At 64.9% G+C, this 113,800-nt stretch carries 103 protein-coding genes, 1 tRNA gene, 2 pseudogenes and 1 riboswitch (1 of these 107 cut by a window edge); of the genes and pseudogenes, 48 read left to right on the forward strand and 58 right to left on the reverse strand.

Annotated features, from left to right (window positions below; all coding sequences use genetic code 11):
- From J7359_RS00005 to J7359_RS00020, 4 genes and pseudogenes are all read left to right on the forward strand, one after another.
- Positions 1–640: pseudogene (locus J7359_RS00005) on the forward strand (cobyrinic acid a,c-diamide synthase); the annotation flags it as partial.
- Between the two features lie 19 nt (positions 641–659).
- Positions 660–885, forward strand: a riboswitch (cobalamin riboswitch).
- Between the two features lie 31 nt (positions 886–916).
- Positions 917–1,582: an energy-coupling factor ABC transporter permease gene (locus J7359_RS00010; RefSeq protein WP_209054484.1), complete on the forward strand. Its 666-nt coding sequence runs from the start codon at positions 917–919 to the stop codon at positions 1,580–1,582.
- A gap of 22 nt (positions 1,583–1,604) precedes the next feature.
- Positions 1,605–2,351 (forward strand): precorrin-6A synthase (deacetylating), encoded by a 747-nt coding sequence (gene cobF / locus J7359_RS00015; RefSeq protein ID WP_209054485.1) that lies wholly within the window; start codon positions 1,605–1,607, stop codon positions 2,349–2,351.
- Between the two features lie 65 nt (positions 2,352–2,416).
- On the forward strand, positions 2,417–2,890 hold the full coding sequence (locus tag J7359_RS00020; RefSeq protein WP_209054486.1) for a hypothetical protein: 474 nt from the start codon (positions 2,417–2,419) through the stop codon (positions 2,888–2,890).
- 19 nt (positions 2,891–2,909) lie between these two features.
- Here J7359_RS00020 and J7359_RS00025 read toward each other — a convergent pair whose 3' ends face one another.
- The 4 genes from J7359_RS00025 to J7359_RS00040 form a co-directional block, all read right to left on the reverse strand.
- Complete coding sequence (locus J7359_RS00025) at positions 2,910–3,905, reverse strand: C45 family peptidase (RefSeq protein ID WP_209054487.1); 996 nt, start codon at positions 3,903–3,905, stop codon at positions 2,910–2,912.
- 8 nt (positions 3,906–3,913) lie between these two features.
- The gene (locus J7359_RS00030; RefSeq protein ID WP_209054488.1) at positions 3,914–5,365 is read right to left on the reverse strand and encodes a biotin carboxylase; all 1,452 of its coding nucleotides are present in this window, start codon (positions 5,363–5,365) and stop codon (positions 3,914–3,916) included.
- A 159-nt stretch (positions 5,366–5,524) separates the two neighbouring features.
- The gene (locus J7359_RS00035; protein ID WP_209054489.1) at positions 5,525–6,517 is read right to left on the reverse strand and encodes a carbon-nitrogen hydrolase family protein; all 993 of its coding nucleotides are present in this window, start codon (positions 6,515–6,517) and stop codon (positions 5,525–5,527) included.
- Between the two features lie 265 nt (positions 6,518–6,782).
- Entirely contained in the window at positions 6,783–8,081 is a 1,299-nt protein-coding gene (locus J7359_RS00040; protein ID WP_209054490.1) for a 4-aminobutyrate--2-oxoglutarate transaminase, read from the reverse strand.
- A 140-nt stretch (positions 8,082–8,221) separates the two neighbouring features.
- On the opposite strand from J7359_RS00040, the gene J7359_RS00045 reads away from it, so the two are divergent.
- A complete protein-coding gene (locus J7359_RS00045; protein WP_209054491.1) occupies positions 8,222–8,803 on the forward strand; it encodes a cupin domain-containing protein in 582 nt (193 codons plus the stop codon).
- Positions 8,804–8,821: 18 nt separating this feature from the next.
- On the opposite strand, the gene J7359_RS00050 is transcribed toward J7359_RS00045, so the two are convergent.
- Together J7359_RS00050 and J7359_RS00055 are read right to left on the reverse strand one after the other, a co-directional pair.
- Entirely contained in the window at positions 8,822–11,593 is a 2,772-nt protein-coding gene (locus J7359_RS00050) for an aminotransferase class I/II-fold pyridoxal phosphate-dependent enzyme (protein WP_209054492.1), read from the reverse strand.
- 133 nt (positions 11,594–11,726) lie between these two features.
- Positions 11,727–12,074, reverse strand: a complete 348-nt coding sequence (locus J7359_RS00055) for a tail fiber protein (protein ID WP_247740081.1) — start codon at positions 12,072–12,074, stop codon at positions 11,727–11,729.
- A 424-nt stretch (positions 12,075–12,498) separates the two neighbouring features.
- Between J7359_RS00055 and J7359_RS00060 the strand changes: the two genes are divergently transcribed.
- From J7359_RS00060 to J7359_RS00075, 4 genes are all read left to right on the forward strand, one after another.
- Positions 12,499–15,444 carry an NAD(P)-binding protein gene (locus J7359_RS00060; protein ID WP_209054494.1) on the forward strand — a complete coding sequence of 982 codons (2,946 nt, stop codon included), beginning with the start codon at positions 12,499–12,501 and terminating at the stop codon, positions 15,442–15,444.
- A gap of 25 nt (positions 15,445–15,469) precedes the next feature.
- Positions 15,470–18,496 carry an adenylate/guanylate cyclase domain-containing protein gene (locus J7359_RS00065; RefSeq protein WP_209054495.1) on the forward strand — a complete coding sequence of 1,009 codons (3,027 nt, stop codon included), beginning with the start codon at positions 15,470–15,472 and terminating at the stop codon, positions 18,494–18,496.
- Between the two features lie 9 nt (positions 18,497–18,505).
- Positions 18,506–19,183 (forward strand): Crp/Fnr family transcriptional regulator, encoded by a 678-nt coding sequence (locus J7359_RS00070; protein ID WP_209054496.1) that lies wholly within the window; start codon positions 18,506–18,508, stop codon positions 19,181–19,183.
- A 216-nt stretch (positions 19,184–19,399) separates the two neighbouring features.
- The gene (locus J7359_RS00075) at positions 19,400–20,518 is read left to right on the forward strand and encodes a DUF475 domain-containing protein (protein WP_209054497.1); all 1,119 of its coding nucleotides are present in this window, start codon (positions 19,400–19,402) and stop codon (positions 20,516–20,518) included.
- Positions 20,519–20,539: 21 nt separating this feature from the next.
- Here the strand turns inward: J7359_RS00075 and J7359_RS00080 are convergent, their stop codons facing one another.
- Positions 20,540–21,142, reverse strand: coding sequence for a YqgE/AlgH family protein (locus tag J7359_RS00080; RefSeq protein WP_209054498.1), 603 nt, complete (start codon positions 21,140–21,142; stop codon positions 20,540–20,542).
- 103 nt (positions 21,143–21,245) lie between these two features.
- Between J7359_RS00080 and J7359_RS00085 the strand changes: the two genes are divergently transcribed.
- Positions 21,246–22,037, forward strand: coding sequence for a protein-disulfide reductase DsbD domain-containing protein (locus J7359_RS00085; RefSeq protein WP_209054499.1), 792 nt, complete (start codon positions 21,246–21,248; stop codon positions 22,035–22,037).
- Here the strand turns inward: J7359_RS00085 and J7359_RS00090 are convergent.
- From J7359_RS00090 to J7359_RS00110, 5 genes are read right to left on the reverse strand one after another with little or no spacing between them, the layout of a single operon-like run.
- Positions 21,979–25,362, reverse strand: coding sequence for an efflux RND transporter permease subunit (locus tag J7359_RS00090; RefSeq protein WP_209054500.1), 3,384 nt, complete (start codon positions 25,360–25,362; stop codon positions 21,979–21,981). The genes J7359_RS00085 and J7359_RS00090 overlap by 59 nt on opposite strands.
- Positions 25,355–26,680 (reverse strand): HlyD family efflux transporter periplasmic adaptor subunit, encoded by a 1,326-nt coding sequence (locus J7359_RS00095; RefSeq protein WP_209054501.1) that lies wholly within the window; start codon positions 26,678–26,680, stop codon positions 25,355–25,357. The genes J7359_RS00090 and J7359_RS00095 overlap by 8 nt, the downstream gene beginning before the upstream one ends.
- 55 nt (positions 26,681–26,735) lie before the next feature.
- Positions 26,736–27,572, reverse strand: coding sequence for a uracil-DNA glycosylase (locus J7359_RS00100; RefSeq protein ID WP_209054502.1), 837 nt, complete (start codon positions 27,570–27,572; stop codon positions 26,736–26,738).
- 39 nt (positions 27,573–27,611) lie between these two features.
- A complete protein-coding gene (locus J7359_RS00105; protein ID WP_209054503.1) occupies positions 27,612–28,322 on the reverse strand; it encodes a response regulator in 711 nt (236 codons plus the stop codon).
- Between the two features lie 8 nt (positions 28,323–28,330).
- Positions 28,331–28,849: a MarR family transcriptional regulator gene (locus J7359_RS00110; protein WP_247740082.1), complete on the reverse strand. Its 519-nt coding sequence runs from the start codon at positions 28,847–28,849 to the stop codon at positions 28,331–28,333.
- Positions 28,850–29,005: 156 nt separating this feature from the next.
- Between J7359_RS00110 and J7359_RS00115 the strand changes: the two genes are divergently transcribed.
- Complete coding sequence (locus tag J7359_RS00115) at positions 29,006–29,875, forward strand: branched-chain amino acid aminotransferase (RefSeq protein ID WP_209054504.1); 870 nt, start codon at positions 29,006–29,008, stop codon at positions 29,873–29,875.
- A gap of 75 nt (positions 29,876–29,950) precedes the next feature.
- Here the strand turns inward: J7359_RS00115 and J7359_RS00120 are convergent, their stop codons facing one another.
- The 8 genes from J7359_RS00120 to J7359_RS00155 all read right to left on the reverse strand — a co-directional run bounded on the left by J7359_RS00120 (position 29,951) and on the right by J7359_RS00155 (position 35,015).
- Positions 29,951–30,139: a hypothetical protein gene (locus J7359_RS00120; protein ID WP_209054505.1), complete on the reverse strand. Its 189-nt coding sequence runs from the start codon at positions 30,137–30,139 to the stop codon at positions 29,951–29,953.
- A gap of 63 nt (positions 30,140–30,202) precedes the next feature.
- Positions 30,203–30,667: a PTS sugar transporter subunit IIA gene (locus J7359_RS00125; protein WP_209054506.1), complete on the reverse strand. Its 465-nt coding sequence runs from the start codon at positions 30,665–30,667 to the stop codon at positions 30,203–30,205.
- A gap of 81 nt (positions 30,668–30,748) precedes the next feature.
- A complete protein-coding gene (gene raiA / locus J7359_RS00130; RefSeq protein WP_209054507.1) occupies positions 30,749–31,324 on the reverse strand; it encodes a ribosome-associated translation inhibitor RaiA in 576 nt (191 codons plus the stop codon).
- Between the two features lie 195 nt (positions 31,325–31,519).
- Positions 31,520–32,269 carry an LPS export ABC transporter ATP-binding protein gene (lptB, locus tag J7359_RS00135; protein WP_209054508.1) on the reverse strand — a complete coding sequence of 250 codons (750 nt, stop codon included), beginning with the start codon at positions 32,267–32,269 and terminating at the stop codon, positions 31,520–31,522.
- Positions 32,269–32,745, reverse strand: coding sequence for a lipopolysaccharide transport periplasmic protein LptA (gene lptA / locus J7359_RS00140; protein ID WP_209054509.1), 477 nt, complete (start codon positions 32,743–32,745; stop codon positions 32,269–32,271). The genes lptB and lptA overlap by 1 nt, the downstream gene beginning before the upstream one ends.
- 40 nt (positions 32,746–32,785) lie before the next feature.
- Positions 32,786–33,376 carry a hypothetical protein gene (locus J7359_RS00145; protein WP_209054510.1) on the reverse strand — a complete coding sequence of 197 codons (591 nt, stop codon included), beginning with the start codon at positions 33,374–33,376 and terminating at the stop codon, positions 32,786–32,788.
- 4 nt (positions 33,377–33,380) lie between these two features.
- Positions 33,381–34,325 (reverse strand): KpsF/GutQ family sugar-phosphate isomerase, encoded by a 945-nt coding sequence (locus J7359_RS00150; protein WP_247740083.1) that lies wholly within the window; start codon positions 34,323–34,325, stop codon positions 33,381–33,383.
- 75 nt (positions 34,326–34,400) lie between these two features.
- Positions 34,401–35,015 (reverse strand): ribonuclease H-like domain-containing protein, encoded by a 615-nt coding sequence (locus J7359_RS00155; RefSeq protein ID WP_209054512.1) that lies wholly within the window; start codon positions 35,013–35,015, stop codon positions 34,401–34,403.
- Between the two features lie 187 nt (positions 35,016–35,202).
- Here J7359_RS00155 and J7359_RS00160 point away from each other — a divergent pair, with 187 nt between their 5' ends.
- Positions 35,203–36,246, forward strand: coding sequence for a hypothetical protein (locus J7359_RS00160; RefSeq protein ID WP_247740084.1), 1,044 nt, complete (start codon positions 35,203–35,205; stop codon positions 36,244–36,246).
- 3 nt (positions 36,247–36,249) lie between these two features.
- On the opposite strand, the gene mgrA is transcribed toward J7359_RS00160, so the two are convergent.
- From mgrA to queF, 3 genes are all read right to left on the reverse strand, one after another.
- Positions 36,250–37,302 (reverse strand): L-glyceraldehyde 3-phosphate reductase, encoded by a 1,053-nt coding sequence (gene mgrA / locus J7359_RS00165; protein WP_209054513.1) that lies wholly within the window; start codon positions 37,300–37,302, stop codon positions 36,250–36,252.
- The gene (gene ileS, locus J7359_RS00170; RefSeq protein ID WP_209054514.1) at positions 37,295–40,318 is read right to left on the reverse strand and encodes an isoleucine--tRNA ligase; all 3,024 of its coding nucleotides are present in this window, start codon (positions 40,316–40,318) and stop codon (positions 37,295–37,297) included. Before ileS ends, mgrA begins: the two co-directional genes overlap by 8 nt.
- A 197-nt stretch (positions 40,319–40,515) precedes the next feature.
- Entirely contained in the window at positions 40,516–40,977 is a 462-nt protein-coding gene (gene queF, locus J7359_RS00175) for a preQ(1) synthase (protein ID WP_209054515.1), read from the reverse strand.
- Between the two features lie 136 nt (positions 40,978–41,113).
- Between queF and J7359_RS00180 the strand changes: the two genes are divergently transcribed.
- Positions 41,114–41,515, forward strand: coding sequence for a group III truncated hemoglobin (locus tag J7359_RS00180; RefSeq protein ID WP_209054516.1), 402 nt, complete (start codon positions 41,114–41,116; stop codon positions 41,513–41,515).
- A gap of 14 nt (positions 41,516–41,529) precedes the next feature.
- On the opposite strand, the gene J7359_RS00185 is transcribed toward J7359_RS00180, so the two are convergent.
- From J7359_RS00185 to J7359_RS00210, 6 genes are all read right to left on the reverse strand, one after another.
- Positions 41,530–42,165 (reverse strand): trimeric intracellular cation channel family protein, encoded by a 636-nt coding sequence (locus J7359_RS00185; protein WP_209054517.1) that lies wholly within the window; start codon positions 42,163–42,165, stop codon positions 41,530–41,532.
- Positions 42,162–42,611 carry a ribonuclease HI gene (gene rnhA / locus J7359_RS00190; RefSeq protein ID WP_209054518.1) on the reverse strand — a complete coding sequence of 150 codons (450 nt, stop codon included), beginning with the start codon at positions 42,609–42,611 and terminating at the stop codon, positions 42,162–42,164. Before rnhA ends, J7359_RS00185 begins: the two co-directional genes overlap by 4 nt.
- Positions 42,608–43,210: a LysE family translocator gene (locus tag J7359_RS00195; protein WP_209054519.1), complete on the reverse strand. Its 603-nt coding sequence runs from the start codon at positions 43,208–43,210 to the stop codon at positions 42,608–42,610. Before J7359_RS00195 ends, rnhA begins: the two co-directional genes overlap by 4 nt.
- Positions 43,207–43,812: a glutathione S-transferase family protein gene (locus tag J7359_RS00200; protein WP_209054520.1), complete on the reverse strand. Its 606-nt coding sequence runs from the start codon at positions 43,810–43,812 to the stop codon at positions 43,207–43,209. The genes J7359_RS00195 and J7359_RS00200 overlap by 4 nt, the downstream gene beginning before the upstream one ends.
- 39 nt (positions 43,813–43,851) lie before the next feature.
- Positions 43,852–44,808: a 4-hydroxy-3-methylbut-2-enyl diphosphate reductase gene (gene ispH, locus J7359_RS00205; RefSeq protein ID WP_209054521.1), complete on the reverse strand. Its 957-nt coding sequence runs from the start codon at positions 44,806–44,808 to the stop codon at positions 43,852–43,854.
- Between the two features lie 127 nt (positions 44,809–44,935).
- The gene (locus J7359_RS00210) at positions 44,936–46,393 is read right to left on the reverse strand and encodes a cobyric acid synthase (RefSeq protein WP_209054960.1); all 1,458 of its coding nucleotides are present in this window, start codon (positions 46,391–46,393) and stop codon (positions 44,936–44,938) included.
- Positions 46,394–46,466: 73 nt separating this feature from the next.
- On the opposite strand from J7359_RS00210, the gene secG reads away from it, so the two are divergent.
- The 3 genes from secG (at position 46,467) to J7359_RS00225 (ending at position 49,985) form a co-directional block, all read left to right on the forward strand.
- Positions 46,467–46,994, forward strand: a complete 528-nt coding sequence (gene secG, locus J7359_RS00215; RefSeq protein WP_209054522.1) for a preprotein translocase subunit SecG — start codon at positions 46,467–46,469, stop codon at positions 46,992–46,994.
- Between the two features lie 152 nt (positions 46,995–47,146).
- Positions 47,147–48,790: a CTP synthase gene (locus J7359_RS00220; RefSeq protein WP_209054523.1), complete on the forward strand. Its 1,644-nt coding sequence runs from the start codon at positions 47,147–47,149 to the stop codon at positions 48,788–48,790.
- Positions 48,791–48,860: 70 nt separating this feature from the next.
- Entirely contained in the window at positions 48,861–49,985 is a 1,125-nt protein-coding gene (locus J7359_RS00225) for a Hint domain-containing protein (RefSeq protein WP_209054524.1), read from the forward strand.
- A 22-nt stretch (positions 49,986–50,007) separates the two neighbouring features.
- Here the strand turns inward: J7359_RS00225 and J7359_RS00230 are convergent, their stop codons facing one another.
- Entirely contained in the window at positions 50,008–51,168 is a 1,161-nt protein-coding gene (locus tag J7359_RS00230) for an MFS transporter (RefSeq protein WP_348524304.1), read from the reverse strand.
- 50 nt (positions 51,169–51,218) lie between these two features.
- Positions 51,219–51,770 carry an NYN domain-containing protein gene (locus J7359_RS00235; RefSeq protein ID WP_209054526.1) on the reverse strand — a complete coding sequence of 184 codons (552 nt, stop codon included), beginning with the start codon at positions 51,768–51,770 and terminating at the stop codon, positions 51,219–51,221.
- A gap of 125 nt (positions 51,771–51,895) precedes the next feature.
- On the opposite strand from J7359_RS00235, the gene folK reads away from it, so the two are divergent.
- The 4 genes from folK (at position 51,896) to J7359_RS00255 (ending at position 55,778) form a co-directional block, all read left to right on the forward strand.
- Complete coding sequence (folK, locus tag J7359_RS00240; protein ID WP_209054527.1) at positions 51,896–52,492, forward strand: 2-amino-4-hydroxy-6-hydroxymethyldihydropteridine diphosphokinase; 597 nt, start codon at positions 51,896–51,898, stop codon at positions 52,490–52,492.
- A 71-nt stretch (positions 52,493–52,563) separates the two neighbouring features.
- Entirely contained in the window at positions 52,564–52,917 is a 354-nt protein-coding gene (gene rpoZ / locus J7359_RS00245) for a DNA-directed RNA polymerase subunit omega (RefSeq protein ID WP_209054528.1), read from the forward strand.
- 28 nt (positions 52,918–52,945) lie between these two features.
- A complete protein-coding gene (locus J7359_RS00250) occupies positions 52,946–55,063 on the forward strand; it encodes a bifunctional (p)ppGpp synthetase/guanosine-3',5'-bis(diphosphate) 3'-pyrophosphohydrolase (protein WP_209054529.1) in 2,118 nt (705 codons plus the stop codon).
- 40 nt (positions 55,064–55,103) lie between these two features.
- Positions 55,104–55,778: a DUF2062 domain-containing protein gene (locus J7359_RS00255; RefSeq protein ID WP_209054530.1), complete on the forward strand. Its 675-nt coding sequence runs from the start codon at positions 55,104–55,106 to the stop codon at positions 55,776–55,778.
- A 3-nt stretch (positions 55,779–55,781) separates the two neighbouring features.
- Here J7359_RS00255 and J7359_RS00260 read toward each other — a convergent pair whose 3' ends face one another.
- The 7 genes from J7359_RS00260 to J7359_RS00290 form a co-directional block, all read right to left on the reverse strand.
- Complete coding sequence (locus J7359_RS00260; protein ID WP_209054531.1) at positions 55,782–56,690, reverse strand: glyoxylate/hydroxypyruvate reductase A; 909 nt, start codon at positions 56,688–56,690, stop codon at positions 55,782–55,784.
- A gap of 4 nt (positions 56,691–56,694) precedes the next feature.
- On the reverse strand, positions 56,695–57,834 hold the full coding sequence (gene rodA, locus J7359_RS00265; protein WP_209054532.1) for a rod shape-determining protein RodA: 1,140 nt from the start codon (positions 57,832–57,834) through the stop codon (positions 56,695–56,697).
- A 12-nt stretch (positions 57,835–57,846) separates the two neighbouring features.
- The gene (mrdA, locus tag J7359_RS00270; protein WP_209054533.1) at positions 57,847–59,793 is read right to left on the reverse strand and encodes a penicillin-binding protein 2; all 1,947 of its coding nucleotides are present in this window, start codon (positions 59,791–59,793) and stop codon (positions 57,847–57,849) included.
- Positions 59,790–60,329 (reverse strand): rod shape-determining protein MreD, encoded by a 540-nt coding sequence (locus J7359_RS00275; protein ID WP_209054534.1) that lies wholly within the window; start codon positions 60,327–60,329, stop codon positions 59,790–59,792. The genes mrdA and J7359_RS00275 overlap by 4 nt, the downstream gene beginning before the upstream one ends.
- On the reverse strand, positions 60,322–61,263 hold the full coding sequence (mreC, locus tag J7359_RS00280; RefSeq protein ID WP_209054535.1) for a rod shape-determining protein MreC: 942 nt from the start codon (positions 61,261–61,263) through the stop codon (positions 60,322–60,324). Before mreC ends, J7359_RS00275 begins: the two co-directional genes overlap by 8 nt.
- Positions 61,264–61,286: 23 nt before the next feature.
- On the reverse strand, positions 61,287–62,321 hold the full coding sequence (locus J7359_RS00285) for a rod shape-determining protein (protein WP_209054536.1): 1,035 nt from the start codon (positions 62,319–62,321) through the stop codon (positions 61,287–61,289).
- 228 nt (positions 62,322–62,549) lie between these two features.
- On the reverse strand, positions 62,550–64,106 hold the full coding sequence (locus J7359_RS00290; RefSeq protein ID WP_209054537.1) for a 2-isopropylmalate synthase: 1,557 nt from the start codon (positions 64,104–64,106) through the stop codon (positions 62,550–62,552).
- A gap of 418 nt (positions 64,107–64,524) precedes the next feature.
- Here J7359_RS00290 and J7359_RS00295 point away from each other — a divergent pair, with 418 nt between their 5' ends.
- The 4 genes from J7359_RS00295 (at position 64,525) to J7359_RS00310 (ending at position 68,298) form a co-directional block, all read left to right on the forward strand.
- Positions 64,525–64,959 (forward strand): universal stress protein, encoded by a 435-nt coding sequence (locus tag J7359_RS00295; RefSeq protein WP_209054538.1) that lies wholly within the window; start codon positions 64,525–64,527, stop codon positions 64,957–64,959.
- Positions 64,960–64,985: 26 nt separating this feature from the next.
- Positions 64,986–66,533: an alanine/glycine:cation symporter family protein gene (locus J7359_RS00300; RefSeq protein WP_209054539.1), complete on the forward strand. Its 1,548-nt coding sequence runs from the start codon at positions 64,986–64,988 to the stop codon at positions 66,531–66,533.
- Positions 66,534–66,685: 152 nt separating this feature from the next.
- Positions 66,686–67,975: an L-fucose:H+ symporter permease gene (gene fucP / locus J7359_RS00305; protein WP_209054540.1), complete on the forward strand. Its 1,290-nt coding sequence runs from the start codon at positions 66,686–66,688 to the stop codon at positions 67,973–67,975.
- A gap of 143 nt (positions 67,976–68,118) precedes the next feature.
- Entirely contained in the window at positions 68,119–68,298 is a 180-nt protein-coding gene (locus tag J7359_RS00310) for a hypothetical protein (protein ID WP_209054541.1), read from the forward strand.
- A 32-nt stretch (positions 68,299–68,330) separates the two neighbouring features.
- Here the strand turns inward: J7359_RS00310 and J7359_RS00315 are convergent, their stop codons facing one another.
- The 3 genes from J7359_RS00315 to J7359_RS00325 form a co-directional block, all read right to left on the reverse strand.
- On the reverse strand, positions 68,331–69,800 hold the full coding sequence (locus J7359_RS00315; protein ID WP_209054542.1) for an ABC transporter substrate-binding protein: 1,470 nt from the start codon (positions 69,798–69,800) through the stop codon (positions 68,331–68,333).
- A 63-nt stretch (positions 69,801–69,863) separates the two neighbouring features.
- Positions 69,864–70,556, reverse strand: coding sequence for a CDP-alcohol phosphatidyltransferase family protein (locus J7359_RS00320; protein ID WP_209054543.1), 693 nt, complete (start codon positions 70,554–70,556; stop codon positions 69,864–69,866).
- A gap of 50 nt (positions 70,557–70,606) precedes the next feature.
- Complete coding sequence (locus J7359_RS00325; RefSeq protein WP_209054544.1) at positions 70,607–71,338, reverse strand: hypothetical protein; 732 nt, start codon at positions 71,336–71,338, stop codon at positions 70,607–70,609.
- 119 nt (positions 71,339–71,457) lie between these two features.
- On the opposite strand from J7359_RS00325, the gene J7359_RS00330 reads away from it, so the two are divergent.
- Positions 71,458–72,456 (forward strand): serine hydrolase, encoded by a 999-nt coding sequence (locus tag J7359_RS00330; protein WP_209054545.1) that lies wholly within the window; start codon positions 71,458–71,460, stop codon positions 72,454–72,456.
- A gap of 38 nt (positions 72,457–72,494) precedes the next feature.
- Here J7359_RS00330 and bamE read toward each other — a convergent pair whose 3' ends face one another.
- Positions 72,495–72,944 (reverse strand): outer membrane protein assembly factor BamE, encoded by a 450-nt coding sequence (gene bamE, locus J7359_RS00335; RefSeq protein ID WP_209054546.1) that lies wholly within the window; start codon positions 72,942–72,944, stop codon positions 72,495–72,497.
- A 145-nt stretch (positions 72,945–73,089) separates the two neighbouring features.
- Here bamE and J7359_RS00340 point away from each other — a divergent pair, with 145 nt between their 5' ends.
- The 4 genes from J7359_RS00340 (at position 73,090) to J7359_RS00355 (ending at position 76,177) form a co-directional block, all read left to right on the forward strand.
- Positions 73,090–73,635 carry a DUF177 domain-containing protein gene (locus J7359_RS00340; RefSeq protein WP_209054547.1) on the forward strand — a complete coding sequence of 182 codons (546 nt, stop codon included), beginning with the start codon at positions 73,090–73,092 and terminating at the stop codon, positions 73,633–73,635.
- A 235-nt stretch (positions 73,636–73,870) separates the two neighbouring features.
- Positions 73,871–74,077, forward strand: a complete 207-nt coding sequence (gene rpmF / locus J7359_RS00345; RefSeq protein ID WP_209054548.1) for a 50S ribosomal protein L32 — start codon at positions 73,871–73,873, stop codon at positions 74,075–74,077.
- 22 nt (positions 74,078–74,099) lie between these two features.
- Positions 74,100–75,206 carry a phosphate acyltransferase PlsX gene (gene plsX, locus J7359_RS00350; RefSeq protein WP_209054549.1) on the forward strand — a complete coding sequence of 369 codons (1,107 nt, stop codon included), beginning with the start codon at positions 74,100–74,102 and terminating at the stop codon, positions 75,204–75,206.
- Positions 75,203–76,177: a beta-ketoacyl-ACP synthase III gene (locus J7359_RS00355; protein ID WP_209054550.1), complete on the forward strand. Its 975-nt coding sequence runs from the start codon at positions 75,203–75,205 to the stop codon at positions 76,175–76,177. Before plsX ends, J7359_RS00355 begins: the two co-directional genes overlap by 4 nt.
- Positions 76,178–76,186: 9 nt before the next feature.
- Here J7359_RS00355 and J7359_RS00360 read toward each other — a convergent pair whose 3' ends face one another.
- Entirely contained in the window at positions 76,187–76,462 is a 276-nt protein-coding gene (locus J7359_RS00360) for a DksA/TraR family C4-type zinc finger protein (RefSeq protein ID WP_209054551.1), read from the reverse strand.
- 111 nt (positions 76,463–76,573) lie between these two features.
- Between J7359_RS00360 and J7359_RS00365 the strand changes: the two genes are divergently transcribed.
- From J7359_RS00365 to J7359_RS00395, 7 genes are all read left to right on the forward strand, one after another.
- Positions 76,574–77,146 (forward strand): TRAP transporter small permease subunit, encoded by a 573-nt coding sequence (locus J7359_RS00365; RefSeq protein WP_209054552.1) that lies wholly within the window; start codon positions 76,574–76,576, stop codon positions 77,144–77,146.
- A complete protein-coding gene (locus tag J7359_RS00370; protein WP_209054553.1) occupies positions 77,136–78,461 on the forward strand; it encodes a TRAP transporter large permease subunit in 1,326 nt (441 codons plus the stop codon). The genes J7359_RS00365 and J7359_RS00370 overlap by 11 nt, the downstream gene beginning before the upstream one ends.
- Positions 78,462–78,501: 40 nt before the next feature.
- A complete protein-coding gene (gene dctP / locus J7359_RS00375) occupies positions 78,502–79,587 on the forward strand; it encodes a TRAP transporter substrate-binding protein DctP (RefSeq protein WP_209054554.1) in 1,086 nt (361 codons plus the stop codon).
- Between the two features lie 109 nt (positions 79,588–79,696).
- On the forward strand, positions 79,697–79,999 hold the full coding sequence (ihfA, locus tag J7359_RS00380; protein WP_209054555.1) for an integration host factor subunit alpha: 303 nt from the start codon (positions 79,697–79,699) through the stop codon (positions 79,997–79,999).
- A 15-nt stretch (positions 80,000–80,014) separates the two neighbouring features.
- Entirely contained in the window at positions 80,015–80,707 is a 693-nt protein-coding gene (locus J7359_RS00385) for a MerR family transcriptional regulator (protein ID WP_209054556.1), read from the forward strand.
- A 75-nt stretch (positions 80,708–80,782) separates the two neighbouring features.
- Positions 80,783–80,860 (forward strand) — tRNA-Pro (locus J7359_RS00390).
- A gap of 69 nt (positions 80,861–80,929) precedes the next feature.
- Entirely contained in the window at positions 80,930–81,997 is a 1,068-nt protein-coding gene (locus tag J7359_RS00395; RefSeq protein ID WP_209054557.1) for a 2'-deoxycytidine 5'-triphosphate deaminase, read from the forward strand.
- Positions 81,998–82,021: 24 nt separating this feature from the next.
- Here J7359_RS00395 and J7359_RS00400 read toward each other — a convergent pair whose 3' ends face one another.
- The 7 genes from J7359_RS00400 to J7359_RS00430 form a co-directional block, all read right to left on the reverse strand.
- Complete coding sequence (locus J7359_RS00400; RefSeq protein WP_209054558.1) at positions 82,022–83,137, reverse strand: class I SAM-dependent RNA methyltransferase; 1,116 nt, start codon at positions 83,135–83,137, stop codon at positions 82,022–82,024.
- Positions 83,138–83,215: 78 nt separating this feature from the next.
- The gene (scpB, locus tag J7359_RS00405; RefSeq protein ID WP_209054961.1) at positions 83,216–83,896 is read right to left on the reverse strand and encodes an SMC-Scp complex subunit ScpB; all 681 of its coding nucleotides are present in this window, start codon (positions 83,894–83,896) and stop codon (positions 83,216–83,218) included.
- Positions 83,897–83,921: 25 nt separating this feature from the next.
- Positions 83,922–84,680, reverse strand: a complete 759-nt coding sequence (locus J7359_RS00410; RefSeq protein ID WP_348524320.1) for a ScpA family protein — start codon at positions 84,678–84,680, stop codon at positions 83,922–83,924.
- A gap of 156 nt (positions 84,681–84,836) precedes the next feature.
- Positions 84,837–85,817, reverse strand: coding sequence for a glycoside hydrolase family 3 N-terminal domain-containing protein (locus J7359_RS00415; RefSeq protein ID WP_209054559.1), 981 nt, complete (start codon positions 85,815–85,817; stop codon positions 84,837–84,839).
- Positions 85,817–86,959, reverse strand: coding sequence for an SPOR domain-containing protein (locus tag J7359_RS00420; RefSeq protein ID WP_247740085.1), 1,143 nt, complete (start codon positions 86,957–86,959; stop codon positions 85,817–85,819). Before J7359_RS00420 ends, J7359_RS00415 begins: the two co-directional genes overlap by 1 nt.
- Positions 86,960–87,045: 86 nt before the next feature.
- The gene (gene argS / locus J7359_RS00425; protein WP_209054561.1) at positions 87,046–88,788 is read right to left on the reverse strand and encodes an arginine--tRNA ligase; all 1,743 of its coding nucleotides are present in this window, start codon (positions 88,786–88,788) and stop codon (positions 87,046–87,048) included.
- 92 nt (positions 88,789–88,880) lie between these two features.
- Positions 88,881–90,992 carry a sodium:proton antiporter gene (locus J7359_RS00430; RefSeq protein WP_209054562.1) on the reverse strand — a complete coding sequence of 704 codons (2,112 nt, stop codon included), beginning with the start codon at positions 90,990–90,992 and terminating at the stop codon, positions 88,881–88,883.
- 258 nt (positions 90,993–91,250) lie between these two features.
- Here J7359_RS00430 and J7359_RS00435 point away from each other — a divergent pair.
- Together J7359_RS00435 and lnt are read left to right on the forward strand one after the other, a co-directional pair.
- Positions 91,251–92,786: pseudogene (locus J7359_RS00435) on the forward strand (DEAD/DEAH box helicase); the annotation flags it as partial.
- Between the two features lie 632 nt (positions 92,787–93,418).
- Entirely contained in the window at positions 93,419–94,966 is a 1,548-nt protein-coding gene (lnt, locus tag J7359_RS00440) for an apolipoprotein N-acyltransferase (RefSeq protein ID WP_209054564.1), read from the forward strand.
- 33 nt (positions 94,967–94,999) lie between these two features.
- Here lnt and J7359_RS00445 read toward each other — a convergent pair whose 3' ends face one another.
- Entirely contained in the window at positions 95,000–95,626 is a 627-nt protein-coding gene (locus tag J7359_RS00445) for a J domain-containing protein (RefSeq protein WP_209054565.1), read from the reverse strand.
- A gap of 81 nt (positions 95,627–95,707) precedes the next feature.
- Here J7359_RS00445 and J7359_RS00450 point away from each other — a divergent pair, with 81 nt between their 5' ends.
- The 5 genes from J7359_RS00450 to J7359_RS00470 all read left to right on the forward strand — a co-directional run bounded on the left by J7359_RS00450 (position 95,708) and on the right by J7359_RS00470 (position 101,364).
- Positions 95,708–95,959: a BolA family protein gene (locus J7359_RS00450; RefSeq protein ID WP_209054566.1), complete on the forward strand. Its 252-nt coding sequence runs from the start codon at positions 95,708–95,710 to the stop codon at positions 95,957–95,959.
- A gap of 81 nt (positions 95,960–96,040) precedes the next feature.
- Positions 96,041–97,006 carry a class II fructose-bisphosphatase gene (gene glpX, locus J7359_RS00455; protein WP_209054567.1) on the forward strand — a complete coding sequence of 322 codons (966 nt, stop codon included), beginning with the start codon at positions 96,041–96,043 and terminating at the stop codon, positions 97,004–97,006.
- Between the two features lie 61 nt (positions 97,007–97,067).
- On the forward strand, positions 97,068–98,804 hold the full coding sequence (gene recJ, locus J7359_RS00460) for a single-stranded-DNA-specific exonuclease RecJ (protein WP_209054568.1): 1,737 nt from the start codon (positions 97,068–97,070) through the stop codon (positions 98,802–98,804).
- Between the two features lie 71 nt (positions 98,805–98,875).
- Positions 98,876–99,568 (forward strand): metal-dependent hydrolase, encoded by a 693-nt coding sequence (locus J7359_RS00465; RefSeq protein WP_209054569.1) that lies wholly within the window; start codon positions 98,876–98,878, stop codon positions 99,566–99,568.
- Positions 99,565–101,364, forward strand: coding sequence for an aminopeptidase P family protein (locus tag J7359_RS00470; RefSeq protein WP_348524307.1), 1,800 nt, complete (start codon positions 99,565–99,567; stop codon positions 101,362–101,364). Before J7359_RS00465 ends, J7359_RS00470 begins: the two co-directional genes overlap by 4 nt.
- A gap of 99 nt (positions 101,365–101,463) precedes the next feature.
- Here the strand turns inward: J7359_RS00470 and J7359_RS00475 are convergent, their stop codons facing one another.
- Positions 101,464–102,132 carry an SDR family oxidoreductase gene (locus J7359_RS00475; RefSeq protein WP_209054570.1) on the reverse strand — a complete coding sequence of 223 codons (669 nt, stop codon included), beginning with the start codon at positions 102,130–102,132 and terminating at the stop codon, positions 101,464–101,466.
- Between the two features lie 167 nt (positions 102,133–102,299).
- Here J7359_RS00475 and J7359_RS00480 point away from each other — a divergent pair, with 167 nt between their 5' ends.
- On the forward strand, positions 102,300–103,073 hold the full coding sequence (locus tag J7359_RS00480; RefSeq protein ID WP_247740086.1) for an aspartate/glutamate racemase family protein: 774 nt from the start codon (positions 102,300–102,302) through the stop codon (positions 103,071–103,073).
- Positions 103,074–103,149: 76 nt separating this feature from the next.
- Here J7359_RS00480 and gltA read toward each other — a convergent pair whose 3' ends face one another.
- Positions 103,150–104,442, reverse strand: coding sequence for a citrate synthase (gene gltA / locus J7359_RS00485; RefSeq protein ID WP_209054571.1), 1,293 nt, complete (start codon positions 104,440–104,442; stop codon positions 103,150–103,152).
- A gap of 78 nt (positions 104,443–104,520) precedes the next feature.
- Positions 104,521–105,918 carry a glutamate--tRNA ligase gene (gene gltX, locus J7359_RS00490; RefSeq protein ID WP_209054572.1) on the reverse strand — a complete coding sequence of 466 codons (1,398 nt, stop codon included), beginning with the start codon at positions 105,916–105,918 and terminating at the stop codon, positions 104,521–104,523.
- A gap of 115 nt (positions 105,919–106,033) precedes the next feature.
- On the opposite strand from gltX, the gene J7359_RS00495 reads away from it, so the two are divergent.
- Both J7359_RS00495 and J7359_RS19845 read left to right on the forward strand, forming a co-directional pair.
- The gene (locus J7359_RS00495) at positions 106,034–107,749 is read left to right on the forward strand and encodes a ComEC/Rec2 family competence protein (RefSeq protein ID WP_247740087.1); all 1,716 of its coding nucleotides are present in this window, start codon (positions 106,034–106,036) and stop codon (positions 107,747–107,749) included.
- Positions 107,746–108,252: a hypothetical protein gene (locus J7359_RS19845; protein WP_247740088.1), complete on the forward strand. Its 507-nt coding sequence runs from the start codon at positions 107,746–107,748 to the stop codon at positions 108,250–108,252. Before J7359_RS00495 ends, J7359_RS19845 begins: the two co-directional genes overlap by 4 nt.
- 52 nt (positions 108,253–108,304) lie before the next feature.
- Here the strand turns inward: J7359_RS19845 and J7359_RS00500 are convergent, their stop codons facing one another.
- A complete protein-coding gene (locus tag J7359_RS00500) occupies positions 108,305–109,675 on the reverse strand; it encodes an aminotransferase (RefSeq protein WP_209054573.1) in 1,371 nt (456 codons plus the stop codon).
- A gap of 186 nt (positions 109,676–109,861) precedes the next feature.
- Here J7359_RS00500 and J7359_RS00505 point away from each other — a divergent pair, with 186 nt between their 5' ends.
- Entirely contained in the window at positions 109,862–110,317 is a 456-nt protein-coding gene (locus J7359_RS00505) for a DUF2380 domain-containing protein (protein WP_209054574.1), read from the forward strand.
- Between the two features lie 94 nt (positions 110,318–110,411).
- A complete protein-coding gene (gene miaB / locus J7359_RS00510) occupies positions 110,412–111,746 on the forward strand; it encodes a tRNA (N6-isopentenyl adenosine(37)-C2)-methylthiotransferase MiaB (RefSeq protein WP_209054575.1) in 1,335 nt (444 codons plus the stop codon).
- A gap of 229 nt (positions 111,747–111,975) precedes the next feature.
- Here miaB and ccoP read toward each other — a convergent pair whose 3' ends face one another.
- The 3 genes in view from ccoP to ccoO are tightly spaced (at most 10 nt apart) and all read right to left on the reverse strand, a layout consistent with a single transcriptional unit that may run on beyond the window.
- Entirely contained in the window at positions 111,976–112,995 is a 1,020-nt protein-coding gene (gene ccoP / locus J7359_RS00515; RefSeq protein WP_209054576.1) for a cytochrome-c oxidase, cbb3-type subunit III, read from the reverse strand.
- A complete protein-coding gene (locus tag J7359_RS00520) occupies positions 112,995–113,183 on the reverse strand; it encodes a CcoQ/FixQ family Cbb3-type cytochrome c oxidase assembly chaperone (protein WP_209054577.1) in 189 nt (62 codons plus the stop codon). Before J7359_RS00520 ends, ccoP begins: the two co-directional genes overlap by 1 nt.
- A gap of 10 nt (positions 113,184–113,193) precedes the next feature.
- Positions 113,194–113,800, reverse strand: partial view of a cytochrome-c oxidase, cbb3-type subunit II gene (gene ccoO, locus J7359_RS00525; RefSeq protein WP_209054578.1) — the 3' portion only. The gene runs 119 nt beyond the window's last position; the window shows 607 of its 726 coding nt (coding positions 120–726); the start codon falls outside the window, past its right edge; the stop codon is at positions 113,194–113,196.

Here is a 113,800-nt window from a genome sequence, read left to right on the forward strand (position 1 = left end):
GCCCCCCGCCGCCCCGCATCGCCCCCTGCCCCCGCCGGGCCAGCGGATTGCGCTTGCCCGTGATGCGGCCTTCAGCTTCGTCTATCCGCATCTGATCGCGGAATGGCGCCGCCAAGGCGCGACGATTCTGCCGTTCTCGCCGCTGGCAGACGAGGCTCCGGATCCCGGCGCGGATGCATGCTGGCTGCCCGGCGGATATCCGGAACTGCATGCGGGCCGCATCGCCGCCGCGCAGAGGTTCAGAAAGGGTCTGGCGGATTTCGCACAAACCCGGCCTGTGCATGGCGAATGCGGCGGCTACATGGTTCTGGGGGCCGGGCTGGTCGATGCGGCGGGCCTGCGGCACCAGATGACCGGATTGCTGGGTCTGGAAACCAGCTACCAGAAACGCCGGATGCATCTGGGCTATCGCCATGCCAGCCTTTTGGCCCCGTTTCCGGGCCTGGCGCAAACACTGGCGCTGCGCGGACACGAGTTCCACTATGCCTCGATCCTGTCGCAACCGGATGCGCCTTTGGCACGGATTCGCGATGCCAACGGCACGGCTCTGCCCGAGAGCGGGTCCTATCGCGCCACTCCGGACGGCGGCCATGTAAGCGGCACGTTCTTTCACCTGATCGCCGGGGCGCAGAAGGCTTGACCGCAGGCGGGCTTTGCCGTCTATCTGACATTCTGATCGGTGCCCGACAGACGCAGGAAAGCGTCGGGCTTAATCGGGAATGGGGAAGGGCGGACCAAATCGCGGCGCCCGAAGCCCCAGCCGCCCCCGCGACTGTATGCGGCGAGCGTGGTTCGACATCGCCACTGGCCCGAAGGGGCCGGGAAGGCCGAACCTCACGCATCGACCCGCAAGCCAGGAAACCGGCCCTCAGCACGCAACCAGATGCCGTCGGGGATGACGGCAAAGGAGAAAGACATGCATATCGAACCCGGCGTCGTCAGCGGCGCCAAGATCCTGCTCAGCTATGCGACCGCGGCCGGCGCGGGCGCCTATACGATGAAACTGGCATGGGACGCGCTGCGCGAACGCGGTCCGGCGTCGCTGCTGATGCGCGGCGCAATCGCAACCGCGTTGGTCTTCGCGTTCTTCGAGATCCTGCCGCATTTCCCGGTCGGTGTCTCCGAGGTGCATTTCATCCTTGGATCGACACTGTTCCTGATCTTCGGCCCGGCCGCCGCTGCGATCGGACTGGCGCTGGGGCTACTGGCGCAGGGGCTGTTCTTCGCACCGTTCGACCTGCCGCAATACGGCATGAACCTGACCACGCTGCTGGTGCCGCTGTTCGCATTGCAGGCATTGGCCGCCAGGATCATCGCGCCCGGCACGCCCTATGTCGATCTGCGCTATGGTCAGGCGCTGGCCTTGTCGACGGCTTATCAGGGGGGCGTGGTCCTGTGGGTCGCGTTCTGGGCAATCTACGGTCAGGGGCTGGCCGGGATCGGTGGAATCGCGACTTTCGGCGCGGCCTACATGCTGGTCGTCCTGATCGAGCCGCTGGTCGATCTGGCGGTGCTGGCAGGCGCCAAATCGTTGCGCGGGCTGCGCGACAGCGGCCTTGTGACGCCGCGCCTATACGCCTGACCGGAACGGGACGCCGCCGCGCATGATCACACTGACCCTGATCGGCATCGGCACCGGCAACCCCGATCACCTGACACTGGCGGCGGCGTCCGAGATCGCCGCCGCCGATCTGATCCTGATCCCGCTGAAGGACGCGGGAAAAGAGGATCTGGCCGGGCTGCGGCGGTCGATCTGTGATCGCCATGCCGGGCCGCGCACGCGGATCGTCGAATTTCTCCTGCCGCGTCGCGACAGCAACGACCCCGACTATTTCCAAGCGGTGGAACGATGGCACGATGCCATCGCGGTCGCGTGGCAGGACCAGATCACCGCGCATCTTCCCGACCTTTCGGGCCGGGTGGCGCTGCTGGTCTGGGGCGATCCGGCCTTGTATGACAGCACCCTGCGCATCGCCGACCGGCTGCGCCTGCCGGTCACGCGCCGCGTGATCCCCGGCATCACCGCCATTCAGGCACTATGCGCCGCCCATGCGATGCCCCTGAACCGGATCGGCGCGCCGGTTCAGATCACCACCGGCCGTCGCCTGCGCGACCATGGCTGGCCCGAGGGCGCGGACACTCTGGCGGTCATGCTGGACGGCGGTTGCGCGTTCCTGACCCTGCCCCCGGACGACCTGTATATCTGGTGGGGGGCATTTCTTGGCATGCCGCAACAGATCCTGGATCACGGACCCTTGCCCGAATGCGGTCCAAGGATTGCACGGACCCGTGCCACAGCCCGCGCGGCGCATGGCTGGATCATGGATATCTATCTGCTGCGCCGGGCCTGACCGGAACGTCCCGACAGGGATACGCGTTCAGATAGGCCTTCGGGCTGACGGAAAGGAAATCCACCATGATGCGCCTTCTGGTTCTTGGGATCGGGCTGGCCGCTGCGGCCCCCGCGCTTGCCGCCCCCGCGACCGATCCTTTCATAGATGATCGTTCTTCGGCCGAGCGTGTTGTCACATCGTTATACAACGCGATCGACCGGCAGGAATATCTGCGCGGCTGGAGCTATTTCTCGGAAAGCACCGCCCCGCCCTACGAAGAGTTTCGCGATGGATACGCGAACACCGAGGCCGTCGAACTTCGGATCGGCGAGGTGAGAAGCGAAGGGGCTGCAGGGTCGATCCATTCGTCGGTGCCGGTCGCGCTGCGCGCCACGGCGACCGATGGCACGATCACCGTCTATCAGGGCTGCTATCGCCTGACACAGGTTCAACCCGCGATTCAGGACGCACCGCCATACAGGCCGATCCAGATAGACGGCGGCGAGCTGACCCCGACCGACCAGCCATTCGACACCGCCATGGGGCAATGCGAATGACCCATGCAGCCCGGCGCGCTCAGTACGCGGCGGTCGGCGGGACGGCGTTGGGGATCAGGACGAACTGCGACCCGGTGTTGAACGCATCGAAACCGTGGGTCCAGACATGCTGTGGCCACCAGACCTGCATCCGCCCCTCGGCCGGCATGTAGGCAGCGGTGTAAAGCGTGCCGAAGCCAGAGGCGAAGGCCGTGGAATACAAGGGCGGGCGCAGGAACACACCGATGAAGCGGTCCTGTGTCTCGGGGTGCATGGTCAGCCGGTTCAGCAGGAAACGCTGACGTTCGACCGTCGCGGTGAACCGGGCGTGGCTGGACCATTCCACCCGTTCCTGATGGTTCGTCGCAACCGGAGTGTTCGAGATGATCGTCGGTCTGTCCGGCGTCAGATAGGCCGTGATGTAACGCCGGTGCCGGTCCAGGACCGTCACGTTATAGCTCATGTGGCAGGGGACGCGCTTCAGCACCGCGGCCGCCTCTTCCAGCGTTTCGCAGGTTTGCAGGATATAGCGCAGGATCAGCGGGATCCCGAACCCCTCGCCCACCTCGCGTCGCCCGCCGAATGTCAGCGACAGGCACAGCCCAGCATCGTTCATTCCGTCGATCAGGCCGAACATGCCATCGCTCATCCCGATGACGCGCCGGCCTTGCCAGCTGGTGGACAGAAGGATCGCATCGAAGGCGGACGGGCTGTAATCGTAGTTCCTGACCAGCAGCGGGCGTTCGCCCTGCCAGATCGCCTGACTGCAGCCCGACAGATAGCGCGGCGGACAGAAGAAGCTGAGAAACCGCGCCTGGCTGTCACCGCCCCCCGCAAGTTCGCAAAGCTGGTCGTAAAGGGGCAGGATCTCGGGCATGTGACCCTGAAGCGCCAGGCGGCATTCGCGATAGGTCGGCCGCCCGGTCACCCCTTCCGAGGCCCACCATCGCCGGTAGGATGGCCAGAATGCACGGAAAAGCCCGGCCCAGATGGGGCCGGGTTCGTCTTCGCTGATCGCCTTGAAATGCAGCGACATGAAACCTGCTACATGATCTTGAATGCGGGCGGTTCCAGCGCCTGCGCCGCAGGCAGCGGCCGGGCGGAATACGCGTTCTTGATGCCGTGGATCCATTTCTGCGCACGCTCGGTCAGCTTGAATCCGGTGGTCATCGAACGGCCGCGCATCACCAGGATGCCCAGATCGGCGCCCTCGTAGCGATAGTCATCGACGCCCGAGATACGCAGGAAGAACGCCTCGTTCTCGCTTTCGACCGCGCGGCGGTGATAATCGAAGCGGTCGAAGACGACCCGCCCGTCCTCGAGCATCCGATAGATACCGCTTTGTGGTGCATCGGTGATGATGTCCACATTGTCGTCGGTATGCTTGATCACCATCTGCGACCAGCTGTCGATCATGTCGGGGTCTGCCCACCGGGCGTTCAGTTCCTCGACATCCAGCTCGAACGGTTTTTTCGAGAACGCCAGCAGATGGAACAGGAACAGCGGGGCATCGGCATGGGCGAAGGCCGCGTGGTTGGTCATGGAACTGGCCCCGGTGATGCGCGGGTTCAACTCGCCCAGCCACAGGTCGCCGGTCTTCTTGTCGATCAGGAAGTCCAGTTCGAAATAACCGCGATAGCCTTCCTTGCGCAGCTGTTCACCGAATTTGAACGTCAGATCACGCGCCTGCTGACGGGCCTTGGGCGGGAATGAAGTCGCGAAGATCTCGTTACCACACCAGCCGCCGCGATAGGGGGTCAGTTCCTTGAAGCCAACCAATTCGGTCATCAGCGGACCGACGATGGTTCCGGCCTGCGTCACGCAGCCCTCGATCGCGGACCCACGACAGTCGATCCGCTTCATGATCTTGATCTCGCCCTGACCGACGATCTCATGCTCGTGCTTGCGGAAATCGGCCTCGGATTTGATGAAGAAGGTCGTGTGACCGCTGTCGCCGAACGCCGACTGAAGCACCAAGTCATTGCCCAGACCGGCCTTTTCGCAGACCTTCTTCAGATGTGCATAGTCCTTGACCTCGGACAGGGTATTGGGAACCGACGGCACGCCGGCCTTGTTGCCGATCCTGACCGTCTCGATCTTGTTGTCGCAGCGCTCGCGCAGCTTGGCCTTGGGAAACCAGACTTCACCGCCCAGTTCCTTGACCAGCATCTCGGTCTTTTCATCGAACATCAGGAAGACGAATTTCGGCTTGCCGCCACGCCGCTTGACCAGGTCGATGACATCCTTGTGCTGAAGGAGATAGTTGTTGATATCCTCGATCGACTGGAATTCCTCATGCGGCATTTCCGAGGGGACGAACACGTTCGGGTGCCTGCCGTCGAAGCAATCCATGTAGCAGATATACTTGAAATTCTTCACCCACTCGTCGATCCCCAGCAGGTTGAAGTTGGTCGCCGAGACGAAATAGATCGGGTCCTGGTTGGTGTGGAAATAGCGCCGGATCTCTGAAATGTTCTTCAACATCTTCTTGGGCATTGGCGGTTCCTTCTCCCTGATTGTTTTTTTCTTTATCCTTCCGCAGGGCGCCCCGATGGCACCTTGCGGCAGGTCTTTCTTGCCGTTTCCATCCCTGTCAGCCTTGCGCGCATCCGGGCGCGACGCAAGGGCACAGTCACGCCCTCGCGTCGCAGCGGATCATTCCTTGGTGCCCTGCGCCAGCGGGAAGGGTGCCAGGTTGTCGCGATACCCGGCGCGGCCGAAGGCCTCGACCCGCGTCTGATCGGCGGTCTCCAGCGCGGTGCGGGGATCGGTGGATTGCAGTCCGGCCGCCGAACCCTGTCCCGGCGTCACCAGCGGACCCAGCGTCTTCAGATAGGCGTCAACGCCGCTGTCGCGGTCATAGACCGAGAAATCGGCATCCCGGTCGCGAAAGCTTTTCAGCACCTGCCCAAGGCCTTTCATGCCGGTTTCGCGCTGACGGCGAACCAGTTCCAGATCGACCTCGATGGGGAAGATATCCTCTTGCCCCGCGGACTGATGCAGGACCAGCGAGGACGGGTCCACGACCAGTGACTTGCCGACGCCGCCTGCGCCCAGCCCGTTCACATCGAAGACATAGCACTGGAACTGTGCCGCCGTCGCCCGCGCGATGGCCAGCTCGGCGTCGCGGTCCGTCGTGCCGGTCAGGACCGGGTGCAGCAGCACCTCGACGCCCTGGCTGGTCAGTTGGCGGGTCGTCTCGGGGAACCAGATGTCATAGCAGATCGACAAACCGAAACGGCCCACCTCGGGGACGTCGAAGATGCAGAACTGGGTGCCTGCCGAGATGCCTTCCTCGTAGGGCCGGAACGGGAACATCTTGTCATAGGTGGACACGATCTCGCCCTCGGGGTTGATCACCACCGAGGTGTTCATGATCCGCCCGTCCTGCAGCTTCTGAAACATCGAGCCGGGGATCAGCCACAACTTGTATTGCCGGGCCTTTTCCTGGAACCGCTCAAGCGCCTCGTTCGGGAAGGGCTGGGCATAGCGGTGCAGGGGACCATAGGGCGCCAGTTCGCTGAACAGCGCCATCTGGGTCCAGGGAAACCGGGCCATCAGGATATCGACGCGGTGCAGCATCGCCTCGACATTCGAGTGCAGCGCGTCGACATGCATCTGGATGCCGGCAATCGCGAAGGGTGTCATTTTCGTTCTTCTCCAGTTTCGTCTCGCGCGTTGCGACCGCCGGGACGTGTTCATGCGTCGATTTGATGACGCTAGTTCTTGCCAGTCGCCGTCTCAAGCGTCCTTGTAGGGCGGGTCAGCGGCGATCTCGGCCGACGATGCAACACCGCCCGAACCCATCCCGTTCCGCAAAGGCCGCTGCGTCCCTGAAACACGGCACCCCGCCGCGATGATGGCGGCGGGGCTGTCAGTTCAGGCAACTGCGCGAAGGAACGGGCCGATCAGATCAGGCCGCCGCCGCACGGGCGTCCTGCGCGGCCTTGGCGGCGCGCAGCGATTCGGACAGCGCGTCCAGCGCTTCGTCGAAGATCGCGTCCTCGATGGTGATCGGCGACAGGAACCGGATCACGTTGCCGTAAACGCCGCAAGTCAGCAGGATCAGGCCGCGTGACATCGCCTCGTCACGCACGGCGGTGGCCATCTGCGGCAGGGGCGTGCCATCCGCATCGATGAATTCGGCGGCAACCATGAAGCCCGGACCGCGCACATCGGCCAGTTCCGGCACTTCGTTCCTCAGCGAGGACAGCCGCGATTTCAGCGCGTCGCCCAGTTTCTGGGCCCGCGCGCACAGATCTTCGTCGCGGATCACGTCCATGACCGCCAGCGCCGCCGCGATGCCAAGCGGGCTGCCGCCATAAGTGCCGCCCAGTCCACCGGGCTGGGGCGCGTCCATCACCTCGGCGCGGCCCACGACGCCCGACAGCGGATAGCCGCCGGCAAGGCTTTTCGCCATCGTGGTCAGATCGGGGGCGACATCGTAATGCTGCATGGCGAACAGCTTGCCGGTCCGGGCAAAGCCGGTCTGCACCTCGTCCGCGATCAGCAGGATGCCGTGCTTGTCGCACAGCGCGCGCAGCGCCGTCATCAGTTCGGCCGGGGCCGGATAGAAACCGCCCTCGCCCTGAACCGGCTCGATGATGATCGCCGCAACGCGGGCAGGATCCACGTCGGATTTGAACAGCCCCTCGATCGCGGCCATCGAATCGTCTGCGGTGATGCCATGCGGCGCCATCGGGAAGGGAACGTGCCAGACATCGCCCGGCATCGCGCCGAAACCGGCCTTGTAGGGCTGAACCTTGCCGGTCAGCGACATTCCCATGAAGGTCCGGCCGTGGAACCCACCGCTGAACGCGATGACCCCCTGCCGCCCGGTGAAGGCGCGCGCGATCTTGACCGCGTTCTCGACCGCCTCGGCACCGGTTGTTGCGAACAATGTCTTCTTGGCGAAATCGCCCGGCGCGGCGGCATTCAGCCTTTCGGCCAGCTCGACATAGTTTTCGTAGGGCGCGACCTGATGGCAGGTGTGGCTGAAATGATCGATCTGTGTCTTGACCGCCTCGACCACGCGGGGATGGCTGTGGCCGGTGTTCACGACGGCGATGCCCCCGGCAAAGTCGATATAGCGATTCCCCTCGCTGTCCCACAATTCGGCATTCTTCGCGCGTTCGGCGAAGATCGGCGTGGCAACACCCACGCCGCGCGCGATTGCGGCGGAACGGCGGGCGGAAAGTTCTGCGTTGGTCATGGCGTGACTCCTGAAATTCTGCTCAATATATTAATCACGGCGATCAGCGGGGCAAGATCTTTCGCGGCGTCGCACCAGGAAGTGAGCTTTTCCCGCACCGCGACAGCGGCTAGGGAAAACCGGGTCGGACGAGGCAGGACATGAGCGATACGGATTTCGACATCGGCACGCGGCTGCGCCTTCTGAGGCAGGACAGACGCCTGTCGCAACGCCAGCTTGCCGCCCGCGCGGGCGTCACGAACGGGCTGATCTCGATGATCGAACAGAACAAGATCAGCCCCTCGGTCGCCAATCTGAAGAAGATCCTGGACGGGCTGACCACAAGCATGGTCGATTTCTTCATGGAAACCGAAGAAGAGCCGCGCACCTTCTGGGCGCATGACGAACTGCCCGAGATCCGGTCGGCAACCGTTCACGGCCCCGAGGCGACCGCCGCCAAGCTGTCGCTGCTGCGCATCGGTCGTGCGGACCGGAACAGCCTTATGATGCTGCACGAATCCTACGACCCCGGCGCAGATACGGGCGAGACGCTTTACAGCCACGAGGCGGAAGAGGCCGGGATCGTGATCGAGGGCCGGATCGAGATCACCGTCGGCGACGAGGTGTCGGAACTTGGGCCGGGCGATGCCTATATCTTCGACAGCCGCCGTCCTCACAGGTTCCGCAACACGGGCGACACGCGCTGCGTGATCGTCAGTGCCTGCACGCCGCCAACATTCTAGGCCGCGCGCAGGACAAGGTCAGCCCTTTTCCTTCTCGACCCGCTTCAGCGCCTCGGCGGTGAATACCCGCAGACCAAGGTCCGGCCGGTATCCGTGGATCTCGCTGACATCCAACGCCCGCATGAAGGTCAGGATTTCGCGGCTGATGACCTGACCGGGCACCAGGATCGGGAACCCAGGCGGATAGGGAATGATGAACGAGGCGGACACCAGTTCCTCGCCGCTTTCCAGCTTTTCCTTCAGCGCCTGATCCAGGTCCAGATAGTCGCAATTGTCTTCGTCATAGGCCAGAAAGAACGCGCTGCGGATATCCCCCTCGGGCGTGTCGCCGTCGCGGAACGCCGTGTGGAACCGGCTGAAATCGGGCAGCGGCGGAACCTGTTCGACAAGGCTGTGCACGCGCGCATCGAAGGAACGACGTTCCATCTTGGACGCATCGTCCAGCAGATCCTCAAGGTCCTTGGCGATGCTGACCAGCACTTCGATCAGATAGGCGATCGAGGATCGCGTCGTGCCGATATTGGTCATGAACAGGACGCTGTTACGCGAGGTCTTGTTGATCTGAATCCCGTGCTTGTCCATCAGGATCTGGGTCTTGAACGTATCGCCGTCCCAGCCCGTGCCGCCGACGGCCAGCGTGACCTTGGTCGGATCCAGCACGAATTCGTCGGTCGCCCAGTGGTCCCAGCTGTCCTGCCAGCCGCGCTTTGAATCGTAGTAGGCTTCGACGCCGCTTTCCCGATAGCCGTCCGGGATCATGTCTGCCAGCGTCAGAACCTTGAAATACTTGGACAGCAACGGATGCGTGCCGATGGCGCGCCGCAGCGACATCGCACTTTCGATCTGGCGCTGGACGAACTCGTATCCCTCAAGCTCGACCTGACGGCGGCCGACATCCAGCGATGCGATGATCTGATAGTTCGGCGAGGTCGAGGTGTGGGTCATGTAGGCTTCGTGAAAGGCCTGCTCGGTCTCGCCCTTGAAGTCCTGGTCATAGACATGGATCATCGAACCCTGACGCAGCGAGGTCAGCGTCTTGTGCGTCGATTGCGTCGCATAGACCCTGACCCGCGCATCCGGGGGTGCGATCAGCCGCGTGTTCAACATTTCTTCGTCTTCGGCATCCTTCAGCTTTTCCTGTTGCGCCTCCCACGCATGCACGCGTTCGGGCGCGCGCAGCGCGCGGCGCAGATTGGCAGCGGTGGCCATCGCGGTGCGCTGACGGAACGCCGGATTGAAGCGCGCGAAGGCGAACCATGCCTCGTCCCACAGGAAGACGAGATCCCTCTTGATCGCCAGGCATTCCTCCATCACCCGTTCGACATTGTAGATCAGTCCGTCAAACGTGCAGTTGGTCAGCAGGACCATTCGGACCCGGTCCAGCTTGCCCTCGGCCTTCAGTTCCAGCAGCTTGTGCTTGATCTCGCGGATGGGCACGGCACCGTACATGGAATACTGGTGCAGCGGATAGCTGTCCATGTAGACCACGTTCGCCCCGGCCAGCACCATGCCGTAGTGGTGCGATTTGTGACAATCGCGGTCCACCAGCACGATGTCGCCCGGCCGGATCAGGGCCTGCACGACGATCTTGTTGCAGGTCGAGGTGCCATTGGTGGCAAAGAAGGTCTGTTTTGATCCAAAGGCGCGCGCTGCCGATTCCTGCGCCTTCTTGATCGGGCCGCGCGGCTCCAGCAGGCTGTCCAGGCCGCCGGACGTCGCCGAGGTTTCGGCCAGGAAGATGTTGGGGCCATAGAAGGCGCCCATGTCCTGAATCCAGTGGCTGCGGGTGATCGACTTTCCGCGACTGATCGGCATGGCATGAAAGACGCCCGTCGGCTGCTTGGAGTATTCCTTGAGGGCGGTGAAAAACGGTGTCTTGAAACGGCTGTTGACGCCTCGCAGGATGTTCAGGTGCAGCTCAAGGAAATCTTCCTGATTGTAGAAGACCCGCCGGCACCCGCCCAGATCCTTTGCAGCGATGGTTTCCGCCGATCTGTCGGTGACAAGATATGTGTCCAGTTCGGGGCGGATGCGATGGACCAGCCTGCAGGTCTCGGCGCCATATTCGTCGGGATGCAGGGCATCCACCTCTTCTTCGTCGCTGGCACGGCGCAGATACTTGTTCAGGATCTCGACATTGTTGCGCGACTTCAGCGCCAGCCCCGGGCGCACGACGACGGCTTGCACGTTGTAATTGAACAGAATGCCGATCAGCGCGTCTTCCAGGCTGGGGACGATGACCGGTTCATAGACAAAGGCATCCTCGGGACGGCGGGCGCGCTGCAGGTTCGACCGCAGCCAGCGTTCCTGATGTTCGTTCAGGTCGTCGACGATCAGGACCTCGAAATACGGACGACCCAGCGCCCTGGCATCGGGCGAAAGCGCCACTTCATCCTCGAAATCCTCGGCCTCGCCGTCTTCCGAGGTCAACTGAATCGTCCGCCGGCGATAGGCACCCGAAATCAGCGCCCGTGCTGCACGCCGCACGGTATGCGAGAAATCGGGGATCTTTCCCTGATCCAGCAGCCGCCGCATATAGGCAAAGGCCGTGGCGCCCGGAAATGCCCAATAGGTTTCGATCGGGGCCAACGCCTCGAAAAGTTCCTCGGCCTCGACAAGGCGTTTGCGTCCGCGCCGGCCTTCGGCGCCATGCAGGGAAAGCTCTTCGGCGATGTCGCGCAACGCGCTCCAACGGTCTGATCGCAGCTGGGTGGCGCTGTAGTAGTCGCCGATCCGCGACAGCTTGGTGGCGATTGGTGCTGCCCCGTCGCGGTGTTGTTGGTCGTTCATGTGCGGTTACCCCCGGTCTTTCGCGTCATGCGCGGTCGGTGCTTTGGCACCTTGTTCACCAAGGATGGCCCACAAATACGGGAACACACAATCGCTAAAAACTTTGCCGCGACCGTGCCGCGCGGCAGCATCTTCAGTTTCGCGACGGGTAAATGCCTTCCAGCGCGATGATGAAGGTCACGCCAGGGACAGGGTCCGTCATGCGCGCGGCTGCTTGCCCGGTCGGTACAGGCTGCGTCGGTCCCTGCTGTCTCGCGCCGTCACTGTCTGGTGCCTCGACGGAAGGCCCCTGGCCTTTGGGACGCCCACGCAGATCCGGCACTCCGAAGGTCTCGCGCCCGTCGCCGCCATGGGCCGTGCCAAGAAGGCTGTAGAGCAGCTGATACCGCTCGATCGGCAGCAACCGTCCGTCGCAAGGGGCCCATCCGCGCGGCGCGAATGTTCCGGCGAACATCACGATCTGCCCCACCAGTGGTTCCATCACCGCGCTCCGCATTCTGCCTCTTGAAAGTCCTGCCGCAGTCGACGGCCACTTCTGATTAATACGCAGACATGCACGCTTCTGTGTCCCAGCGCACAGAAACCGATCTTGTCCTGCACTAGCCTTATGGTTGAACCCGGGTCGGGCCCGAAGTTTCCCATTCGGCGCCATTAGCGGATCGGGTTCGATGTTCAGACGGGCCGGGGGTGCGGCCTGTCCGGTAAACGGTACCTTGACCTGCGAATTTTTCTGGGGCGCGGGTCGGCGGGCGGTCGTCGAAAGGCAACCGTCCGTTTCTTTTTACGTCGTCACCGCGCCCGACCGGAACTGAACCGTTCCTTTTCGCTTCACAAGCGCGCCCGATCTGGTCCATCGTGCCGCCAAGCTTCGATATTTTCACGATAATTACACAGACGGGGTCGACATGTCATCGCCACGCCAGAAAATCGCGATCATCGGTGGCGGGGTCGGTGCGATCACCGCCGCCTATGCCATCACGCAATTGCCGAACTGGCAGGATCGCTATGACCTGACCATCTATCAGATGGGCTGGCGGCTTGGCGGCAAGGGGGCCAGCGGTCGAAACGCGGAGATGGGCGAACGGATCGAAGAACATGGCCTGCATATCTGGGCGGGCTTTTACGACAACGCCTTCCGATTGATGCGCGACTGCTACGAGACGATGGCACGCGACGGCTTGCGACGGACCGACGCCCCGCTTGGCACGCTGGAGGCCGCGTTTCACGGCCTGGACTATTTCTTCCTGGCGGAAGATGTGCAGCTGCCCGACGGCACCATGGCGCTGCATCCGTGGCGCATCGACTTTGCGGCGAACACGCAGCAGCCTGGCAGCGGCGGGGTCGTCCCCTCACCCTATACGCTGTTCCGGATGCTGCTGGACCGTATCGCGCAGCTTCTTGAGGGATCGGGCAGCCCGGCCCTGGGTGCATGCCAGGTGTCGGCGCAGTTCCAACCCGCGTTCCGGGACCGCGGACTGCCCCTTGTCGCGCCATCGCCCCTGCACCACCTGCGCGCTTATGCCGAAAGTCTTCCCACGGATGCGCGTCATCACAGCCGGTCCGAAAAGGCCGCTCTTGCGGCTTTGGTGGCCGAGACGCAGAACTGGCATGGCGACCTGTTGGCGCAGCTGCCCGAAGGCGACGCCTCGCGCCGGCTGCATTACCTGATCGACCTGTCGCTGGCCTTCGCGCGCGGCACGATTGCCAACGGCTGCTTTCTGCAAGGCTTCGACGCCATCGACGATTGGGAAATCAGCGCATGGCTGCTGCATTACGGGGCATCGCGGCAATCGGTATATTCCGCGGTTTTCAGGGGCTGCTATGATTATGTCTTCGGCTATCCGGGCGGGGTCACGGATCACCGCAGCGTGGGGGCGGGCACGGCGATACGCGGCCTGCTGCGGCTGGCGTTCTGTTACAAGGGATCGCTGTTCTTCAAGATGCAGGCCGGCATGGGCGACACGATCTTCGCGCCCTACTATCAGGTCTTGCGCCATCGCGGCGTCAGGTTCCGGTTCTTCAACGCAGCGACCAGGCTGGTGCTGAACCACGACCGCAGTGCGATCGATGCGGTCGAAATCGTCCGGCAGGCCAGCGTCGCCGGCGACGAATACGACCCGCTGCGCGACGTCGCAGGGCTGCCCTGCTGGCCGTCACAGCCGCTATGGGATCAGATCAGCGACTGGTCTGATCCCGATTTCGAATGCGAAAAATCGCCGCCACGCGGCCACGCCTATACGCTGCGGCGCGGGCAGGATTTCGACCAGGTCATCCTTGGTGCCTCCCTGGGGTCCATGCCTTACCTGGCGTCCGAACTGCGCGATGCCTCGCCCCGCTGGCAGGCGATGATGGACAAGGTCCAGACCGTCGCCACCCATGCCGCGCAGTTCTGGACCGACAAGACGCCAAGGGAACTGGGGTGGAACGGGCTGGTGGCGCAGCACAATCCCGGCGACCAGACCCACCTGCAAACCGTCATCACCAGCTTTGCAGAGCCGCTGGACACATGGGCCGACATGTCCGACCTGCTGCCGCGCGAGACATGGCCGGATCCGCCGCCCAAGGCGATCGCGTATTTCTGCAGCCCCGCCCATGACGCCGGTGTCGACCATGGCACGATGGAACAGCGCAGCAGGGAATGGGCCGACAGCCAGCTTGTCCGCATGTGGCCGGGCGCGCAGAAAGACGGGCGCTTCGACGGCCAGATCCTGCACAGCATCGACGGTGGCGATGACGATGCGCGTTTCGCCGCGCAGTATTATCGCGAGAATTTCTACGGCTCGGAACGCTATGTGCTTTCGGTGCCGAACAGCGTGCAATACCGGCTGCCGCCGGACGGATCGGGCTTCGAGAACCTGTATCTGGCGGGCGACTGGACGCGATGCGGCATCAACGCGGGATGCGTCGAGGCGGCGACGATCTCGGGGTTGATGGCGGCGCGCGGCCTGACCGGCGCGGATATCCAGATCACCGGTGAAGGTGATCTGGCACCTGATGCCGGGCCGGGCGACGCCACGCGACTGGCCAGCCCCTATGCGCAGACCGCGCCCTGGCCCGTCACGCCGTTCTACGGCACCGGCAGTATCGATGGGTTCTTCAGCTTTCACGCGGTGGATTCCGCCGCCCTGCAAGCGGTGCTGCCGGACGGGATGCACCTGCTGCCGCAAGGCCTGACGCCACCGGGAACCCACCCGGTCGCCTTGCTGGCAAACCAGCAGGTCGGGGTGCGCATGTCGGTCCTTCCCCGCCTGCTGGGATATCGCGACTATTTCGAGGCGATCGTCGCGATCAACTGGGTGGGGATCGATGGTCAGGACGGCATCTTCAGCTATCTGCCGAACCTGTATCTGAACAGCCGCGCGCCGCAACTGGCCGGTGTGTGGATGTATGGATTCAACAAGCGCATGGGCCAGCTTCGGATGGACAACAGCAGCTACCATGTCGCCTCGCCCCAGGCTGCGCCCATCTGGTCGGGACGATATCAGCAGCCGGGTTTCGCGCAGGCGCTGATGGATTCACCCGAATGTGCGGCGGTCGAGGCGCTGTGCCAGCAGGTCGTGGTCAGCCAAAGCCGGTTCGGCGGCTGGCACTATTCGGCCTTCGACTTCAATCTTACTTCGGCACGCGTCGCTCCGGTATCGGCCCGGATCACGGTTGCCGATGCCACGCTGGCCAACCTGCCCGAAGGGGAAATGAGTGCCAGACCGTTGTCGATGCAGCCGGGCCCGGCGGCGTTTCGCGACCACGGGCTGCCCGGCGCCTTCCGCATCTGGACCAGCTGGACACTTTCGAATCCGTTCGACAGCCATCGCCTTGCGGTGCTAGAGGCAGAACGCTCCCGCTTGCCGTGACGCACGGGACGCGCGGGGGGACAACATGCCGGCATCCGCCGATCCTGACATCCTGAACCGAAGAGGAGAGCGCCGTCAGGTGACGGCGATCTTCGTGGATGTGGTCGGCTTCAGCGATTTCGCCAGCACCGCCGACGCCGAGGATCTGCAGGACTGGCTGGACGGTTTCTATGGCAGCACCGGCCGGATTGTCGATGCGGGCGGCGGCGAGATCACAGAATTCCTGGGCGACGGGATCGTGGCGGTCTTCGGCCTGACACGGGCCGAGGAACTGGCCGCGCGCAAGGCCGTCGAGGCGGCCCTGGCGATTGCCCGCCTGCCCTGCTTCACCTTCCCCGACGGACGCAGCGTGGCATTGCGCGCCGGTGTCGCCACCGGCGAGGTCGCGACCCGGATGCGGGCCACCGAGGGCACCGATGGTCCCTTGCCGCGCATGACCGGCATGGTGACCACCCTGGCGCAGCGGCTGCAATCCGCGGCCGCGCCCGGCGAGGTTCTGATCGCGGCGGAAACCCATGAACTGCTGCGCGGCGCGCTGCCCGCGCGGGCCCGGCCAGATACCGTGCTGAAGGGATTTGGCCCGATGACGGTCTATTGCGTCGATGCCGGGCAGCAGACCGCGGGCGGCATGCCGGGCGAGGATCTGCGCGATCAACCCTTCATCGGCCGCACCCAAGAGCGGGACCGAATTCGTGACGCGACCGACCGGCCCTGCCTGCTGGTCGGGCCGGCCGGAATTGGCAAGTCGGCACTGGCGGGTACCTTTCTGACCGGCGACCAGCCCTGCGCGGTGTTTCAGGCCGATGCGCTGGAAGGCGGCGCGGGCCATGTTCCCTTCCGCCGCTGGCTGCGGTCGCTGTTCGGCGGCGCGCAGCCCGACTTCGGACAGCTGCGCGCGACCTTCGCACAACTGGATGACGATGCGGTTCTGGGGCTTGCGCTGATGCTGAACCTGCCGCAGGGCAACGCGCTGCTGGCGCGGTTCGCCAGCGGCGCGCTTCGTGATCGGATCGAAAGCGCATTGTCTCAGGCCGTCCGGGCGCGGAACCCCTGTGGAATCCTGCTGTTCGAGGATCTTCACTGGCTGGACAGTGCCAGTTTCGGTGTGCTGCGCAGACTGCTGCGCGATATCCAGGGCGGTCCGTGGCGCGTTCTGATGACCAGCCGCGAGACCAGCCTGATCGACCGCCACCTTTCAGACCTGCCCCTCGAAACCATCCGCCTCGATGCATTCGACGCCTATGAATCCCGCGCCTATCTGGACGCGGTTCGCCCGGACGGGCTGTCGCCTGCCACGCGCGACGACGTGATCCGGCACGCGGGTGGCGTGCCGCTGTTTCTGGAACAGCTGATCCGCCACGCAGCCCAGCACAATCCTGCAGCGGGCGAGTTGCCGGCCACGCTCAGCGACCTGCTGACGGAACGGATCGACAATGCTGGACCCGCGCGGTTCGCGTTGCTGCAGGCCTCGGTTCTGGGACGCGGCTTTTCGCAACGGCTGCTGCAGGCGCTGGCCGCCCCGGCGGATGACATACCGCAACTTCTGGCGATGGCGCATCGGGCCGATATCCTGCGTCCTGCCGGTCCGGATCGCTGGGTCTTCAGCCATGCGTTGCTGCAACGCGCCGCCTACCGGATGCTGCTGCGCGGCACGCGCATCGCGCTGCATGCCCGCGTCGCCGAACTGCTGCAGGGCACATGCGCCGACCTGACCGAGGCCGGGCCCGCCATGCTGGCCAATCACCAAAGCCGCGCGCAACTGCATCTGCCCGCCGCCCGCAGCTATCTTGCCGCCAGCCAGCAGGCCCTGCTGCGCGGCGCGTTCTCCGAGGCACAGGACCACGCGCAGTCCGCGCTGCGCATGTGTGCCGGCGTGGCGGCGGGGCAGCCGGCGCGGGCGGACCTGGAAATCGCCGCCTATACGGCGCTTGGATCCACGCTGATGCAGTCGCAGGGCTATGCTGCGGCGCCAGTTCGCCGCGCCTTCGATCAGGTCATGCGACTGGCCAGCGACCATGTCGCACCCGGTTACGGGAACGGCGCGGCGCTGTTCGGCAGCTATGCCCACGCCATCATCGCGGGCGACCGCGCCGGCGCCGACCATCTGGGCCAATTGCTGCACCGGACGGCGGATGCCGCCGAGGCCCAGCTTCGGCCCGACCGGGTCGAGATCCGGCTGGCGGCCGAGGCCGCGTCCAATTGCGGCCGGTTCTATTCGGGCGAGTTCAGCGAGCAGTTCGACCATATCGCCCGCATCCGTGCGCTTTACGATATTGAACGCCACGCACCGATGATTGCGCAATACGGCATGGACATCTTTGCCGCCGCGCAGATGTTCGAGGTGCCCGCACGCGTCTTCTGCGGCGAGACCGACAGCCTGACCGCCCTTCTGGCCGAAACCGACGCGCATCAGCAGGCGCTGAACATTCCCGTCATGCAGCCCTATGCGCTGATCTGGGGCAGCGTTCCGTTGCACGCGGCCGGACGTGTCGACGAAGCGTTGGCGCGGCTGCAGCGCGGCATGGCCGTCGCCGCAGAACAAGGCGCCGAGTTCTGGGGGTTGATCGGCCAGTGCTGGCTGCACGTCATCCAGCCCACCAGCAGCGACAGCGTATCGGGACGCGAGGCGTTTGACGGCGCGATTCGCACCCTGCGCGCGATCGGCGCGTTGATCGGTTTGCCCTATTTTCAGACCCATTATGCTGCGGCGCTGGCTCGGGCCGGCGAACTGACCCACGCCTTTGATCTGTCCGCAGCCGCCGTCGAGGAAGGTCGGCAATCGCGACTGTGGTGCTGGCAGGCCGAGACGATGCGCCTGCATGCGGCCATCGCCCTGCGCCTTGGCCGGATCGAGGTGGCGCATCGTCATCTACAGGATGCCGTGGCGCTGGCCGACAGCCAGGGTGCCCGGCTGTGGCAACTGCGCGCCGCGCTGGATCTGGCCGAGCTGCCACAGGATGACGGCAGCGCGCTGGCCGTCGCCTGCAGCTATTTCCCCTCCGACTCGCATCTGCCCGAGATGCGCGGCGCCCGCATCGCGCTGGCCGGTTGAGATCCCCATATGGGACAGGCATTGCTGAGATATGATCTGCCGCTGCTGGCCGGGATCAGCGCCGAGGATCTGGCCGACCTGAATGTCCGCAGCCATGTCGTATCCCTGTCCGCCTGGGAAACCCTGTTCGAGCAAAGCGACGCCGCCTGTGATGTCTATTTCCTGATCTCGGGCGCGCTGATGGCGATTCACTGGACCGAAGACGGGCGAGAGGTCATCTTCACCCGCTTTCAGATCGGCGATCACTTCGGCGAATTGTCCGCCCTGGACGGCGGCAGCAGATCGCTGGCCGTCGTGGCGCGCGAGCCGTCGCAGGTGCTGGTGCTGGAACAGGCTTCGTTCCTGCGGATGCTGGATCGCCTGCCGCTGGTCCGGCAACGCATGTTTCTTTCCCTGACCGATCGCGTCCGCATTCTGACCCGGCGGCATCTGCAACTGGTGACGCAAAGCGTCGAACAGCGGGTCCGGTCCTATCTGGTCTCGTTCGCGTTCGAACGGGGCCTTCTGCATCCGGGCGCCGTGCTGACCGATATGCCGACCCATTCCGAAATCGCCGCGACCATCGGTGCCAATCGCGAGATCGTCAGCCGCGTGCTGTCGCAACTGCGCCGGCGGGGACTGATCCGCACCGGCCGTCGCCGGATCGAGATCATGCACCCCGGTGCCTTGGCCGAAGCCGAGATCTGACGGCAACGCGGCATCCACCAGACACAGCCTGGCCTGGCAAGGTCCGGCAATGCTTAGGCCATCGACGGGCTTTCAAACCATCCGGGACGATGATAATGCGGCGATGCCCGCCCTGTTCGGCGGGTCAGTTCGATGACCGGGCCCCTCTGGCGGATGCGGCGGCGCGTCCGTGATGTCGGCGTCGCAACTTTCCAGACGCCGCCGAGACATTCAATCATGCAGGACAACACCTCTTCCCCGGGCCGCACGCCCAGTGATCACGCTGGAACCGGCGCTGGCTCGACGCTTGGCTATTTCCGATGGGCCTTCATCGTCACCGCGCTGGGGCTGGCCCTGGGGGCGGCTCTTGGATGGCAGACGACCGGCACCGCGGGCGGCACGCTGACCATCTTCTTCATCTGTGCGGTGCTGGCGGTTCTCGAGATCTCGCTGTCCTTCGACAATGCCATCGTCAACGCCAACAAGCTGAAGACCATGACGCCCGTGTGGCGGCGACGTTTCCTGACCTGGGGCATCCTGATCGCGGTGTTCGGCATGCGGATCGTCTTCCCGCTGCTGATCGTCGTGATCGCCGCACGGATCGGGCCGTGGGAGGCGATGGTGCTGGCGGCAACCGAGCCGGGCGAATACGCGCGGATCATGCATGACGCACATCTGCCGATTGCGGCGTTCGGTGGAACCTTCCTGATGATGGTCGGGCTCAGCTTCTTCTTCGATCACGAAAAGGACGTGCACTGGGTGCGCTGGCTGGAACGGCACATGGCCCGGTATGCCAGCATTCGCGGGGTCGAGGTCGCCATCGCCCTGATCGCCGTCATGGGCTTTTCGCGGCTGCAAGCCGATCCGGTTTCGCAGCAGGTCTTCCTGTCTGCGGCGATCTGGGGCCTGCTGACGTTCCTGCTGGTCGAGGTGCTAGGGGGTCTGCTGGACGACGCACAGAGCACCCGCGCGAATGCCGCGAAGGGCGGGCTGGGCGCGTTCCTGTATCTCGAGGTGCTGGATGCATCGTTCAGCTTTGACGGGGTGATCGGGGCTTTCGCGCTGACGCAGAACCTGTTCATCATCGCCATCGGGCTGGGAATCGGGGCGATGTATGTCCGATCAATGACCATCATGCTGGTCGAACGCGGCACGCTGACCCAATACCGCTATCTGGAACATGGCGCGTTCTACGCCATCATCGCGTTGTCTCTGATCATGTTCGTGCAGTCACTGGTGCATATCCCGGAAATCATCACCGGGCTGGGCGGCGCTGGCCTGATCGGGTTGTCGCTGTGGTCCTCGGTCCGGTCCAACCGGGCCGAGATGCAGGCAGCACAGTCAAAGGCGGCCTGACCGGCAAGGCGGGTCGCGGCGTCAGGCGCGACCCGCTGCAGCCGACAGAAGCGAGGGGTCGATGCCCTGCGCCTTCAGCGCGGCCTGCCATTTTTCGTCATGATCATCGCCGAAGATCAGCTCTTCCGCGCCGTCGCCGGTCAGCCAGCCGTTCTGCAACATCTCTTCTTCCAGCTGGCCTGGCCCCCAGCCGGCATAACCCAGGGCCAGCACGGCAGATTCCGGCCCTTCTCCATGTGCCAGATCCTCAAGGATGTCGCGGGTCGTGGTCATCGCCAGCACACCCGAGATCCGCAGCCGCCCTTCGGGATCTTCACCATGTTCCGGCACGTTGTGCAGAACGAAACCGCGCCCCGGCTCGACCGGGCCGCCGAAGCGCACCTCGATCTGGCGGGCGGCATCATCAGCCTCGATCCCCAACTGTTCCAGCAGGTCGCCGAAGCCGATCTCCGGCAGGGGACGGTTCAAGACCAGCCCCATCGCCCCTTCGTCGGAATGCGCACACACCAGCACCACCGACCGCTGAAAGCGCGCATCCGCCATTCCCGGCATCGCGATCAGGATCTTTCCGGTCAGATTGCCGTCAACATGGTCGTCAGGCTGGTCGTCGGGGCTGCTGCTCATGGGGCCTCCTTTGTCTTCAAGATCGGCGCTTGGTGCGATTGTTGCAAGTCCCCCGCGCGTTTGTGACTTGGGCGCGCGCCCGGCTGCGGCTATCCAGCAAGGCATGAAACATGTCCCGGCCCTTGCATTCGCATTCCTGACGATCGGCGCATTGCCCCCGATGGCGCAGGATCTGCCGCCGGGGCTGTCGTCGGCCAGCCTTCTGCCGGGCTGGACCGACCAGGACGGCAACCGGGTCGCGGCGCTTGAACTGCGGCTTGAGCCCGGATGGAAGACCTATTGGCGCAGCCCCGGCGACAGCGGCCTGCCGCCCAGCTTTGACTGGAAAGGTTCGACCAATCTTGCCGGGATCACGCTGCACTGGCCCGCACCACAGGCGATCAGTTCGGGCGGCGATCTGAGCCTTGGCTATCATGACCGGCTGGTGCTGCCCTTCACGGCCCACGCCGCCGATTCTGCGACGCCGATCACCTTGCAGGCCGCAGTCGATTTCGGTCTGTGCGAGAATATCTGCGTGCCGGCCCATGTCGTCTTGCAGTCCGCCCCGGCCGCGGACAGCCCCGACCCCGTCATCCAGGACGCCCTGACACAGGCGCCGCAATTGCTGGACACGAGGCCGGTCTGCCACCTGACCAGCATCGACGACGGAATGCGGCTCAGCGCGGTGTTGCCCGAAGACGACCGGACGCAGGCAGCGGCGATGGAACTGGTCGATCGGCCCGAGGTCTGGGTGTCACAGCCTGTCCTGACGCAGGACGGTGGCGGCGTGCGCGCGACGGCGGATTTCGTGGCGCCGTCAGGCGCGCCTTTCGACCTGCACCCCGAAAAGGTGCGGATCACGCTGGTCCGCGCTGATGGCGCGGTCGAGATGCAGGGCTGCGACCTGCAAGACTGACCGCGCCCGTCACCAGCACCACCGCCAGCAACGCGCAGGCATACCAGCCTAGTGCCGCCCAGATTGTGGGGGCCACCGGAAACCACTGCGGCAACCCGACGCCAAGCGCCGGCAAAAGCGTCGCGGGCAGCAGGACCGCCAGAAACGACAGTCCCGCAAGGCCCGTGCCAAGACGCACCGGCCCACGCAGCGCGGGCGCACGAAGACCGCGCCCGAATCCCTGCCGCGATCGTCCGATATCCGCGCCGATCCCCAGCACGGCGGGCACGACCAGAAGCACGACGATCATCCCGAAACCCAGGCCATAGGCCAGCGTCACCACGGTCGGCTTCAGAAACAGCGCCTGGGAAGACCGTTCATACAGTAGCGGCGCCAGACCAAGAACCGTCGTTGCGGTCGTCAGCAGGACAGGCCGGAACCGGTTGCAGACCGCATCGACGATCGCAGGCCGCAAGCCTCGGTCGCGAGCGTATTCGTCGATGGTCGAGATCAGGACGATCGAATCGTTGATGATGATCCCCGACATGCCCAGCAACCCGACGATCGAGAACATCGACATCGGCAGTGCCCACAGATGGTGCCCCCAGACCGCGCCGACGAGGCCGAAGGGAATGACCGACATCACCACGAAGGGTCTGCTCCAACTGGCGAAGATCCAGGCCAGGACCATGTAGATGCCGGTCAGCGCCAGCCCGAAACCCAGCGCCGCGTCGCCCAGAAAGTCGCGTTCCTGTTCCGCAAGTCCGGTGGTCTGATAGTTGATGCCGTATTCCGCCGCGACCGCAGGAAGGATCTCGGACTGCAGAAGCGTGGTGATCTGGGCCGCGCGCGAGGGATCGTCGCCAGAGATATCGCCGGTGACCGAAATCATCCGTTCGCCATTCTCTCGGCGGATGATCGAGAAACCGGCCTCGGTCCCCACGGTCACGATGTCGCCAAGCGGCACCCATTGCCCGGACGATGTGCGCATCATCATCCGGTCCAGAAAATCTCCGCGGCGCTCATCCTCGGGCAGTTCCACGCGGATCGCCCCGGTTCGGGTGCCGACCGGATATGTCGCCGCCTCGATCCCCGCCAGTCTCTGCCGCAGCTCTCGCGCCAGCGTCTCGGTGGTGAACCCCAACGCCTTGCCCTGCGGGGTCAGTTGCAGTCCCAGTTCGTCCTTGTCATAGGACATGCTGTCTTCCAGCGCCGACACCTCGGGGAACGCGGACAGACGCAGCTTCAGCGCCTCGGCCGCGTCCTTCAGCCGCTGCGCCTCGGCGCCGGTCATCCGCACCGAGATCGCATCGCCGCCCGGCCCCGACATGAACCCGCGAAAGCTGATCGCCTCAAGTCTTGGATCGCTTGGCATCGCACGCTGCAGGGCTGCAACGAAATCGAAGCTGGAATAGGGCCGGAAATCGGGATCAATCAGTTCCAGTTGCACCGCCCCCAGAAGATCGGCGTCCTTGGTATCCGATCCAGGAAGCGGGCGGCCGGAATTGCTGCCGACCATCGTCATCGCATGCGTCACCGGGTTGACGCCGTATTCCGCCTCGTACTCGGCCGCCACATCGTCCACGGCGGCCTGGACCATATGCATCACACGGATCGTATCGTCGCGCGTGGCCCCCGGCAGCATCGCGAAATTCCCCGCCACGCTGCCCTGTTCGGGCGCATCGAAGAACCGCCACGGCACCTGCCCCGTCATCAGCGCGGAAACCGACCAGGAAAACAGCACCACCGTTCCGGCCAGAACCGGATAACGCAGCCGCAGCACCCATACCATCAACGGTCGCAGGACATGGCCGACAAGCCAGTCCAGCCCACGGTTCACAACCCGCGACGGACGGTCATACCAGTTCCGCCGCGCCGCGCGCGTCAGGGCGTGGGACATGTGGTTGGGAAGGACCAGAAAACATTCGACCAGCGACGCGATCAGAACAAGGATCACCGTCATCGGGATATCCGCGATCATGTCGCCGAAGCGCCCGCCGATCGCCATCAGCGCCGTGAAGGCGATGATCGTGGTCAGCGACGACGACACCACCGGCGCCGCCATCCGCCCCGCGGCACGCTCGGCCGCGACGACAGCCGGTTCGCCCAGCTTCCGGGCGCGATAATCCGCGTGTTCACCTACCACGATCGCATCATCGACGATGATCCCCAGTGTCAGGATCAGCGCGAACAGCGAGATCATGTTCAGCGTCATGCCCGCCGCATACATCAGCCCCACCGCCGCCAGCAGCGAGGCCGGAATGCCCGCAGCCACCCATAGCGCCGTGCGAGCGTTCAGGAACAGGAACAGCAGCGCCAGCACAAGCCCAAGCCCGACCACGGCGTTGTCCAGCAGCAGTTCCAGCCGCGCGGCGATCAGTTCCGCGCGCGCGCGGACCAGTTCGACCCCCACCCCTTGGGGCAGGGTCGGCTGCATCTGCCGGACGACTTCCTCGACGCTGCGCTGCATGCCGATCGCATCACCCGATGCGCTGCGCTGCACCTGAACCATCACCGCAGGCTGCCCATCGACATAGTAGGCGGTGTTCCGATCCATGCCTGACAGGCCCACATCCGCGACATCGCCAACCGTCAACTGCGTGCCATCCGGCAACGCCGTCAGCAGCAGGCCGGACACGGCGGCGGGATCGCGCGTCTCGACCCCCGTTCGAACCCGTGATGCGCCCGAGGCCACGTCCCCCGCAGGGCTGACCGAGGCCGCCGCGCCGACGACCGTCGCGATCTGTTCCAGCGTGATGTCGTGGCGCACCAGATCGGCCATCCGCACCTCGACCAGAACCTCGGGGGCGGCAATGCCGGTGAGACTGAGCCGGGTGATCCCCTCGGCATAAAGCCGGTTGACGAAATCATCCGCGATCCGCGTCAGTTGATCCAGTCCGACCGGACCCGAGATGACCACGTCGGCGACCCGGTCACGCCACGTGCTGCGCTCGATCTCGGGATCTTCGGCGCCCTCCGGCAGATCCCCCGCCCCGCTGATCGCTGTCTCGACATCGGACTTGGCACGCGACATGTCCCAACCGGGTTCGAACTCGACCTCGATGCGTCCGCTGCCCTGCACGGCGCGCGAGGTAGTCAGTGCGACGCCCTCGACCCCCATCAGGGCCGGTTCAAGAACCGCGATGATGGAATTGTCCACATCTTCGGGACCGGCGCCGTCCCATTGCACCCGCACGTCGATTTCCTGGACGACCGTATCGGGAAAGAATTGCGCGCGCAGTTGCGGCGCGGCATACAGCCCGCCCACCACCATCACCGCCATGACCAGATTGGCCAGCGTGCGGTGACGCGCAAAGACCGACAGCAGCCCGCGACCCTCAGCCATTGCCCTGCCCCTGTGTGTTCAGGGCGCGCTGATCCTGTGCCGGGACGGGCGCGGCGGCATCGCGGACACGGATCCCGGTGCCAAGCTGCGGTGCGCGTTCGGCAACGATCCGTGCGCCTGCCAAAGCGGCTGGCACTTCGACGATCACATCGTCGGCCTGACGACGCAGCACGCTGACCGGCATGGCTGTCAGCCGACCCTCGGCATCCGCGACCAGAACCGACCCGTCGGTGCCGACGGCAGCGGCGGGGATCAGGGCGGCGTTCGCGATCTGCGGTTCGGATATCTCGACGCTGACGAAGTCGCCCGGCCGCAGCACGTCAGAATCGGACAGGATCCGTGCATAGACGATCCGGCCCGCCGACCCCTCGGCGACCGAGGCCGCGGCGCGGTCCAGCCGCGCCCGGGACGTCAGCCGACCGGCAGACCCATCCAGCACCACCGTCGCGGGCAGGTCCTGCAGCCGGCCATTTTCCGTCAGAAGCCGCGCATATTGATCCAGCGACAGCGGCACCTGCACCTCCAATGACGCCGGATCGATGATTTCAGCCAGTTGTTCGTTCAGGCTGACCAGCCCCCCTTCAACCGCCGTGACCGAGGTCACGCGGCCCGCAAAACCGGCCCTGATTTCGGTATCGGCCAGTTCGCGTCGCGCCTCGGACAGATCGATTTCAGCCCGGCGCAGCGCATTCTGGGCCGCGGTGACGGCGGATTCCGCCGCGGCGAGGGCCGAGCGTCCTGCGATCACCGCCTGCTCGGCGGTGGAAACCGCCAGTTCGGCGGTTTCGCGATCGGCACTGGTGCCAAGGCCCCGGTCGGCCAGCGATTCCTGACGGGTCAGCGCTGCGCGGCGCAGTTCGGTCTGCCGCTCGGCCGCAGCCAGATCATCTGTCGCCACCTGCACATTGCGTTCGGCATCGGCCAAGCTGGCCTGCGCGTCGTCCCTTGCGGCAAGCTGGTTGTCCAGCGCGGCTTGCGCCGCCGACGGATCGACACGGACCAGCAACTGACCCTGGCGGACCTGCCCGCCTTCCTGCATGGCGGGATCGAGATAGACGATCTGCCCCGCCGCGCCGGATCGCAATTGCAACCGCCGCCGCGATTCGACGGTGCCAAAGACCTGCATGACGGGCTGAACCACGCCCGGTGCCACGGTCAGCAGACGCGCGGTGAAAACCTGTTCCTGGCCCTCGCGCGCCATTCCCCCGGATCCGCGCGACGACATCGCCTGAAACAGCTGAAAGCCCGCCACGAACAGCAGGCCAAAGGTCAGAAATGTGATGAACAGCCCGGAAAGGCTGCGAAAAAGAAAACGCATGCGTCGGTTCCGTTAGGTGCCTGACAGGCTGTAGCCCATGATGCGGAAACGGAACCTAAACGGAAAGCCCATCCAGCCGGTCGGCCAGCGACAGAAGGTCGCCCCATGCCTCGCGCTTTGCGACCGGGTTGCGCAGCAGATAGGCAGGGTGGGTCATCGGCAGTGCCGGGCGCCCGAACGCCTGCGTCCACTGGCCGCGAAGCCGCAGGATGCCGCGCCGCCCCAGCGCCGCCTGACACGGAATATTCCCCATCAGAACCACAAGATCCGGCCCCGCCAGGTCGATATGCCGCTTGAGGAACGGCATGCTCACAGAGATTTCATCGGCAGACGGATCGCGATTTCCCGGCGGGCGCCATGTCAGCACGTTCACGATATACAGCGCCTTTTCGGCATCGACCGCACTGCGCGACAGCCCGATCGCGTCGAACATGCGGTCCAGCAACTGCCCCGCGCGCCCCACGAAGGGACGACCCTGACGGTCCTCTTCGTCGCCCGGCGCCTCTCCCAGGATCAGGACGCGCGCCTTCGGGTTTCCGTCCGAGAAACAGAAATTGCGGGCGCCCTTCTTCAGTTCGATCCCGTCGAACGCCTCTTGGGCCCTTGCCAGCGCGTCCAGACTGTCCACTGCCGTCGCAAGCGCCTCGGCCTGGGCGATGCGGGCGGCCACGTCGTCCGCGGCATCGGCGACCGGCGGCGCCGGCCGGGCAGCTGCCTGCATCGGCAGGGGCGGCATCGGTGCGACAGGCTTTGGCCGCGCAGCCAGTTCGAACCGGTCAACCGGGCTATCCAGAACCGGTTCGTCCACGCCCATCTCGGCCTGCCATTCCAGCAGGGCCAGGGCGGTGTGGGCGTCCAGATCGATTCCCTGATATGTCGGATTTGCGTCCATCGGCGCGCAGGCTAGGCCGCGCGGGCAGGCGGGGCAAGATCAGTCGACCACCAGCATGTAGCCGGTGCCGCGTATGGTCTGCAGAAAACGCGGTTCCTTGGGATCTGTTTCGATCTTGCGGCGCAGGCGCGTGATCTGCACGTCGATCGCGCGTTCGGAATTTTCCGACTCGTCGGCATTTCCGCTGCCCCGACCCAGATCGTCGATCAACTCGGTGCGGCTGACCGGCTGGCCGTGACTGGCCGCCAGCCGGCGCAGAAGGGCCTGTTCCGTCCCCGTCAGGCGCAGCAGCGCATCGCCCTGCCACAACTCGCCCTTGTCGGTGTCATAGCGCAGGTTGCCCATCGTCAGGAACTTTGGCTGGGCCATTTCCGCGACCGGCACGCGCCGCAGGATCGCACCGATCCGCAACAGCAATTCGCGCGGCTCGAACGGCTTCGACAGGTAATCGTCCGCGCCGCTTTCAAGACCGGAGATCCGATCCTCGATCTCGCCCCTTGCGGTCAGCAACAGGATGGGGGTGTCCAGCCGCTCGCGCAGCGCCCGCGTCAGCGAGATGCCATCCTCGCCCGGCATCATCACGTCCAGAACGATCAGGTCGAACTCCAGCCCCGCCAGCAGCCTGCGCGCCTGCGCCGCATCACGCGCCATGGTGACCATGAACCCGTTCTTGCGCAGGAACCGCCCCAGCAGGGCGCGGATGCGTTCATCGTCATCGACGATCAGGACATGACTTTCCTGGCTGCTCATGGCGGGCCTCAATTCTCGTCGGGCAATTCCTTCATTGCCTGATACTGCGCACGCGTCTCGGGGTCCATCATCGCTTCCAGCACCTGGCGGAAGCCGGCGACGGCTTGCGGCCCCGCGTTGCGATAGGCGGTGCGCATGCGCGCGCGCTGTGCCTCGGACAGGCGACGTTCAAGGGCTGTTCCCTTGTCGGTCAGGAACAGCCGGCGTTCGCGCCGATCGCGATGCCCGACCCTGCTTTCGACCAGTTGATCCTCGATCAGCGTCCGCAACACCCGGTTCAGCGATTGCTTGGTCACGCCCAGAACCGCAAGAAGCGAGGTCACCGTCAGGCCGGGATCGCGGTTGATGAAATGCAGCGCGCGATGATGGGCGCGACCATAATCCATGTCCGCCAGGATCAGGTCGGGATCGGCGGTGAAGGCGCGATACGCAAAGAACATCGCCTCGATTCCACGGCGCAGCTGGTCGTCGGTGAGGAACAGCAGGTCCTCGCCAACCATCTGTTGGATGCGCGCCTTCTTCTGCATTCGGAATGTCCTTTCGATGCTTCGCGCTTGATAGGGCAGCGTTGTTGACTTTCCAAGATTCGATTGCTAGCCGTCAAGTGCTTCGCGCAACAAAAGGGCCGGATTCGGGCGGACCCGCGCAAGATATGAAAAATCCCGATCCGAATGGAGACAAAGATGACGGCGGCTTACGACGATCGCGACGGCAAGATCTGGATGGATGGCGAACTGATCGAATGGCGCGACGCGAAGGTGCATATCCTGACCCACGCGCTGCACTATGCCAGCTCGGTATTCGAGGGCGAGCGCTGCTACAACGGCAAGATCTTCAAAAGCCACGAACATTCGGTGCGGCTGATTGAATCCGGTCGCCTGCTGGACATGCCGATTCCCTACAGCCCCGACGAGATCGACGCGGCGAAAGAGGCCGTTCTGAAGGCCAACGGCTTCGAGAACGCCTATGTGCGGGTCGTCGCATGGCGCGGGTCAGGACAGGACATGGGCGTTTCGGCAAGCCGCAACCCGGTTCGCATGGCGGTCTGCGCCTGGGAATGGGGCAGCTATTACGGCGATGCGAAGATGCAAGGCGCCAAGCTGGACGTGGCCAAGTGGAAACGTCCCAGCCCCGAAACCATCCCGACCGCCGCCAAGGCCGCCGGCCTATACATGATCTGCACCATGTCGAAACATGCCGCCGAGGCGAAAGGCTGTTCCGACGCGCTGTTCATGGACTGGGAAGGATATGTCGCGGAAGCCACCGGGGCGAATATCTTCTTCGTCAAGGACGGAGAGATCCACACCCCGCTGGCCGACCGTTTCCTGAACGGCATCACGCGCCAGACCGTCGTGCAGATGCTGAAGGACAAGGGGCTGACCGTCCACGAGCGCCGCATTACCCCCGACGAGCTGGAAGGTTTTCAGGAATGCTTCCTGACCGGCACTGCAGCCGAGGTGACCCCCGTGGGGCAGATCGGTGACTGGCATTTTCAGGTCGGCCAGACCACCCGCGACATCGCCGAGGACTACGAACGGCTGGTCCGCGCCTGACACCGGCATATCTTTGCAGAAATGGAAAAGGGCCGCAGCAAATGCGGCCCTTTTGCTGATCCGGCAGAACCATGTTCAGGCAAGCCGGTCACGTTCGATCCGCAGATATTCGGCGGTCTTGCGATTTTCCTGCCCGCGAGTCTGGGGGCGAGCACGCAGCGTGGCGACCGCCGGATGCATGCCGGCCTCGCGTTCCTGCCGCGTGTATTCGCGCAGGCGTGTTCCGGCATGAGCGCGTGGCTGATCGCTGATATGCTTGGTCATCTTCGGCCCTCCTCTGGTCCTTGAGTCCCGAATATAGGTCCGAATCGGTCCGTTTCAAAGGTCTCAGGCGGCCTTGATCCCCTGCGCGGCAGCCAGAACGGCATGCAGCGCCGAGGGGTTGTCGTTGGCCCGCAGCTTGCTGCGCAGGTCTCCGTCGCGCAGCGTCCGGGACACCAGGGCCAGGGCCTTGAGGTGATCGACGCCGCTGCTTTCGGGTGCCAGAAGGGCGAAGACCAGATCGACCGGCTGGCGGTCCACGGCGTCGAAATCCATGGGTTTTTCCAGTCTCAGGAACAGCCCAACCACCTTTTCCAGCCCGTGCAGCCTTGCGTGCGGCAGGGCCACGCCCTGCCCTACCCCGGTCGGGCCAAGGCTTTCGCGCTCTTGCAGGGCATCAAGAACTTCCGAGGCATTCAGCCGGTATTCGGCTGCGGCCAGATCGGCAAGTTCTTGAAACAACCGCTTCTTCGACGTGATCTGCCCTACCGAACGCACGGCGCCGGGCTTCAGGATCTCGCTGAGTTGCATGTTCGCGCGTCTTCCCCAAGCTGTGCGCCCCCGGGCTTGAACCCGGGGGCGGCTCAGTTTCTGCTGGCGTGGCGGTTGGCGTCAGCCATTTCCGCGCGGATCGATCCAGCCCACATTGCCGTCTTCGCGGCGGTGGACGACATTCACGCCACCATGTTTCTCGTTGCGGAACACCAGAAGCGGCGCCCCCGCCAGTTCCATCTGCATGACCGCGTCACCGACCGACAATGTCGGCACACGGGATTCCATCTCGGCGATGATGATGGGCTGCAGTCCGCTGTCCTGCGTTTCCCATTCCTCTTCGTCGGCGGCCAGCACATATATGCCGGCCTGACCGAACACAACCGGTTCCGAGCGATCCTTGTGATGGTCCTTCAGTCGACGCTTGTAGCGGCGCAACTGCTTGTCCATCTTCTCGCGGCAGGCTTCGAAGGCGGCATAGATCTCGGTCGCGACGCCCTTGGCCTGCACCGTCAGGCCGGTCGAAAGATGCACCACCGAATCGCACAGGAACTGATGCGCATCCTTGGAAAATGTCACCGTCGCGTCGGTCGGACGCTGCGAATACTTTGTCACCGTCTCGCCCAGCTCGGTCTCCACATGGGTACTGAGGGCATCACCGACATCAATGTGTTTTCCGCTGATGGTGTAGCGCATCGTCTTTCCTCTCCGGTTGCCCGTCCCTGCCGTATGCGCCGACCCGTTCAAGCAGCCGGCCCACGGCGGAAAACGGGGATGGCGGGGCACGGCGCGTTACCGCACCCGCGTAAGTCAATTTGGTGACAGCAAATCGGTTCTGTCAACGGGGGGCACGATTGCGTGAGCAGTTTCCGCATCCGGCGTCGCGCGCGATCAGACCATGCGGAAGCTTTCGCCCAGATAGACTTCGCGCACCTTCGGATCGGACACGATCTGTTCAGTGGTTCCCGACATCAGCACATGTCCGTCATGCAGGATATAGGCGCGATCCACGATCCCCAGCGTCTCGCGTACATTGTGGTCGGTGATCAGCACGCCGATTCCGCGCGATTTCAGGTCGTGGACCAGTCCCCGGATTTCACCGACCGCGATCGGATCGACGCCGGCGAAGGGTTCGTCCAGCAGCAGGAATTTCGGATCCGACGCGAGGCATCGCGCGATCTCGACACGTCGCCGCTCGCCGCCGGACAGGGCCAGCGCCGGGGCGCCGCGCAGATGCGTGATCGAAAAATCGCCCAGCAGTTCCTCAAGCCGGTCGCGGCGATGCCGGGGATCGCGCAACGTCCCCTCCAGCACCGCCATGATGTTCTGCTCGACCGTCAGCCCGCGAAAGATCGACATCTCCTGCGGCAGATATCCGATGCCCATACGCGCGCGGCGAAACATCGGCAGGCGCGTCGCATCGCGGCCGTCGATCAGCACCTGCCCCGCGTCCGGGGGCACAAGCCCCGCGATGCAGTAGAAACAGGTGGTCTTGCCCGACCCGTTCGGGCCCAGCAACGCGACGACCTCACCGCGCGACAGCGACAACGAGACGTCGTGGATGACCGGGCGATTGCGATATGATTTCCGCAGGCCCCGAACGACCAAGCCGCCATCGCCCTGCTTTGAATCCCCCGTCATCAGTTTCCTTCAGGTTGCAGGACGGAACGGACGCGGCCATCGACCTGCGCGGTGCCGGAGACAAGATTGACCACCATCTTGTCACCCGTCAGCGCGTTGCGCCCCTGTGTCATGACGACATCGCCTGTCAGGGTGACATTGCCTGATTCAACGTCATAAACCGCCTCGCGCGCCTCGGCCGCATCCGCGCCCGATACCAACGTGACACTGCCGGTCGCGTGCAAGGACCGGATGCGGTTCTGCCCACCCTCGGCATATTCGACCGTGACCGTTTCCGCCGACAGCCGCATGTCGCCCTGCCCGATCACGACATTGCCGGTAAACACCGCGCTGCCGTCGGACTGATTGACAGACAGGCTGTCTGCGGCCACCTCGACCTGGGCCGAGGTATCGGCCTTTACACCACCGAAGGCGATATTCTGGGCCGTCGCCGGCGCAGCGGCCAGCAGCAAGGCGATGGTCAGGGGGCGAAGCATGGGTTGTCGGCTCCTTCGGCGGGTCATCGAGTGCTGGGGTTCAGGGTTGGTATATCAGACGGACATCGCCGGAGAAATTCAAGACTGCGGCCTCATCCGCGTCTGCGGCAGCGCCGCCATCTGGCAACAACTCCATGTTCTCGGCGGTGATACGTCCGAAGGGGGCGCGGGCATCAACGCCGTCACCGGCAGCCAGGCGCGATCGGTCCGTCGCCGCGTCCAGCATTGGCGTCTCCAGCGTCCAGCCCGATGAAAGCGTCATCCGAACGCCACCCCGCAACCCGATCAGCCCCTCGGTCAACACCGCATCAGGGGCGGTCAGATCGGCGTTGAGACCGTCGGGACGACGCCAGTCCAGCCGCAGATCACTGGCATTTCCGTCAGATCCGTCGTTTCCCGGCGTCGCCTGCCCCGCCTTAAGCGAGATCCGGGCCCCGTCACTGGTCACACCGGCATATTCAGGCGCGATCACACGGGGACCGCGCGCCATGTTCTCGGCATCCACCTCGGCATAGGGAATCCGCGGCTCGGTGCCCGGCTGACGCGAAAACAGGAACATCGTCGACAGGATCGCAAGCGCCGCCAGCGGCAGAAGCACGCGCAGCCAGCGAACGATGCGGGTCCGGTTCATCGCACTAGACCAGTCCCGCCCGCAGGCAGTCATGGATATGCAGGATGCCGCGCGGCGTACCGTTCTCGACGGCGAAAAGACAGGTGATCTTGCGATCCTGCATCTCGGCCAGAGCGGCCTCTGCCAGGGCGTCGGGTGTGATCACGCGTGGCTGCGGGGTCATCACCTCTGCGGCGCTGTGATCCAGCAGGCCCTGCATGTGACGCCGAAGATCGCCATCCGTGATGATGCCGACCAGATGCCCCGAACCATCGGTCACGCCGGTCACCCCATATCCTTTCTGGCTGATCACCAGAAGCGCGTCGGTCATCGGGGCATTCTCATCGACCAGCGGCATGTCGGCATGCATCAGGTCACCGACCTTCGACAACAGCGCGCCCAGCTTGCCACCGGGATGGAAGGTCCGAAAATGCTCGGGCGTGAACTCGCGATGTTCCATCAGCGCGATCGCCAGCGCATCGCCAAGGGCCAGCGTCATCGTGGTCGATGTGGTTGGAACGATCCCGTTTCCACAGGCCTCTTCGGCCGCGGGCAGGACAAGCGCCACGTCCGACTGCCTCAGCAATGTCGAATTCGGTCGCGACGCCACGCCGATCAACGGGATCTGAAACCGCCGCGTATGCGCGATCAGGTCCGCCAGTTCAGGCGTCTCGCCACTGTTCGACAGGACCAGCGCAACGTCCGCGCGTGTCACCATGCCCAGATCGCCATGACTGGCCTCGGCCGGATGAACGAACTGAGCCGGCGTCCCCGTCGAGGCCAGCGTCGCGGCGATCTTTCTTCCGACATGGCCCGACTTGCCCATGCCGGATACGATCACGCGTCCTGTCGAACCAAGGATCGTCTCGACAGCCGCCAGAAATTCCGGGCCAAGCCCCGTCGCCAGCAGATCCAGCCCCCGGATCTCGGTCCGGATCACGCGCCGCGCGGTTTCGATGTAATCGTTCAAGCCGAATGCCTCTTCTTCTTTGCCCAAATATCTGCCTGCAAGCCCGGCGGCATCGCGCCACGGCCCCGCCTTCATCTAGTGATGAAAGATATCGTTTTCATCACCCCAGCCCAACAGGTCCAGATGCGCCCGCGCGGGCAGGAAATCGAAACAGGCCTGCGCCAGCCCCAGCCGGTTTTCGCGCTTCAGACGTACTTCCAGCGCGTCTTTCAGCTTGTGCAGATGCAGCACATCGGATGCCGCGTATTCAAGCTGTGCGTCGGTCAGGTCAGGCGCGCCCCAGTCGCTGGTCTGCTGCTGCTTGCTGACATCGACGCCCACCAGCTCGTTCAGAAGATATTTAAGGCCATGACGGTCGGTGAAGGTCCGCACCAGCTTCGAGGCGATCTTCGTACACCAGACTGGTGAGGTCACGACGCCGAAGGCGTTTTCCAGCGCCGCGATGTCGAAACGGCCGAAATGGAACAGCTTCAGCACCTTTGCGTCGGTCAGCATCCGGCACAGGTTCGGGGCGTCGGTCTGGCCGCGATCAATCTGGACCAGATGCGCGTCGCCGTCGCCCGAGGACATCTGCACCAGGCACAACCGGTCGCGACGCGGGTCAAGGCCCATGGTTTCGGTATCGATCGCCACCACTGAACCAAGGTTGACGTCGTCGGGAAGATCGTTCTGATAAAGATGGATGCTCATTCTATTGCCTGCTTCTTCTGGCTCGCCCCCTCTGACCAGAAACCGTTCGTTTGGTCCAGAACTAACGCCGTCGAAGCCGGGGTTTTGCCCACAACCGCCTTGCCGCGGCAGTCCCGGGCGGCGAGGCGGACTTCCACCCGCGTTCCATCCTGTCTAAGGTCGCGGCAATTTCACGGGAACGGGCAGCATGAGCAGCAAGACCATCATCAGCGGCGGTTCAGGCCCCAGGAAAGGCGCACCGATCACGTCGCAGCCCAATCTTCTGATCGTTGCCCAGGCGGGACGGCTGGAATATCAGGCGCTGATCTTCATGGCCAGCCTGCGTCACGCGGCTCCGGACTGGACCAGGGGGGTCTTCGTCGCCGAACCGCAACCCGATGGCGCATGGTCCGGCCACGACACCGCGATCACAGCTGAAACGCGCGAGGCGCTGCAGGATATGGGTGCGACGCTGCTGCCCTTCACCGCGCAGCATTTCGGTGCAGCCTATCCCTATGGCAACAAGATCGAAGCACTGCTGGCGTTGCCGCCGCGCGAACCGTTCCTGTTTCTGGATACCGATACGCTGATACGGGGGCCGCTGGACCGAATTGCCTTCGACGCCGCCCGCCCCTCGGCATCCATGCGGCGCGAAGGCACCTGGCCGATCCCGCCGCTTTACGGACCGGGCTTCGGCGGCATCTGGAAATCGCTGTATGACCGTTTCGGGCTGGATTTCGAATGCTCTCTCGACACGACCCAGCCTGACGAACACTGGGAACGCTATCTCTACTTCAACGCGGGCTGGTTCTTCGGACCGGACCCCGCCGAATTCGGCAGGCGGTTCCTGAACTGGGCGATCGCGATTCGCGATCAGCCGGGCGACGAACTGGCCTGCCAAAGCCTTGATCCATGGCTGGACCAGGTCACGCTGCCGCTGGTGATCCATTCCTTTGGCGGGGGACGCCCCGGGCCGGAACTGGCCGGGCTGGACGGTGATGCCACCTGTCATTATCGCAACCTGCCGCTTCTGTATGCGCGCGAGGAAGACGCGGTATTGGACGCGCTGGAAAGTGCCGTGGCCCCCAACCGGATCAAGAAATACCTGCGTGCATGGGAGCCGGCGAAGAAGCTGATCTACCAAGGCAAGGGCCGCGACAAGATACGGCCCATGTTTGACCAGACGGCCCTGCCGACCAGGGAACAGCCGATCCGCAACCGGCTGAAGCACAAGGGCTGGTGGCTGGTCTAGACCTCAGCCCTCGCCCGCGCCCTCCGACGAACGCGCCCAGATGTTCACGTCGCCCGACGCCGACAATTCGTCGATCCGCGCCAGTTCTGCGTCGCTGAAATCGGTGTTGGACAGGGCTCCGACGCAATCCTCGACCTGCGATGGCTGCGAGGCGCCGATCAGCGCGCTGGTCACACGGCCGCCGCGCAAGGTCCACGCCACCGCCATCTGCGCAAGGGTCTGGCCACGCTGTGCCGCAAGATCGTTCAGGCCGTTCAGACGTGCAATCATGTCATCGGTCAGCCAGTCGGCCGCCAGCGACTTGCCCTGCGCGGCGCGGCTGTCTTGCGGAATGCCGTTCAGATACTTCCTCGTCAGCATCCCCTGCGCCAGCGGCGTGAACACGATGCTGCCCATGCCCAGATCGTCCAGCCTGTCCAGCAGCCCGTCATTCTCGACCCAGCGGTTCAGCATGTTGTAGCTGGGCTGGTGGATCAGACAGGGCGTGCCCAGATCCTTCAGGATCGCCGCTGCCTCGGCCGTGCGCTGGCTGTTATAGCTGCTGATCCCGGCATACAGCGCGCGCCCCGACCGCACGATGTGGTCCAGCGCCCCCATCGTCTCTTCCAGCGGAGTCTCGGGATCGAAGCGGTGCGAATAGAAGATATCCACATAGTCCAGACCCATCCGCTTCAGCGACTGGTCGCAAGATGCGATCAGGTATTTGCGGCTGCCCCATTCGCCGTAAGGGCCCACCCACATGTCGTAACCGGCCTTGCTGCTGATGATCAGCTGATCGCGATAGCCCGCGAAATCGGTCCGCAGGATTTCACCGAACGCCTCTTCGGCGCTGCCGGGGGGCGGGCCGTAATTGTTGGCAAGGTCGAAATGGGTGATGCCCAGATCGAACGCCGTGCGGCAAATGTCGCGCTTGGTCTGATGCGGGGTGTCATGGCCAAAATTATGCCACAACCCAAGGCTGATCGCCGGCAGCTTCAGCCCCGACCGCCCGCAGCGCCGATAGGTCATCCGGTCATGACGGTCGCCGGCAGGCTGGTAACGTAGTTCTTCAACCATGGCTTAGCACCTCGTCGCAGCGGGCGCAGACGCCCGGATGGCTGTGGCTGCCGACATCGGGCAGGATCTTCCAGCAACGCTGGCATTTCTGACCTTCGGCCAGTTCGAACACGACGCCCAGACCCGGCGCCTCGGACATGCGGAACGCCTCGTTCGGGGCGGGATCGGCGGTCAGTGCCAGGTCCGAGACGATGCACATGTCGGTGAAGTTCACCGATTTCAGCGCCGCCAGCATCTCGGGATCCTCGACATGCACGATGGGCGCGGCCTCCAGGCTGGCACCGATGGTCTTGTCGGCGCGCTTGACCTCCAGCGCCGCCGTCACCACGCGGCGCGCGCGGCGCACATGATCCCATTTCGCGGCCAGCGGCTCGTTCAGCCAATCGGCAGGCGTCACGGCAAAATCCCGCAGATGGACGCTGTCGGATTCCGACGGGAACCGCGACAACCAGACATCTTCCATGGTGAAGGGCAGGATCGGGGCCAGCCACGTCACCAGACGATGATAGAGAATGTCCATCACCGTCCGCACCGCGCGGCGGCGGGGACTGTCCGGTGCATCGCAATACAGCGCATCCTTGCGGATATCGAAATAGAAGGCCGACAGATCGACGGTGCAGAACTGGAACAGGGTCTGGAACACACCCTGGAAGTCATAGGCGTCGTAGCCCTTGCGCACGGTGTGATCCAGTTGCGCCAGCCGGTGCAGGATGAACTGCTCCAGCTCGGGCATCTCGGCGGGGTCGATCTTCTCGGCGTCGTCGAACCCGGCTAGCGCGCCCAGAAGGAAGCGCAGCGTGTTGCGCAACCGGCGATAGCTGTCGGCCGTGCCTTTCAGGATCTCTTTGCCGATGCGGCTGTCGGCGGTGTAATCGACCTGAGCAACCCACAGGCGCAGGATGTCGGCGCCGTATTGTTCGACGACTTCGGCAGGCAGGATGGTGTTGCCAAGCGATTTGGACATTTTCATGCCCTTCTCGTCCAGCGTGAAACCATGCGTCAGCACGCCCTTGTAGGGGGCACGCCCCTTGGTCGCACTGGCCTGCAACAGCGACGACTGGAACCAGCCGCGATGCTGGTCGGTGCCTTCCAGATACAGATCGGCGATGCCGTCCGGACTGCCGTCCTCGCGATCGCGGATGACGAAGGCGTGGGTCGATCCGCTGTCGAACCACACATCCAGCACGTCCATGACCTGATCATAGTCGTCGGGGTCGGCGACGCCGTCCAGCATCTGTTCCTTGAACCCGTCGCGATACCATGCGTCGGCGCCGTCACGCTCGAACGCGGCGATGATGCGGTCGTTCACGCGCGGATCGCGCAGCAGGAAATCATCGGCATCGGGCTTGGCGCCCTTCTTCACGAAGCAGGTCAGCGGCACGCCCCAGGCGCGCTGGCGCGACAGCACCCAGTCGGGGCGGTTCTCGACCATGGAATGGATGCGGTTGCGCCCGCTTTGCGGCGTCCACTTGACCAGCTTGTCGATCGAGGTCAGCGCACGCGCCCGGATGGTGCTGCCATATTCGCCCATGCCGTCTTCCAGCGGCCTGTCGATCGCCGCGAACCACTGCGCGGTGTTGCGATAGATCAGCGGTGCCTTGGACCGCCAGCTATGGGGATAGCTGTGCTTGATCTTGCCCTTGGCCAGCAAGGCGCCCGCCCAGGCAAGGTTCTTGATGACGCTGACATTCGCGGGACCATCCTTGCCGTCGGGCTGGATGATCGCCTCGCCGCCGAAGATCGGCAGATCGGCGCGATAGGTGCCATCGGGTTCGACGTTATAGGTCATCTTCAGACCGTGCTTCAGCCCAAGCTGATAGTCGTCATCGCCGTGGCTGGGCGCGGTGTGGACAAATCCCGTTCCGGCCTCGTCGGTGACATGGTCTCCGGCCAACATGGGAACGTCGTAATCCCACTCACCATTCGCACCTTCGACGCCGCAGAAAGGGTGGGCCAGCACCACGCCTTCCAAATCGTCCGCCGGAACGTCGGCAAGCCGCGTCCAGCTTTCGATCTTGGCGGCGGACTTTACGCTCTCGGCCAGCGCATCGGCCAGAACCAGCTTTTCGCCCACAACGGCTGAGGCACTCTCGGCCACGCCGCCCACCTCGTAGATGCCATAGGCGATCTCGGGACTGAAGGCGACGGCACGGTTCTGCGGGATGGTCCACGGGGTGGTAGTCCAGATGACCACCCTGGCACCAATCAATCCGCTGCGAGAGTGTTCGGCAGAAGGGTTGGTTTTTGCCCAGACGTAAGCCTCCTGCTCATCCGCCCCATAGAGTGATGACGCCAGTTTACTAACTTGCTTGGCTCTTTTTCCGGAGTGTTCCAATACCTCGAACCGCACCCAGATCGTGTGGCTGGTGTGGTCGTGATATTCGACCTCGGCCTCGGCCAGGGCGGTCTTTTCGACCGGCGACCACATCACCGGCTTGCTGCCCTGATACAGGCTGCCGTTCATCAGCAGCTTCATGAACTCGGCCGCGATCACCGCCTCGGCGTGATAGTTCATCGTCAGGTAGGGATCGTCCCACTTGCCGTTGACGCCAAGGCGCTTGAACTCGTCTCGCTGCACGTCGATCCAGTGATCGGCAAAGCGGCGGCATTCCTGCCGGAACTCGACGATATCGACCTTGTCCTTGTCCAGGCCCTTCTGGCGGTACTGTTCCTCGATCTTCCATTCGATCGGCAGGCCGTGGCAATCCCAGCCCGGGACATAGCGCGCATCGCGTCCCATCATCTGCTGGCTGCGGACGATGAAATCCTTCAGCACCTTGTTCAGCGCGTGGCCGATATGCAGGTTGCCGTTCGCATAGGGGGGGCCGTCATGCAGGATGAAGGGCGCGCGTTCCCCCGCCCCTTTGCGCAGGGTGTCGTAGATGCCGATTCGCGCCCACCGCGCCAGCCATTCGGGCTCGCGCGCGGGCAGTCCGGCCCGCATCGGGAAATCGGTCTGCGGCAGGAAGACGGTATCGCGGTAGTCTGGGGCGTCGGCGCGGGTATCGGCGCTCATCGGGGTGTTCCTTCGTCAATCGTTCGGACAAGACTAACCCGGCGGCGCAAGACCTCTTACGCCGCCGGGCCGCTAATTCGATGTCCGAACCCCGGAAATTCCATGCTGCTCTCTATAGAAAGCCGGGCAATCCGCTGCAAGCGCAAGGCAGGGATAAGACCGGATTATCCCCCCAAAGCATTGCCGACACGCCGCGCCTAGCCGCGTCCGCGATATCCCGGCACGGCCTGATCGGGCAGCCACAGCCCGGTGGGCGGCGTCCCGGTCTGCCAGAACACGTCAATGGGCATGCCTCCGCGCGGATACCAATAGCCGCCGATCCGCAGCCATGTGGGCGCAAGAAGATCAACCAGCCGCCTGCCGATGCCGACGGTGCAATCCTCGTGGAACGCACCGTGATTGCGGAAGCTGCCCAGATACAGCTTCAGCGATTTCGATTCGACCAGCCAGGCGTCGGGCACATAGTCGATCACCAGATGCGCGAAATCGGGCTGACCCGTGATCGGGCACAGGCTGGTGAATTCGGGCTGCGTGAACCGCACGGCATAAGTCTGGCCGGGCTGCGGATTCGCGACCCGTTCCAGGATCGCGGAATCGGGATTGTCGGGCAGATCGGCTTTCCTGCCAAGCTGGGTCAGCGCGTCGGTATAGTGGCTCATCTGGTGCTCCTGTTTTGACCGGGTGGGCTGCGACCGGATGGCAAGCCCTACCAATCGCGCGCGGCGTAGCCAAGACATGCGCGCGACATCCCGCCGCCTTGCAAACCACCGCCCGGCGCAGGATCCTGCGCCAATCATGATTGCCAGATTCGAGATCACCTCTGAACAGATCGACTGCGTCGTTGCCGTGTTCTACGGCGCGGTGCGGCGGCACGAGATGCTTGGCCCGGTCTTCGCGGCCCATGTCACCGACTGGACCGGACACGAGGCCAAGATCGCCCGGTTCTGGAAACGCGCGATCCTGTATCAGCCGGTCTATGACGGAAACCCGATGCGGGCGCATCTGCAGGCCGGCGACGTGATGCCCGAACATTTTTCGCACTGGCTGGCGCTGTTCGACGAAACCTTGCGCCGGACGCTGAAGCCGGAACCCGCTGAGGCATGGTCGGCGCTGGCCCATCGGATCGGTCGGGGGCTGCGCATGGGGGTCGAGGATATCCGCCCTGAAGTCGCCTTCGGTCCGCCGATCCTGCGCTGAGCGGGGCGATGCGATCAGCCGCGAGACCGGGGCGGACGGGGTCTGTAGACCGGCAGCCGCCATCCCCAGATCATGCTGCCCGCGCGCAGCACCCACGCGGCGGCTGCGCAGGCGATCAGCGCATGGCTGGCCTGTAACCCCGCCCAGACCAGGATCACAGCGGCTGCCGCACCGCCGAACGCGGCAGTCAGATACAGTTCGCCCTGTTTCAGGACCAGCGGCACCTCGTTGCCGACCACATCGCGCATCAGCCCGCCGAACGTGCCCGTGACGACCCCCATGATGACCACGATCACGGGACCAAGGCCGCTTTCCATCGCGACGCCGACCCCGGCCGCGACCGCCACGGCCAAGGCCACACTGTCCAGCCAGACCAGCAGGCGGTAGCGGCTTTCGAAAAGATGCGCGGTCCAGAAGACCAGCAGCGCGGCACCCGCCGCGATCAGCACATAGGCGGGCTGGGCCACCCAGAAGACCACCCGCCCCAGGATCAGGTCGCGCAGCGTGCCGCCGCCAACCGCAGTCAGCGACGCCATGAAGACAAAGCCCACCGGGTCCAGCTGCGCCCGACTGGCGACCAGCGCGCCGGTCAGCGCAAAGACCAGGACCGAGCCATAGTCCAGCGCCGCGACCAGCGCATCAGGCGTCATTTGAACGGCGCCATCCCGGCGCGTGCCAGTTCGTCGGCGCGTTCATTCTCGGCATGGCCGGCATGGCCCTTGATCCAGCGCCATTCGACATCGTGGCGCGCCTGCGCCTGGTCCAGACGCTGCCACAATTCGACATTCTTGACGGGCTTCCTGTCGGCGGTGCGCCAGCCGTTCCGCTTCCAGCCATGGATCCACTGACTGACCCCGTTCTTGACATAGGCACTGTCGGTCACGATCACGATGCGGCTTGGCCGGGTCAGCGCCTCCAGCGCCGATATGGCGGCCATCAACTCCATTCGGTTATTGGTCGTGGCCGCCTCGCCGCCCTGCAATTCGCGTTCCTTTACGACAGTGTCGCCGTCCAGGGCGCGCATCAGAACACCCCAACCACCGGGGCCGGGATTGCCGCTGCACGCGCCGTCGGTCCATGCAAACAGGTCCGTCACGCGCGGCTGACCGCCAGTTTCAGGCCAAGCGCGGCGAAGGACGCCGCAAAGCCACGGCGCAACCAACGCATCGCGCGATCCGATGACAGGACCGCATCGCGGCCACTGGCGGCCAGCGCGGCGTAGCCGACAAACACCGCAAATGTCATCGCCGCGAAGGCCAGACCCAGTTCCACCAACGCGCCGGTGCCCGCCCCCGCGGGCAGGAATTGCGGCAGGAAGGCCATGAAGAACATCGGCAGCTTGGGATTCAGCAGGTTCAGCATGATGCCGCGCCGGACGATGACACGTGCTGCCACGTGATCACCGGGGCGAAACAGCAAGCCACCCTCGGCCTGCAGGATGCCCCATGCCATCCACAGCAGATAGGCGACGCCCGCGAACTTCACCGCCTGGAACAGCAATGCGCTGGCATGCAGCAACGCGGCCAGACCGGCCATCGCCATCAGCATGTGAAGGATGGGCGGGATGGTGCAGCCGATCGCCGCCCACAGCCCGGCCCGAAATCCGCCCGACAGCGTGGATGACAACGTGTAGATGACGCCGACGCCAGGGGCGACACAGACGATGAAGGCCGTCAGAAGGAACTCGATGCTCATTGGTCCAGCCTTGTGAAACCGGGCAGCCCCTCGACACGGGCCAGCCATGATGTGAGATCGCAAAATCTGGTCAGATCATAGCCGCCGCGCGTCCCCGCAGTGTGGGTATAGGCATACAGACACAGATCGGCCAGGCTGGGCGTCTGGCCGACCAGCCAGTCGCGCCCCTTCAACGCATCCTCCATCACCTGCAACAGCGCGTGACCGCGTTCCAGCAGATCGGCCAGCCTCTCGGGCGTCGCATCCGATGCGCGATGGGGATAGCTGACCAGCGCCTGACGGACGGCGATGACCGGTTCGTGGTTGTATTGTTCCCAGAACATCCAGCCCAGCATCTGCGCGCGCTGCACGGCATCTTCTGGGATGAAGTCGCTTCCCTCGCCAAGAAACCAAAGGATCGCGTTGGATTCGCCCAGCACGCGGCCATCGTCCAGCAGCAGCGCAGGTACCTTGCCATAGGGCAGCGTTCCATCCGCCCTGGACCGCGCCAGCGCGTCCGAGCCGTATTCGCAATCGACGATCTCGACGACGCGCCGGGTCAGAGCCAGGATCAGCCGGACCTTGTAACTGTTCCCCGAGGACGGCATCGAATACAGCCGCATGATCGCCCCTTTTCCCTGTCAGAACGGCCTAAGCCCGGTCTATGCCGGTTCGCGCAGCACGCGCGGAACCTTGAATTCAATGTTCTCTTGCGCGGTTTCCACCACTTCGACCGTCACATCGAAACGTGCGCGAAAGGCATCGATCACCTCGGTGATCAGCACCTCGGGCGCGCTGGCGCCGGCAGTCACGCCGACGGCGCGTATGCCGTCGATCGCGCGCCAGTCGATCTGATCGGCGCGCATGACCAGTTGCGAATAGGCGCAGCCCGAGGCCTTGCCCACCTCGACCAGACGCTTGGAATTGCTGGAATTCTGTGCACCGATCACCAGCAGCGCATCGATCATCGGCGCCACCGCCTTGACCGCCGCCTGGCGATTCGTGGTGGCGTAGCAGATATCCTCCTTGGCCGGCCCTATGATCGAGGGGAAGCGCGCCTGAAGCGCCGCCACGATCCCGGCGGTGTCATCGACCGACAATGTGGTCTGGGTGATGAAGGCCAGCCGGTCCGGGTCGCGCGGGGCGATCTGCGCGACATCGGACACCGTCTCGACCAGGATCACCTCGCCTTCCGGCAATTGTCCCATTGTTCCAAGGACCTCCGGGTGCCCGGCATGGCCGATCATGACCATCTGCAGCCCTGCGGCGTGGTGTCGTTCGGCCTCGACATGGACCTTGCTGACCAGCGGACAGGTCGCGTCCACGAACACCATCTCGCGCCTGCGTGCCTCGGCCGGGACGGCCTTGGGCACGCCATGGGCGGAAAAGATCACCGGCCGGTCATCGGGGCATTCATTCAGTTCCTCGACGAAGACAGCGCCTTTTTCACGAAGCGAATCAACGACATACTTGTTGTGGACGATCTCGTGCCGGACATAGACCGGGGCGCCCCATTTCTGCAGCGCCATTTCGACGATCTTGATGGCGCGGTCGACGCCGGCGCAGAACCCGCGCGGCGCGGCAAGATAAAGGGTCAAAGGCGGCTTGGCGTGTTCCATGCCGCTGACCTAGCGCGACCGGGCCATTTCGTCCAGCGTCAGGACGGTCACGATGCGTCCACCGCCGATGCACCGCACGTGCACAGGCTGTACACAGCTGGCGGGCGTTGCGTGTTGCGTCCCCGGGTCATGGGGATTCGGGCAAAGAAGAAGCATCGGATGCCACGGCCAGCAGCCCGGTGACATCCAGATGCGCCTCGAGATGGTCGGCCAGCCGGTCCAGCGTCGCCTCGACGCCCGCCTCGTAGCCCGGCTGCGACGCGGCGCCGAGCCGCGACAGATAGGCGGCGCGAAAGCCGTCATCGGAAAACAGCCCGTGCAGATAGGTGCCGACGATCCTACCATCCGCGCTGATCGCGCCGTCCGGGGCAGGCATATGCGCGAAGGGGCGTGCGCAGTCGGGGCCGTCGCTGCGGCCCATGTGAATCTCGTAGCCGGTGACATTCCGACCAAGCGCGGTGCCCGAAACCCGTTCCAGCCGCTTGTCGGCCGCCATGACCGTGTCGATATTCAGAATGCCCAGACCGGGCGTTTCGCCCGCCATGCCGTCGCGCCCCGAGGGGTCGCGGATCGTCCGTCCCAACATCTGATAGCCGCCACAGAGCCCCAGAACATGTCCGCCGCGGCGCACATGCGCGGCAAGGTCGATGTCCCAGCGCTGCGCACGCAGGAACGCCAAATCGCCAAGCGTCGACTTGGTGCCGGGAATCACGACCAGATCGGCATCGCCGGGAATCGGCCGTCCCGGCCCCAGCATCGTCAGGCTGACGCCCGGTTCCGCCGCCAGCGGGTCGAGATCGTCGAAATTCGCGATTCGCGACAGCGTCAGGCAGACGACATGGACCCCCTGCCCCCTCGAGGCGCGCAGATCCACCGCATCCTCGGCCGGCAGGCGGTGGGCGTCGGCAAACCACGGAACCACGCCGAAGCCGGGCCAGCCGGTGCGGTCGGCGATATGGCGGTATCCGTCGTCGAACAGGCGCGGATCGCCGCGGAACTTGTTGATCAGGAAGCCGCGGATCATTGCCGCGTCCTCCGGGTCGATCACCGCCTGCGTGCCGACGATCTGGGCGATCACCCCGCCTCGGTCGATGTCACCGGCCAGCACCACCGGCACCCCGGCCGCACGGGCGAAACCCATATTGGCGATGTCGCGGGGCCGCAGATTGACCTCGGCGGGGCTGCCCGCGCCCTCGACGATCACCAGGTCATGCGCCGAGGACAGGCGATGAAAGCTGTCCAGCACGCCGGCCATCAGCCGTGGACGCAGCGCCGCATAGTCGCGCGCCTCGGCCCGCGCGATGGCGCGGCCCTGCAGCACCACCTGTGCGCCGGTGTCCGTCTCGGGCTTCAGCAGGACCGGGTTCATGTCGGTCAGCGGATCAAGGCCGCAGGCCCGCGCCTGCAGCGCCTGGGCCCGGCCGATCTCGCCGCCGTCTCGTGTCACGGCGGCGTTGTTCGACATGTTCTGCGGCTTGAACGGTGCGACCCCGATGCCGCGCCGCCGTGCCGCGCGGCAAAGGCCCGCGACCAGCATCGACTTGCCGACATTGGAGCCTGTGCCCTGAATCATCACTGCCGGCATCACGGACACTCTGCTTGCCATCACCTGCATCGGTGACTAGATAGGCGCGTCCGCAAATGAAAGGCCGAATTCCGTGCAAAACGTCGTGCTGACCATCCACCTGATCCTGGCGGTGCTGCTGACCGGGGTCGTGCTGCTGCAACGGTCCGAGGGTGGCGGGCTTGGCATGGGCGGCGGCAGCGGCGGCGGCGTCATGAGCGGACGTCAGGCCGCCAATGCGATGACCCGGCTGACCTGGGTGTTCGGCATCGCGATCTTCTGCACGTCGATCGGGCTGACGGTGATTGCCGCCCGCGAGGCCTCGGACGGATCGATCATGGATCAGATGGGTGTGCCCGAACAGCAACAGGCCCCCGCTTCGAACCTGCCGAGCCTGCCGGCCTATACCCCGCCCCCTTCGACCGGCGGCGATCCGATGACCCCGCCGGCGCCGGATGCGCCCGCGGCCAGCGCACCGGCCCCTGCAGCGCCTGAAAACGAGGCGCCGGCAGCGGATGCGGTGACACCGCCCGCCGCCGAGGCACCGGCCGAAACCACAGCCCCCGAGGCCGCGTCCGATCCCGCGCCGGAAGAACCAGCCGCCCCCGCGCCGTCGAACTGACGCCATACAACAATTTGGGGCAGAATATTTCTGCCCTACATCAACTTGCGGTCCGTTGCGGCCACGGGGCGAATCGTCTATATCTTTAGTCCCGTGATGCAGACGCTTCGGCGGTCCGCAGATCATCGAATTTTGCACATCACGGGGTCTTCATGGCGCGTTACATCTTTATCACCGGCGGCGTGGTATCGTCCCTTGGCAAGGGGCTGGCCTCGGCGGCGCTGGGGGCGCTGTTGCAGGCGCGCGGCTTTACCGTCAGGCTGCGCAAGCTGGACCCCTATCTGAACGTCGATCCGGGCACGATGAGCCCGTTCGAGCATGGCGAGGTCTTCGTCACCGATGACGGTGCGGAAACCGATCTGGACCTGGGCCATTACGAACGCTTCACCGGCGTGGCGGCGCGCAGGACCGACAGCGTGTCCTCGGGGCGGATCTATTCCAACGTGCTGGAAAAGGAACGGCGCGGCGAATATCTGGGCAAGACCATTCAGGTCATTCCGCACGTTACCAACGAAATCAAGGATTTCATTGGCATCGGCGAGGACGAGGTCGATTTCATGCTGTGCGAGATCGGCGGCACGGTGGGTGACATCGAGGGCCTGCCCTTCTTCGAGGCGATTCGCCAGTTCACCCATGAACGCCCCCGCGGCCAGTGCATCCTGATGCATCTGACGCTGCTGCCCTATCTGGCGGCCTCGGGCGAGTTGAAGACCAAGCCCACGCAGCATAGCGTCAAGGAACTGCAATCCATCGGCCTGGCCCCCGACGTGCTGGTCTGCCGGTCCGAACACCCGATCCCGGAAAAGGAACGCGCCAAGATCGCGCTGTTCTGCAATGTCCGCCCGGATGCGGTGATCCCGGCCTATGATCTGAAATCCATCTACGAGGCGCCCTTGGCCTATCACCGCGCCGGGCTGGACCGGGCCGTCCTGGACGCCTTTGCGATCAGCCCCGCGCCACGCCCGGACCTGTCGAAATGGGAAGACGTGATGGACCGGCTGGACAATGCCGAGGGTCAGGTCAACATCGCCGTGGTCGGCAAATACACCCAGCTTGAGGACGCCTATAAATCCATCGCCGAGGCGCTGACCCATGGCGGCATGGCCAACCGCGTCAGGGTCAAGGCCGACTGGGTCGACAGCGAACAGCTGGAAGGCGAAGGCGCGCATCTTCTGGACGGCTATCACGGCATCATCGTGCCGGGCGGGTTCGGCGAACGTGGCACCGAAGGCATGATCACCGCCGCGAAATACGCCCGCGAGAAGGACGTGCCCTATCTGGGCATCTGCCTGGGCATGCAGATGGCGGTGATCGAGGCGGCGCGGAACCTGGCCGACATGCCCGATGCCGGGTCCGAGGAATTCGACCACGAGGCCGGCAAGACCCGCTTTACCCCGGTCGTCTATCACCTGAAGGAATGGGTGCAGGGCAATTACACGGTGCAGCGCAAGGTCGGTGACGACAAGGGCGGCACGATGCGGCTGGGTGCCTATACCGCGATGCTGGCCGAAGGATCCAAGATCAGCGAGATCTATGGCGGCGCGACCGAGATGGAGGACCGCCACCGCCACCGCTATGAAGTGGACGCGAAATATCGCGAGGCGCTGGAGGCGGCGGGGCTGTCATTCTCGGGCATGTCGCCGGACGGCAAGCTGCCCGAGGTGATAGAGTATCGCGATCACCCGTGGTTCATTGGCGTCCAGTCGCACCCGGAATTGAAATCGAAACCCTTCGATCCGGCGCCCCTGTTCGCGGGCTTCGTGCGGGCCGCGATGGAGGAAGGGCGGCTGGTGTGATAGGCAAAAATGATTGCCATACTAAGACCGCGCACCTAGCCTTGGCCGCGTTCTTCAGCAGGAGCGCCTGATGCCCACAACCACGCCGACGTGGATCTGGTACGACGCGGGCGATATCTACACCCGCGCCACCTCGGACACGGCCGGTTTCGAAGCATCCGTGCGAAGCGGCGGCCCGGTGCTGTCCAGCTATACCGAAGACGCCTTCATCAACGACCAGAACGATGATGAGCGCATCGACGATATTGATTCCCTTGGGACCGGCGATACGTTCACGCCCGGCGCAGCCGAAGGCATCACCATCGGGGGCTCGTTCCGTCAGGTCGAGACGTTTTCCCGGTTTTTTGTGGATGCGGTCACGACGGACGGTGCGACGGTCAGCGACCTTCCCATGATCACCTATCAGTTCAGTGATGGCAGCATCGCGTTTCGGCTTGCAGACCCCGGGGTTGCGACGCTGCTGTCGAATGGTGTCCAGCGCAATGAAATCGCCGATTTCCAGTTCGGCGACGAACCGGCGCTGTTCTTCAGGTCCATTGCAGTGGACGGTCACAACGACGCCTTTCCCTGCTATGCTGCGGGTACGATGATCGACACGCCGAATGGTCAGACCCCGGTCGAGAAACTGAAGGTCGGCGACCTAATATGGACCCTGAAGAACAGCCAGCAACCGATCCGCTGGATCGGACAGCGGCGGATCACGTTTCCACGCGACGGCAGCCGCGACCACCTGCGGCCGGTCCGCATCGACCTGAACTTGCTGACCGGCGCGGCTTGCGAGGGCAGGCTGACGATCACCGTTTCGCCGCAGCACAGGATCCTGCTGCGCTCGCCCATCGTTCAGCGCATGTTCGACACGCCGGAAATTCTTGTCCCCGCCAAGGCGCTGCTGGGTCGGCCCGGCTGCCGGGTGGTCGAGGACATTCCCGCAATCACATATGTCCATTTCATCTGCGACGACCATCAGATCGTCGCGGCGGACGGTGTTCTCAGCGAAAGCCTGTATCTGGGCGATCAGGCGTGCAGCATGCTTGGCCGCGAGGCCATGTCCGAGATCATGGAGATATTCCCCGAGTTGCGGGACCATGGAATTCGCAAGGCGGCACCGTTCGCGGGCGTCCGCAAGGGGCGCCGGCTTGTCGAACGGCATCTGCGGAACCAGCGCCCGCTTGGTGCGCTGCGCTCGGCACACTGAAAAGACCTCATCGGTCCGCGCGCTAGCGTTTGCCGTGGGCCAGTGACATGGCCTCCTCCATCCCGCGCAGCCGCAGCATCGCCCATGTGCCCACCACGGGCCCCGGCAGCAGGGCGACGAAGGTCCACTGCCAGCCCCCCAGCAGTGCCGCGATATGCGGCATCAGCCAGATCGCCAGAACGGTCAGCGCGAAACCAATGCTGACCTGCAAGGTCAGGGCCGTGCCGATCAGACGGGGATTCGCAAGCTCGGTCACGGCGGCCGAGAACTGGGCGCTGTCGCCGATGATCGAGATGCCCCAGATGACTGCGATCAGTGCCAGCAGCCAGGCGGGGCCGGTGAAGGCAAAGCCGATCAACGCAGCACAGGTGCCGGATACCGCCATCATCCCGGCAGTCGTCAGGCAGCGGCCGATGCGGTCCGACAGCACGCCTCCAAGGATGCAGCCGACAACGCCCGACGCCACCACGATGAACGCAAAGATCGACGGCCCGCCGAATGGCATGATGCCGTTCTGCCCCGCCGCCCTCGCGAAGGCCAGAAACCACGCCCACATCGCATAAAGTTCCCACATATGGCCGAAATAACCGATATTGACCAACAGGACCGGGCGGTTGCGCAGCACGGCCAGCGCCTGACGCGGATCGAATGTCGCGCGACCGAAACCGTGCGGCCCCTCGCGCACCAGAAGCCCGAAGATCGCCGCCGAGCTGAGCGTGGCGGCGGTCGAGGCGATCACCACCACCCGCCAATCGACGCCGCCGCCAAGGGCGCGAAACAGGTGCGGCATTGAAGATCCCAGCGTCAGCCCGGCAATCAGGAACCCCATCGCCAGCCCCCGTCCGCGCACGAACCACGTCGCCATCAGCTTCATGGCGGGCGGATACAACCCGGCCAGCGCCACACCGGTCACGAACCGCGCGGCAACCGCAGCCGTGAAACCCGGTTGAAGCAGCAGCACCGCGTTTGCCGCCGCAGCCAGCAGCGCCGACAGCGTGATCAGCCGGGTGATCCGCATGATGTCGGGCAGGTTCACCAGCGACGACGCCAGCGCGCCCAGCACAAAGCCGATCTGCACCGCGTTGGTCAGCCACCCCGCCTGAGCGGGGCTGAGCTGCCAGTCCCGGATCAGTTCGGGGATGATCGCGGTGGCGGAAAACCAGCAGGTCATCGCGCCGATCACGCCGGCGCAGATCAGCGCCAGCGCCAGCCAACGGTTTTCCGCTGCAGGGATCAGGTCTCGGCCTGCTGGGGTTCGCGCGGGGGCCGGCCGATGATGTCGCGCAGGGCGTCAAGTTCGATGAAGTTGTCGGCCTGACGGCGCAGATCATCCGCGATCATCGGTGGCTGCGACCGGATCGTGGACACGACCGAGACGCGGACCCCCTGACGTTGAAGCGATTCGACCAGCGGACGAAAATCGCCATCGCCCGAGAACAGCACGGCATGATCCAGACGCGGCGCAAGTTCCATGGCATCCACCGCAAGTTCGATGTCCATGTTCCCCTTGACCTTCCGCCGGCCCATCGTGTCGGTGTATTCCTTGGCGGACTTCGTGACGACACAGTATCCGTTGTAGTGCAGCCAGTCGACCAGCGGACGGATCGGGGAATATTCCTCTCCGTCGATCAGGGCGGTGTAGTAATAGACCCGTGTCAGCTTGCCGCGGCGGTCGAATTCCTGCCGCAGTAATTTGTAATCTATATCAAACCCAAGCGATTTCGCGGCGGCGTATAAATTCGCGCCATCAATGAACATCGCCAGTCGATCATCCTTGTAGAACATTCGGTGTTGCCTTCAATCAGACTTCTTGTGTGTTATTTGCTTGGCGACGCGCAGTTTGTATCCCAGCGACAGGTGGACCCGGGATGCGCATGTCGCAAGTGACAGGCTAGGATGGTTGGGCAGGCATGCGGAAGCTGTCTTTCGGTATCATATGTTTAGGCGCAAACCTGCCGTCGTCTGATCTTGGCGCGAGTGAGACGCTTCGATCAGCGGTAGGCATTCTGCATACTGAACCGGATATTTCAATAACCGCCGTCAGCAGAATCTGGCGCACCCCGGCGTATCCGCCTGGCTCGGGTCCGGATTACACCAATGCGGCGGCGCTGATCCGAACGGCCCTGCCGCCCGAGGATCTGTTGGCGCGGCTGCATGCGATCGAGGCCCGGGCAGGTCGTGATCGCAGCACCGGACGCTGGTCGGCGCGCGTGCTGGATCTGGACCTGATCGCGCTGGACGATCTGGTGCTGCCCGACCTGCAGACGCATCGGCACTGGACCGGGCTTGATCCCGAACGCCAGCGTCGCGAAGCCCCCGACAGGCTGATCCTGCCGCACCCGCGAATGCAGGATCGCGGCTTCGTGCTGGCCCCGCTGGCCGAGATCGCCCCGGACTGGCAACACCCGGTGACCGGGCGCAGCGTCGTGCAGATGCTGGCCGCGCTGCCGCCCGACGCGCTGACCGGCATGGCACCGATGACGGCGGGCACGGCCACCTCAGCTTGACATTTCCGGGCTGCGCCATCACTACTCCGGTTTCGCCCCGGATACCCGATTCGCAAATGCACAGGTGACACATGGCCCGCGTAACGGTCGAAGACTGCGTCGACAAGGTTCCCAACCGTTTTGACCTGGTGATGCTGGCCGCGCACCGCGCGCGCGAGATCGCCTCGGGCAACGCGCCCACGGTGGACCGCGACAACGACAAGAACCCGGTCGTCGCGCTGCGCGAGATCGCCGAGGAAACCCAGCCGGTGGATGATCTGCGCGAGCGGATGATCGAATCGACCCAGACGCAGATCGAGGTCGATGAGCCCGAAGAGGACGCGATGGCGTTGCTGCTGGGGGCCGAGGTCGATCGGCCCAAGCCCGCCGACGAGGAATCCGAAGAGCGGATGCTGCGCATGATGCTGGAAGCCAACCAGCGCTAAGGCAGAACGGAAGAGGTCCTCGACAGGCATGATCGACGTCGAAGACCTCATTGCGCTTGTCCGCAACTACAACCCGCGCAGTGACGCGGGGCTGATCCGCGACGCCTACGAATACGGCATGCGGATGCATGAGGGGCAGTTCCGGCACTCGGGCGAGCCCTACTTTACCCATCCCATCGCAGTCGCCGCCATCCTGACCGAAATGCGGCTGGACGACGCGACCATCGTCACCGCCCTGCTGCACGACACTGTCGAGGACACCCGGTCCACGAAGGAAGAAATCTCGGCGATGTTCAGCGCCGAGATTGCCGATCTGGTGGATGGGGTCACCAAGCTGACCAATCTGCAGCTCAGCAGCGCGCAGTCGAAGCAGGCCGAGAATTTCCGCAAGCTGTTCATGGCGATGTCCCGCGACCTGCGGGTGATCCTGGTCAAGCTGGCCGACCGGCTGCACAACATGCGCACGATCCGCTCGATGCGGCCTGACAAGCAGGTGCAGAAGGCGCGCGAGACGATGGACATCTATGCGCCGCTGGCCGGGCGCATGGGCATGCAGTGGATGCGCGAAGAGCTTGAGGATCTGGCCTTCAAGGTCATCAATCCCGAAGCCCGCAATTCGATCATCCGGCGTTTCGTCAGCCTGCAGAAGGAATCGGGCGATGTGATCGGCCAGATCACCGCCGATATCCGCACCGAACTGGAAAAGGAACGGATCGACGCGGACGTGTTCGGCCGCGCGAAGAAACCATTTTCCGTCTGGCGGAAAATGCAGGAAAAACAGCTGGCCTTCTCGCGGCTGTCGGACATCTATGGCTTTCGGATCATCACCCGGACCGAGATGGACTGCTATCGCGCGCTTGGGGTGATCCATCATCGCTGGCGGGCGGTGCCCGGTCGGTTCAAGGACTATATCAGCCAGCCCAAGGCGAACGGTTATCGTTCGATCCACACCACCGTATCAGGACGCGACGGCAAGCGGGTCGAGGTGCAGATCCGCACCCGACAGATGCACGAGGTGGCCGAGGCGGGCGTCGCCGCGCATTGGGCCTATCGCGACGGGGTGCGCACCAAGAACCCGTTCGCGGTCGATCCGGCAGCCTGGATCGACAGCCTTGCCGACCGTCTGGACGGCGAGGATCACAACGAGTTTCTCGAGCATGTGAAGCTGGAGATGTATCAGGATCTGGTCTTCTGCTTCACGCCCAAGGGCGACGTGATGCAGCTGCCCAAGGGTGCGACGCCGATCGACTTTGCCTATGCCATTCACACGCGGCTGGGAAACAGCTGCGTCGGCGCCAAGGTCGACGGAATCCGCGTGCCGCTGTGGACGCGGCTGAAGAACGGCCAGTCGGTCGATATCATCTCGGCCTCGGGCCAGCGTCCGCAGGCGACGTGGCTGGACATCGTCGTGACCGGACGGGCCAAGGCGGCGATCCGGCGGTCGCTGCGCGAAGAGGATCGCGACCGTTTCATCCGGCTGGGTCGCGAGCTGGTGCGCGTCAGTTTCGAACATGTCGGTCGCAAACCGACCGACAAGGCGCTGCGCACCGCCGCCAAACAGATGGGGTTAGCCAACGCCGACGACCTTCTGGCCCGGATCGGCAGTGCCGAGAATTCGGCCAAGGAAGTGCTGGACGTCCTGTATCCCGAACTGGCCGACGCGCCGCAGGACGAGATCGACCGCAAGCGGCCCTTCGCAGGGCTTGAGGCGGACGCGGAATTCCAGCGCGCGCCATGCTGCAACCCACTGCCGGGTGAACGGATCGTGGGCATCACCTATCGCGGCAGGGGCGTGGTCATCCACGCCATCGACTGTCCGGTGCTGGCCGAGTTCGAGGACAGCCCGGATCGCTGGGTCGATCTGCAGTGGCGCGACGGACGCCATCCCGCCGCCTATTCGACCCTGCTGAATCTGACCATCCGGCATGATGCGGGGGTCCTTGGACGCATCTGCGGGTTGATCGGGGCGCAGGGGGCGAATATCTCGAACCTCGAGTTCATTGACCGCAAGCCGGATTTCTACCGGATCGAGGTCGAGGTCGAGTTGCGGGACCATGAGCATCTGCACAACCTGCTGACCGCACTGGAGGCGGAAAGCGACGTGGCGCAGGTGGCACGGATCCGCGATCCGGCACTGAAGCCGTAGGGCCGCGGTCGCGCGCCTTAGCGATAGATCGGGTGGGAAGTTGTTCAAGCGCCGCAAACCGCGCAGCTACGGCCAGATGGCCAGCGACATGATCTATCCGCGCGGCGGATGGCGCCGTGCGGGCACATATGTGCTGCACCGTGTGCGCAGGCTGCCGGATCAGCCGCACCGGATCGGCCGTGGCGTCGCGGCGGGCGTGTTCGTGTCGTTCACGCCGCTGTTCGGGCTGCATTTCCTGTCCGGCGCGGCCTGTGCCTGGCTGATCGGCGGCAACATCCTTGCGGCGCTGCTGGCGACCTTCGTCGGGAATCCGGTCACCTTTCCCTTCATCGCCGTGCTGGCGGTCAGCCTTGGCCGGCAGTTGCTGGGCTTTGACGGCGATCTGGGTCCGCAGATGATCTTTGGCGAATTCGCCCGCGCCAGCGCCGAGCTGTGGCACAATATCCGGTCGATCTTTGGCCCTGAAGAAGCCCATTGGGGCCATCTGGCCGAGTTCTTTCAACAGGTTTACTGGCCCTATGTCGTCGGCGGCAGCATCATCGGGCTGGCGGTCAGCATCGCCGCGCATTACCTGACCGTGCCGGTGATCCGCGCCTATCACCGCAGGCGGCAGAAGAAGATGGCCGAACGGATCGCCAGGGTCGCCGCGCATCGCCAGATCCAGACGACCGCGACGCCCGTGGCGCCGCAGGACGATGACGATACGCGTCGCTGAGGGCTAGTATCCCTTGTTTCGGTCCACCAGATGCAGGATCGGCGCGCCCGACATCGCGCGGCGCAGATTTTCGGCCACCACCGGCGCTGCGGTCTGCGGGCGCGTCTCGGCGGCGATATGGGGGGTGACGGTCACGCCGGCATGGCCCCAGAACGGATGCGACGGCGGCAGGGGTTCGTCACGAAAGACATCCAGAACCGCGTGTCCCAGCTGCCCGCGATCCAGCGCGGCCAGCAGTGCATCATCGTCGATCAGCGTCCCGCGGCCGGGGTTGATCAGCCATGCCCCCTTGGGAAGATGCACCAGTCGTGCCGCGTTCATCAGCCCGCGTGTGTCCGGGGTCTCGGGCAGCAGGGTCACCAGGATGTCCGCCCGCTGCAATGCCTGATCAAGATGGTCTCCGGGCAGGACCTCGACGCCGTCCACCGGCCGGCCTGACGCGCTGAAACCGGTCAACCGGAAGCCGATCGGCCGCAACATCGCGGCCACGGCACGGCCAAGTTCGCCCATGCCCAGGATCACGACATCGCGCTCCCGGGCCAAGGGCGGGATCTGACCGTTGCGCCAGTTCCCGTCCTGCAGATAGCGGTCCATCCCCAGATGCGCGCGCATGACCCAGCCCGTGCAGAATTCGGCCATGCCCTGTGCCAGCCCCGGATCGACCATCCGGGCCAGGGGTTGTGTCAGCGTCGGGTTGGTAACGATGCGTTCGACCCCCGCCCAGAGGCTTTGGACAAGCCTTGCATTGCTGAAGGGGGACAGATCGTCGATCTCGCCGCCTGGGGCGTAGATGATGGCGTCGAAGCCTGCGGGGGCGCCGTCGCGCGCCAGATCCATCTCGGGGCAGGCCGACCGCAGGGCCGGCGCCCAGTCGGACCACATCTTGTCGGGGGCTGCGAACAGGACCTTCATCGCGTCACCTTGGCCTGTGAACATGCGCGGACTGGACCATGCCGAAGCCCATCAGCAAGATCATCATCGCCGTGCCGCCATAGCTGACCAGCGGCAGCGGCGAGCCGACGACCGGCAGAAGCCCCATCACCATGCCCATGTTGATTGAAAAATAGACGAAGAACGTGCCGCTGATGCCGATGGTCAGCAGCGCGCCGAAACGGTCGCGGTTGGACAGCGCCGAATAGAGACAGAACCCGATGATCAGCGTGTAAAGCACCAGCAACGAGAACGCGCCGACGAAACCGAATTCTTCGGCCAGCACCGTAAAGATGAAGTCGGTCTGCTTCTCGGGCAGGAAGTTCAGCCGCGACTGCGTGCCCTGCATGAAGCCGCGGCCCGACCAGCCGCCCGATCCCAGCGCGATCTGCGCCTGCGTGATGTTGTAGCCGGCGCCCAGGGGATCGACCGACGGGTCGATGAACGTGTCGATGCGGCGGTACTGATAGTCCTTCAGCAACTGCCAGTCGGTTCCGCGGCTGGACATCACGGCGTAGACCAGCCCGCCGATCATGGCGAACACCGCGCCGAAATACCACAGCGAGACGCCCGCCGCGAACATCAGTATCCCGCCCCCCGCGACCAGCATCAGCGAGGTGCCCAGATCCGGCTGCTTCAGCACCAGCGCGGTCGGCAGCAGGATCAGCGCCACCGGGATCAGCACCCACAGCGGGCGGGACACACGGTTCACCGGCAGCATGTCGTAATAGGCGGCCAGAACCAGAACCAGCGCAATCTTCATCAGTTCCGAGGGTTGCAGCCGGATCGGACCGAACTCGATCCAGCGCTGCGCGCCCATGCCGATATCGCCGACCAGTTCCACCGCAACCAGCAGCAGAAGGCACAGCACATAGGAAAACACCGAGACGCCGCGCCAGAACCACATCGGCACGAAGGCCAGCGCGAACATCGCCGCCATGCCCACGGCAAAGCGATACATCTGCGGCTTGGCCCAGGTGTCGGCCTGCCCGCCAGCGACGGAATACAGCATCACGAAGCCGAAACAGGCGACCGCCGACAGCAGGAACACCAGCGGCCAGTTCAGATACAGGATCTTGCGCCACCCGGTCGGTGCCTGTGCAACCTGATAGTCAAGATAGGCCATCGCCGCCCCCTGTCACGCGCGGGTCCGGCCGGATTTCGGCGGGTCGGGCGTGTAAAGATGCATGGCGTCGTGGCGCGCCTCCATCTCGGCGCGTTGATCCGACGGCACCGAATCCAGCGGCGGCAGCCCGCCTTCCAGCGCGAACAGCATGATGTCGCGGGCGATGGGAGCCGCGACCGCCGATCCGCCGCCGCCATGTTCGACGACCACCGACACGGCATAGCGGGGTGCCTGAAACGGCGCGAAGCAGACAAACAGCGCATGGTCGCGGCGATTCCACGGCAACTGTTCGTTGCGTACGACGCCCCGCGCGCGCTCGGCGGCGGTGATGTTGCGGACCTGGCTGGTTCCGGTCTTGCCGGCCATGCGCCAGTCGTCGCGCAGGATGCGGGACCGACGGGCCGTGCCATGCGCGCCGTTCATGACCGCGTCCATCCCGCCACGCGCCAGCCGCAGCCATGCCTCGTCGATCCCCAGCGGTTCTGCTTCGACCAGCGGCTGGGGAATACCGTCCAGCGCACGCACAAGTCGCGGCACGATCGCCCGGCCCGTCGCAACCCGCGATGTCATCACCGCCAATTGCAGCGGTGACGCCAGAACATAGCCCTGCCCGATCGACGCGTTCAGACTGTCACCGATCTGCCAGGACTGGTCATAGCGCGCCTTCTTCCACGCCCGGTCCGGCGCGATCCCCTCGGCCACTGCCGACATCGGCAGGTCGTGCGTCACGCCGATCCCCAGCCGCCGGGCCATCGCCGCGATCCGGTCGATGCCGACGCGCTGCGCCAGTTCGTAATAGAAGACGTCGCAGCTTTGTTCGAGGCTCTGGATCGGGTCCATCGACCCGTGCCCGCCGCCCCGCCAGCAATGGAACCGCCGTCCGCCTACCTCGGTGAAGCCGGGGCAGTAGAAGCGCGACCCGCCATTGATCAGCCCCGCATCCAGCCCGGCCAGCAGAGTGACCATCTTGAAGGTCGATCCGGGCGGATAGACGCCCTGCACGGTCTTGTCGGCCAGCGGACGGTGATCGTGACTCATCAGCGCGCGATAATCGGTACTGGAGATGCCGCGCACGAACTTGTTGGGATCGAAGCTGGGCGAGGAACACATGGCCAGCAGATCGCCGGTCTGGACATCCATCACCACAGCCGCCGCGCTTTCCTGCCCCAGACGCTGCGCGGCATAGTTCTGCAATCGCGCGTCCACGGTCAGTTGCACCGTCGCGCCCTGTTCGCCCTCTTGCCGGCTCAGTTCGCGCATCTCGCGTCCGGCGCTGTTCACCTCGACCCGGCGGGCACCGGCCTTGCCACGCAGCACCCCCTCCAGCTTGGCTTCGGCACCGACCTTCCCAAGCTGGAATTCGGGCAGCATCAGCACCGGGTCCGGATCCTCGATCTTGGACAGGTCGTAATCCGACACCGGCCCGACATAGCCGACCACATGGGCCAGGTCGCCGGCGCGCGGATAGGCCCGCGACAGGCCGGATTCCGGCGTCACCCCCGCCAGCGACGGTGCGTTCACGGCGATCGAGCTGAACTGTTCCCAGCTCAGCCGATCGGCCAGCACGATCGGCGTGATCGCCGTGCGCCGGGAAAATTCCTCCATAAGCTCGGCCATGCGGGCATCGCTGATCGGGATCAGCCGGGACAGGCGGCGCAGCACCGGCTCGACATCACCCCCAGCCTCTTCGCGGGTCAGAGTGACGCGGTAATTCTGTTCATTGCCCGCGATCACCAACCCGTTGCGGTCATGGATCAGCCCGCGCGCCGGTGGCAACAGGCGGATCTTGATCGAGTTTCCGTCGGACAAAAGGCGATATTCCTCGGCATGTTCCAGCTGCATCGACCGCAGCCGCAGCGCCAGCGTCGTCACCACCCCGAACTGGATACCGGCCAGCAACAGGCCCCGCCGGCCGACCCGGCGGCTTCCGTCCTGCGTGTCTCGCGATGATCTTTTCATCGGCTGTATCTCATCATTTCGGCCTCGGTCGCGGTGATCCGGCGCAGCCCGATCAACCAGCGGGCCACGAAAACCACCAGCGGGTAGGCCGTCACCGTCGCGATCAGTTGCAGCATCACCTGCCCCAGCGGCGGGGGCTGCATCAGGAACAGCAGCAACACCACGCGATAGCCCAGCATAATCGCGCCGATCAGAATGGCGACGCGCAGCCATTCAACCATGAATGGCTGATCGCGCCAACGCCCCTCACGCAGCCGTGCGGCCTCGGTTCCCATAAGAACCAGCACCGCCCACAACCCCAGCGGACGCAACAGCAGCACGTCTTCGGCCAGAAACACCAGCGCGATCACCGGCGCGGCAAGCTGATCGGGGCGCCGCAGCACCCATGCGAAGGTCAGGCACAGCCCCAGATCCGGCCCCGGCCACCCGGTCAGGCCCGCCGACAAGGGCAGCAGCCGCACGAACAGCAGCGCACCCATGCACAGCAAAAACAACGCAGTACCGATCACCAGTTGCCGTCCCGGTGCCTCAATCATCTGCGCCCACCGAGGCCAGAGGGTCGGTGGCGCGGGCAGCCTCGACCGGTGAGGTCGGCAGTTCCGGCCCGATCAGGCCCTGATCGCCCGGACGGATGATCGCCCCGGAATCGACGACCGCCTCGGCGGGATGGGCGCGCAGCACGCGCAGAAACTCCAACCGGCCATAATCCGCGGCCATGCGCAGCCGCATCCGGCCATCGCTGGCCTGCACGACCTGTCCGACCAGAAGGCCGGGGGGAAAGACGCCGCCATCGCCCGATGTCACCACGCGGTCGCCGGGGCGGACATTGTCCGGCGCTTCGACGAAATCCAGCACCGGAAGCGGCGTGTTGTCGCCGTTCAGCAGTGCCCGGTCGCCCGATGGCTGGATCGTCACCGGAATGCGCGATGAAGGGTCAGTCAGCAGCACGACCCGGCTGGTCCGCTGCCCGACGCCCGAGATGCGCCCGACCAGACCCAGCCCGTCCATGGTCGCCCAGCCATCGACGATGCCGTCCTGCGCGCCCACGTTCAGAAGGACAGACTGGCGAAAGGCGGACCCGGAATCGACCATTACCACCCCGGTCACGCTGGTCAGGGCGGGGTCGATACGGACATTGTTCTGCGCCAGCAGCTTGGAATTTTCCTGTTCCAGCTGCACGGCGGCTTCCTTCCAGGCCTGCATCTTCTGCAGTTCGCGCCGCAATTCCTGGTTCTGTTCGTAGATGCGGGCATAGGACTGGAAACCCGCGACCATCTGGCTGAGCTGAGTGACCGGCGCGAAGGCCCATTCAAAGCTGGGCACGACGCGGTCGATCAGCCCGGTCCGCATGCGTTCGGCACGCGGGCTGTCGATCCGCCAGAACAGGAACAATGCGATCAGCACAATCGCCAGCAGCGCGATCAGCACGCGCCTGACGGGTGTTGCGAAATCGGGTCCCTTGCGCGCCATTCAGGGCCTCCGCACGGGCGGCATCAACTGTCGTAGTCGATGACGTGGCGCAGTTGCTTTTCGAATTCAAGCGCCTTGCCGGTTCCCAGCGCGACGCAACTCATCGGCTGGTCGGCCAGGGTGATCGACAGACCGGTCTGCTCGCGCAGCGCCAGATCCAGATCGCCCAGCATCGCGCCGCCGCCGGTCAGCATCACGCCGCGATCGACGATGTCGGCGGCAAGATCGGGGGGCGTCGATTCCAGCGCCACCATGACCGCCTCGCAGATGGCCTGCATCGGTTCGGTCAGCGCCTCGGCGATCATCGCCTGGCTGATCTCGATTTCCTTGGGGATGCCGTTCAACAGATCGCGACCGCGCACCATGATCGTGGCGCCCCGCCCATCATCGGGCATCCGCGCAGTGCCGATCGAGGTCTTGACCCGTTCTGCGGTCGAGTCGCCGATCAGCATGTTCTGGTTGCGCCGCAGATAGTTGATGATCGCCTCGTCCATGCGGTCACCGCCGATCCGGACCGAACGCGCATAAACCACGTCGCCCAGCGACAGCACCGCGACCTCGGTGGTGCCGCCGCCGATATCGACCACCATCGAGCCTGTCGGTTCGGTGATCGGCATGCCCGCACCAATGGCCGCCGCGATCGGTTCGGCGATCAGGCCGGCCTTGCGTGCGCCGGCGGACAGAACCGACTGGCGGATCGCCCGCTTCTCGACCGGGGTGGCGCCGTGGGGCACGCAGACGATGATCTTCGGCTTCGAGAAGGTGGTGCGCTTGAACACCTTCTTGATGAAATGCTTGATCATTTCCTCGGCGCTGTCGAAGTCGGCGATGACGCCTTCGCGCATCGGGCGGATCGCCTCGATGCTGCCGGGGGTGCGGCCCAGCATCAGCTTGGCATCCTCGCCCACGGCCAGGACCTGCCGCTTACCTTCCTTGACATGATAGGCCACGACCGACGGCTCGTTCAGGATGATGCCCTTGCCCTTGACGTAGATCAGCGTGTTCGCCGTCCCAAGGTCAATTGCGATATCGGTCGAAAACAAACCGCCGAATGCCATGCCCGTAATCCTTTCGCGCCGGTTTCTCCGGCCCTGCCCGTTTCTGTAGCGCCCGATCAGGCTGATGCCGTGCGGAATCGCCCGCGAAACGGCGTTGCCCCATATAGAAGGCTACGCGCCACCGGAAAAGCCCCGATGACGCGCGAACCCCACGACAAGGCCGCTCGCGCGCCGGATGTGCAACAGACCGCCCATGTCACGGGCGGTCCGTCGGTGATCGGCATTCGGTCAGTGCGAATACATGCTGATCTGCTTGTCATCGCGGCCCTGCTGCGCGCGCCGCACGATCAGATGGTTCAACGCACCGACATAGGCCTTGACGCTGGCCAGGATCGTGTCGGTGTCGGCGGATTGCCCGTTCACGATCCGGCCGTCCTCTTCCATCCGCACGCTGACGGTCGCCTGTGCGTCTGTGCCCTCGGTCACGGCATGGACCTGATACAGCTGCAGCCGGGCGTCGTGAGGAAAGATCTGCTTCACGGCATTGAAACAGGCATCCACCGGTCCGTCGCCGGTGGCATGAACGGTCTTTTCCTGCCCGTCCACGATCATCGTCAGGTCGGCAGACTGCCCGTCGCTGCCGCAGATCACGCGCAGATGCTTGACCTGCAGATGATCGTCCTGGGTATTGGCGGTGGCGTCCTGCACCAGTGCCACGATATCCTCGTCATAGACCTCTTTCTTGCGGTCGGCCAAGGCCTTGAACCGCACGAAGATGTCCTTCAACTGGTTGTCGCCCACCTCGTATCCCAAGTCGGCCAGCTTGGCCCGCAGCGCGGCGCGGCCCGAATGCTTGCCCATCGCGATGTTGGTTTCGTTCAGCCCGATATCGGCGGGCTTCATGATCTCGAAGGTCTCGACATTCTTCAGCACGCCGTCCTGATGGATTCCGGATTCATGCAGGAAGGCGTTCTTGCCGACGATCGCCTTGTTGAACTGCACCGGAAAACCCGAGACCTGAGCCACGCGGCGCGACAGGCCCATGATCTTCGTTGTGTCGATGCCGGTGTCGAAGGGCATGATGTCGTGGCGCACGCGCAGGGCCATCACCACCTCTTCCAGCGCGGTGTTGCCGGCGCGTTCGCCAAGACCGTTGATGGTGCATTCAACCTGACGTGCGCCGGCTTCGACTGCGGCAAGGCTGTTCGCCGTCGCCATGCCCAGATCGTTGTGGCAATGGGTGGCGAAGATGATGTTGTCCGCACCCGGCACACGTTCCAGCAGCATCCGGATCAGATCGGCGCTTTCGCGGGGCGCGGTATAGCCCACCGTGTCGGGAATGTTGATCGTGGTCGCGCCGCACTTGATGGCGATTTCCACGACCCGGCACAGGTAGTCATGTTCCGTGCGGGTGGCGTCCATCGGCGACCATTGCACGTTGTCGCACAGGTTGCGCGCATGGGTCACGGTCTGTTCAATCCGCTCGGCCATCTGGTCCATGTCCAGATTGGGGATCGCCCGATGCAGCGGCGAGGTGCCGATGAAGGTATGGATGCGTGGGCGTCTGGCGTGTTTCACCGCCTCCCAGCAGCGGTCGATATCGGGGATCTGGGCGCGCGCAAGGCCGCAGACGACACTGTTGCGGCTTTGCCTTGCGATCTCGGAAACGGCGGCGAAGTCGCCTTCCGAGGCGATCGGGAAGCCCGCCTCGATGATATCGACGCCCATCTCGTCCAGCATGGCGGCGATTTCCAGCTTTTCGGCATGGGACATGGTGGCGCCGGGCGATTGTTCGCCATCGCGCAGGGTCGTGTCGAAAATGAATACGCGGTTGTTGTCGGTCATGTGAGGGTCTTTCTTACGCGGAATGTCGTGTCGGGGATGATCCGGGCACTGACCTGACTGAGCGGCGGCCCGGAAGACCCGCTCAGCGCAGCGTAAGAAGCAGCAGACCGCGGAGTTGCACGGCCAGACACGCACCGAACGGCGCGGTCGAGGCGGTGGCGATATGGCGCATCCGAGTCATGGGGCGGAATATGCCGACCATGATCCGGTTTGAAAAGAAGAAAATGTCACAAGGCCATGCCCCATAGCGCCGCGACCGGCTGCCTGCATCCCCGGCAGCCCGCCAGCGAACCGTGCATACAACCCCGACAATAGGTGTATTCACGGACCCGTCATGTTTTCCCTAGCCCAAACGGACTGACCGTGCCTATGATTTCATCACTGACACAAGAAACAGAAAACACCACAAGGGGGTAACATGTCACGCAAGATCGTCGTCGGATTCGACGGCAGCGAAGCGTCGCGACGCGCGCTGGATTTCGCGGTCAGTCGCGCAAAGGTGCTGGGCGATGCCATCGTCGTCGCGCATGTTCTGGAATGGTCACCTTACAGCTTCCTGACGCCGAACGAGATCGAAGAGCGGCACAGGCGGCGCAACGAGGAACTGCAGCGTGCCGAACAGGCGATCATCGCGCCGGTCCTGAAGGCGGTCGAGGACGCCGGCGTTCCGGTCACCTCGGTGATGAAGTACGGCCATATCGCCGAGACATTGTGCAAGATCGCCGAGGATGAGGATGCCGCGCTGATCTTCATCGGGCGGATGGGCAATTCCGGCCTGTCCTCGCGCATCTTCGGTTCGGTCGCGGGCACGCTGGCGCAGGTCGCGCCGGTGCCGGTGACGATCGTGCCATAATCCTGACCGGACAAGGAGAATCAGACATGACCAATCATGCAAAACGCCTGGGCGCGGCTGCGTTCCTCGGCAGCCTCGTCAGCGCGGCACCGGCCTTTTCCCAAAGCCTGGACGAAATGGTAAATACCGTCTTCGAAGGTGGGACCGGCTGGTTTGTCAGCCTCATCTTCTCGAACTTTCCGGGCACGAATTTTCCCTGGATCGTCGGCTGGCTGGTTCTGGCGGCCACGATCTTCACCATCTATTTCGGCTTCGTGCAGTTCCGCGCATTCGCGCATTCGATCGCCTTGGTGAAGGGCGACTATTCCGACCCCAACGATGCGGGTGAGGTCAGCCACTTCCAGGCTCTGGCCACCGCCCTGTCCGGAACGGTCGGCCTGGGCAACATCGCGGGCGTCGCGGTCGCGGTCGGCATCGGCGGGCCGGGCGCGACGTTCTGGATGATTCTCGCCGGCCTGATGGGCATGGCGTCGAAATTCACCGAATGTACGCTTGGGGTGAAGTACCGCAACGAATATGCAGACGGCACCGTGTCGGGCGGCCCGATGTATTACATGACCAAGGGCTTTGCCGAACGGGGTGTGGGCGGAGGCAAGTTCCTTGCCGTGATGTTCGCGATCTTCTGCATCCTGGGCAGCTTCGGCGGCGGGAACATGTTCCAGTCCAATCAGGCGCATGCCCAGATCGCCAATGTCTTTGGTGACTTTCCGGGCTGGATCACCGGTCTGGTCTTTGCCGTGGTGGTCTTCGCCGTCATCGTGGGTGGACTGAAGTCGATTGCCAAGGTCACCGAAAAGGTCGTGCCCTTCATGGGCGTGCTGTACGTGGTGACCGCCCTGATCATCATTCTGATGCATTTCAACCAGATCGGCGACGCATTCGGTCAGATCTTCCGTGGTGCCTTCACGTGGGACGGAGCCGTGGGCGGGGCAATCGGCGCGCTCATCCAGGGCTTCCGCCGCGCCGCATTCTCGAACGAGGCGGGCGTGGGTTCGGCCGCCATCGCGCACAGCGCCGTGCGAACCAAGGAGCCGATCACCGAAGGCTTCGTGTCACTGCTGGAGCCGTTCATCGACACCGTCGTGATCTGCACCATGACGGCGCTGGTCATCATCATCACCGGCCAGCTGGTCACCGATCCCGAAACCGGCATGTTCGTCCTGAACGAAGCCGGCACCGCGATCCAGACCGTCAGCGGCAATAGTGGTGTAGCCCTCACCTCGGCGGCGTTCAGCGAGACCTTCGGATGGTTCCGTTACATCCTTGCCATCGCGGTGATCCTGTTTGCCTTCTCGACCATGCTGTCGTGGAGCTATTACGGGCTGAAGGCCTGGACCTTCCTGTTTGGCGAAGGCCAGACCAAGGAACTGGTCTTCAAGGTCATCTTCTGCGTGTTCACCTGGATCGGCGCGGCCGCCAGCCTTGGCCCTGTCATCGACTTCTCGGACGCGGCGATCTTCGCCATGGCGGTCGTCAACATCATCGCGCTGTATGTGCTGATGCCCGTCGTCAAGGCCGAGATGAACAGCTACATGACGCGACTGCGTTCCGGCGAGATCAAGAAATTCGTCTGATCCGGACCAGGGGAAAGATACGAAGCATTCGGGCGGGCGCAGCGATGCGCCCGCCCCTTTTGATACCTTGGGCTCGGCCAGCGATGGCGGTCGGCACGCCACCGTGCCAATATGTCTGAATTGATCGGGGTATTGATCCAGGGGAACAGAAAATGACCGAACGCCGCTTCGTGCACGCAGGCATGCGCATGCCCTTCATCCTGCTGGTCACCTGCTTTGCCGCATGGGGCGTCGCGGCCAACATGACCGATCCGCTGGTGCAGGTGTTTTCCCGGATCTTCTCGATGAGCACGCTGCAGGCGTCATTCGTGCAGTTTTCCTATTACGGCGCCTATTTCCTGCTGGCCCTGCCCGCCGCCTTCATCAACCGGCGCTTCTCGTACAAGACCGGCGTTCTGGTCGGACTTGGCTGTGCGATCTGCGGGGCGTTCATGTTCTATCCCGCCGCACAGGCGATGACCTTCGGGTTCTTCCTGATGGCGCTGTTCCTGCTGGCGGGCGGGCTGTCGATCCTTGAGACATCGGCCAACCCGTTCGTGATCGCGATGGGACCGGAGGAGAACGCAACCCGCCGCCTGAACTTCGCCCAGGCCTTCAATCCGGTGGGCACGAATATCGGTGTGCTGCTGGCCGCCACGCTGATCCTGCCCAAGCTGAATACCGCCAGCGCCGAGGATCGCGCCGCGATGGCGCCCGAGGCGTTGCGCGCGGTCCAGCAATCCGAACTGCAGGCAGTGATGGTGCCGTATGTCGGTTTTGCCTTCGTGCTGCTGGCGATCTGGGTCGCAATCGCCCTGATGCGGATGCCGACCGAGGCCGAGGTCGAACTGGAACCCGGTCACGAGGTGCATTTCGCCGCCACGCTGCGCCGGCTGATGCGCAACCGCCACTATGTTCTGGGCGTGGTCGCGCAGTTCTTCAACGTCGCCGCGCAGACCTGCACATGGACCTTCACCATCCAGTATGTGCTGGCCGCCACCGGCGGAACCGAGGCGCAGGCCGGCTGGTATCTGCAGGCCAGCCTGATCGTGTTCCTGATCTCGCGTTTCGTGATGGTCTGGCTGATGGGCTTTCTGCGCCCCGCGGCATTGCTGACGATCATGGCGCTGGCCGGCACCGGGCTGTGCCTGTTCGCGGTCTCAAGCCCCAATGTCGCGGGAATCTGGGCGGTTGTCATGCTGTCTGCCTGCCTGTCGCTGATGTTCCCGACCATCTACGGCATCGCGCTGCATGGGCTGGGCGAGGATACCAAGTTCGGCGCCGCCGGTCTGGTCATGGCGATCCTTGGCGGCGCATTGATGCCGCTGGTTCACGGCGCGGTTCTGGACGCACAGGGCGCGGCGCTGTCCTATATCGTGCCGGCGGCCTGCTTTCTGGTCGTGGCGGGCTATGGGCTTTTCGACCTGAAGGCGAAGACTCGTGTTGGCCCGACGCCGGGCTAGCACCGGAAAACGGAATGATCTGTCTTGCTTTTTTTTGCGCCATGCACCTGCCGCAGGGCGGGGTTTCAGGATCGTCGCTTGTCTTGCGGGACGGCCGGTCCAAGATGGTGGGTATCGGGAGGACCAAACAAAGGAGACTCGCGATGCTTGGATATTACGCGATCTATGCCAGCCCGGTCGGACAGCGGATGATCCGCAACACCCAGGATGAAGGCGGATCAATCGGCCTTCTGCCGCACCAGATCGCCGCGCGGAACGCCGTGCCGAAGGGCGCGGGCTGGTTCGGCCTTCCGTTCATTCGTCACGCCAACCGCATCGCCTGACCGCGGTCTTGGGGGGCGCGTCCCTCCCCGCCCTAATCCGTCCAGCGAACGGTTGTCAGGTCGTTCGCCTGCGTCGGTGCGTTTTCCCAAAGCCCCTCGATCCGGGCATCCGCCACGCCGGTCTTGGCAAGCTGAAACAGGAACGCGTTGACGAAATCATCCGCGATCATCTGTTGCGCCTGCCTGTATAGCGCGCTGCGCTGATCGGGGCTGACGGCTTGGTTCAACTGATCCATCAGGGCTACGAAATCCGGCTTGGCATAATGGAAATAGTAGTCGGGACGGGCATAGATATCGACGTCCAGAGGCTCGGTATGGCTGACGATGGTCAGATCGAAATCGCCACCCTTGAAGACCGTTTCCAGCCACTGTGCCCATTCCATATTGGTGATCTCGGTCTCGATCCCGACCGCGCGCAGCTGCGCCGCAACGATCTCGCCCCCGCGCCGCGCATAGCTGGGCGGGGGCAGCGCCAGACGCAGCCTGACCGGCCCCACGCCCGCTTCTTCCAGCAGCTTTTTCGACAGTTCGGGATCATGGGCCGAGGTCGCGGTCAGGTCGACGTAATCGGGATGATGCGGTGCGAAATGGCTGCCGATGGGCGTGCCATAGCCGAACATCGCGCCGTCGATGATGTCCTGCCGGTTGACCGCATGTGCGATCGCCTGGCGGATCTTGATATTGTCCAGCGGCGGCCTTGTGTTGTTCATCGCCAGGATCGTTTCGCCCTCGGTCGTGCCGACGATCACCTTGAAGCGCGGATCGGCCTCAAGCTGCGGCAGCGTCTCGGGGGCCGGGAAGTTCGGGAAGGCATCGACATCGCCCGCCATCATCGCCGCAAAGGCCGCCGTCGGGTCGCTGATGAAGCGGAACGTCGCGCTTTTCAACGCAGGCGCTTCGCCCCAGTAGCCGTCATAGGCAGACAGAACCACACGGTCGCCCTGCACCAGACGGTCGAATCTGAACGGTCCCGTGCCCACGGGGTTGCTGGCCAGATCGTCGGCACTGGCGGGATCGACCATCACCGCGTCGCCCCAGGCCATCTTGAACGGGAAGTTCCCGTCCGGTGCCGTCAACGTCACCCTGACGGTCTGCGGGTCCACCGCGGCGACGCTTTCGATCCCCTCGAACAGCGTTTTTTGGGCATTGGTCGAATCCTCGGCCCGCGCGCGATCCAGCGTGAAGATCACGTCGTCGGCGTCGAACGCGCTGCCGTCATGGAAGGTCACCCCGTCCCGCAGATGGAAGATATAGACGCGGCCGTCCTGTTCGACATCCCAGCTTTCCGCCAGCGCGGGCAGGATCGACCCGTCGGGGCCGAACCTGGTCAGCCCCTCGAACACATTGCCATAGACGACCTCGTCGATGGCCGCTGCCGCGCCGCCGGTCGGGTCCAGGTTCGGTGGCTCCAGCACCATGCCCAGTGTGATCGCGTCCTGCGCCGAGGCCGTCCCCGCCATCAAGGCAAGCGCCACCACGGATGATTTCAGCATGTCCGGCATTCCACCGCCCCCTGATCCCTGTTTGCGCCGGATCATCGGACGGAAAGGACCGTCAGGCAAGCATCAGCCGCGTCTGCGCATCAATTGCTGTGCCGGACCGGCCAGCAAAAGCCACAGCGATGTCGCAACCAGCCCCCAGATCGCCCAGCTTGAGGGGTGAAAATCAACCCACGCAGCGCGGCCGGCGAAGATCACCCACAAGACCGCGACCGGCAGCGATATCGCACGCCAGCGTTCGGTGCGGACCGGGTGGATGAACTTGATGTTCGTGAACATCGCCACGGTCAGCGCGACCACGATCAGCAGGATGACGATCCAGTGCGGCTTGGTTGCAAACAGCACCAGCACAACCATGTTCCAGCAGCCCGGAAACCCCGCGAAGGAATTGTCGGTGGTCTTCATCCGCGTGTCGGCGAAATAGACGACGCTGCCATAGGTGATGACGATGATCGCGAACCATCCGGTCCAGCCGTCCAGCAGGCCCGACTGGAACAGCGCGAAGGCCGGGATGAACACATAGGTCAGATAGTCGATGATCAGGTCCATCAGGACGCCATCGTAGTTCGACCAGTTCTTCTTGACGTCGTATCGCCGGGCCAGAGGTCCGTCGATGCCGTCAACAACAAAGGCAAGGACCAGCCACAGGAACATCAGCGACCATTCTTCCTTGACCGCCGCCAGCATCGCCAGCATGGACAGCACCGCGCCGGTGGCGGTCAGAAGATGGACGGACAGGGCCTTGTGACGCAGCTGCATCCACCCGTTGTGTCAGGTCGGTGACGGCTGCGCAACACGCGCAGGAACCTTCAGCGCAGGATGGGCGGGCCGTTCTGGCGTTTGGGTAACACCGGCGCTTCGGCCGCGCCTGGATCGAAGCGCAGCGCGCCGGGCACCGGGGCCGCATCCGAAAAGCTGATATCGACCCCGCCCGGCTGCGGCGGCAGAAAGGCCAGCGTCTCGGACAGGGCCTTTGCGATGGCGTCCTGATGTTCCGGGGCTGCGCCCGCGATCACCAGCAGATGCGACGTTGCGCCGTCCACCCCGGCCAGCCAGGCGCCCGCAATCAGTCCGCGCATGTCGGCCAGCCGCGCGCCCAAAGGCTCGGCCAGCGCCTCGACCGTCCCGGGCAAGGGGCCGGTCAGATGCAGTCGCGCCTGATCGGTCTGTGGTGCGGCGGACAACGCCCCCGACAGCCAGTCCAGCATCGCGGCGTTCAGCAGCATCTCGGACCGTTGACCGGGATTGACCAGCAGCCCCGCCCCTTCCGTTCGCAGCAGCCCGGCCAGCACGCGGCCCGGCAACGCCGCATAGGCCACCGGCCCGCCAAAGAACCCCGCCAGCCGATCCTCGGTGTCACAGGCCAGCGCGACAGGCCCGTGTTCCAATTGGAAAAGACGCAGCTCGATCCGGTCGCCGATCGGCTCTTCGGTCAGCGCGACGGACAATTCGGTATCCGCCAGGCGCGACAACATCCGCGCGCGCAGGGGCGCATCGGCGTCGTGAAACGGCGTGGCGGCAAGATCGTCAAGCGCGGTCATGGGCGATCCCCGGATGGCTGCTGGTGGCCACGGCCTATCCGCCCGGCACGGGACCAGCAAGCCCGCCCTGACGCAGCCGTGATTTCCGCCAACCCGCGCCCGCCCCCATATTCTGCGCCATGCAACGTCGAAACCTGATCCGCTGCGCTGCGCTGGCGCCCCTGCTGGCCGTGCCCAACATAGGGCGCGCCAGCCTGTCCCCGATCCTGTCCGAGGCCGCGGCGATGGAGCGGTTGCGGGCCATCGCCGTCTGGCGCGACGGGGCCGAGATCGCGGCACGCGGCTATGGCGAATACACCCCTGACAGTCCGACGAACATCAAGTCCGCCTCGAAATCGATCATTTCGGCGCTGGCTGGCATCGCCGTGGACAAGGGATATCTGAAGGGGCCGAATCAGCCCATCGCGCCGCTGCTGGAATCGGACCTGCCTGCCGAACCCGACCCGCGCCTGTCGCGTGTGACGCTTGGCAACCTGCTGTCGATGCAGGCGGGGCTGGAACGGCAATCCGGCGCGAATTACGGGCGCTGGGTCAGCAGCGGGAACTGGGTGCGCGCGGCGCTGGCCGCGCCATTCACGCAAGATCCGGGCGGGCGGATGCAGTATTCCACCGCATCGACGCATCTGGTGTCGGCGATCCTGACCCGCGTCACGGGCCGGTCCACGCTGGATCTGGCGCGCGACTGGCTGGACCCGATCCCGGGCTTCCGGATCACCGGCTGGGAACACGACCCGCAGGGCATCTATCTGGGCGGCAACCAGATGGCGATGAGCACGCGATCCCTGCTGGCCTTCGGGGCCGCCTATGCGACAGGCGGGCGCGCAGGCGGACGGCAGGTGGTGCCGAAGGGCTGGATCGCGGAAAGCTGGCGGCGTCGCACCTCGTCGATCTTCAGCGGACAGGGTTACGGCTATGGCTGGTTCATCGCCCGGATGGCCGGGCGCGACCTGCGCTATGGCTGGGGCTATGGCGGACAGATGATCTATGTCCTGCCGGCGGGCCGCGGCGCCCCGGCGATGGCCGTCGCCATCACGTCGGACCCCGACCGGCCCTCGGCCCGCAGCGGATATCGCGACGACCTGCACCGGCTGGCGATGCGGATCGTCGAGGCGGGCTAGGGTTGCGTGCCTGCGCCCCGTCGCCGGGCCGCAGCCGATCAGTCGATGAAGTCGCCAGCCTGGAAATTGCCCAGATTGCCAAGGATCTGGCGGATGAATGACACTTCGGTCACGCTGCCCTCGGTCACGCGGCGCGACAGCACCACGACACGGCCGCGATCCAGGCCGAAGCGTTCGACATTGCTGACCCGCCCGGCAGAATCGAACGACACCGCCACGACTTCGCGGCTGATCTCTTCGGGTTCGTAGGCGCCATAGTGCCGCCACCGCGACCCGACATAATACCAGCCTGATCCGGTCAGCAGACCCTGCGTCGAGGGACGCCCGATCAGGCCTTCCAGTTCGGCCATGCTGGTCTGGCCGATCTGGATCTGCGACAAGTTTTCGTCCGGTGGCACATAGCCGTGGTTGCGATAGACCGGCGAACACGCCGAAAGGCCCAACACGGCCACGAAAGCCAGGATCAGAAGGTTCCTGATTGCAGCCATTTAAGCTCTTCCTTTGCTCGGGCGGTTGACGCGGCCCGCCCGCCTTAGCAAACTCGGGCACCGCGCTCAAGAATATCCATCTTCGGCGGGGGCTTGCGCCTGATCCCGCCGACATCTTTTTTCGCGACAATATCCGAGGCCCGTCATGTCCGCCCCGTCCCCGCAGCCAGAACAGCCGCAGGCCACCCGCCTGCGCGTGGCGCATCTGAACCCGAACGCAGCCACGCCCTTCGCCCTGCAGCCCGACGCCGAGACGCGTCAGGCCATCGCGCAGGAACTGGGCATCGACGCCCTGCCCCGCCTTGCCTTCAAGGGCGAGGTCCGCGCGGCGCGGGGCGATGCCTGGACCCTGAGCGGCCGCTTGACGGCCCGCGTCGTGCAACCCTGCGTGGTGACGCTGAAACCGGTGCGCAGCGATCTGACGAATGAGGTCCATCGCCACTATTCGCCGCATCTGCGCGAACCCGAAGGCGATGAGGTCGAGATGCCGGACGAGACGCTGGAGCCGCTTGGGCAATTCATCGACCTGTCCGCAGTCATGATCGAGGAACTTGCCCTGGCCTTGCCCGAATACCCGCGTGCCGAGGGCGCGGACCAGACCGGCGACGTGATCGAGGACGACACGCCCGACACCCGCCGCCCCTTCGCCGGGCTGGACCGGTTGATCGGCGGCGACAAGCCCGGGGACTGACCTGCCGCTTCCGCGACCGCCGGCCGACCTGCTTGTCGCTCGGCGATCTGCCGATCCGACCGCTGCCGCGGGCTGTGGCCCTGTCGCCCGATCTGCCGCAATTATTGCGGGATTGGCCTTGCCGGGGCTTGCGGGCGGTCGCTTCATCGCGTATCTGCGCGGTTCATTTGCGAATTCAAGACACACGGTGCCACGGCGTCCACGCGATGCGGCACCCCCTAACCGAGGTTGTGACATGGCTGTCCCTCAGAACCGCGTAACCCGCTCCAAGCGCAACATGCGCCGCGCGCATGATGCCCTGGTCGCCGGTAACCCCAACGAATGCTCGAACTGCGGCGAACTGAAGCGCCCGCACCACGTCTGCCCGTCTTGCGGTCATTATGCCGACCGCGAAGTGGTCGCGCAGGCCAATGAGATCGACCTGGACGACGACGCGGCCTGATTCAGGCCCGTAGCGTCACACGATGACCGTCGATTCCGCGACCAATCAGGAACCGCGCGCCCCCGAGAACCGGGGCTGCGTGGTGATTTCGGTTGACGCGATGGGCGGCGACCGTGGTCCCGCCGTCGTCGTCGCCGGCATGGCCGAAAGCGCGCGCAAGAACAACGAGATCCGCTTCGTGGTCCATGGCGACGAGGCCGAGTTGCGCCGTCTGATCGGCCGACGCCGCGATCTGTCCGACCGCTGCGACATCCGCCACGCCGACGGCGTCGTGACGATGGAGGACAAGCCCAGCCAGATCGTGCGCAAGGGCGCGGGCACGTCCATGTGGTCGGCAATCGAATCGGTCCGCAATGGCGAGGCCGAGGCTGCGGTCAGCTGCGGCAATACCGGCGCGCTGATGGCGCTGTCGATGCTGCGCCTTCGCAAGCTGCCGGGCGTGGACCGCCCCGCCATTGCCTGCCTGTGGCCGTCGCGGAACCCGCAGGGCTTCAACATCATGCTGGATGTCGGCGCGGATATCCGCGCGGATGCGCGTGACCTGCTGCAATATGCGCTGATGGGATCGTCCTATGCCCGCAACGGGCTGGGCGTCGCGCAGCCCCGGATCGGCCTGCTGAATGTCGGCACCGAGGAACACAAGGGCCGTGCGGAACTGAAGGAAGCCCACGACCTGATCGCCGCGCAAGCCGCCGAAGGCGGATTCGATTATGTCGGCTTCGTCGAGGGCGGCGACCTGCCGTCGTCGCGCGTCGATGTGATCGTCACCGACGGATTTACCGGCAATGTGGCCTTGAAGACCGGCGAAGGGACAGCCAAGCTGGTCGGCGAATTCATGAGAGCAGCTTTCGCCAATTCCATCATGTCCAAATTTGCCGCCGTTCTGGCGATGACATCCCTGAAGCGCCTGCAGAAACGCATCGATCCGCGCCGCGTGAATGGCGGCATCTTCCTGGGTCTGAACGGCACGGTCATCAAGTCGCACGGATCGGCCGACGCAACCGGCGTTTCGGCGGCGATCAAACTGGCCTTCACGCTGGCCAAATCCGGGTTCCAGGACCGGCTTGCCGCGCGCGTCGCGCAAGGTGCCGCTGCCGCCGCGGGCGGCGACGCGGAGACCGCATCTTGACCCGCCGCTCCGTCATCGTCGGCACCGGCCATTACCTGCCCGATCGGGTCATCGAGAACAGCTGGTTCGAGGACAAGCTGGAGACCAGCGACGAATGGATCCGGGCCCGCACCGGGATCGAACGGCGCCATTTCGCCGCCGAGGGGCAGACGACCAGCGACCTGGCGACGCGGGCTGCCCGCGCCGCGCTGGATCGCGCTGGCCTGACACCCGACGATCTGGACGGAATCGTGCTGGCGACCTCGACCCCGGATTTCACCTTTCCCGCCGTCGCGACGATGGTTCAGGCGGGTCTGGGCATGTCGCGCGGCTTTGCATTCGATGTGCAGGCGGTCTGCGCCGGTTTCGTCTTCGCCCTTGCCAATGCCGATGCGATGATCCGCGCCGGACAGGCCGACCGTGTTCTGGTGATCGGGGCCGAGACCTTTTCGCGAATCATGGACTGGACCGACCGTTCGACCTGCGTGCTGTTCGGCGACGGCGCCGGCGCTGTCGTGCTGGAGGCGCAAGAAGGTGCGGGTGGGTCCGACGATCGCGGCATCCTGTCCAGCGACCTGAACAGCGATGGCCGCTATCGCGAGTTGCTGTATGTCGATGGCGGCGTGTCGACCACCGGCACGGCCGGTCAACTGCGGATGCAGGGCAATCTGGTCTTCCGTCACGCCGTGGACAAGCTGGCGAAGACGGCGCACACGGCGCTGGACAAGGCCGGGCTGACCGCCGATCAGGTCGATTGGCTGGTGCCGCACCAGGCGAATCTGCGGATCATCGGGGCCACCGCCCAGAAGATGGGACTGCCGATCGAGAAGGTCGTGCTGACGGTCGCGGATCACGGCAACACCTCGGCCGCGTCGATCCCGCTTGCCTTGGCGGTGGCGGATGCCGAAGGTCGGTTCAAGCCCGGCGACGTCATCGTGACCGAGGCGATCGGGGGCGGGCTCAGCTGGGGATCGGTGATCCTGCGCTGGTAGGCGCGCAAGCTATTTCAACTGCGAATCCTTGCTGGCGCGGCGATTGATCGCGGTCAGCGGCGCGCGCGCCCTGTCCCGACCGGACTGGCATGCAACACACAGCTGAACACCCGGAATCGCGCGGCGACGCGCCTCGGGGATGGGGTCGTCGCATTCGGCACAATGTTCGGCCGAGGCAACTTGGGCGTTGCGTGCCGCACGCTGACGCGCGCGGGCAATCGCCTCGGCCGTGCTGACCTCGATCTGTTCGTTCACCGCGTCGTCGCGGGCCCATCCACCAGCCATGATCCTCTCCTGCTTGCGACACAAAGATAGGTGCCGCAGCGTCATGTTTCAAATCCGAAAGGTTCCGGGCGTTTCAGTTGACACCCCGCGAACTGTTGGAAAGACTGCGCCATGAATGCAGGTGCAGAAAGCGCACCGCTGACCTTCGGGAGGGTCCAGAACTTGCCGATCATTCGCCTGATCGACGGCATCAACGAGGTCGTCGGACGGATCGTGTCGATCGTCGCGATCGTCTTTGCCGGAATCATCATCTATGACGTCTTCATGCGGTATTTCATGGGCGAGCCGACAAGGTGGGCCTTTGATGTGACCAAGCAGCTTTATGGCTTCTATTTCATCATGCTGGGCGGCTATGCGCTGCGCCATCAGGCCCATGTGCGGGTCGATCTGGTGACCGAACGGCTGGGGCGCAATGCCCGCCGCTGGGTCGAGGCCGCAGGCTATGTGATCTTCTTCTTTCCCTTCGCGTGGGTCTTTGCCCGGCGCAGCTGGGACTTCGCGATGACCTCCTACGGGCAGGGCGAGCTGACCTATGGCGCCGTCCAACTGCCCGTCTATCCGCTGAAGATGGCGATGTTCGTCGCGGCGGTCCTGTTGCTGATCCAGGGCGCCAGCGAATTCCTGAAGCTGGTTCTGAACAAGGCCGACCACCTCGAACCGATGGAGCCGCTGGATGTCCGGTGAATCGATTGCCCTGATCATGTCGGGCCTGCTGTTGCTGGGCCTGTTCATGGGACATCCGCTGGCCATGGTGCTTGGCGGCACCGCCGTCCTTGGCGCGATCATCGCCGGAAAGCCGATGGTGCTGGGCATCGTCATCAACCGGATCTTCGGTGACGTTCTGGACAACTATGTCCTGATCGCCATTCCGCTGTTCGTGCTGATGGCGCGGTTCCTGTCCGACAGCGGCGTGACCGACCGCATGTTCGAGGCGCTGCGCCACCTGATGGCGCGGGTGACCGGCGGGCTGGGGCTTGCGGTCGTGTTCATCTCGATCCTGCTGGCGGCGACGACCGGGATCATCGGCGCCTCGATCACCGTCATGGGGATGATGGCGCTGCGCCCGATGCTGCAATACGGCTATGACAAGCGGCTGGCGACGGGGCTGATCGCCGCGTCGGGCTGTCTGGGCATCCTGATCCCGCCCTCGATCATGCTGATCCTGATGGCGTCCTATGCGCCGGGCTTGTCGGTCGGGCAACTGTTCGCCGGCGCGATGATGCCGGGCGTTGTGCTGGGCGTCATGTATGCGATCTATGTCGCGGTGATCGCGTGGCTGCGGCCCGACTGGGCCCCGCCCGTCGCCGACGAGGAACAGATCAGCCGCGGCGCCATGTGGCGCATGCTGATCGTCGAGGCGGTGCCGCCGCTGGTCCTGATCCTTGGCATTCTTGGTTCGCTGCTGGCAGGCATCGCCACGGCGACCGAAGCCAGCGCCATCGGCGCGGTCCTTGCCCTGCTGATCGTGATCATCCGCGGGCGGTTCGAATGGAAAACCTTCTATTCCGCATTGCTGGAAACGGGGCGGACCAGCGCGATGATCCTGTTCATCGTCGTGGGCGCGACCGCATTCACCGGCGTCTTCAACATCACCGGCGGCCTGCGCGCCAGCCAGGATCTGATCCGCGGGCTGGCCGACGATCCCTATACGCTGGTCGCGGTGATGCTGCTGGTGGTGTTCATTCTGGGCATGTTCCTGGACTGGACGGGGATCGTGCTGCTGTCCTTCCCGATCTTCCTGCCGCTGGTCAGCGAAATGGGCATCGAGCCGCTGTGGTTCGTCGTGCTGATGGCCGTGGTGCTGCAGACCAGCTTCCTGTCGCCGCCATTCGGATACGCGCTGTTCTACATGCGCGCCATCGCCCCGCCCGAGGTGTCGACCACCGACATCATCCGTGGTGTCCTGCCGTTCATCGCGCTGATCATCGTCATGTGCGCGATGATCATCCTGTTCCCCGGTCTGGTCACCTGGCTGCCGACGACGCTGTATGGCGGCTGACCCTTCGTTCGCATTTCAAAGTCACTGAGGAGGCAAAACAATGAAACACCTGATGACGACCGCCGTTCTGGCGCTGGCCACCGCCGCGCCCGCCATGGCCGAAAACTGGACGATGACCAGCACCTGGCCGTCCAGCCTGGAACTGATCGAGATCGACAAGCACTGGGTCGAACTGGCCAACAGCCTGGTCGACGACGACAAGCTGACCATCGAATTCTACGAAGGCGGCAGCCTGGTTCCGGCGGGCGAGGTGTTCGGTGCCGTCGAATCGGGCACCATTCAGGCCGGTGCCGACTGGCCGGGCTACTGGGCAGGCCGCGACAGCGCGTTCTCGCCGCTGGCGACCACCGCCAGCCTGTTCAACGCCGTGGACTATGTGAACTGGATCCAGGAATGGGGCGGTGCAGACCTGTATAACGAGGTCTATGGCAAGTTCGGCATGGTCTATCTGCCCTATGGCGTCACCAACAACGAATCCGGCTTCCGCACCGTGGACAAGCCGATCAAGACGATCGAGGACCTGAATGGCCTGCGCCTGCGCCTGTCGGGGCTTGAACAGGGCAAGCTTCTGGAAAAGCTGGGCGGCAACCAGGTCAGCATGGCCGGCGGCGAGATCTATCAGTCGCTGGAACGCGGCGTGATCGACGGGGCCGAATTCTCGACCCCGAACGTCGATTTCTCGGGCGGCTTCCAGCAGGTCACGAAATACTGGTCCACGCCGGGTTGGCACCAGTCATCCTCGGTCTTCGGGGTGATGATCAACAAGGCTGCCTGGGACGCGCTGGACGAAGAGACCCAGGCGCGGCTTGAGACCGCCGCCGACGCGACCATGCTGTGGTCGCTGGCCTTCACCGAAAAGCGCGCAACCGAAGCCTTCGCGCAGTTCAAGGAAGCCGGGACCGAGATCAACCGCCTGGACGACGCCGCGCTGGAACAGATCCAGACGATGGCCAACCAGACCATCGAGGAAGTTGCCTGCGAGAACCCGCTGTCGGCCAAGGTCTATGCCAGCCAGATCGGCTATCTGCAGGACTATGCCAGCTGGCGAGACGCCTCGGCCCCCTTCAACCTGGGGCGCACTCCGAACGGTCCCGACCTTGCCAAGATCGAGGGCTGTGCGCAGTAATTCGCGCATTTCCTGATGCAAGTCACGGGCGGGGAACGATTTCCCCGCCCTTCTCGTTGACAGGGATCACATTCCGTCACATCCTTGCCGACACCAAAGAGGAAAGATCATGGGCGAAAAAACCCTGACCAGAATGGATCTGGCCGAAGCCGTGTTCCGCGACGTGGGGCTTTCGCGCCATGAGTCCGCTCAGTTGGTCGAAAGCGTCCTCGAACATGTTTCCGACGCGCTGGTGCGCGGCGAGCAGGTGAAGATCTCGTCGTTCGGCACGTTCAGCGTCCGCGACAAGAACGAGCGAATCGGCCGAAATCCCAAGACAGGACAAGAGGTGCCGATCAAGCCAAGGCGGGTGCTGTCCTTCCGCCCATCGCATCTGATGAAAGAGCGCGTGGCCGCCGGCAACAAGCAGTAAGATGGCTGGACTGGCATGAAAAAGGGCGCTGACGCTTTCAGATCCATTGGCGAAGTCGCCAAGCTGATCGGCGTCGCACCCCACGTCCTGCGTTACTGGGAAACGCAGTTTCCGCAATTGAAACCGATGAAGCGTCCTGATGGCCGGCGCTATTACCGCCCTGACGATGTGCGTCTGGTCGCCGGGCTGTGCGAGGTTCTGCGCGACGACGGAATGACAATCCGGGGCGCGAAGAAGATGATGTCGCGGGATCGCGGAGACGCGATCCGCGCACGTGGGCTGGCACGCCTTGGCGACCGGCTGGACATCGCGGCGATGGCCTCGGACAGCGCGGCAGGCCGCGGGTCCGATGATTCCTTGCAGCAGATGACCGCCGAGGATGCCGGGCAGGCTGCGCCGCGCGCGAACGACCCGGTCATCCGGACGGTCGCAGCCGATCACGACGACACTGATCTGGACGAGGAGACGCAGGACATGGCCGCCCACACGCCCCGCTCGCGGCATCGCCGCCGCGCTGCCCATGGCGGGGATCAGCGCGCGCTGCCCCTGTTCCCGGATCTGGACGGGTCCGATCGCGGATCGGCGTGGCTGGCGCGGCTGGCCATGCTTGCCGCCGCGCTGCGGGATCTGCCCTCTGCCCCGACCGCGCCGCCGCTGTTGCCGCGCCGGCTTGCGGATTTGCGCGATCTGATCGCCTCGCATTACTAGATCGCCGCGACCGATGCAGATTTCCGCTTCGCGGCCCTTGTGCAGCCCTCGTGCTTCGCTCTATATGGCCGGCGTCGGGCCGTGGCGCAGCCTGGTTAGCGCGTCCGTCTGGGGGACGGAAGGCCGCGAGTTCGAATCTCGCCGGCCCGACCATTCCGAAAACGCCCATCCCGTTTGCGGGGTGGGCGTTTCCATATCCGCCGACCGCTTGGGGAGGAAGGCATGAACGGTGTCCTGCCTGACAGCGAGATCCGCGAGCTGATCGATCAGGGTGCGATCAGCGCCGATCCGGCGATCATTCCCGAACAGATACAACCCGCCAGCCTTGACCTGCGCCTTGGCACGACCGCCTATCGCCTGCGGGCCAGTTTCCTGGCCGGACGCGGCCGCCGGATCGCGGACCGGTTGGACGATCTTCAGATGCATCAGATGGACCTGTCCGGCGGTGCCGTGCTGGAACGCGGCTGCGTCTATCTGGTGCCGCTGATGGAACGGCTGACCCTGCCCGCCGGGCTGACCGCGGTGGCCAACGCCAAATCCTCGACCGGCCGGCTGGACCTGCTGACCCGGCTTGTCACCGATGACGGAACCGAGTTCGACCGCCTGCCCGAAGGCTATGATGGCCCCTTGTATGCCGAGATCTGCCCGCGCAGCTTTTCGGTGCTGGTCCGCCCCGGCATGCGTCTGAACCAGCTTCGGCTGCGGCAGGGGCAGGCCGTGCTGACCGACGACGAATTGCGCGATCTGAACGCGCGTGAGCCGCTGGTCGGCGGTCCGGCGCTGATCGACCATGGGCTTGGCTTTTCGGTCGATCTGAAACCTTCCGACGGCGATCTTGTCGGCTATCGCGCCCGCCCGCATAGCGGGGTGATCGATCTGGACCGGATCGGCGAATATCCGGCGGCCGAATTCTGGGACGAGTTGCGCACCACCCAGGGCCGGCTGATTCTGGACCCCGGCGCGTTCTACATCCTTGTCAGCCGTGAATCCGTTGCAATTCCTGCGGATTACGCCGCCGAGATGGCGCCTTACCTGGCGATGGTCGGCGAGTTTCGCGTGCATTACGCAGGCTTCTTCGATCCCGGTTTCGGAATCGGACAGGCGGGTGTCGGCGCGCGCGGCGTGCTGGAGGTGCGCTGCCACGAGGCGCCCTTCGTGCTGGAACACGGTCAGGTCGTCGGCCGGCTGGTCTATGAACGCATGTCCGCCCGTCCCGACCGGCTGTATGGTGCCGGGATCAGGTCGAACTATCAGGGTCAGGGGCTGAAACTGGCCAAGCAGTTCCGGTAAGCGCGCGGCCGCAGCCGCACTGGGCTACAGCGGTCCTGTCTGCCACAGGCGGACCTTCAACCCGCCATGCGCGATGATCGGTCCCGGCGGCTTCCACGGCAGGCCCGTCGCCCGGGCAAGTTGCTGATCGCTGGTCACGATGCCCACGGACCATCCCGCGAATCGTTCGCGCAAGACCTGCCCAAGCGCGGCATGCAGCCCGAACAGGGGCCCCTTGTTGCCGATCCGCGCGCCATAGGGCGGGTTCACGATCACGATGCCCGCAGGCGCTTCGGGCGGCTGCAGGTCGGCGATCGCGCAGCAGTCGAACCGGGTGCAGCCCGCAACGCCCGCGCGTTCGGCGTTCTGCTGGCTCATGCGGATCGCGCCCGCGTCCCGGTCGCTTCCGAAGAACATGGGTCGAGGATCGGGTTTGCTGTCCCGGCCCTGCCCGTCCCGGATCGCCCGCCACCCCGTCGCATCGAAACTGGCAAGAAACTGGAAGGCGAAATGGCGGTCACGCCCGGCGATCAGCCCGGCAGCGATCTCGGCCGCCTCGATGACGAATGTCCCCGATCCGCACATCGGGTCCAGCACGGTCTGCTGGCCATCGAACCCCATTTCGCGCAGGAACATCGCCGCCATCGTCTCGCGCATGGGGGCCTTGGCGACGGCCTGCTTGTGGCCGCGCTTGTGCAGCGATTCGCCGGTGGTATCGACGCTTATCGTTACCAGATCATCCTCGATCCGCGCCTTCACGACGATTTGCGCATCCGCAGCGATCGGCGCGCCCAGTTCCTCGCGGATGGCGCGTTCGATCCGCTGCGTCGCCGCGCCCGCGTGATAGATGCGGCTTGCCTTGCAGACGGTCTCGACCTTGACCGGTTGATCCGGGCGCAGAACGTCGGCCCATGGGAATTTTCGCGCACGCTTGTCCAGCTGCGCCAGATGCAGCGCCCGGAAACTGCCCACCCGCGCCAGAACCCGCGTCGCACCGCGCAGCATCAAATTGGCGCGCCAGACATCCTGCCAGCCGCCCCGGATCGTCACCCCGCCCGGCTGCGGTTCGACCGCCCAGCCAAACTCGCGCGCTTCGGCCGCCAGCGGCGCTTCCAGTCCCGGCGTCGCGACCAGGAATATGTCGAACTGTTCTGCACTCATCCGCGCAGCCCTAGCCGGTTCGACAAGGCTTGGCGAGGGTCATCCGCCGGGCGCCGATGCAGACCGCGTGGGCCGTGGCTATTCGTCCTCGAAAAGATCGTCGGCAGGCCCCTCGGCGTCACCGACCTGATCTTCGTCATCCGGGACGACAGGAACGGCCATTCCTTCGGCGGGCGGCCGCGATTCCAGCAACCCGGCGGCGCGCAGTTCGGAAAGCCCCGGCAGATCGCGCGCCGATTCGAGGCCGAAATGATCCAGAAACACCTCGGTGACGACAAATGTCGCGGGGCGGCCCGGGGTCATCCGGCGCCGGCCCATCCGGACCCACTCCATCTCGATCAACTGGTCCAGCGTGCCACGGCTGACCGCCACCCCGCGAATTTCCTCGATCTCGGCCCGCGTGACCGGCTGATGATAGGCGATGATGGCCAATGTCTCGACCGCAGCGCGCGACAGGCGGCGCTGTTCGACCGTTTCGGTCTGCATCAGGAACGACAGGTCCGAGGCGGTGCGGAACGCATAGCCGTCGCCCAACCTCTCGACCGTGACACCGCGATCCGCGTAGCGGCGGCGCAAAGCCGCCAGCGCCTCGGCCGGATCGCAACCCGCAGGCAGCCGCGCCGACAGGTCGCGCACCGAAACCGGCTGTGCCGAGGCGAACAGGATCGCCTCGACCATCCGTTCCTGCTGGTCCATCGGCGGGGGCGGAAAATCCGGCGCCGACGGCGATGCGTCGTCGCCATCTGTCCGGTCGGGCATGTCGTTTTGCGTCAGATCGGTCACGTCAGTTGTCGGCTGTGGGTTTGCGGCGGAAGCTGATCGGCGCGAATGTGTCGGACTGGCGTATCTCCAACCGACCCTGCCGCGCAAGCTCCAGCGAGGCGGCGAAGGTCGCGGCGGTGGCGGAACGGCGACGCTTGCCGTCTCCCTCCCATCCATCTGGCAGAAAATCCGACAGGTCGGTCCAGTCGCCCGCAAAGCCGATCATCCGGCGCATCCGATCCAGGGCCTGTTCCATGCTGAACACGTCATGCCGGTCAAATGCATAGGGGCGGAATTCGTCCTTGGTCTTCAGCCGCGCATAGGCCCGCATCAGGTCGATCAGCCCGGCCTGCCATTCGGTGCGGCGCTTGCGGGCGACGGATTCGGGGGCGCCACGCTGGAAACGGCTGATGCCCAGCCTGTCGCGCCCCATCAGCCGGGCCGCCGCCTGACGCATCGCATCCAGCCGTTCCAACTGGAACGCCAGATGCGCGGCCATATCCTCGGCCGATGGTCCCTCTGCCTCGGGGTCGGGCGGCAGCAACAGACGCGACTTCAGGAACGCCAGCCAAGCGGCCATGACCAGATAGTCGGCGGCCAGTTCGATCCGCAACTTGCGGGCCTGTTCGACGAAGACAAGATACTGCTCGGCCAGATGCAGGACCGAGATCTTCATCAGATCGACCTTCTGGCTGCGCGCCAGCGTCAGAAGCAGGTCCAGCGGACCTTCGTAACCATCGACATCGACAATCAGTGCCTCTTCCGCGCGCCGCGCAGCCACCGAATCCGCGTCGAAATCCGACGCAGCGGGCGGCGGCGCGTCCGGGACGGCGCGCAGATAGGGAACATCTGTCGGATCTTTGGCCACAACTGCTCCACTTCGGGTCAGGCTGTCAGCGTCCGCCTTCGGCAAGGGCAAGTCAAGCGGGGCTGCGTCTCAGGCGACCAGCCCACGCCATTCGTCCAGCAGGGCAAGGCGGTCGTGGTCCTGCGGCGACCGCCGCTGTTCCAGCGCGGCGGCGGCGCGGCGCTGCGCATCAACGCCTAGCGTGCCGGCGGCCGCGACAACCGGCTCCATGCTGGAAATCGTGCCGTTGCAGTGCAGCACAAGATCGCAACCCGCCGCGATCGAGGCGGCAGCGCGTTCCGCCTCGGTTCCCGACAGGGCGTTCATGGTGATGTCGTCGGTCATCAACAGCCCGTCAAAGCCGATCCGGTCGCGGATCAGCGCGATCATCCGCGCCGAAGCCGTGGCAGGCGCATCGTCCAGCGCGGTAAATCGGATATGCGCGGTCATCCCCATCGGCAGGTCGTTCAGCGCCCGGAATGGCAGGAAATCCATATCCTCCAGCACATCCGGCGCGACCGTCACGGTCGGCAGGTCATGATGGCTGTCCGCGATGGCCCGCCCATGGCCCGGCATGTGCTTCATCACCGGCAGCACGCCCGCCGCCAGCAGCCCTTCGGCCGCAGCCCGGCCCAGACTTGCGACCGTATGCGGATCGGTGCCGAAACAGCGATTGTGCAGGAATGGGTGGGTGTCGGGCTGCGCCACGTCCAGCGTGGGGGCGCAATCGGAATCGATGCCCACATCGCGCAATTCCCGCCCGATCAGATAGTAGCGCAGCCACATCGCGCGTGCGCCTGCCCCGGCCTGATCCAGCGGCGCAGGCCATTCGGCCCAATGCGGCGCGCGCAGGCGCTGAACCCTGCCGCCTTCCTGATCGATCGTGATGACCGCATCGCGGCCCACCGCGTCGCGCAGATCGCCCGTCAGACGGCGCAGCTGGTCGGGGTTATCGACATTGCGCCCGAACAGGATGAACCCCCATGGATCGGCCGACCGGAAGAAATCCCGCTCGGCAGCTGTCAGTACGGTGCCTGCGATCCCGCCAAGGATCGTCGCGTTGCAGGCCATTACTGCGACAGCGCGAGGCAGTCCGTGCCGCCGGATTTCAACGCCGCGCAGAACTGGCGCGCTTCGCTGATATTTCCGAATCCCGCGACCCGCAGACGCCAGAAGCTGCGTCCATTGGCATTGTGCTGCTGGATCACCTGACCCTTGCCCGAGAACAACGAACCGAACTTGCCGGTCAGGCGGTTCCATTCGCCCGAAGCGATGGCGTTGCTGTCGAACGCGCCGATCTGAACCAGCGGACCGCTGGCAGAGGACGCCGAGGGCGCCGGTGCGGGTGCAGAAGCCTCGGACGGGCGGGTTTCCGCAGCGGGTGCGGGACGCGCGTCGCTGGCCGTCGTCGATGCGGATGCCACGCGGGTCGATCGCGGGCGCGGCGCGGGGCGGTTAGACTGGGTCAGAACGCCGGGATTCGCGGTCGCCTGGGCCTCAAGCAGCGCGGCGGTGATCGCGTCCGTCTGCGCCGGGGCACCGTTCTCGTCGGTCACGACCTCGTTCACCGGGCCCTCGGATGCGGGCGCGTCGATGATCGCGGCGTTCTCGACGCTGCTGTTCAGCATGGCCAGTCGCGCGGCCTCGGCGGCGGCTTCGGCCTCGGCAACGGCGCGGGCCTCGCTGTCCGACATCGGCGTGATCGGCTCTCCGTCGAAATTCAGCGGAGTCTCGGACGGGTTCACGGGCTCGCGCGCAGTGGCGCCCAGTTCGCCCATCGCCACGTCTTCTTCGGTCAGATCGGTCGCCGAGGGCGCGATCGCCACCTGATCGGCTGGCTGCGGCTCTACCCCTTCGGCCACGCCATTAACGGCATAGCCGGTATAGCTGGTCAGTTCGCCGCCCGGATCATCGGGCGTGGTGCGCGCCTCGCCCTGGATCGCCTTGATGACCGGCACGCCCGACACGTCGCGCGAGACAAGTTGCCAGCCCCATGCCATCAGCCCGACCATCAGCCCGACCGACGCCAGCGCGCCAAGATAGTGCGTCAGCCGCGCGATTCGTGCCGAAAAGCCATCGGCGCCATCTGGATCGGCCGCAAACCGGCGGTCATCCTGCGGCTGGCCCTGATCGTCCCAGCCGCCCTGATCGTAAGAGAACTCGCGCCGCACCTTGTGACGCGAGAACACATAGCCGCCTTCGCGGAAATCCATCACTGCCATAGCCTGCCTGCCTGCCTGCCGGTTGACCCGGTTTTACCGTTGACTGCTCGTTTTCGTCCGGCGGGGCACTTTATGAATCAGCGCATTTCCTCGACCGGAGTCACGCCAAGGATAGCGAGACCGGATGAAATGACAACGCCAACCGCCCGGACAAGCGCGATTTTTGCCTGAGAGGTTGCGGAATCGCCATCTTGCAGGAAGCGCAGCGAGGCGTCGTCATTGCCCCGGTTCCACAGCGAATGCAGGTCCGAGGCGATGTCATACAGGAAAAATGCGACCCGGTGCGGCTCGTGGGCGCGGGCGGCATGTTCGACAAGGCGTGGCCATTCGGCAACTTTCCGGGCCAAGTCAAGCTCGGCCTGATGGGAAAGGCTGGTCAGATCCGCCGCCTGAAGCGCCGCGTCCGAGACATCGATTCCCGCCTCGGTCGCGCGGCGCAGGACCGAATGGACGCGCGCGCTGGCATATTGCACATACCAGACCGGATTGTCCTTGGACTGTTCCAGCACCTTGGCAAAGTCGAAATCCAGTGCCGCGTCGTTCTTGCGCGTCAGCATGATGAAGCGGGTCACGTCGGCGCCCGCCTCTTCGACCACGTCGCGCAGCGTGACAAAGGTGCCGGCGCGCTTCGACATCTTGAACGGCTCGCCGTTCTTGAACAGCTTGACCAGCTGGATCAGCTTGACGTCCAGCGGCACGCGCCCGTTCGACAGCGCCTTCACGGCCGCATTCATCCGCTTGACATAGCCGCCGTGATCGGCGCCGAACACGTCGATCAGCTGGTCAAAGCCACGGCCGATCTTGTCCCAGTGATAGGCGATGTCGGGCGCGAAATAGGTCCATGCACCGTCCGATTTCTGGATCGGTCGGTCCACGTCGTCGCCATGCGCGGTGGATCTGAACAGCATCTGTTCGCGCGCCTCCCAGTCCTCGGGCAGCTTGCCCTTGGGCGGTTCCAGCACGCCGCGATAGATCAGGCCCAGGCTGTTCAGCCGTTCGATCGCGGCTTCGATCTTGCCGGTGCCGTACAGCGCCTTTTCGCTGGAATATACATCCATGCTGACGCCAAGCGATGCCAGATCCTGCCGGATCATTTCCATCATCGCCTGGGTTGCGAACTCGCGGACATCCTCAAGCCAGTCTTCTTCGGGGCGGTCCAGCAGGCTGTCGCCATACTTGGCCTTCAGTGCCTCGCCCACCGGGATCAGATAGTCGCCGGGATACAGGCCCTCGCGGATTTCGGGTTCCAGCCCGTTCGCCTCGCGATAGCGTTCATAGGCCGACCGCGCCAGCACGTCGACCTGCGCGCCGCCGTCGTTGATATAGTATTCGCGCGTGACCTCGTGGCCCGAGAACGCCAGAAGATTCGCAAGCGCGTCGCCGAACACCGCGCCGCGCACATGGCCCACATGCATCGGGCCGGTCGGATTGGCGCTGACGAATTCGACGTTGACCTTCTGATCCCTGCCGATCGCCGAACGGCCGAAATCGCCGCCAGAGCCAAGCGCGGTCCGGACGACACCCTGCCAGACCGACGGCGACAGCCGCAGGTTCAGGAATCCCGGACCTGCGACCTCGGCCTTTTCGATCCGGGGATCCGTCAGCCGCGCGGCCAGCCGATCGGCGATGTCGCGCGGCTTCATTCCGGCGGGCTTGGCCAGCACCATGGCGGCATTGGTGGCCATGTCGCCATGCGCCGGATCGCGCGGCGGCTCGACCGTGACATTGGCGTAATCGAGACCGGCAGGCAGCTCGTTCGCCTGCGTCATCTGGTCCAGCGCATCCACGACGACGCCGCGAAGATCGGTGAAAAGGTTCATATTCGGCTTCCTGACTGACCTGCGCGGGTTAACGCCTGCAACCGGTGAAGGTCAACAGCGACGCTTGCCATCGTGCATCCGGCACGCGCCCGTCAGGGCTTCTGGTTCTTTTTCTTGTCTGATGGTGCTTCGGCTTCCTGGTCGGTCAAGCCTTCATCGGGATCGCGCTGTGGCGCACCTTCGCGTGGCGTCTTGCCGTCGCTTGCGTCACCCTCGGTCTCGATCAGTTCGGGGTCGTCCTTCAGTTCCTCGCGCAGTTCCTCGGCCTGTTCCGGGGCGGCGCCGCCCTCGACGCTGCCGTTTCCCTTGCCGCGCTTGACGGCCTCGGCCTCGGCGCGCGCAACCTGCTTGGCCCCCTGCTGTGGCTTTGCCTGCGCCTCGTTCTCGCGTTCGATCCTTTCCGCGATCTCGGGCGGCAGCATCGAGACGATGCGAATATCGGGCTTGTCGACCAGATCCTGGTCGCTGCCGACAAACCACAACTCGCCACTTTGAACGACGGCCAGCGGTATCGCCCCTTCCCGAGCCTCCCGCCAGTCGTCCAGCCGGTATTCCTCGGTCAGCCGCGTGGTGCGGAAGATCCAGCCCTCGGCCAGAAGATCCAGATACTGCGCCAGCGTCCGGTTTCCGTCGATGGTCTGGCCGCCGAGCTGCGTCGGCAAGGCGTGGCGGGCGCGATCCTCTTTGTGGCGGGCAAGCTGCCAGATATTCTCGCGCCCGAATTCAGGCGCAAGATCGGTGGCGACCAGCGTGTTGTAGGCATCGTTGTCGGATGCGGCAAGGATCGCACCATAGGCGATGAACTCGACATTGTGTTCGGCCGCCTCGCCAAGGATGTCACCATAGAAGGTCTGGATGCCGGCGGCACGCGCGGTGCGCAGATGGTCACGGTTGGTGTCGGTGATAAGCACGTTCACGTCGGCTTTCTCAAGAGCCTTCGCAAGGCTTGTGGCAAAGACCGACCCGCCCACGACCAGCAGGCCCGGCTTCTCGCCCGATGTCAGCCCCAGCCGCCGCGCGATCGGCGCCAGCGTGAATCCGTGCAGCACGACCGTAACAAGCACCAGCACGAAGGCCAGCGGCGCGATCAACGCCCCGTCGTCGATCCCCTCGGCCACCAGCCGTTCGGCAAAGATCCCTGACACGGCCACCAGAACCACCCCGCGCGGGCCGGTCAGCGCGATCAGCCAGCGTTCCTTCATGGGCAGGTTCGACCCGATCAGCGATGTCATGATAGTCAGCGGCCGGGCGATCAGGACCACCGCCGCGACGAACAGTCCCGCACGCAGCCAGTCCAGTTGCGCCAGCGTGTCGAATTCGATCCCTGCAGCCAGCAGGATGAAGACGCCCGACACCAGCAGGATCGTGGCATGTTCCTTGAACCGGTGCAGTTCGTGATAGCTGGGCAGATCGGCGTTCGCGATCACCAGTCCCATCACGGTCACGGCCAGCAGTCCGCTTTCGTGCAGCAGGCTGTCCGACCCCGCAAACACTCCCAGCACCGCGACGAACAGTAGCGGCACCTTCATGTATTCAGGCACCCAGCCGCGCCGGAACGCCTGCACCAGAAGATAGCCTGCGACAACGCCGATCACGACGGCAAAGCCGATGCCCAGTATCAATTGCGCCAGCGCCTCGCCCCAAGTGACACCGGTGTTGCGCACCAGCACGATCTCCAGCGCGACGACGGCCACCAATGCCCCGATCGGGTCGTTGACGATACCTTCCCACTGCAATGTCTGGGCCGGGCGCGATGTCAGCTTGGCCTGCCGCAGCAGCGGAGCGATCACCGTCGGACCGGTCACGATCATGATCCCGCCGAAGACGATGGCCGATTCCCAGCCAAGACCGGCGACGAAAACCAGCGTCAGCGACGACAGCACCCAGCCAAGCGGCGCCCCGATATAGACCAGCCGCCGGACGGCAGGACGGGCATCGGCCAGTTTCTTGAAGCTGAGCGTCAGCCCCCCCTCGAACAGGATCACGGCGACGGCCAGCGCGATCATCGGCGGGATGATGTCGCCGATGTCGCGGGCCGGGACGAAGATACCCGTCACCGGTCCCAGGAAAAGCCCGGCGGCCAGCATCAGCACGATCGCCGGCAGCCTGAAACGCCACGCCAGCCACTGCGCGCCAACGCCCGCGGCACCGACCACCGCAAAGGCCTGCATCGGGCTAAGCCCGCCGGTCAATTCTGTCGCCATCTCTGTCCCTGACTCGATCCTGTGTTGTCGGAACCGGCCATCGCCCGCCCGGTTCCCTGAAACATGTCATTTTGTTGAGGTTTTGTCCTGAAAGATTGACGTGTCGGCGGGTTTGGTCTAGGCGATGCGTGGCCTGCATCCGGCAGGCCGACCGAAGGGGCGTGCGGAATTGCGTCCCATGACAGCCGCATAAGCGCCATACGGGCCCGCGGCATGGCACGCAACGCGCAGTCGCGCGGCAATCTGGAAAGCCCCCGAATGACCAAATTTTCTGATCTCAAGCTCGATCCCAAGGTTCTCAAGGCCATCGCCGAGGCGGGATACGAGACCCCGACCCCAATCCAGGCGGGCGCCATCCCCCCGGCGCTGGAAGGACGCGACGTTCTGGGGATCGCCCAGACCGGCACCGGCAAGACCGCCAGCTTCACCCTGCCGATGATCACGCTTCTGGGTCGCGGGCGGGCGCGCGCGCGGATGCCGCGTTCGCTGGTGCTGTGTCCGACCCGCGAACTGGCCGCCCAGGTCGCCGAGAATTTCGATATTTATGCCAGCCACACCAAACTGACCAAGGCGCTGCTGATCGGCGGCGTCAGCTTTGCCGAACAGGACAAGCTGATCGACCGCGGCGTGGACGTTCTGATCGCGACGCCGGGCCGGCTGCTGGACCATTTCGAACGTGGCAAGCTGCTGCTGACCGGCGTTCAGATCATGGTCGTGGACGAGGCCGACCGGATGCTTGACATGGGTTTCATCCCGGATATCGAACGCATTTTCCAGCTGACGCCGTTCACTCGCCAGACGCTGTTCTTCAGCGCCACCATGGCGCCCGAGATCGAGCGTATCACCAACACGTTCCTGCACGCCCCCGAGCGGATCGAGGTCGCCCGACAGGCCACCGCAAGCGAGACGATCACCCAGCGCCTGATCGAGATCAGCCCGACGCGCAAGGACCAGACCGCCAAGCAGAAGCGCGAGTTGCTGCGCGCGCTGATCGACGCGGAAGGCCCCGAAACCGACAAGGGCGGCCTGAAGAACGCGATCATCTTCTGCAACCGCAAGACCGATGTCGATATCGTGGCCAAATCGCTGGCCAAGCACGGATATGACGCCGCCCCGATCCACGGCGATCTGGATCAGAGCCACCGCACGCGCACATTGGAAAGCTTTCGCGACGGCACGCTGAAACTGCTGATCGCATCGGATGTCGCGGCGCGCGGGCTGGACATTCCGGCGGTCAGCCATGTGTTCAACTTCGACCTGCCCAGCCACGCCGAGGATTATATCCACCGCATCGGGCGCACCGGTCGTGCCGGTCGCCAGGGCACGGCGATCAGCATCGCGACCCCCTCGGACGATAAATATCTGTCGGGGATCGAGAACCTGATCAAGCAGACGCTGCCGCGCGGCACCGTGCCGCAAGGTTTCGCACCGTCCGAAGCCGCCAGTCAGGCGCCGCGCCGGGAACGCGAGGATCGCGGTGGCCGCGGCGGACGCGACAAACGCCGTCGCGACCGGCGTGACGATGAAGGCAAGACAGACGCACAGGACGCGCAGGCTTCGCGGAACGACGCCCCGCGCGCCGGCAAGCCGGCCGAGCCCGAAGCGCCGCGTCAAGAGCGTCAGGAACGTCAGGAGAGCCGTGGAAATGATCGCCGCGACGACCGTCGCCGTGGCGGCGGGCGCGGGCGCGGTGACGACTCGCGCGGTCCCGCCGTTCTGGGCATGGGCGACCACGTGCCCGAATTCATGCTGGTGAACCTGCGCCCGGCCGTCGACAGCGCGACCTCGACCGACAATGACGCGATCGAAGATGTCGCGGCTGCGTCGGTGGAAGACAGCAAGCCCGCGTCCGAGAAACCGGCCAAGCCCAAGCGCAGCCGGGGTCGCAGATCTGGCAAGTCCGCGCAGGACAAGTCAGCCGACGACCAGCAGGAATCGCAAACCGCGGATACCTCGGCTCAGGACGACGCGCAGGAGAAACCGGCGCCACAGGCAGAGCCCGAAGAAAAGGCACCGCCGAAACCCCGGCGCAGCCGTCGCAAGGCGACCGCCGAAAAATCGGTCGAGCCTGAGGCAGATGCCGCCACCTCAGAGGCCGCGGACGAGGCCGCGACCGAAGAAAAGCCGAAACCGCGCAGAACCCGTGCCCGCAAGCCGAAGGCCGAGGAGACCACCCCGGCTGACGCCGCGGCCGAGGACGCGCCAAAGCCCAAGCGCACCCGTCGCAAGAAGGCCGATGCTGCGCCCGCCGAAGCGGCTGATGCCGTCGGCGCTTCCGAGAAGCCCGAGGCGGCCAACACCGAAAAAGCTGCACCCAAGCCCCGTCGAACACGGCGCAAGAAGGCCGACACGGCCGAGCCGTCGGAAGACCAGAAACCGGCCGGTCAGCCTCGGGACAATGCCGACGCCGAGATCTGATCCAGGCGATGCCTGACCGCACGCTTCCGCCACGACTGCACCACCGCCGGCCGGGGATCGCACGGCTGATACCCGATCTTGCCCTGGGGGCTGGGGCCGCCCTGGGCCTGCAGCCTTTCGGCGTGTGGGGCGCGACGCTGGCGGCCCTCGCCGTGATAATCTGGCGCCTTGCACGGGCGCGCCCTGACGCGGTGTTCTGGCATGGTCTTGCCGCCGGGCTTGGCTGGTTCGGCCTTTCCCTGTCGTGGATCGTCGAGCCGTTTCTGGTCGAACCCGAGATTTACGGCTGGATGGCGCCATTCGCGTTGTTCCTGATGGCACTTGGCGGCGCGCTGTTCTGGGCGGTGCCGATCTGGCTGGCGGCGCGCGTGACACATGGCTGGCGCGCCCGAGCCGCCGCGATCCCGGCGGCGCTGGTTCTGTCGGACTGGCTGCGTGGCTGGATCTTCACGGGGTTTCCGTGGGCACGTATCGGACATGTCTGGGTCGATACCCCTGTTGCGCAGGGCGGCGCCTGGATCGGCGCGGTCGGGCTGAGCCTGATAACACTTGCCCTGGCCTCGGCGCCTTCGCTGGCATGGCGGCCGGCCAGACAGCGCGCGATCGGCTTTCTGCCCGGTGCGGCGCTTGCCATTCTTGCGACCGGCGCGATCTGGGCGGCAGGTCTGTCCCGCCTTGCCCAGCCCTTGCCGCCTGACCGCGACATCGTGCTGCGAATCGTCCAGCCCAACGCCGAGCAGCGCCTGAAATGGAACCCGGAATGGTCGGCGGTCTTCTTTCGCCGGCTTCTGGATCTGTCGGCGGAACCGGGGCGGCGCGATCTGGTGATCTGGCCCGAAACGGCGGTGAATTTCCTGCTGAACGACGCGGACGACCTGCTTCCCGTCATGTCCAATGCAGCAGGCGCGCCGCTGGTGCTGGGAATCCAGAGACAGGAACAGGGACGTTTCTTCAACAGCCTTGCGCTGCTGTCCCGCGATGGATCGCCGCTGTCCAGCTATGACAAGTTCCACCTCGTGCCGTTCGGCGAATATATCCCGTGGGGCGACGCGATGGCCCGGATCGGCATCAATGCCTTTGCCGCGCAGCAGGGCAACGGCTATTCGCGCGGCCCCGGCCCTTCCATCATGTCGGTTGACGGGCTGCCGGATTTTCAACCGCTGATCTGTTACGAGGCAATCTTTCCGCAGCATCTGCGCGGACTGGACCACCGGCCCGGCTGGATCCTGCAAGCCACGAATGACGGCTGGTTCGGCCGCTTTTCCGGCCCCTACCAGCATCTTGCGCAGGCGCGGCTGCGGGCGATCGAAACCGGCCTGCCGCTGATCCGCGCCGCCAATACCGGCGTCAGCGCGGTCATCGACGCGCGCGGCACGATCCGCGACAGCCTGCCGCTTGGCGCCGCCGGCAAGATCGACGCGGCACTGCCCGGCGCGCTGACCGCGACCTTCTGGCAGCGGACAGGACCGCTGCCGGTCGTGGCTTTGTCCCTGCTGGTCCTGTTCGGATCGATCCTGCTGCCGAGGCTTGGCCAGAAGGCCAGGAAAGGCCGCTAGATTTACGGCCGATACCGCGCCTGAAGCCGCTGGTCAGTCGCGGAAATACCGGCTGTCCTTGACCTGATCCCAGGCCCAGACCACCTCGGCCAAACGATCCTCGTCCGATCGGTCGCCGCCGTTCATGTCGGGATGCAGGTCCTTGACCAGCGACTTGTACTGCTTGCGGATCTCGGTCCGGGTCCAGCCGTCCTTGGCCTCGAGGATTTCCAGCGCCTTGCGCTCGGTCGGCGGCAGTTTCCGGGCGACCTTGGCGCGGGCCTCGGGCGAGGTGCCGTTCGCCCCCAGAATTTCGTGGGGATCTGCCACACCGTGCCGTGCCCAGGCCTGTTCCTGCGCCGCGCGGCTGAACGGTTTGACCGGCCGTTCCCACACGGTGGCGTTGTCCAGGAATTGCTGGAACTCTTCTTCGGACTGGCCCTGGAAATAGTTCCAGTTGGCGTTGTATTCGCGGACATGTTCCTTGCAGAACCAGAAATAGTCATCCAGATGCCGCGGGTTCTTGGGCGCCCGGTATTGTCCGGGCTCGTCACACCCCTCGCGGTCACAGATGCGCGTCGATGTCTCGAACGCGCCGGACATGCCTCGGCGGCCCTTGTTGCGCCGCTTCTTGTCCTTGGCGGCGGAAATGTCGAAACCGAACGGGTCGTTACTGCTCATGCTGGGGCACCTTTGCGACTCGGAGGCGGCAGTTTAGGCTATTTCACGCGACATGAAAGGTCTTGACGAAAGGATATGCGGATGATCGCGGACGAGATGCGCCAACGACTGGCCGAACTGCACCCCACCCGGCTTGAGGTGATCGACGAAAGCGAATCGCATCGTGGTCACGCCGGCTATCGAGAGGGCGGGCAAAGTCACTTCCGGGTGCGCATGGCCAGTCCGGACTTCGCGGGCACGGGTCGCGTCCAGCGACACAGGATGGTCCATGCGGCTCTGGGCGACATCGTGCCGCGGATCCATGCGCTGGCGCTGGAGCTGTCGGAAAGCTGAGCCGTTAGCGCCGTCAGGCTTGCCGCCCGTGGGGGGCACGCGTAGAAGCCGGGCAACGCAGTGGTAACGAGGGAAAAGGCCATGACCGCGCCGAAGGATTTCAATGATCGCATGCTGTCTCTGGGGCTGGCGCGCGTCAGCGAGGCGGCGGCACATGCCTCGGCCCTGCTGATCGGGCGCGGCGATGAAAAGGCCGCCGACCAGGCCGCGGTGAACGCCATGCGCGATCAGCTGAACATGCTGGACATCAAGGGCGTGGTGGTGATCGGCGAGGGCGAGCGTGACGAAGCCCCGATGCTGTATATCGGCGAAGAGGTCGGCAACGGAAACGGCCCCGAGGTCGATATCGCGCTGGACCCGCTGGAAGGAACCACGCTGACCGCCAAGGACATGCCGAACGCGCTGACCGTGATCGCCATGGCGCCGCGCGGCACGCTGCTGCATGCGCCCGACGTCTATATGGACAAGCTGGCGATCGGACCGGGCTATCCCAAGGATGTCGTCAGCCTGGACATGAGCCCCGCCGAACGGGTCACCGCGCTGGCCAAGGCGCGCGGCTGCAAGGCCGGAGACATCACCGTCTGCATTCTCGAGCGTCCGCGCCACGAGGACATGATCGCCGAGGTGCGCGAAACCGGCGCGGCCATCCGCCTGATCACTGATGGCGACGTCGCGGGCGTGATCCACACCGCCGAAGCCGAGCTGACCGGCATCGACATGTATATGGGTTCGGGTGGCGCGCCCGAGGGTGTGCTGGCGGCAAGCGCGCTGAAATGCATGGGCGGCCAGATGTGGGGCCGGCTGCTGTTCCGCAACGAGGATGAAAAGGGCCGCGCCAAGAAAGCCGGCATCACCGATCTTGACCGGATCTACGCCCGCGACGATCTGGTGACGGCGGATGTCATCTTCGCCGCCACCGGGGTCACCAACGGGTCCATCGTGGCGGGCGTCAAGCGCGAACCGGGCTATCTGCAGACCGAAACCATCCTGATGCGGTCGAAGACCGGATCGGTCCGGCGGATGATCTATCGCAACCCCATCAGGTAAGGGGACCCTGCCCCGTCCCTTTCAGGGATTGCTGCAGGGTATATTTGAGAAAGAGGACGGCGTGGCGTTTCTGGGAATCGAGCAGTCGCTGAGCGGGCGACGCTGGATCGGCCCGGAGGCCGATCTGGAACGGCGGGCCGAAGGGCTGGCACAGAAGGCGTCCCTGCCCCTGGCGGTGGCGCGTGTTCTGGCCGAACGCGGCGTCGAGGCCGAAGCCGCCGAAGGATACCTGACGCCGAAGCTGCGCGATCTGCTGCCCGATCCCCTCAGCCTGCGCGACATGGGCGCGGCGGCCGAGCGGATCGTCCAGGCGGCGGTTTCAGGCGAGAAAATTGCGGTCTTTGCGGATTATGACGTTGACGGCGGCAGCTCGGCCGCGCTGCTGCTGGACTGGCTGCGTGTCCAGGGGCGCGACGCGACGCTGTATGTTCCCGATCGTATCGACGAAGGTTATGGGCCCAACGCGCCGGCGATGTCGGCGCTGGCCAAGACGCATGATCTGATCGTCTGTGTCGATTGCGGCACGCTCAGTCACGATGCGCTGGCCGCTGCCGGGGGTGCCGACGTGATCGTACTGGATCACCATCTGGGCGGCGAAACGTTGCCGCCCGCGCTGGCCGTGGTCAATCCCAACCGCGCCGATGAAGATGGTTCACTGGGGCATCTTTGTGCCGCCGGGGTCGTGTTCCTGACGCTGGTGCAGGCCGGACGGGTTCTGCGCAAGATGGGCCGGCCCGAACCCGACCTGATGGCGATGCTGGATCTGGTGGCGCTGGCGACGGTGGCGGATGTCGCGCCGCTGGTCGGGGTGAACCGGGCCTTTGTCCGTTCCGGCCTTTCGGTCATGGCGCGTCGGCAGCGGCCGGGTCTGGTGGCATTGTCGGATGTCGCCCGTCTGGACGGTCCCCCGAACGCCTTTCACCTGGGCTTTCTTCTGGGCCCGCGCATCAACGCGGGTGGCCGGGTCGGGCGCGCCGACCTGGGGGCGCTGTGCCTGTCGTGTCACGACGGCGCCGCAGCCGCACGGCTGGCGGCCGAGCTGGACGATCTGAACCGCGACCGCCGTGCGATCGAGGCTGCCGTGCGGCAAGAGGCGCTGGCGCAGGTCGAGGCGCGCGGCGACACGACCCTGTCATGGGCCGCCGGGGCGGGCTGGCATCCCGGTGTTGTCGGCATCGTCGCGGCGCGGGTGAAAGACGCGACCGACCTGCCCTCGGTGGTGATCGGTGTCGCGGACGGGATCGGCAAGGGGTCGGCACGGTCAGTGTCGGGCGTCGATCTGGGCCGTGCGATCCAGCGGCTGGCGCAGGAAGGCCTGCTGCTGAAGGGCGGCGGACACGAGATGGCGGCCGGGCTGACCGTCGAGGAGGCCAGGATCGAACCGGCCATGGCACGGCTGGCCGAATTGCTGGCCCGCGATCTGTCCAATCGCAGCGGCACCCGGGATCTTCGCATCTCGGGGCTTCTGGAAGGCGCGGGCGCGACACCGCAGATGTTCCGCCGGCTGGAGGATGCGGGTCCGTTCGGTCAGGCGGCCCCCGCCCCGCGCTTTGCCTTCGCCGACCAGCTGATCGACAGCGCCTCGACGATGGGCGACAGCCATCTGCGCCTGAACTTCCGCAGTCCGGGCAGCCCGCCGGTCGAGGCAGTGGCATGGGGGGCGATGAACGGCCCGCTTGGTCCCGGGCTGATCGGCGCCAAGGGGCGGCGCTTTCATCTGGCCGGCAAGCTGGAGCTGTCAACCTGGGGCGGGCGCGAACGGCTGCGCCTGCGGCTGGACGATGCCGCCCCGGCCTGAACGCGATCCGGCATCTGGTCAGCACCGCGACGCACCGCTAGGCTGGCCGCGACATCCGATAGGAGGCAGCGATGAAACTGACCTGGCTTGGACATTCCGGCTTTCGGCTGGAAATCGAGGACGCGGCGATCCTGATCGATCCGTGGCTGTCCGGTAATCCCGTCTTTCCCGAGGACAGGCGTCAGGACGCGATCGGCGGCGCGACGCATATCCTGCTGACGCATGGCCACGGCGATCATTCGGGCGACACGCTGTCCATCGCGAAAGAGCTGAAGATCCCCGTCGCCGGGATCTACGACCTGATCAACAGCTGGGGCACCCATCAGGGAATCGACGGAATCGGCTTCAACAAGGGCGGCACGGTCGATCTGGGCGGCGCCAAGGTGACCATGGTCAACGCCTCGCATTCCAGTTCACTCGATGGCGCGGACGGCCCGATCTATGCGGGACACGAATCGGGCTACATGATCGCCGGGGAAGGTCGCGTGATCTATGTCAGCGGCGATACCGACATCATGGCCGACATGGCGTGGATGGGCGAATATCACCAGCCCGATATCGGCATCCTGTGCGCCGGCGGACATTTCACCATGGACATGCGGCGCGCGGCATTCGCGGCACGGAAGTATTTCGACTTCAAGACCGTCATCCCGTGCCACTACAAGACGTTCCCGCTGCTGGAACAGTCGGCGCAGGCGCTGATCGACGGCCTGCCCGGGGTCGACGTGATCGAGCCCGAGATCATGAAGGCGATCGAGTTGTGAGCTTTCAGTCCTTCGAGGATCCGACAGGACAGGGCAATCACGCCGCCCGTCTGGCAGATCTGCGCAACCGCATGCGCGACATGGACCTGGATGCGTTCATCGTTCCGCGCGCCGACGCCCATCAGGGCGAATATGTCGCCGATGCCGATGCGCGGCTGGCATGGCTGACCGGGTTCACCGGCAGCGCGGGTTTTGCCATTGTCACACAGGACCGCGCGGGCGTGTTCATTGACGGTCGTTATCGCGTGCAGGTCCGTCAGCAGATCGACACGGCGCATTTCACGCCCGTCAACTGGCCCGAAACGCGGCCTTCGGCGTGGCTGTGCGAGGCATTGCCCGAAGGCGGGCGGGTGGGCTTTGATCCATGGCTGCATACCCGCAAGGAAATCCTTGCGATGGAACAGGGGCTGGAAGGCAGCGGCGTCGGACTGATCGGCGTCGATGCAAACCCGATCGATGCGATCTGGCCCGATCGCCCGGCCCCGCCAGTCGGCGCCGCCCGCGCCCATGACGATGCACTGGCCGGAGAGAGTTCGGCGCAAAAGCGCGCCCGGCTGGCCAAGTCCCTGCGCGACGACGGTCAGGCCGCGGCGTTCCTGTCGCTTCCCGACTCGATCTCGTGGCTGCTCAACATCCGCGGCAGCGATGTGCCCAAGAACCCCATCGTGCAGGGCTTTGCGGTCCTGTCGGATGACGGCCATGTCGCCTTGTTCGCCGACCCTGCGAAGTTCGATGGCGACCTGCGGGCGCATCTGGGCAACGACGTTGCGATCCTGCACCCCGAAGGCTTGCCCGCGGCGCTTCTGGATCTGGAAGGCCCGGTCCGCATCGACCCCGCCACCGCGCCCGAGGCTGCCTTTCGCCTGCTGGAACGCGCCGGAACGGGCATCGCCCTTGCGCCGGACCCGGCCATCCTGCCCAAGGCCCGCAAGACCGTGGCCGAGCTGGACGGCATGCGCGCGGCCCATCGTCGCGACGGCGCGGCAATGGTGCGCCTTCTGGCATGGCTGGACGGACAGGATCCGACGACCCTGACCGAGGTCGACGTGGTTCGCAAACTGGAAACGCTGCGGGTCGAACAGGGGATCATCGATATCAGTTTCGACACGATCATGGGTGCAGGCCCGAACGGTGCCATCGTGCACTACCGGGTGACCGAGGCCTCCGATCGCCGGCTACAGACGGGCCAGATGCTGCTGATCGATTCAGGTGGTCAGTATCCGGACGGCACCACCGACATCACCCGCACCTTGCCCCTGGGCCAGCCTTCGCAGGATTCCATTGCACCCTATACAGCGGTGCTGCGCGGCATGGTCGCGGTCAGCCGCGCCCGGTTCCCAAAGGGTGTGGCGGGCGCCCATATCGACGCCCTCGCTCGTCAGTTCCTTTGGCAGCAGGGGCTGGATTACGACCACGGCACCGGTCATGGCGTCGGCGCGGCCTTGTGCGTGCATGAAGGCCCGGTCCGCATCAGCCGAGCCAGCGACATGGCGCTGGAACCGGGCATGATCCTGTCGAATGAACCCGGCTATTACCGCGAGGGGGCGTTCGGCATCCGGATCGAGAACCTGATCGTGGTGACGACAGTCGAGGCCGAGCAAGGGCGCGACATGCTGGGCTTCGAAACGCTGACGCTGTGTCCCATCGACATGCGGGCCGTTGATCGCACCGCGCTGTCGCGGGACGAGATCGCGTGGATCGATACCTATCACGCACGGGTCCGCGACGAAATTTCGCCGCTTGTCGATGCAGCGACGCGTGACTGGCTTTTCAGGGCGACATCGCCGATCGGCTAACCGCGCCGGCCCTGTGACGACGGGATCGGCAGGGGGGCTGGGGGATGCAAAACCCCCAGCCATCGCGGGACGCAATGACCGGGCCTTGGGCCCGGTCCCTTACAGCGTCGCCAGTATGCGCGCGGCTTCGTCCTTGCAGGTCGTCAGCGCAGCGCGATCCTCACCCGGAAAGAAGCGGGCCCGAACCGCAGTCGGCATCGGTTCAGGTTCGGCGATCAGCACGCGCGGGCCGGTCTTGACCGTTTCGGCCTGCCAGCTTCGCGCCAGCGCGATCTGCGCCGCCTTGGTCGCGCCATAGGCGCCGAAGAACTTGTGCCCCGCGCGCGAATCGTCAAAGAACATCGCCGTGCCGCTGCGCGCCCGCAGAAGCGGCTCCAACAGCGCGATCAGACCGCGCACGATCTCGACATTGACCAGCAGCGATTTCGCCCAGTCCTTGCCGTCGATATGCGGTGCCGGCGACAGCGGCGCGGCATGGATCGCCGTATGCGCCCACAGATCCAGCCCGCCCCAGCGTCCGGCGACCGCCTCGGCCAGTTGCTGCATGGCCGCCGCATCGGACGCATCCATCGGCGCCAGCGTGGCCGACCCGCCGGCGGCCCGGATCCGGTCGTCCAGCTCTTCAAGCCCGCCGACGGTTCGCGCCACCGCCAGCACATGATAGCCACGCGCGGCCAATGCCTCGGCCAGTGCCGCTCCGAGGCCACGAGATGCGCCGGTGACGAGCGCCAGCCGGTTTCCCGAGCCAAGATCACGATCATTGTTCATGCCGGGTCCATGCCATCCGCCTTCGGACTGCACAAGATGCCACAAGGTGGATCCTGCGGTTTTCGCCGTCTGACAAAGTTCTGTTCAGCCTATGCATTTATTGTTACCATTAATTGTTAACAATAAAAGTGCCCATTCCGGACACGAAAGCCAACAGAGGAACATCCATGCCGTCCTTCCGCTTCTCGACCCTCCGCCCGATCCAACGCCTGCTGCCCGCGCTTGGACTGTTCACCGCCTTGATGGTCAGTCCGGCCGTCGCCGAGACCAGGGGCAACACGATCCTGCTGATCAACCCGAACTCGAACCAGACCGCGACACAGTCGATGACCGAACTTGCAGCCGAAGCCGCGGGCGAAGCTGTGACCGTACTGGGAAAAAGCAACAATCAGGCCCCGGCCCTGCTGACCACGCCGCAGGACATGATCGACGCGGTGTCTGGCGTCGTGGCGATCGGTCAGGCGGCTGCCGAGGATCCTGCCATCGGCGCGATCATCATCGCCGCCTTCAGCGATCCCGGCCTGGAAGAGTTGCGCAATGCGGTTGATCTGCCCGTATTCGGGATCGGCGAGGAAGTCTTTCACGAAGCTGCCCGTGACGGCCGCGCTTTTTCGATCGTCACCGTCACCCCGAACGAAGATCTGATCGAATCATTCCGGCAGAAGGCCGCCTCGCTTGGCTATGAAGCACAGTACCGCGGCACCCGCGTAACCGAAGGCGATCCCAACGAGCTGGTGCAGTCGCCCGAGAAACTGGACGCGGCCCTTGCCAAGGTGGTTCAGGTCGCGGTCGAACAGGACAATGCCCAAGCCGTCATCATGGGCGGCGGCCCCCTGTCCGCATCCGCATTGCGGCTGCAACCCGACTTCCAGGTGCCGCTGGTGGTTGCGGTCAATGCAGCGGCACGCGCCGCCGCCGCCGCGATCGCGGCGCAGGACTGACCGAAAGCCTCGCAGGGCGCAAACAGAAAAGGGGGCCGAAAGGCCCCCTTTTGCATCGCCATTTGACACATCAGCTTCAGCGCGCGCCGACATCCACATAATCGCGCTTGTCGGACCCGACATAAAGCTGGCGCGGACGACCGATCTTGTTCTGCGGATCGCTGATCATCTCTTTCCACTGTGCAATCCAGCCCACCGTGCGGGACAGCGCGAAGATCGGCGTGAACATCGAGGTCGGAAAGCCCATCGCTTCCAGGATAATGCCCGAGTAGAAGTCGACATTCGGATACAGCTTCTTCGAGACGAAATATTCGTCCTCCAGCGCGATCTTTTCCAGCTCCTTGGCAACCTGCAGCGTCGGGTTGTCATGGATCCCCAGCAGATCCAGAACCTCGTCCGCCGATTCCTTCATGACCTTCGCCCGCGGGTCGAAGTTCTTGTAGACACGGTGTCCAAAGCCCATCAGGCGGAAGGGATCGTCCTTGTCCTTGGCGCGGGCGATATATTCGGGGATGTTTTCCACGCTGCCGATCTGACGCAGCATTTCCAGACATGCCTGGTTGGCGCCGCCATGCGCCGGCCCCCACAGACAGGCGATGCCAGCCGCGATGCAGGCAAACGGGTTGGCACCCGACGAGCCTGCCAGACGCACGGTCGAGGTCGAGGCGTTCTGTTCGTGATCCGCATGCAGGGTAAAGATGCGGTCCATCGCCTTGGCCAGCGCCGGATCGACCTTGTATTTCTCGGCGGGGACCGAGAAGCACATGTTCAGAAAGTTCGACGCGTAATCCAGTTCGTTGTCGGGATACACGAAGGGCTGACCGATCGAGTATTTATAGGCCATTGCGGCGATGGTGGGCAGCTTGGCGATCAGGCGGATCGAGGCGACCTCGCGCTGCCACGGATCGCCGATATCCGTCGAATCGTGATAGAAGGCCGACATGGCGCCCACGACACCGACCATGGTCGCCATCGGATGCGCGTCCCGACGGAAGCCGCGGAAAAAATTGTGCATCTGTTCATGCACCATCGTGTGGCGGGTCACACGGCCTTCGAAATCGGTCAGTTGCTCGGCCGAGGGAAGCTCTCCGTACAGCAGCAGGTAACAGACTTCCAGATAGTGCGACTTGTCGGCCAGCTGTTCTATCGGATACCCGCGATACCACAACTCGCCCTTGTCACCATCGATATAGGTGATCGTCGAATCGCAGCTGGCTGTCGAGGTGAAGCCCGGATCATAGGTAAAGACACCCGCCTGCCCATACAGCTTGCGAATGTCCAGAACATCCGGCCCGGCAGTCGGGCTGAGGATCGGCAGCCCGAACTCTGCATCTCCGACTAGCAACTTGGCGGTCTTGTTATCGGCCATCCAAAACGTCCTTTCCGGCTGAGCCGGGCCGATCACAAGAAAATGCTTGGGAACGACCCTGGCATGTGACGGCAGGCCTCAGCCTGCCAATTCCGTCTGGTCCTGAAGCCGGGCCAGCGATTCCTCGCGGCCTAGCGCCGTCATCATGTCGAACACGCTGGGGGTCGCGGTGCGCCCGGCCAGAGCGGCGCGCAGGGGCCCCGCAAGCTTGCCCAACCCGACGCCGTTCTCCTCGGCGACCTGCTTGGCCGCCTGCTCCAGCTCGTCTCGCGTCCAGCTAGCATGCTGCACCGCGGCAGTCAATGATTTCAGCATACCACGGGATACCGTGTCCAGATTTTTCGCCGCCTTCGCGTCCACATCGACGGGTCTTTCGACCAGCGCAAATCGCGCCTGATCCAGCAGTTGCGGCAAGGTCCGGGCCTTTTCCTTCAACGCCGGCAGCGCCGGCACAAGCCGCTGTTTCTGCGTCGCGGAAAGAGGCTGGGCATCCGTTTCGGACAGGTACAGTTCCAGCGCGGCCAGCAATGCGGCGTCGTCCATCATGCCGATATGATGCCCGCTGACATGTTCCAGCTTCTTGAAATCCAGACGGGCAGGCGCGCGCCCAATTCCTGACAGATCGAACCACTCGCGGGCCTGGGCATCGTCGAACAATTCGTCGTCGCCATGGCTCCAGCCAAGCCGTGCCAGATAGTTGCGCATCGCGGCGGCGGGATATCCCAGCGCCGCGAATTCGTGCAGCCCGACCGCTCCGTGCCGCTTGGACAGTTTCTTGCCGTCTTCGCCGTGGATCAGCGGGATATGGGCAAAGACCGGGCGCGGCCAGCCCATCGCGTCATAGATCTGGATCTGCCGGGCTGTGTTGGTCAGGTGGTCGTCGCCACGGATCACATGGGTCACGCCCATATCGTGGTCGTCCACCACCACCGCCAGCATGTAGGTCGGCGTGCCGTCGCTGCGCAGCAGGACCATATCGTCCAGCTGATCATTGGCGACCCGGACCTGACCCTGCACCGCATCCTCGATCGCCGTCTCGCCGCTACGGGGTGCCTTCAGCCGGATCGCATAGGGCGTGTCCGGCAGGTACGTCGCGTCACGCCACGGGCTTTTGAACGGCTCGCGCGGATGCGCCTCGCGCCAAGCCGCGATTTCCTCGGTGGTGGAAAAGCACTTGTATGCCGCGCCCGCCGCCAGCATCTCGCGGGCCACCTCGGCGTGGCGATCCTTGCGCGCGAACTGGCTGAGCGGCTCGTCATCCCAGTCCAGCCCCAGCCATTCCAGTCCCTTCAGGATCGCCGCCGTCGCCTCGGCGGTCGAGCGCGCGCGATCTGTATCCTCGATCCGCAGCAAGAACTTCCCGCCCCGGCCACGCGCGTAAAGCCAGTTGAACAGCGCGGTCCGCGCCCCGCCGATATGCAGATATCCGGTGGGTGACGGGGCAAAGCGGGTGACGATCTGGGCTTGGTCGTTCATTCGGGCCTTCCTGGTCGCGAATTCCGGGTCGGGCAGAACCGCGTTAACGCTTTGGTAAGCAGGTCGTGCCATGGTCGTGACGTAGAGATAGAGAAGCCCCGCAGAAAGGACAAGAATGACCGCCCCGGCCGGCAGCAGGTCAGGCCTGCCCGCAGGCACCACGGCGACGGCCGCGATAACGCCGCTGCCGGGATTTGCTCCGTCCCGTCAGCGTGCGGCACAGCCAGCGACCGTCCGCCCTGCCCGCCCGGCCGCAGCAGGCCGGGCGGGACAGTTCGCGTGGGTCCCCGTCTGTCTGGCGGTCGGCATCGCGATCTGGTTCGCGCTGCCGTTGCGGCCCTCACGGTTCCAGTGGCTGGCCCTTGCTGCCGTCGCATCCCTATCGCTTGTGCTGGCGCGCGCCGCGCTTCCGCTTGCCGAGGCCGGGCGTATCGGCTGGCGGGCGGCCGATGGGGCAAGACTGATCGGTCTGGCGCTGGCGCTGATTGCTGCCGGGATCGGGCTTGCCGGGTTGCGATCAGCTCAGGTCGCGGCACCGGTTCTGGAATGGCGCTACTATGGACCGGTCGAGGGGCGGCTGGTCCAGATCGACCGTTCGGCCCGCGACCGGATCCGGCTGACGCTGGACCGGGTGGTGCTGCGCGACCTGGCGCCCGACCGCACGCCGGGCCGGGTCCGCCTGTCGCTGATGGATGCGGCGGAAGATGCGCTGCCCGATCTGGGACAGCGGGTGATGCTGACCGGCCATCTGGGACCGCCGCCGGGACCGGCCGCGCCCGGCAGTTTCGATTTTCGCCAGCACGCGTGGTTCGAAGGACTTGGTGCCGTCGGCTACAGCCGCACCCCGGTCATGGCAGTCGGACCGCCGCAGGGCGGCATCTGGGGAATGCATCGCGCGCGCATGGCGATCAGCGCCGCGATCCAAACCCGCATCGGCGGACAAAGCGGGGCGGTGGCCGCCGCGCTGATGACCGGCGACCGATCTGGGATCGAGGAAGCCACCAACGAGACGATGCGCGCGTCGAACCTGTATCACATCATTTCGATCTCGGGCCTGCACATGAGCATGCTGGCGGGTTTTGTCTATGCCGCATTGCGGTTGGCCCTTGTACTGGCGCAGGGGCTGGGCGCCCCGCTGCCGCAGGCGGTGCACAAACTGGCCGCGTTCGGTGCGCTGGCCGCGGCTGCGGGCTATCTGTGGCTGTCGGGCGGCGGCGTCGCGACCGAGCGTGCCTTCGTCATGGTGGCGGTGATGCTGTGCGCGATCCTTGCCGACCGCCGAGCGATATCGCTCAGGACAGTGGCGCTGGCGGCGACCATCATCCTGATCTACAGCCCCGAGGCTTTGACATCGCCCGGTTTCCAGATGAGCTTTGCCGCCACGGTCGCGCTGATCCTGACCTATGGTCCGTGGTCGCGGATCTCTCCGCATCTGCCGTTCTGGCTGCGGCCGGTCATGATGCTGCTGATCTCGTCTTTCGTAGCGGCGATGGCGACGTCGCCGATTGCGGCAGCCCATTTCAACCGGATGGCCCAATACGGGCTTCTGGCCAATCTTCTGGCCGTTCCGGTGATGGGCACGCTTGTCATGCCGGCGGGGGTGATCGGAGCGGTACTTGCCCCCGTCGGACTGGCCGGGCCGGCATTGTGGGTTATGGGCGTCGGCACGGACTGGATGCTGCGCGTGGCCGAATTCGTCGCGGGACTAGACGGTGCAGTCAGCGCGATCACCCTGCCGCCTGCGCCTGTCCTGCCGCTGATGGGTTTCGGCGCCGTGCTGGCGGTGCTGTGCTGGCGACCGGGCAGCGGGCGTCACCGTCTTCCCCCATGACGGCGGGATTCGCCGCCGGTCTGGCAATGCTGGGCGCGGCACTGGCATTGTGGCTGTCCGCATCCCGACCAAGCATCCTGATCGCGCCCGAAGGCGAGGCCGTCGGCCTGATGACCGCGCAAGGGCGCGCGATATCGAAACCCGCCGGTGGCGCCTTCGTGGTCAGTTCGTGGCTGCTTGAGGATGGCGATACGGCAACACAGGCCGCCGCCGCCGCCAGACCGGCGTGGTCGGGCGACGCACGCGACCGCCGGGCCGATCTGCCGCATGGCTGGCAGATCCTGCATTTCACCGGCAAGGGGTCGGGCGCGCGTGCCGCCGCGGCATGCCAGCCACGTCATATCGTCGTCGTCAACGAGGCTCTGCCATCGACTGCCACCCCCGCGCCATGCCTGGTCTTCGACCTGCGCCAACTGCGCAAAACGGGCGCCGTCGCCATCGACATGACGCCCGAAGGACCCGGCATCACCACCGCGGCAGAACGTCACCGCAACCCGCGTTGACATCAGCACGGCGCCGCGGCGCGTTCGCGCCGCGATGCTTGCCCCGATGCGGTCAGGCGACCTCGGCAAAAACCTTGTTCAGCGCCTGTTCCAGCTTGTCGAACATCTCGTCCATCTGGTCCTCGGTCAGCACGAAAGGCGGGCACAGCACGATCGACTGCCCCAGCGGGCGACAGATCAGGCCCAGATCGGTGCAGGTATTGGCGATGCGTTCGCTGACCGACAGATCCCCGTCAAAGGGGGTCTTGGTCGCCTTGTCCTTGACCGCCTCAAGCGCCCACATGAAGCCGATGCCGCGCAGTTCGCCGATATGGTCGCTGCGATCCATGATCGCCCGCAACCCCGCCTCCATGCGCGGGGCAAGCCGCTGCACGTTGTCGGCGAGGCCCTCGTTCATCACCACGTCGATGGCCTTCAGCGCGATCGCGCAACCGACCGGATGGCCCGAGGCGGTGAAGCCATGCGGAAATTCCTCGATCTTCTCGATGGCGGCCTGCAGGCGTTCGGAAAGATCCGGCCCCAGGATCACCGCGCCCATCGGGAACAGGCCAGCGGTCAGGTTCTTTGAACTGATGATCGCATCCGGCGTGAAGTCATAGGTCTGGCACCCCCAGGTATTGCCGGTCCGGCCGAAGCCGCAGATCACCTCGTCCGAGATCATCGGGATGTCGTGCTTCTTCAGAATCGGCAGGATCGCCTGGAAATAGCCGCTGGACGGCGGAATGACCCCACCCGCACCCATGACCGGCTCGGCGAAGAAGCCCGCGATGGTGTCCGCACCCTCGCGTTCGATGGTTTCTTCCAGTTCGCGTGCCATGCGGGCGGTGAATTCGTCTTCGGTTTCGCCCTCTTCGCCATTGCGCCAGTAATGCGGACAGGTCAGGTGGATGAACCCGTCCAGCGGCAGGCCGAACACCTCGTTATAGGGTTTTCCGGTCATGCTGGCCGACACCACCGTCACACCGTGATAGGCGTTCACGCGGGTCAGGATCTTGCGCTTTTGCGGATTTCCCTCGCTGGCGTGCAGGAACCACAGCATCTTGACCATGGTGTCGTTCGCCTCGGACCCCGAGTTGGTATAGAAAACCTTGCCATTCGGGAACGGAGAGACCTCGACCAGCTTTTCCGACAGCATGACGGTCTGATCCGACATCCGCCCGAAGAACGCGTGATAGCCGGGGAACTTGTCGTACTGGGCCTTTGCGGCCTCGGCCAGACCCTTGTGATCGAAACCAGCGACCATGTTCCACAGCCCGGAATTGGCATCCAGATACCGCCTGCCGTTCACATCGACCACATAGGGCCCCTCGCCATGGGTCAGCACGACGGCGCCGCGTTTGTGCACGCTTGGCAGGTCGGTAAAGCCATACAGCGAATATTCGTCGGCGCGGGCTTCCCAGCTTTGCGGTTTGTTCATCGTCATGCCTCCGTGGACGGATCTGAAGGCAAGCTAGCCGCGCCGCGAGAGGCGTTCAATGGGCGGCATTCCCGCGCGCGCAAATTGCCAGCGTCCTGGCCGGTTTCACGCCGGATCGCCCGTCGGACCAGACGAATTGCCGATTGCACGCTGCGTTCAGCCCCGACTACGCTGGGGCGCAAGAGGTGAGATATGCGTAACGTCATCGCTGCGGTGCTGCTTGCCGCCCTGCCCGCAACCACGGGGGCGCAGCAGGTCGGCATCCTGCCAGTCAAACTGCTGGACACGTCCAGAGAGGCCCGCGATCAGCAGCAGGATCATCAGCGACGCATGGACATCCTGGCCGAGACGCTGCTGAGCGAGATCGACGACGCATCGCTGATCGGTGCCGATGTCGTTGCGACCTGTTCGCCCGAAACGACCGAATGCCTGTTGGGCCTGGCCCGCGACAGCGGCGATGATCAGGCGCTGTTCATCGTCGCGCAGAAGACCAGCACACTGATCCTGCAATTGTTCGCCAATCTGGTCGACACCGAAAGCGGTGACCTGATCCTTAGCCGCAACCTGAATTTCCGCGGCGACAACGACGATGCCTGGCGCCGCGCGGGCCGGTTTCTTGCCCGTCAGATGCGCGAGGCGGGCGAATGACCCCCTGACATTGCAGCGGCGCCGCCGATCCGGCATCGTCTTTGCAATACCCGTGTTTTGCTGTATCAGCGCGCGAACCCCAAGGACAGCGCCGATGACCGACGAAACCAGCACCACGGCTGTGAAAAAACTTTTCATCAAGACCTATGGCTGTCAGATGAACGTCTATGACAGCCAGCGCATGGCCGAGGCCATGGGCGCCGAAGGCTATGTCCTGACCGAGGATCAGGCCCAGGCGGACATGGTGCTGCTGAACACCTGCCATATCCGCGAGAAGGCGGCCGAAAAGCTGTATTCCGATCTGGGCCGCCTGAAGACGCTGAAGGCGGACAGGCCGGACATGAAGATCGGCGTCGCTGGCTGTGTGGCGCAGGCCGAGGGCGAAGAGATCATCCGCCGGATGCCGCTGGTGGATCTTGTCGTGGGCCCGCAGACCTACCACCGCCTGCCCGCGATGGTTCGGGGCGAGGCTCCGCGAATCGTCACCGACTTCCCGGAAGAGGACAAGTTCGACCACCTGCCCGCGCCGCGCGCGACGCGCCGCGCACCGGCGGCGTTTCTGACCGTGCAGGAAGGCTGCGACAAGTTCTGCGCGTTCTGCGTGGTGCCCTATACCCGCGGGGCCGAGGTCAGCCGCCCGGTCGAGCGCATCCTGCGCGAAGCCCGCGATCTGGTGTCGCGCGGCGTGCGCGAGATCACGCTTCTGGGCCAGAACGTCAACGGCTGGCATGGCGCGGGTGAAGACGGGCGCGAATGGGGATTCGGCCGCCTGATCCGTGCCCTTGGGGACGTCGACGGGCTGGACCGCATCCGCTATACGACCAGCCATCCCAACGACATGGCCGACGACCTGATCGAGGCGCATCGCGACGTGCCGCAGCTGATGCCCTATCTGCATCTGCCGGTCCAGTCGGGCAGCGACCGGATCCTGAAGGCGATGAACCGCAAGCACACGGCGGACCAGTATCTGCGGTTGATCGACCGCATTCGCGCCGCACGCCCCGACATCATGCTGACCAGCGATTTCATCGTGGGCTTTCCGGGCGAGACCGATCAGGACCATGCCGATACGTTGCGTCTGATCGAACAAGTCGGCTTCGGCAGCGCCTTCAGCTTCAAGTATTCACCTCGGCCCGGCACCCCCGCCTATGAGCGCCCCGAGGTCGATGCCGCGATCGCCGATGCGCGGCTGCAGGAACTGCAGGCCCTGCTGTCACGGCAACAGAAGGATGCGCAGGCGGCCATGGTCGGGCGGACGCTTGGCGTGCTGTTCGAGAAAACGGGCCGGATCGCGGGGCAGATGGTCGGAAAATCGGACTATCTGCATTCGGTCTTCGTCAAGGCGCCGGACGCAAGGATCGGCGATCTGGCGCAGGTGCGGATCGTGGAAAGCGCCCCGAACTCGTTGCGCGGCGAACTGGTGGCCTGACCGCCTCGCCGCGGCTGAAGGATATTCCGCCGGCCCCCAGGAACGCGCGAACAATCGGGGACCGGCGTCTTTCGCACGGGCGCTGCCTTGCGAAAGGTCGTGGCCGGAAAGCGGAACCTTTGGCCCGCCCAGGCGATTTGTTGTGCGGTCGTCCCCAGGAACGCGCGAACAGGACGGGGACGACCGCTTTCACGCCAAGTGGCAGCGTGAACCGGATTGGCCGGGCGGCTTATTCGCCGCCGCCCAGACCGTGAACATATGCCGCGACCGCACGGATATCGGCCTCGGACAGGCGCGACGACCATGCCGGCATGACGCCGTAGGGGCCTTCCTGAACCATCCGGCGGATCGTCTGCGGGTCGCTGCCATACAGCCAGACAGCATCGGCCAGGTTCGGTGCACCTTGCGTGCGGTCGCCGGTGCCGTCCTCCATGTGGCAGGCCGCGCAGTTGTCCTGGAACACCACCTCGCCCGCAGCTGCCGCCATCTGGTCGTGCGGCAGATCGGACAAGGACAGGACATAGTCGACCACCTGGTCGATCTGCGTGCCCTCCAGCAATTCATCGCGGCCAAAGGCCGGCATCTCGGAATAGCGAGTGTCCGGATCCTGCGGATCGCGAACTCCGTGCTGCAGGGTCAGGTGGATATCCTCCAGCGTGCCACCCCACAGCCATGCGTTGTCCAGCAGGTTGGGGTATCCGCGCGCGCCGCCGGCCCCGGATCCGTGACACTGCGCGCACCATGTCCTGAACACCGCGCCACCGGCATTCGTGGCATAGTTCATCAGCTCGGCATCGCCCGGGATCTGGTCCAGCTCGACCGAGGCCAGACGCGTCTGCACGGCTGCGTTGGCCTGATCGAAATGCTGGATCTCGGCCGCGACCTGTTGGCGGGTGTTGGTCCCCAACAGGCCCTGCGTCGCCTGATTGACCAGCGGTATCGCCGGATAGGCGATGACATAGCCGATCGACCAGATGATCGTCGCGTAGAACGTCCACAGCCACCATCGCGGCATCGGGTTGTCGTATTCGGTGATGCCGTCCCATTCATGCCCGGTCGAGGGTACCTCGGCCTGCACAGCGACACCGTGGCGACCCTTGCGCCGGTGGCGTGGCGCCTCGGGCGCGTCGGCGGCGCGGCGCGGCGGGATGTCGCCGGTCATCTTGGCTGCATGTTCGGCATCGGCGGCCGCGCGTTCAAGCGCGATCCGATCGTCGCTGTCCGGCGTCTTGTCCTTGTCGTCGGCCATCACCGGCCCTCCTTGTCGTCAGCCTCGGCGGGGCGGGTCTCGTGGCGAAAGATGCTTTCGGCGGCGTCTTTCTGGGCCCTGCGGGCGCCGGGGCGGAACACGAACAGAACCACCCCCACGAAGAACAGCGTCAGCAGCAGCAGCACCCAGCTGTCGGCCAGTTGACGCAGGAAAGAATAGGTTTCCATCTGTGTCTCCTCAGCGCGGCGCATCGGGGTTGAAGGTCGAGAAATCGACCATCGTGCCCAGAACCTGAAGATAGGCCACCAGCGCATCCATCTCGGTCACCTGCGGCTGACGGTCGAAATTGCGCTGCTGCGCGCCGGGATAGCGGTCCTGCATCCCTGATGCGTCTGCATTGGGGTCGGCCTGCGCCCGGAAATCCTCGACCGCGGCGGCGATCATGTCATCGCTGTAGGGCACGCCGACCATGGCGTCGGTTTCCAGCCTCTGCGCGACATGCTGCGCGCCGATGATGCGATCCGACAGAAAGCCGTATTTCGGCATGATCGATTCAGGCACCACCGATTGCGGGTCGGTCAGGTGGTCGACATGCCATTCATCCGAATAGCGCCCGCCGACGCGCGCCAGGTCGGGGCCGGTGCGTTTCGAGCCCCACTGGAACGGATGGTCATACATCGATTCGGCCGCAAGGCTGTAATGACCATAGCGTTCCACCTCGTCCCGCATCGGCCGGATCATCTGGCTGTGACAGACATAGCAGCCTTCGCGCACATAGATGTCACGCCCGGTCAGTTCCAGCGGGGTATAGGGACGGACGCCTTCGACCTTCTCGATCGTGTTC

This window comes from Paracoccus sp. R12_2 (assembly GCF_017744015.1).
Classification (GTDB): domain Bacteria; phylum Pseudomonadota; class Alphaproteobacteria; order Rhodobacterales; family Rhodobacteraceae; genus Paracoccus.

What these genes read in the sequence shown, in the direction of transcription:
- cobF (WP_209054485.1), top strand. Translation starts at nt 1,605, where the DNA reads ATGATCACACTGACCCTGATCGGCATCGGCACCGGCAACCCCGATCAC.
- rodA (WP_209054532.1), bottom strand. Translation starts at nt 57,834, where the DNA reads ATGGCCTATCTTGACTATCAGGTTGCACAGGCACCGACCGGGTGGCGC.
- J7359_RS00325 (WP_209054544.1), bottom strand. Translation starts at nt 71,338, where the DNA reads ATGACCGCGCTTGACGATCTTGCCGCCACGCCGTTTCACGACGCCGAT.
- ileS (WP_209054514.1), bottom strand. Translation starts at nt 40,318, where the DNA reads ATGAGCGCCGATACCCGCGCCGACGCCCCAGACTACCGCGATACCGTC.
- J7359_RS00160 (WP_247740084.1), top strand. Translation starts at nt 35,203, where the DNA reads ATGAGCAGCAAGACCATCATCAGCGGCGGTTCAGGCCCCAGGAAAGGC.
- J7359_RS00250 (WP_209054529.1), top strand. Translation starts at nt 52,946, where the DNA reads ATGATCGACGTCGAAGACCTCATTGCGCTTGTCCGCAACTACAACCCG.
- folK (WP_209054527.1), top strand. Translation starts at nt 51,896, where the DNA reads ATGCGGAAGCTGTCTTTCGGTATCATATGTTTAGGCGCAAACCTGCCG.
- raiA (WP_209054507.1), bottom strand. Translation starts at nt 31,324, where the DNA reads ATGCGCTACACCATCAGCGGAAAACACATTGATGTCGGTGATGCCCTC.
- J7359_RS00115 (WP_209054504.1), top strand. Translation starts at nt 29,006, where the DNA reads ATGACGGCGGCTTACGACGATCGCGACGGCAAGATCTGGATGGATGGC.
- lptA (WP_209054509.1), bottom strand. Translation starts at nt 32,745, where the DNA reads ATGCTTCGCCCCCTGACCATCGCCTTGCTGCTGGCCGCTGCGCCGGCG.
- fucP (WP_209054540.1), top strand. Translation starts at nt 66,686, where the DNA reads ATGACCGAACGCCGCTTCGTGCACGCAGGCATGCGCATGCCCTTCATC.
- J7359_RS00010 (WP_209054484.1), top strand. Translation starts at nt 917, where the DNA reads ATGCATATCGAACCCGGCGTCGTCAGCGGCGCCAAGATCCTGCTCAGC.
- J7359_RS00480 (WP_247740086.1), top strand. Translation starts at nt 102,300, where the DNA reads ATGCCGTCCTTCCGCTTCTCGACCCTCCGCCCGATCCAACGCCTGCTG.
- J7359_RS00070 (WP_209054496.1), top strand. Translation starts at nt 18,506, where the DNA reads ATGGGACAGGCATTGCTGAGATATGATCTGCCGCTGCTGGCCGGGATC.
- J7359_RS00210 (WP_209054960.1), bottom strand. Translation starts at nt 46,393, where the DNA reads ATGCCGGCAGTGATGATTCAGGGCACAGGCTCCAATGTCGGCAAGTCG.
- dctP (WP_209054554.1), top strand. Translation starts at nt 78,502, where the DNA reads ATGAAACACCTGATGACGACCGCCGTTCTGGCGCTGGCCACCGCCGCG.
- J7359_RS00075 (WP_209054497.1), top strand. Translation starts at nt 19,400, where the DNA reads ATGCAGGACAACACCTCTTCCCCGGGCCGCACGCCCAGTGATCACGCT.
- J7359_RS00220 (WP_209054523.1), top strand. Translation starts at nt 47,147, where the DNA reads ATGGCGCGTTACATCTTTATCACCGGCGGCGTGGTATCGTCCCTTGGC.
- J7359_RS00415 (WP_209054559.1), bottom strand. Translation starts at nt 85,817, where the DNA reads ATGGCCTGCAACGCGACGATCCTTGGCGGGATCGCAGGCACCGTACTG.
- J7359_RS00085 (WP_209054499.1), top strand. Translation starts at nt 21,246, where the DNA reads ATGAAACATGTCCCGGCCCTTGCATTCGCATTCCTGACGATCGGCGCA.
- J7359_RS00035 (WP_209054489.1), bottom strand. Translation starts at nt 6,517, where the DNA reads ATGACACCCTTCGCGATTGCCGGCATCCAGATGCATGTCGACGCGCTG.
- J7359_RS00310 (WP_209054541.1), top strand. Translation starts at nt 68,119, where the DNA reads ATGCTTGGATATTACGCGATCTATGCCAGCCCGGTCGGACAGCGGATG.
- J7359_RS00360 (WP_209054551.1), bottom strand. Translation starts at nt 76,462, where the DNA reads ATGGCTGGTGGATGGGCCCGCGACGACGCGGTGAACGAACAGATCGAG.
- J7359_RS00315 (WP_209054542.1), bottom strand. Translation starts at nt 69,800, where the DNA reads ATGCCGGACATGCTGAAATCATCCGTGGTGGCGCTTGCCTTGATGGCG.
- J7359_RS00095 (WP_209054501.1), bottom strand. Translation starts at nt 26,680, where the DNA reads ATGCGTTTTCTTTTTCGCAGCCTTTCCGGGCTGTTCATCACATTTCTG.
- scpB (WP_209054961.1), bottom strand. Translation starts at nt 83,896, where the DNA reads ATGCCCGACCGGACAGATGGCGACGACGCATCGCCGTCGGCGCCGGAT.
- J7359_RS00320 (WP_209054543.1), bottom strand. Translation starts at nt 70,556, where the DNA reads ATGCAGCTGCGTCACAAGGCCCTGTCCGTCCATCTTCTGACCGCCACC.
- gltA (WP_209054571.1), bottom strand. Translation starts at nt 104,442, where the DNA reads ATGGCCGATAACAAGACCGCCAAGTTGCTAGTCGGAGATGCAGAGTTC.
- J7359_RS00505 (WP_209054574.1), top strand. Translation starts at nt 109,862, where the DNA reads ATGCGTAACGTCATCGCTGCGGTGCTGCTTGCCGCCCTGCCCGCAACC.
- J7359_RS00520 (WP_209054577.1), bottom strand. Translation starts at nt 113,183, where the DNA reads ATGGAAACCTATTCTTTCCTGCGTCAACTGGCCGACAGCTGGGTGCTG.
- J7359_RS00065 (WP_209054495.1), top strand. Translation starts at nt 15,470, where the DNA reads ATGCCGGCATCCGCCGATCCTGACATCCTGAACCGAAGAGGAGAGCGC.
- J7359_RS00385 (WP_209054556.1), top strand. Translation starts at nt 80,015, where the DNA reads ATGAAAAAGGGCGCTGACGCTTTCAGATCCATTGGCGAAGTCGCCAAG.
- J7359_RS00125 (WP_209054506.1), bottom strand. Translation starts at nt 30,667, where the DNA reads ATGCAACTCAGCGAGATCCTGAAGCCCGGCGCCGTGCGTTCGGTAGGG.
- J7359_RS00330 (WP_209054545.1), top strand. Translation starts at nt 71,458, where the DNA reads ATGCAACGTCGAAACCTGATCCGCTGCGCTGCGCTGGCGCCCCTGCTG.
- J7359_RS00400 (WP_209054558.1), bottom strand. Translation starts at nt 83,137, where the DNA reads ATGAGTGCAGAACAGTTCGACATATTCCTGGTCGCGACGCCGGGACTG.
- argS (WP_209054561.1), bottom strand. Translation starts at nt 88,788, where the DNA reads ATGAACCTTTTCACCGATCTTCGCGGCGTCGTCGTGGATGCGCTGGAC.
- J7359_RS00465 (WP_209054569.1), top strand. Translation starts at nt 98,876, where the DNA reads ATGAAACTGACCTGGCTTGGACATTCCGGCTTTCGGCTGGAAATCGAG.
- J7359_RS00340 (WP_209054547.1), top strand. Translation starts at nt 73,090, where the DNA reads ATGTCCGCCCCGTCCCCGCAGCCAGAACAGCCGCAGGCCACCCGCCTG.
- J7359_RS00365 (WP_209054552.1), top strand. Translation starts at nt 76,574, where the DNA reads ATGAATGCAGGTGCAGAAAGCGCACCGCTGACCTTCGGGAGGGTCCAG.
- J7359_RS00200 (WP_209054520.1), bottom strand. Translation starts at nt 43,812, where the DNA reads ATGCGGCTGTATTCGATGCCGTCCTCGGGGAACAGTTACAAGGTCCGG.
- rpmF (WP_209054548.1), top strand. Translation starts at nt 73,871, where the DNA reads ATGGCTGTCCCTCAGAACCGCGTAACCCGCTCCAAGCGCAACATGCGC.
- J7359_RS00450 (WP_209054566.1), top strand. Translation starts at nt 95,708, where the DNA reads ATGATCGCGGACGAGATGCGCCAACGACTGGCCGAACTGCACCCCACC.
- lptB (WP_209054508.1), bottom strand. Translation starts at nt 32,269, where the DNA reads ATGACGGGGGATTCAAAGCAGGGCGATGGCGGCTTGGTCGTTCGGGGC.
- J7359_RS00445 (WP_209054565.1), bottom strand. Translation starts at nt 95,626, where the DNA reads ATGAGCAGTAACGACCCGTTCGGTTTCGACATTTCCGCCGCCAAGGAC.
- mgrA (WP_209054513.1), bottom strand. Translation starts at nt 37,302, where the DNA reads ATGGTTGAAGAACTACGTTACCAGCCTGCCGGCGACCGTCATGACCGG.
- J7359_RS19845 (WP_247740088.1), top strand. Translation starts at nt 107,746, where the DNA reads ATGACGGCGGGATTCGCCGCCGGTCTGGCAATGCTGGGCGCGGCACTG.
- mrdA (WP_209054533.1), bottom strand. Translation starts at nt 59,793, where the DNA reads ATGAAAAGATCATCGCGAGACACGCAGGACGGAAGCCGCCGGGTCGGC.
- ccoP (WP_209054576.1), bottom strand. Translation starts at nt 112,995, where the DNA reads ATGGCCGACGACAAGGACAAGACGCCGGACAGCGACGATCGGATCGCG.
- J7359_RS00090 (WP_209054500.1), bottom strand. Translation starts at nt 25,362, where the DNA reads ATGGCTGAGGGTCGCGGGCTGCTGTCGGTCTTTGCGCGTCACCGCACG.
- plsX (WP_209054549.1), top strand. Translation starts at nt 74,100, where the DNA reads ATGACCGTCGATTCCGCGACCAATCAGGAACCGCGCGCCCCCGAGAAC.
- J7359_RS00060 (WP_209054494.1), top strand. Translation starts at nt 12,499, where the DNA reads ATGTCATCGCCACGCCAGAAAATCGCGATCATCGGTGGCGGGGTCGGT.
- J7359_RS00285 (WP_209054536.1), bottom strand. Translation starts at nt 62,321, where the DNA reads ATGGCATTCGGCGGTTTGTTTTCGACCGATATCGCAATTGACCTTGGG.
- J7359_RS00500 (WP_209054573.1), bottom strand. Translation starts at nt 109,675, where the DNA reads ATGACGATGAACAAACCGCAAAGCTGGGAAGCCCGCGCCGACGAATAT.
- J7359_RS00030 (WP_209054488.1), bottom strand. Translation starts at nt 5,365, where the DNA reads ATGCCCAAGAAGATGTTGAAGAACATTTCAGAGATCCGGCGCTATTTC.
- J7359_RS00235 (WP_209054526.1), bottom strand. Translation starts at nt 51,770, where the DNA reads ATGTTCTACAAGGATGATCGACTGGCGATGTTCATTGATGGCGCGAAT.
- J7359_RS00050 (WP_209054492.1), bottom strand. Translation starts at nt 11,593, where the DNA reads ATGAACGACCAACAACACCGCGACGGGGCAGCACCAATCGCCACCAAG.
- J7359_RS00155 (WP_209054512.1), bottom strand. Translation starts at nt 35,015, where the DNA reads ATGAGCATCCATCTTTATCAGAACGATCTTCCCGACGACGTCAACCTT.
- mreC (WP_209054535.1), bottom strand. Translation starts at nt 61,263, where the DNA reads ATGGCGCGCAAGGGACCCGATTTCGCAACACCCGTCAGGCGCGTGCTG.
- queF (WP_209054515.1), bottom strand. Translation starts at nt 40,977, where the DNA reads ATGAGCCACTATACCGACGCGCTGACCCAGCTTGGCAGGAAAGCCGAT.
- lnt (WP_209054564.1), top strand. Translation starts at nt 93,419, where the DNA reads ATGCCTGACCGCACGCTTCCGCCACGACTGCACCACCGCCGGCCGGGG.
- J7359_RS00430 (WP_209054562.1), bottom strand. Translation starts at nt 90,992, where the DNA reads ATGGCGACAGAATTGACCGGCGGGCTTAGCCCGATGCAGGCCTTTGCG.
- J7359_RS00225 (WP_209054524.1), top strand. Translation starts at nt 48,861, where the DNA reads ATGCCCACAACCACGCCGACGTGGATCTGGTACGACGCGGGCGATATC.
- J7359_RS00105 (WP_209054503.1), bottom strand. Translation starts at nt 28,322, where the DNA reads ATGAGCAGCCAGGAAAGTCATGTCCTGATCGTCGATGACGATGAACGC.
- J7359_RS00300 (WP_209054539.1), top strand. Translation starts at nt 64,986, where the DNA reads ATGACCAATCATGCAAAACGCCTGGGCGCGGCTGCGTTCCTCGGCAGC.
- J7359_RS00120 (WP_209054505.1), bottom strand. Translation starts at nt 30,139, where the DNA reads ATGACCAAGCATATCAGCGATCAGCCACGCGCTCATGCCGGAACACGC.
- J7359_RS00025 (WP_209054487.1), bottom strand. Translation starts at nt 3,905, where the DNA reads ATGTCGCTGCATTTCAAGGCGATCAGCGAAGACGAACCCGGCCCCATC.
- J7359_RS00100 (WP_209054502.1), bottom strand. Translation starts at nt 27,572, where the DNA reads ATGGACGCAAATCCGACATATCAGGGAATCGATCTGGACGCCCACACC.
- J7359_RS00045 (WP_209054491.1), top strand. Translation starts at nt 8,222, where the DNA reads ATGAGCGATACGGATTTCGACATCGGCACGCGGCTGCGCCTTCTGAGG.
- rpoZ (WP_209054528.1), top strand. Translation starts at nt 52,564, where the DNA reads ATGGCCCGCGTAACGGTCGAAGACTGCGTCGACAAGGTTCCCAACCGT.
- J7359_RS00080 (WP_209054498.1), bottom strand. Translation starts at nt 21,142, where the DNA reads ATGAGCAGCAGCCCCGACGACCAGCCTGACGACCATGTTGACGGCAAT.
- glpX (WP_209054567.1), top strand. Translation starts at nt 96,041, where the DNA reads ATGACCGCGCCGAAGGATTTCAATGATCGCATGCTGTCTCTGGGGCTG.
- bamE (WP_209054546.1), bottom strand. Translation starts at nt 72,944, where the DNA reads ATGGCTGCAATCAGGAACCTTCTGATCCTGGCTTTCGTGGCCGTGTTG.
- miaB (WP_209054575.1), top strand. Translation starts at nt 110,412, where the DNA reads ATGACCGACGAAACCAGCACCACGGCTGTGAAAAAACTTTTCATCAAG.
- J7359_RS00420 (WP_247740085.1), bottom strand. Translation starts at nt 86,959, where the DNA reads ATGGATTTCCGCGAAGGCGGCTATGTGTTCTCGCGTCACAAGGTGCGG.
- J7359_RS00295 (WP_209054538.1), top strand. Translation starts at nt 64,525, where the DNA reads ATGTCACGCAAGATCGTCGTCGGATTCGACGGCAGCGAAGCGTCGCGA.
- J7359_RS00055 (WP_247740081.1), bottom strand. Translation starts at nt 12,074, where the DNA reads ATGGAACCACTGGTGGGGCAGATCGTGATGTTCGCCGGAACATTCGCG.
- J7359_RS00040 (WP_209054490.1), bottom strand. Translation starts at nt 8,081, where the DNA reads ATGACCAACGCAGAACTTTCCGCCCGCCGTTCCGCCGCAATCGCGCGC.
- J7359_RS00475 (WP_209054570.1), bottom strand. Translation starts at nt 102,132, where the DNA reads ATGAACAATGATCGTGATCTTGGCTCGGGAAACCGGCTGGCGCTCGTC.
- J7359_RS00145 (WP_209054510.1), bottom strand. Translation starts at nt 33,376, where the DNA reads ATGAACCGGACCCGCATCGTTCGCTGGCTGCGCGTGCTTCTGCCGCTG.
- J7359_RS00260 (WP_209054531.1), bottom strand. Translation starts at nt 56,690, where the DNA reads ATGAAGGTCCTGTTCGCAGCCCCCGACAAGATGTGGTCCGACTGGGCG.
- J7359_RS00275 (WP_209054534.1), bottom strand. Translation starts at nt 60,329, where the DNA reads ATGATTGAGGCACCGGGACGGCAACTGGTGATCGGTACTGCGTTGTTT.
- J7359_RS00495 (WP_247740087.1), top strand. Translation starts at nt 106,034, where the DNA reads ATGACCGCCCCGGCCGGCAGCAGGTCAGGCCTGCCCGCAGGCACCACG.
- J7359_RS00290 (WP_209054537.1), bottom strand. Translation starts at nt 64,106, where the DNA reads ATGACCGACAACAACCGCGTATTCATTTTCGACACGACCCTGCGCGAT.
- J7359_RS00110 (WP_247740082.1), bottom strand. Translation starts at nt 28,849, where the DNA reads ATGCAGAAGAAGGCGCGCATCCAACAGATGGTTGGCGAGGACCTGCTG.
- J7359_RS00020 (WP_209054486.1), top strand. Translation starts at nt 2,417, where the DNA reads ATGATGCGCCTTCTGGTTCTTGGGATCGGGCTGGCCGCTGCGGCCCCC.
- gltX (WP_209054572.1), bottom strand. Translation starts at nt 105,918, where the DNA reads ATGAACGACCAAGCCCAGATCGTCACCCGCTTTGCCCCGTCACCCACC.
- ihfA (WP_209054555.1), top strand. Translation starts at nt 79,697, where the DNA reads ATGGGCGAAAAAACCCTGACCAGAATGGATCTGGCCGAAGCCGTGTTC.
- J7359_RS00395 (WP_209054557.1), top strand. Translation starts at nt 80,930, where the DNA reads ATGAACGGTGTCCTGCCTGACAGCGAGATCCGCGAGCTGATCGATCAG.
- J7359_RS00370 (WP_209054553.1), top strand. Translation starts at nt 77,136, where the DNA reads ATGTCCGGTGAATCGATTGCCCTGATCATGTCGGGCCTGCTGTTGCTG.
- ispH (WP_209054521.1), bottom strand. Translation starts at nt 44,808, where the DNA reads ATGGAACACGCCAAGCCGCCTTTGACCCTTTATCTTGCCGCGCCGCGC.
- J7359_RS00180 (WP_209054516.1), top strand. Translation starts at nt 41,114, where the DNA reads ATGATTGCCAGATTCGAGATCACCTCTGAACAGATCGACTGCGTCGTT.
- J7359_RS00195 (WP_209054519.1), bottom strand. Translation starts at nt 43,210, where the DNA reads ATGAGCATCGAGTTCCTTCTGACGGCCTTCATCGTCTGTGTCGCCCCT.
- J7359_RS00185 (WP_209054517.1), bottom strand. Translation starts at nt 42,165, where the DNA reads ATGACGCCTGATGCGCTGGTCGCGGCGCTGGACTATGGCTCGGTCCTG.